We start from the raw sequence: 115,343 nt of genomic DNA, 5'->3' as shown, positions 1-115,343 counted from the left end.
TTCATCAATGGTCCTGGTTTACCAACTATACGTTCTACATCTAGTAATAAATCATCTAATAGCTCCGATACACTTGTCGTAATTTTTTCAACAGATCCTGCATCTTCCTGACCTGTATTGACCAGACTATCCAAAAGTCGATGCATCAAAACAAACTCTGTTATATCTTGGTTAATCCCCAACAAGTATGCTATACGACCTGTATCATCACGAATATACATGGTAGAAGATTTTAATATTCGGCCATCTTTAGTTTTTGTGAGATAACCAAATCTACCCTCGCTACCATCGTCATGACTCAGCACATCTAAAACCACATGCGATGGACCATCACCAACATGTCGATTAGTTATAGTTCCATTCTCAATATATACAAGAGACGAATTGATATCCCCTTTTAAATCATGAATCAATACTTCACAGGATGGGCCAAATTGCGCCGCTAATCCATGGGCTATGACTTTTATTCGCTCTAATGTACTCATTGAAATAACCCCTCTTCCAATGTCATTAATTAACCTTTCCAATTTAAATTACGCCAGCCCGATTAATAGCTAATATAAAATTAACCCTAACTATTTTTGTATTAACCTAAATTTTTGTTAGGTTCTTTAACTAAATTATAGGACTATGTGTACAAAAATGCAATATAATTATGCATTAAAGTTATTTATAATTATACGCTTATATACACGAATAGAGATAAAGATAAATAAATATTATGATTTTCATCACATTTACTTAATGATATTAAAATTTTTAATGACCTATGCTTCATCCTATCAATCATAAATACATACAAAAAAGGCTGTAATAACGACTTATCGTCATTACAGCCTTTTTATTATTAACTATTAGTATTTATTTAGTAGTTGAAATCAAATTAAGCATTTGCTAATGTTTTACCTAATTCTTGGCATTGTGCATTACCATCATCATCAGGTTCGCCCAAGATTGCTACGCCATCAGCCACTAATTCGCCACCAGCATCTTTAATTCGAGTGCCCCAGTCTTCCAACCAAGTGCCACCCCAACCATAGGAGCCAAAGATCGCTATTTTTTTACCACTCAACTTGCCTTCTAGTTCAGTGTAGAATGGTTCAAATTCGCCTTCTTCTAATTGTTCTGCACCCATATCAGCACAGCCAAGAGCTAATTTTTCATAAGCTGCTGCTTCATCAACAGATACTTCAGAAACGGATTTTACTTCAACTTCTTGACCTGCAGCTTTAATACCTTCAGCTACTTCATAAGCCATGCGTTCTGTATTGCCTGTACCGGACCAAAAAATTACACCAATCATCTTGTACCTCCTAGGCCGTTCTTGCGACCAATGAACTAAATGTTTTTCCCAACATCAATTGAGTTTGACAAAATTCACGACATGCTTTGTAACACAAGAAAGAGCGTTGCGCATTTACCACATCATGGTAAACCTTCCACTCTCCGCACATTCGGTATCCTCCACCACGATAAGAAATAAAACATTTCACATCCTTTAATGGGTAACCTAAAAAAATGCCGATTTCATGTGGAAACTCAATGCTTACTTCCATACGATATCTAAGATGTTCAAGCATCTCCATAATGCTCATTTGATCATGATAACCGTAGGCTTTCAAAAATAACATCACCGCAGGTTGGCGTACATAGTCTCTTAATTGCTTCTCACGGAATACCAATAATAGTCTTCGCGCTTTACAACGACATAATTCAAAGAAGAACAATCCTTTTTCATTGAACGCTTTATTATACTCTATCAATACAAATTGGATTTGTTCATTCATGTCCCGTGGAATAGAAACCAAGTTCGATAGCTTAATACCTCGAATTGCCGGTGCACAATGATATCCAATGATATGGTCAATTGAATTCATCATAATAGTACCTGCCTGTTGCACATCGTTAGAATTACCTCTAATGAGAATAATTCCTATAGGCTCATAGTACTCTTGATGAGAAAAATTGTCAAGAATAATTGATATATATTTTCAATAATTATTTATTATTTGGTATGTAATAAACCTTTAACTTTAGGGAATACAACACTATCATTAGCTTCATCAACAGCGATTAAATGAGCATTTGGTCCTGTATATTTATCTTCAGAAATACTAATATGTAATATCTCATTATAAGAATTATTATTAGCTACACTTTTATATTTCAATGTACCTTCATAGGCATTGCCTTGTTTTACTAATGGATTTATTACCGTAAAAGTGCCAAGCGCAGGGCTCTCACCCTTGTTAATAGCAGCGGCCAATGCACCAATTGAGGAAGAATCTGTATTCATATGTTTTGCTTCACTCATACGACCAGATAATTGTTTACCTAATACAACATTAGCATAAACAGCATATCGCATTTCGTTTTCTGTTTTAATATTTAATGTATATACATCTGCAGAAGATACACCTGCTTCAAGAAGTACAGATTTAACGTCTTGTTTCCCTTCCCCTGCAAATAATGCTTTAGGATTGTTTTGATACATAGTAACACCTTCAGGCAATTTAACACCTTGATATGTTACAGTTTGACTTCTATTTAAAATGGACTTGATATTTGCTGCAGAACCAGTAGCTGGCACAGATGCCAACACAGCCGCTGCCGTAGCAAGTAATACTAATTTCTTCATGTTTTTCCTCATCAAAGCTTTAATATAATAAGCTAGCAATACAACATCTAGAGATTAAAGCCAAACAATGGCTTAGGCTATTCTAAATATCTATTGTCATTAAAGTATTTATAGTAATAACCCAGTGTTAAAGAACCGCCCACCAAGGAGCGGTTCTTTAACATTATAGTAATATAAAATAAGCGTTATATTATTTCTTTTGTGCCTTAGCCCAACTATCGCGTAAACCAACAATACGGTTCACTACAATATGGTCTGAAGTACTGTTTTTATCAGTAACAAAGTAACCTTGACGCAAGAATTGGAAATGGTCTCCTGGTACAGTATTAGCAAGACATGCTTCCCCTTTACTATGGAATACTTGTAAGGAGTCATGGTTGAAATCGCCCAAGAAGTCTTTACCATCCGAATCTTCTTTAAGTAAATAATCATATAAGCGAGATTCAATATCTACTGCAGTAGATGCTTCAACCCAGTGCAATGTCCCTTTTACCTTACGAGTACAACCGCTACCGCTCTTAGTTTCTGGATCATATGTACAGTGTATTTCTGTAATATTGCCATTTTCATCTTTAATAACATCAGTACATGTAATGAAGTATGCACCTTTTAAGCGTACTTCTTTACCTGGTGCCAAGCGGAAGAATTTCTTAACTGGCTCTTCCATAAAGTCATTGCGTTCAATGTAGATTTCACGACCGAATACAACTTCACGGTTACCCAACTCTTCATTTTCTGGATTGTTTTCAACTGTGCAAAGTTCAGTTTGACCTTCTGGATAGTTCGTAATAACAACTTTCACAGGATCAATAACTACCATAGGGCGTGTAGCTTTGAGTTTCAAATCTTCACGGATACAGAACTCAAGCAAAGCAATATCAACAACGCTATCCGCCTTCGCTACACCAATGCGATCACAGAAATCACGAATTGCTTCTGGCGTGTAACCACGACGGCGCAAACCTGAAATTGTCGGCATACGAGGATCATCCCAACCAGCTACAAGGCCTGCCTCAACAAGAGCACGCAATTTACGTTTGGACATAACCATTTTAGTTACATTCAAGCGAGCAAACTCAATTTGTTGAGGAATTTCAGTATCATCCCATTCCTCTAACACCCAATCATATAATGGCCGGTGAACTTCAAATTCCAATGTACAAATAGAATGCGTAATGCGTTCAATAGCATCTTCAATAGGATGGGCAAAATCATACATAGGGTAAATTTTCCACTCATTACCCGTATTATGATGCTCTGTATTTACAATACGATAAATAACAGGATCACGCATTACGATATTAGGATGCGCCATATCGATTTTTGCACGCAATACCTTTTCCCCATCTTTATACTTGCCAGCCTTCATTTCTTCGAAGAGTGCCAAGTTTTCTTCTACACTACGCTCACGGTATGGACTATTGACACCAGGAGTAGAGAAATCGCCGCGATTTTGTTTAATTTCATCTGCAGTTTGATCATCTACATAAGCCTTGCCAAGGGTGATTAATTTCTTAGCATACTCATACATTTGGTCAAAATAATCAGATGCATAGCGTGGTTGTTCATTCCAATCAAATCCAAGCCATTTAACGTCTTCCATGATGGAGTTTACATATTCGACATCTTCTTTTACAGGATTTGTATCATCAAAGCGAAGATTTGTTAAGCCATTGTATTGTTTACCAATACCAAAGTTGAGGCAAATAGATTTAGCATGTCCAATATGCAAGTAACCATTTGGTTCTGGTGGAAAGCGAGTCAATACACGGCCACCGTATTTGCCAGTTTCGTTATCTTTGTTGATAATAGCTTCAATAAAGTTAACAGATACAACTTCTTCAGGAGCTACATCTTTTTCAATGTCTTTATGTTCCAACGTTCTTACCTCCATAGGAAAAATATTCTTTTATTTTACCATATTTTGTATAAAACCGCATATCTTTTAATGTCTTCCACTTTTAGTCGAAATCAGTTAAATCAACGCCAGCCTTTTTAAGCTCTTCTAGCGCAGACTCTACATCCATTTGAGGTTTCTTATAATTTACTTCTTCATTTACACATGTTTTTAAAGGTTTCTTATGAACGCCGGCAATAATATTATCCGCTGTCAAAATAGACATGTCATAACGAGTTCTATCTGTGTAAGAGCCAATATGCGGTACAATAAGGCAGTTTTCTACATCTAACAATGGATGATCCGCTGGTAATGGTTCTGGATCCGTTACATCGAGGGCAGCATAATCGATTTCACCCGTTTTAAGAGCATTGATAAGTGCATCAGTATCTACGATAGGTCCACGACCAACATTAACAAATAAAGCTGTATTCTTCATCTTCTTGAAAAACGCTTCATCACACATATGATATGTTTCATCTGTCAATGGAGCCATAACGCATACTACATCACTAATGGCTAATAAATCATCTAACTCCATATAAGTAGTCTTATGAATCTTATCATCCAAACGTTGATTACGATTATGATACACAACAGTCATACCAAACGCACGGGCACGTCGAGAAATGGATACGCCGATAGCCCCCATGCCAATGATACCAAGAGTGCGACGACTTAAATCAAAACCTTTAATATTAGAAGGTCTTTGAGCCCAACGACCGTCTTTTACAAAGTTAGCATTTTCTATAATACGACGACTAGCCGTGGCAATCAACGTAAATGCAAGTTCTGCTACCGTTTCATTGAGAACACCTGGCGTATTGCCATAAGGAATACCTGCCTCTGTTAGTTCATCAATATTTACATTATCATAACCTACGGCCGCTTGTGCTATAACCTTTAAATTTGGCGCATTCTTTACAAGATCACCATCTACATCTAAAGGTCGTACACACCACAAACCATCCGCATCAATGAGCCATTCCTTCAGTACCTCACGAGGCATCACTGTTTTTTCAGTCCATTGGCGCACATCTACATGCTCTTTTAAATATGCAATCGCATCTTTGCGAACCAGTCCATTTACTACTACTAGAGGTTTCTTTTCCATGTATATCCCTCCCTAAAAAATTCTATATATTATAATTATATTTTATACTAGAAAGCTAACGTAATACAACAAAAAGGAGTAAGGTCAAAACCTCACTCCTTTTATGTATAATTTAAATTTGAACTAGTTCAAATCTGCAGTACAGTTAGGGCATTTAACTGCATTGATATTGATTTCAGATTTACAGAATTGACATTCTTTCGTTGCAGGTGCTTCTGCAACTTCCTCTTCTTTCGCAGATTTCATCATTTTAGCCAAACCACGAACCATCAAGAATACAACAAATGCCAAAATCAAGAATTGAATCAAATCAGTAATAAATGTACCATATGGCAATACAGATCCAGCTGCACGAGCTGTAGCAATATCAGCACCAGCCATGAATGCATCTTTAGAACCTGTGCTCAATGGCAAGTACAAATTACTAAAATCAATACCACCTGTGAATACACTGAGAACAGGCATGAATAGGTTGTTTACAACAGAATTAACCAATGCTGTGAAAGCAGCACCAATAATCATACCAATAGCTAGGTCCATCATATTGCCTTTGAAAGCAAATGCTTTAAAGTCATTTAAAAAGTCTTTCATTTTCATACTCCTAGATACGTTTAATTGAGAATGCATTAATAACAGTACTAATCATAAAATAAAGATAAAAAGATGTCAAGAAATTTCGATGTAGTTTTTAAAATTTAGTTAATATAGTTTTTCATAATTCTATCTATTATTGTAATAAATCACTTATTATGCGTATTTTTTACACCATATTTCCTATGCCTACACTCTAAAATGCTATATTACCTTCGAAAAAATAGAGTCTAACCAAACTTTGGTCAGACTCTATTAATTAGAAGTAGTAATGTATTACTCCATTAACCTAAGCCTAGCGAAAGAAGTTTAGCACGCTCTATTACTGCAATAAATGCAGGTGGTATCATGGAAGCATCTAAAAATTGACTAATACGTCGCCCTACAATTACTCCTTTATTAGCAAAGAACCAAGAGAAGTAATAGATATGTAAATCATCCAACTTACGATCCGAAATATTCGGTAAGCATCGTTGTACAATTTGGCTTTTAGTAATACCTAATTTAGCATAACCACGCCGCGCCATATCCTTTGTTACCATCGGACGAGCGTCATCAATAATGTCCTTGATGATGGCATCCATTATGGAACGCTTGTGCATCGCAAGTAAATACGATACAAAATCCATTTCAAAACAGATTTCCTCCGTATAGAATATATTGCTATGTGCTTTTGCATATTTTCCCTCTACATCGCGATCATAGAGGGCTACTGTAGGAATAGAGAATCTATTAAACAATTTTTGCAATTTACTGATAGAGGACTCGCCCCGAGCGTTGATAAGACAGATTCCAAAATAGTCAAAGTCCACGCCTAATTTTTTACCAAAGCCTGTAAAGCTACCGTACTCAGTCTCCCCTTCTACGATGATAATACACCGAGCGTATAGAGCCTCTTTTGCCTCAGGAAAATGCATAATCAAGTGTTTCTCTACCTCTTTAGGGAAATTGAAAGTAACTCCACACGCTGCACAGACCATATTATTTTCATCCCGATAAAGCCGAATAATATGACGATAATCGTCAACTAGTGCATCCGTACTGTGAGTAACCACAAAAAGCTGTCCTAATAATCCATCTATTTTAAAAATATCTCGCAGCAATGCTAAAAACTCTTCATTTTCATTAGTTGCAATTTGACGGTAATAATTGAGCACAGCCCGTTGCAAATACGGACTTAAATGTAGCTCTGGCTCATCCACACTTATAAAGATTGGTAAAAACTTGTATCCCTTTGCATCATATACAAGTAAAGATTCTAAATTTGTAGTTGCACTACTCACTTTCATATAAATTTGAGCCAAAATCTTGAGAGCCACAGCCATAATCAATCGTACATTATCAGCAGAATACTTACGTTCCATAGCGGAGGATGTAGACAATACCTCTACAAGATGTTGAATATTGAGCATACAGTAAGGATCTAAATCCTTACGTAAACTAACAATTTCACGCTGAAAATCATCAGTAGGCATTTCTAATCGAGACACATAAGCTTGTAATAGCTGTCCTAATTCTACATATATAGAGGACGGTATAGAAAACAGTTCCTGCTCTGAGGTATCGCGATGACACACATATAAAGCATGACGAATCATAGACAACGGCATAGGCTCAATCCCTGCATCAGTGACTCTGTATAATCGTGGATATACCTCTTGTACAACTTGTTCAAGTCGTAAACGGTAGGTAGGTCCCTCATCAGCAGTATACATGCTTTTATAATTTAACTCACCTAGAGATATTTCAAAATCAATGCGAATAGGCTTATTTACATCCGTAAAATCACTTTCAATAAAACCATGGCACTCCATGATAATTTCTAAGAGATCTAAAAAATTAGACTTACCTACCGCATTTTCACCGACAAAGTAATTAATATCATTGTGAAAGCTTAGCGTTACATCGGCTAAGTTCCTATAGTTTTCAATATGCATCCATTTTATATACATAGCTCCTCCGTCTGTAGCTACTTTCAAAATGAAAAAGCTCTAGTATATTTCATTACAATAAATCACTAACTAATACCCCTGTATTTTATCTTTTATGTAAAAAGGTGCCAATCACGAATGTAATCAGCACCCCCACTGTCATATACAGTCTGATACTGTATATATTCGACATTTATTTAATTTTATCCTCTATAACCTTGCCCTCTCTTAATGGACCACTCTGTTCTTTAAGACGCGCCAACATGACAGAGGATATAAACATAGCAATACCAGCTCCTACTGTTGCTATGGATAAGCTTTCACCAAAGATCAAGAACCCATAGAAGGAACTAATAAATACGCCAACGTATTGCAAGAATTGAGCCACTACAGCATTGGTCGTAACAAAGGCGCCAGTCAAGAAAAACTGAGCCACTACACTAATACCACCGATAGCGAAGATAATGAGCCAATCTGTACCTTGAGGCATAACGAGCTTATCAGTAGTGACGAGGCCCGCAATCATGCCAGTAATCATGAAATAGGCCATGATTTCAAAATTACTATGTTGTCCGCGTTTACTAATAGTTCGTATCGTCGTATAGGCCGCCGCAGCTAAAGCAGCACCTAAAATTGCTACCAATGCATACCAAGAAAATGATTCATAACTAAAAGGATTTACCATTACTAAGACAGCAATCAAAATGACTCCAAGCCATTTGCCAGCCCCTTTAGGTATCGATTCCTTCAGAAACAGAGCACTAAAGATAAAAACAAATATTCCTGTCGTCTGAAATAGAATTGTTGCATCAGATAATTTTATGTGTACCAATGCTATGAAATTACATACCATACCAAAACCGCCGTATAAGCCACGCATGACGAGGAGCCCCCGATTCTCTTTTGAAAAACGGATGCCCTTCACATACATGATAATGAGCACCGCAACAGTCCCAAAGAACCCACGGGCAAAAGCGATCTCCCCAGGTGGAATATTTGTCCCTAACAGTTTTACAAATACATTCATCGTACTAAATAAAAGTGCGGATAACAATGCATATATAAGGCCTTTTTTAGCCATAGCCCCTCCTATAATTATATTTCTCTATATAATTATAAACCCATATTTCTATAAATAATGAATACATCAATACATACTAACAAAATTCCATATCATATATGATGAATGTTAATTTAATGAGAAAATGAATTTAATTGATTAATCAATAAAAAATGATTACTCAATAAAAAACATATAGATATGCCGCCCTTCTAAGGAAAGGCGGCATTGTATTATTTAGAGAACGTATCTACAAAATCTAAGATTTCTTGTTTCATATTCTCTTTGTCGATTGCTTTTGTAAAGCGCAATGGTTTGGATTGTAAGGCTTCCAATTGTTTAGGGAAGGCAACACCTGTTACAGCAGAGATATTATCTAAGCTTTCATAAGGAGTCTCGCCCACCTTGATATCCAATGCCTCACAGATTGGTGTAGGAAATTTAAATGGATGTGCTGTAGATGCAATCACTGTATGACGAGCGCCATCTTCAGGATGCTTCTCCAACTCCTTCATATACGCCCCCATAGCAACTGCCGTGTGAGGATCCATTACATAACCGTAAGAATTGTATACTTGTTCAATGATTGCTTTCGTTTCTTCATCATCTACATAGGCACCAGCAAAATCAGTCTTAACACGTTTGAACTCTTCTTCATTAACAGTTAATTTGCCTGTTGTTTTAAGATCTTTCATCCATCCTACTGTACGTTCGCTATCTTCACCAGAAATATAATATAAGAATCGTTCAAAGTTAGAGGATTCAAGAATATCCATAGATGGAGAAATCGTCGTATAGAATGGGCGGTTCATATCGTAGGTACCGTTTTCAAAGAAGTCAGTAAGTACGTTATTTTGATTAGATGCACAAATCAATTTGCCGATAGGAATCCCCATTTTTTTAGCATAGTAAGCAGCCAAGATATTACCGAAGTTACCTGTTGGAACTACAACGTTGAAAGCTTCGTCTTCATGGATTGCACCTTGTGCAACCAGTTCAGCATAGGCATTTACATAGTAAACTACTTGTGGAGCTAAACGACCAATATTGATAGAGTTCGCACTGGAGAACATAACTCCTTTTTCAGCAACCTCTTCAGCAGTCGCTTTATCAACAAAGAGGCGTTTCAAGAATTGTTGAGCATCGTCAAAATTGCCATGAATAGCCGTAACATTAACATTCTCCCCTTCTTGTTTTTGCATTTGTTCCGCTTGCATAGGACTAACGCCATCAGTCGGGTAAAATACTTGAATATGAGTTCCCGGTACATCCTTGAAGCCCTCAAGAGCTGCTTTACCAGTATCACCAGAAGTAGCCGTTAAGATAAGAACCTCTTTTTTCTCACCCTCAGCCTCCTTAGCAGCTACTAAAAGGTATGGAAATAAGGATAATGCCATATCTTTGAAAGCTTGTGTGCGGCCATGGAATAATTCTAATACGGAAACCTTTTCCAATAAAGAGTGTAATGGTGCAATATCACGAGTGCTGAAATTAGCATCGCAGTAAGCAGAATTAATCATTTCATTTAAATGAGCTTCAGAAAAGCATGGAAACAACTTTGCTAAAACAACGGCTGCTACTTCTTGGTAGTTTTTATCTTTCACATCATTGTAAGTTAAGCAATTTGTAGGGAATAAAGATGGTACATATAGGCCACCATCCTCTGCCAATCCGTGCAACAATGCATATGTTTCATTTACCGCAACGGTACCGCGGGTGCTAGTATAATTCATAGAATACCTCATTTATAACTACAATGGATTTTTACGAGTTTAATAGATTTATTATAGCATAAAAGCGCCCACTTGGGGCGCTTTCTATAGAATTATATAATAAATTTTAATCTTGTAGATAGAACTAAACATTACTAGCTAATTAGATAAATGTTTAGTCTCCACCATCAATTAGAAATCGATTATAGTTCACCTTCTGCAATAGCATCCAATGTATCAAGAGACGGAATGAAAAATAGCATGCCCGTAATAGGCTTAGAATAATCAAGCAATTTATCGTTTTGTGTAAACATATTGGTAAGCATTGTTTTGGTCACATCCCAGTAACGAGCATAACCTATAAAGTATGTGCCTCGAACACCTTGACCAGGTTGAGCAAATGGAACATTCATACGAACGATCTTATGTTCTTCATCATCACGATTGTCTTGAGCCACTACATTGTGAGCTGCCGGGTCTTTTTCGTCATCCTCTAATTCGATATCACTAAATTTGCGGCGGCCAATGAATTTCTCTTGCATTTCTGTAGGAAGTGCACGCCATGCATCAAGATCATGTTCATATTTCTGTGCAAATGCATAAGAGCCATTAGTAAATTCAGGATCTTCATCTCCAATAACGCCCCACTCTACAGCCTCTTGGCCAACAGGGTTTTCCGTACCATCAACGAAATCAATAATCGCACGACCTTGTTCGTAGTGGAAGCCATGGGTTTCATCTACAACAGATGTAATAGGGCGTAAGAACTCCATAATTTGATCTACTACAGTATACGTAACAGATTCATCATTAGAGCGGACATGCAAAAATAAGTCAGCTGCTACAGCGGGTACATCTTGTTTATCACCTTTTATGCCTTCGAAGTCTTCTAACTCTTTTGGTACCGGTGCATTAGGGAACAAATAATCCCATGCCTTACGGCTAAAGCCAAAGGCAATGCCCAAACCTTCCCCATTAGCGCGAATACTAACAGAACGTTTAATGGCTTGAATACGATCTGCCATATCTTGAATCACTTCAAGCTCTGCCTCATGATCTTTACGGTTTAATAACAAAGTGGTGAAGTTGACACTTTGGCCAGCATCTTTATACACATCTTGTGTTCTAGAAACATCTACTGCCATTTGGTACCTCCTAGTGAGAAAACTATTATAAAACCATCATAAGCTATTATAGTTTTACTGTCTATAAAATATATTATATTGTATCAATACTATATTCAATTAATATCAAAGTTTATAAACTTAATTAAATCAATGACTACTCGTTTGAGAAAAATAGGATTAAACCACAACGTATTTTAACCATGTAAATAACTATATAAAGGCTAAAAAGATATGTAAAAAGCTAAAAGAAAAATATTTACACAAAAAAAGAACTCACACAAAATGTGAGTTCTTTACTCTGGTGGACCACCAGGGGTTCGAACCCTGGACACCCTGATTAAGAGTCAGGTGCTCTGCCAGCTGAGCTAGTGGTCCATGACATGAATAATTATATGCTTATTTTATAGGAATGTAAAGAAAATTTATTACACTCCTATAAAATATCAACATTCATATTATTAATATTGTAATACCCAATCCTTCATAATATTACAGGCCTCAGTAGGGAGTAGATCACTAGTCCCTACGCAGTTTTCACCACTATATAGTTGAAGCACACTATGAGTGCGACTTACTTCTTTTACAATAACATTCGTCAAATTAGACTTAGGAACGCTAAACTGTAACCCATAACGACCAAAATAAGTAAATACGGTTTCTTGTGTATCGTATTCTATATGGACTTGAAGCATCTTGCCTCCAGGCCAGCATGATTCAACATTCTCCTTTGATCTAGGCTTTAAAAAATCAAAAAATCCCATACTACCCTCCGATTCGCCACATTGGACGCTCAGGTTGATCCATACCTATACCATCATGTCGTTCTTGTTTTCGTTGCAAAGCACGTTCAATATGATTAGCTAAGTCCTTTATAGATACACCTTTGCGTACGAGTGATACGAGATCAGCCTCATCATCTCGCAACAAGCACAATCGCATTTGACCGTCAGATGTAAGACGTACACGATTGCAAGTGTCACAATAGCTATGAGACATAGAGAATATAAAGCCTACAGCCTTACCACTAGGTAGTGCCAAATATGTAGCAGGACCAAAGCCATAAACAGAATGAACCTCTGTGAGAGATCCGCCACTAACGCGTTCTAATTGTTCCTTCCATTCATCAAAGGTAGGTCCATGAAAGGCATCACCTTGGAACGGCATGTATTCAATAAACCGCCAAACAACAGGCCATTTTTCAACATATTGTAATAAAGATTTAACTTCATCATCGGACCAATAACGAGATAAAACCGTATTAATCTTAACGGATTTAAAGTTAGCATTAATAGCGCTACGTATACCGTCGAGAACAGACTCCAACTGCCCCTCTTTACCAACACAGGTGGCAAAAGCTTCAGTTTCAAGAGAGTCCAAACTAATATTCACACGATTCAAGCCAAGTTTTTTTAACCGTTGCGCTCGTGAGGCTAATAAACTACCATTGGTAGTCATAGAAATATCTTCAAACCAACCTGTTTCTTTAATGCGACCTAGTAACTCTTCGATATGTGGATAGAGCAAAGGCTCACCGCCTGTGAGGCGTACTGCCTTCACACCAATATGATGGAAGGCCCCTAATATATTCATCCATTCATCAACAGATAATAGTTGTGTTTGACTTTGAGGAGTAATTTCTGCAGGTCGGCAGTAGGGACAACAAAAATTACACGCATCTGTCAACGACAGACGTACATATTCAATTGTACGACCCCATGCGTCTTTCATAACACACCTCATTTACTAATACAAAATTACTTAATAATAGATACTTCATCACCTACATGAATCGTACCAGTTTTAAGAACCTTACCAAAGATACCTTGTGTAGGCATAATGCAGGAACCAACTTGTTTCATAATTTCACAACCTTGATGACATTCTTTGCCAATTTGAGTAATTTCAAGAATCACATCATCACCTACTTGTAAGTGAGTCCCTACAGCTAATTCATAAAGAACCATGCCTTCTACTGTAATGTTTTCAGCGAAATCACCAGGTTTGACATCTGCACCTTGTGCCCTCATGTGATCAATACTCGCAATACCAAGCAAGCTGATTTGGCGATGCCAATTTCCTGCATGAGCATCTCCCTCCATCCCATGATCAACAATGAGATTGGCGGATTCAATATTATGTTTTTTTTGCCCTTTTTTCTCACTAATGGAGATAGCAATAATCTTTCCGTCTGCCACGTGCCCCTTCCCTTCTTATGGGAACATTCCATATACATAACTTTTTATAAACACTTAATTGTAAATCCAGACTGTATTCCTATTTTATGAAAGTATCACAAAATAGTTCTACAATTATCTATATATTATAGCATAGTATTCATACATTTTCCCTGTGAATTTAATCACTAAAAAGAACTCTATTCTATAGGAATAGAGTTCTCGTATGTATTATTTAGCGACGACCCATTTCTTGAATTTCATCGCCATGATTAACACCATTGAGTAATAAGTTAAGCAAGATTGCCGTAATACTACCAAAGGTAATGCCAGATTTTAATATAATTTGTGCCCAATCAGGGAAATTAGCATAAAAGTTCGGCGCCGCAATAGGGATCATAGCCACACCAATACTAATCGCCACAAGCATCAAGTTATGATTACCATCAAAGCTAACCTTGCCAAGAGAGCGAATACCGCTAGCAACAATCATGCCAAACATAGCAATGCCAGCACCACCGAGTACTGCATTTGGTATACTAGCAACAATAGCGGCTAATTTAGGGAATAAACCTAACAAAATTAAGATTACTCCAGATGCAGCTACTACAAAGCGACTTTTAACACCTGTAACCGCAATAAGTCCTACATTTTGAGCAAAGGCTGTATATGGGAAACTATTAAGAATTCCCCCTATTAAAGTAGAAATACCATCGGCACGAATAACAGAAGCCAATTCTTTTCGACCTATTGGCTTATCCACAATTTCACCAATAGCAATACTATCACCTGTCGTCTCTACCATGACAACGAGCATGACGATAATCATAGATAGTACAGAAGCCCAGTCAAAGGTTGGCAAACCAAAATAGAATGGTTCAATGAAAGCAACCCATTGAGATCGACCAACTTCATCAAAATTAGCAACCCCCATTGCAAAGGCAATTGCTGTGCCTGCGATCAAGCCTATTAATACAGAAAGATTACTTAAGAAACCTTTAGCAAACTTGTATACAAATACAACAATTAAGAACGTAAGAAACCCAAGTCCTATGTTTGTATAGCTTCCAAATTCTGGATTTCCTACGCCGCCCCCCATCCAATTAATGGCAACTGGCATTAAGTTAATCCCAATAAGAGTAATTATGGTTCCCGTTACAACAGGGGGGAACAGTCGAATTAGACGGCTAAAGAATGGAGCTACTATAAAAGTAAATAGACCTGCTACAATAATGGCACCGTAAATGGCAGTCATACCATGCTGTGCCCCAATCATAGTCATAGGTCCGACAGATGCAAAGGTAACACCTTGGATCATAGGGATACGCCCACCTATATTACCGAAGCCTAATGTTTGAATTAAGGTCGCAATGCCGCAGGTAAACAAGTCTGCTGTAATAAGTCGAATCAAGTCCTCCACCGGTAAATTCATCGCCTGTGCCACAATAATCGGTACCGCAACAGCTCCAGCATACATAGCAAGTACATGCTGTAAACCAAAGGCAAAGAGCTGTGGTATGGGCAGCATGCTATCGACCGTATTCATTTGTTTTTGATCTGTCATAATGTCTCCTACATAAAATCTCGAAATATCACCCGTTTATTTTACACTATCGTTCGGATTTTAACAATACAAAAAAGAGAGTCTATTATTTTATATGTATTAATAGGCTCTCTTTATATTATTTCCCGAACTTTTATAGTTTGCTCGGTTATATTATTGGATTTATATTATAATCTCTTATTATTCATATAACCCTATGATAGACGACTCTTTAACATCAAGATCTTTTTCAATGGCATACATCTTAGATGTTAGTTCTGCTACAAAACTTTCATCTTTAATACCAGATAAATTAATACGCACATTCAAAAAAGCCGATTTCACCGCAGCACGCGCATTAATGGCAGCAATAATACCATCTGTAATAAGGTTTTGATTCCCCTTACGAGAGGCTAATTCTGCTAAATCAAATATTTGATTCGCTAATTCTCCAATTTCAAAAGGTACCATAGCCGCATCTTTGTATGCTTGTTGAATAGCAGCTGTACGCGCAGCCTTTTCTTCATCTGTATTCTTTGGCAATCCTAAGGCGTTCATAAAGATATTAAATACATCTGCATCAGCTTGAGATAATTCGAGCATGCGCTTGCGAATCGCTTCTGCTTTAGCTTGAAGCTCCTCCATTTCAGGCTGAACCGCTTCATAACCTTTTTTACCAAATGTAAGGTTTGCTACCATTTCTGCTAAAGCCGCACCTGTTGCGGCAGTTAGTGCTGCAATAGCACCACCACCTGGTGTTGGCTCTTTCGATGCAGTAGCAGCCACAAAATCTATCACTCGTTGTTCCACTAATTTCATAACAAGGCCTCATGTAAAAGCGATAACAAGATATGTCTTGTTATCGCTTTGTAATTACTATAAAAATCTACAAATATTAAACACAATAAAAATATAACTAATTATAGCAGACATTATAAATCTCCAGTTAAGAAACGTTCTACTATAAACAATATCTATTAAAATAAGCCTTTAATTGTGCCGTCTGCTTCAATATCCATATTAAGAGCAGCAGGACGTTTAGGAAGGCCTGGCATTACCATTACATCACCTGTACGACATACAATAAAGCCTGCCCCATTGGCAACACGAATATCGGATACAGTAATAGTGAATCCTGTTGGAGCCCCTAATAATGCTGGATTATCAGATAAGGAATATTGCGTTTTCGCCATACATACAGGCAAACGATCCAGTCCCCAATCTGCTAATTGTTTAATTTGCTTTTTGGCTTTGTCCGTAAAGATAACTCCATCGCCACCATAAATAGTTTTAACGATTTTATTAACTTTATCCTCTAAACTATCTTCCAAATCATATACGAATTTAGGTGTTGGCTTAGGACCTTCAAGTAACTCTACGACTTTTTTTGCCATATCAGTGCCGCCTTCGCCGCCCTTTTCCCAACATTCATTAAGCTCTACAGGCACGCCAAACTCATCACATAGGCGAGTCAACTCAGCAATTTCTGCATCTGTATCGCTAGCAAATTTATTGATTGCCACTAATACAGGCACATTGAAATAACGCATGTTTTCAATTGCTTTTTGTAAGTTGCTGAAACCTTTAGTTACGGCTTCAACATTTTCTGTATTCAACTCTTGTTTTGGTACACCACCATGCATTTTAAGAGCTCGTAATGTAGCTACGATAACGATTGCATCAGGGAAAATATCGCCGTATCGGCATTTAATATCAAGGAACTTTTCAGCACCCAAGTCAGCGCCAAAGCCCGCTTCCGTAACTACGATATCACCAAGCTTAAGTCCTAGTTTTGTAGCTACAATGGAGTTACAACCATGAGCGATATTTGCAAAGGGACCACCGTGAACAATAGCTGGTGTATGTTCCAATGTTTGTACGAGATTTGGCTTGATAGCATCTTTCATGAGAAGCGCCATTGCCCCTTGGCAACCAAGTTGATGAACATAAACAGGATCACCTGCTAAGTTACAACCGATAACGATGCAACCAAAACGTTCTTTCAAATCTTCTAAATCCTTAGCTAAGCAAAGAATAGCCATGATTTCAGAAGCAACGGTAATCATAAAATGATCTTCCCGAGGGAATCCACATACTTTGCCACCAAGTGCAACTGTCACATTGCGAAGAGCACGATCATTCATATCTAAAACACGTGTCCAAGATAGTTGACGCAAATCGATTTGCAATTCATTTCCTTGATGGATATGGTTATCGATCATAGCGGATAATAAATTGTTGGCCGCTGTAATAGCATGCATATCACCTGTAAAGTGAAGATTGATGTCATCCATAGGTACAACTTGAGCATAACCACCACCTGCTGCACCACCTTTAATCCCAAAAACAGGTCCTAAGGATGGCTCACGTAATGTAGCAATTGCATTTTTACCGATTTTTTGTAGCCCCTGTACGAGACCAATGCTCGTTGTAGACTTACCTTCCCCGGCTGGTGTTGGCGTGATTGCTGTGACTAACACCAATTTACCATCTGGCTTAGATTCTAAACGGCGAATGGCATCAAAGGAAATTTTCGCTTTATAATGACCATATTGTTCAATATCATCAGGTTTTAAACCACATTTATCGGCAATAACCTGAATCTTCTCCATTGTATTCTGTTGGGCAATCTCAATATCGCTTAACATAAAGCCTCCTCGGCACTAAGGCCATCTATAAACTATATAACAACTATAACCTTACTCTCTAATATTCAATAATATTTAATATTAACTGTCTACTGTAGGTGTATATTTGTACAACTACAGTAATCTATTATATATGAAAGTAGACCATATGTCTAATCAATTCTTGCCTATCTCTATATTATATTAACTTATTACTAAAATATTCTCTCCCAATAGTACAAAAATAAAACCGCCACCTATGGTGACGGTTTTGTATGACTAACCTTTATATAATTACGGGTTAAACGGGAACAAAATCGGTAACAATACTAAAGATACAATTGCAGATACTACAATCAACGGTACGCCGGCTTTCACATAGTCCTTAAAACTATAACCAGCTACATTATATACCATAGTATTCGCAGGCATCCCTATAGGTGTACCATACGCAAGAGAGCTAGAAATTACGATTGCAACAAGAATCGCCTTAGGATCAAAACCTAATTGAGATGCTAAAGACAATCCGATTGGAGCTAGCAATGCAACATCTGCTGTATTGGACATAAAGTTTGTCATAAATACAGATAGGAAGAAAAGTACCGCTAATAATGCCAATGGATTAGGTGTATCCCCCAAAGCATCAACAATAAGATTTGCAATATATGCACCTGCCCCAGATTTTACCATTGCTGTACCAAGAGCTAAGGAACCTACAAATAGTAGAATTGTCTTCATATCGATAGACTTAACTGCTTCGTTTTCGGTAATAACTCCTGTCGCTACGATAACAAGTGCACCTACCCAGGCACTAACCGCTAAGGATACACCAATTTGTTTTTCAAAAATCATAGCAGCGATAGTCAACACCAATACCAAACCAGCTACCCATTTTTTCCAAACTGGAACATGACTGAAATCAGCATTTTTTTGATAGTTTGGATCAGGTTCACGTGCTGGAACCTCAGGTAAGAATCTTTTACCAATGAATGCATAGAATAAAGTACCTACAATAAGCATAGGTAAACCTACTTCACCATAAGCAAAGAAACTAAAGGATCCAAGGCCGGCTTCTTGCAAATTAGAATTTGCAATCATATTACCAGGAGAGCCAATCATAGAAATATTTCCCCCCATAGCAGCGGCAAATACGATTGGCATTAAGAATTTAGTTTGGTTAAAACCACCCTTTTTACAAATACCAATAACAACAGGAATCATAACCGCTGCAGTACCTGTATTAGATAAGAAGCCGGACATAATACCTGTAAGCATCATAATAGCAATAATAAGGATAGTTTCATTTTTAGCAAATTTATTAACAACGTTACCAACATCAACAGCTACACCTGTTTCAAAGAAAGCAGCGCCGATAATAAACATAGCGATAAACAAAATAACATTAGAGTCAACGAAACCTTTAAAAGCTTCCGTTGCAGTTAATACACCAGAAAGGTGTAATCCAACGGCCACGATCATAGCCGTAATAGACAATGGGATTTTCTCCAATGCAAACATTACAATTGCAAATACAAGAAATCCCAGTGTAATAGCAATACTATAATCCATGAGAATTCCTTTCATGGTAGTCATACTCTTATAGTATATCTATATGAAGATACGCTGTAAATCACAAAACAATATTATTAATGATTATTTCTCATATAGATATATTTACAAGTTATGAAGTTATTCATAATATAAAGAAATCGCTATTCTTATCTTATTATTTGATGAAACCTACGTGTTTATATATTTCGTCTAATATTTCATCTTTTTTCTTATTATATTCTATTTTCTTTTCTTCAAAGTAGTTATTGCCGTCAGCATCGATTGATACGATTAAAGGGCCAAATTCTTTTACCTTAAAAGTCCATAACGTTTCGCACATTCCAAGTTCACGCCAGTTAGCAGATTCTACTTTTTCGACTTCTGTAGCAGCAAGAACCGCATTACCTGCAGGGAACACACAGTGTAGTGCACCAAAGTCTTTGCAGGCACGTGCTGTTTCAGGCCCCATGCCACCTTTACCTACAATGAGACGTACACCTGTCTTTTTAACAAATTCATATTCGTATTTTTCCATCCTCATAGATGTAGTAGGTCCTACAGATACAACTTCAAATTCATTATCGCTTATAGTACGAATAATTGGACCTGCATGAAGTATAGCCCCATCTTTAACATCAACCGGTAACGTTTTACCTTCTTCTACCACACGACGATGCCCCATATCACGACAGGTTGTAATATGCCCAGTCAAATAAATCACATCGCCTGGCTTAATGCCTGCTAAATCAGATTGTTGAATAGGTGTAGTTAATATTTTCTTAGCCATTATAATGTCACTCCTTTATGAGATTTAACTGTGCAATTACCATCCTTGTCAAATACGAGATCGCCGCGACGATGATTCCAACAACCTACACTAACAGCACAAGAAATAACAGATGGATGACGTGTACCATGTTCAATGTTCACACCTAAAACAGTTTTATCCCCACCCATACCTTGAGGTCCAATACCAATCTTATTAATTCCATCTTCTAACAATTGTTCCATATAAGCCGCTTTTTCATTAGGTGCTTTTGAAGATACAGGGCGCATTAATGCTTTTTTAGATAATCCAGCAGCGGTATCAATAGTTGTAGCAATCCCTACACCTACCAATAGTGGAGGACACGCATTCAATCCATAGCTTGTCATCAAATCAAGAACAAACTTAGCAACACCTTCATAGCCTTCGCCTGGCATCAATGTTTTACCTGACCCTGGCAAGGAACACCCGCCACCAGCCATATAAGGGAAGATTTCTACATCATCGCAACCAGGAATGATATCCCAGTGAATATAAGGTGCAGTGAGGCCAATATTTTTACCAGTATTAAACTCATCAAAAGTTTCTACACAGTTCAATCGTAATGGAGCCTCTTGTGTAGCCTTATAAGTTGCTTCTCTTAGAATATCTTCTAATTCTCCTAGTAAGGGATAATTAGATCCAACCTTTACCCAAAATTGTAATACACCAGTATCTTGACAAGAAGGACGATTAAGCTGAGCTGCTAAATCCATATTATGTTGCATTGTTTCATAAATAGATTTGGCCATAGGATTTTTTTCATCCTGTGCCAATTCATGAATTTTTTCTTGTACATCATCAGGCAATACCTTTGCCATATAAGAAATGAAATTAGCTATCTTATTTGTCATTTCTTGTACTTGTTGTTCCTTCGTACTCATCGCAAACCTCCAAAAAGACTTCAATATTTAAGACGTGATTATTTCTGTTTCGGAACCTTAGCTCCTTTCGATAATTCTATTCTACTCTTTTTTCAGTATATAACTATCCAATTTACAAGTTGATTTTTATTGGTGAAAGTCTGTCAAACACATACAAAATTTCCTTAATTATTTTCTTTTAATCCATTAAAAATATACAATTTCACCTATATGATTATAAAAAAAAGAGCACTACCATCAGAACGTAGTGCTCTTTCACCATATATTTTAATAGGATTAACAAATATACAAAATCACCTATACCTAATAATTGTATATCCACCTAATTTAATTTTCAAAATCATGAAATTATAGCTAATTACAAGTTATTATAAGAATGAAAATTATGATTGTAATCTTTTTATAACCATCTCAAGTTGGTCTCTAACATCCTGTAACTTTTGATTAGCCTCATCTAATCTATTCTTATCGATAGAGACATCTTGATAGGGTAAGTAAGTTTGTAAAATGTCTATAATATCTTCTTCCTGAGTAGAAATAATTTCCTTCCAATCATGTAATTTTGTCTTACGCCCCATCTCTTTTGCTTGCTTTCTATATTCAGATGGTGTTGTATGGAAATGTTTCTTGAAGGCCACATTAAAGGCTTTAATATCTGCAAAACCACAACTACTCGCAATATGTGCTACTCCATCTTCAGAGTTAGCTAAACGAACTGTAGCCTCTCGTAATCTCAACCGCAACAAATACTCTAAAAAGGAAACCCCTAATTGGCGTTTAAAAAATTGAGATGTATAGTTCACATTATAACCGCCTATTTTAGCAATATCTTCTAACTCTATCTTCTGCTTATAGTTTTCATCAATATAGGCAATCATTTTATCAAAGGTAGCTACAGTCATATCAGCAGGCTTTGTATGTATAGGGATAGTCTTAACCGCATCAATTTCACGATATATATCACTCGTCATGGCTAAAAAGTGACTCTCCAACCATAATTGACGATCAGGACTTTCACTATTCACCATTAACAACATCATTTGTGCCGCAAGATAACGTAAGAACGTAAAGAATTCATTATCCCTATTAGTTTTATCTGAGCGCAATACAAATTGGTACATGCCGAAGTTAGGATCAAAGTATTGGAAAAACTCCTTACTTACATGAATAACAAGAGCTGTTGTATCCTCCTCTAAGGCCAACGTAGCATGACCTACTTGAGGAGAAATAATAATGGTATCAAGAGGTTCCATTGTAAAAACCTCACTATTACAACTCATGTCGATTCTGCCCTTTAACAAGATCAAGACTTCAACGCCACTGTGCCAGTTGTAATGATATGTACTAACCTTATATATATCACTATTGAAATCTATATGATTGTGTTTATAGGTATAGTGAAAGTAGTCCATAACAACGTAACCCCCCTCATAAAATCAAATAAATACCTCTCAATTATTTACATAAAAAATGCACCCCTTATTAATCAAAGGGATGCATTCATTATGATATATATAATTAATAACGGTCAACAGTAATCTTATTTTATATATTAATAAATTATAGTTTTATGCTTCTATAGCATTATATATCTATTCTTAAAATTACATAACCGCTGTAATAGCCGCTGCTAAACCAAAGAAGATACCTGGTGCATTGGCTAATGCTACTGGAATATCTCTATGTTCTTTAAACAAACCATACGCTACCCATAATGTACAGTTGATTGCAGCTACAAGTGGTTGAATCCAATCACCAGTACCTGGGTGTGCAAGGTTATGCATGATTTGTGGGAAATAAGATACATACATAGCTACAGCAGTAACAGTTGCAACTTTACCTACGTTTTCCATAAATTTTACTTGATTCATATATCCTCCAAAATTATAACTTACTAATTTTTTTACTCCTGATGAGATATATTCTACTCAGTTTAGTGAATATAACTATCCAAATTAAAAGGTAATTTTTATATTAAAATCAACGAAAAAAGATAGATTTCTCTCGATTTATTGTATTTTGGGACTATAACAATATATAAATTCACCCGGAAAATACATATAAAAAAGCACTACTTATCAACAGTAGTGCTTTTTCAATAACTTTATAGGGTTTCTTGATATAGAAATTTACCCAATTCTAATCTTTCTATATGTGTCATAAATTCATCAAAATAATTTGCTTACCAAACTCTTATCACAAGAATATAGCTACTATAAGAATTAGCTACTATAAGAATTAGTTACTATAAGAATCTAGTTGCCATAGAGATATAACAAAATACCTTTATAAATCCTTTACTACATCTGCTAACTTTTCTTTCAAAGATTCCAATTTTTTACTCATAAATTCCAATTCGCTCTTAGCTCGGGAATCATCTTCATACGACAAGAATGAATGCAATATATCAAGAACATCTTGATTGTCTACAGAAATAATTTCTTTCCAATCTTGTAAGACGGTTTTACGCCCAATGCTTTTGACTTGCTTACGATATTCTGTGGGGGTCATATTAAAGTGTTTTTTAAAAGCCACATTAAAGGCTTTCACATCTGCAAATCCACAATCGCTTGCAATTCTTGCGACAGCCTCATCCGTACTAGCTAAGCGAACAGTAGCGTCACGGATTCTTAACCTCAATACATACTCAACAAATGAAATCCCCATTTGCCGTTTAAAAAACTGCGATGTATAGGCAATATTATAGCCTCCAATTTTAGCAATATCTTCTAACTCTATTTTCTGCTCATATTGCTCATCGATATAGGCAATCATTTTATCAAAAGATGCTGGTTTTATATCGCCAGGTCTAGCATTTTCGTGAACCTTTTTAATCGGATCAAACTCTCTAAATACATCACCGGCCAAAGCTAAGTAATGATGTTCTATCCACATTCGATATACTGGGCTTTCACCTTTAGTCATCAACAACATCGTCATAGCAGCATGATGGCGTAAGGTTGTAAAGAATTCGTTATGACGCGTACTATCATCTGAACGCAAAACAAATTGGTACGATCCAAAATCCGGATCATACTGTTGATAGAACTCGTTACCTACATGAATAACAAAGGCTATAGCATCCTCTTCGAGGGCTAATGTTGCATGCCCTACTTGAGGAGAGATAATCACAACATCAAGAGGTTTCAACGTAAACACCTCACCATTGCAACTCATCTCAACACTACCTTTTAACAAGATAAAAATCTCTGTTTCTGCATGCCAGTTGTAATGATATGTACTAACCCTATATATGTTGCTGCTAAACTCTATATAATTATGTTTATATGAATAGTCAAAATAGTCCATTACACTTTTGCTCCCTAAGGTAATTTCGCTCTTAACGCCAGTTCTTGTGCTTTACCTACATTTAACAAATCAGTTTCATCCTGTGTCCAAGTACCAAATAACACGTTCTCTACAATAGTGCCAACTGGTTCGGTACATTGTTTGGAATTATACACTTGTACTAAATTCCGTTTATATACTTGAATACTTTCAAATAATCCACTTTGTTCTAATTCATTAATATTAAATACCAAAGATTTCACAATTCCATCGTGATGCTCTTTAGGTGTAGCTCTAGCTTGTAAAGAATACATATAAAATGCACCCCTTATTGATCTAAGGGATGCATTTATTATGATATATTTATTTAACTACGGTCAACAGCATCTTGAAGCTTTCTCGTGCATCCAAACTATGAGGCACTTCAGACGGCATGATCAAGGTTTCACCAGCTTTCACAGTATGTTCCACATCACCAACAACGATATGCGCCTCACCATCGAGGATTTGCACAATCGCATCGCCTACTGTTACATGCGTAGAGATTTCTTCCCCCTTAGGCAGCGCAAATAGTGTAATGCTGAGTCGCTCATTTTGAGCAATTGTAATACTAATCACTTGTCCCTCTTTATACTCTAGGTGCTCACCTAGATGTAAAATTTCGTTTACTGGGATATTTTTTGTGAAAGTCTTACTCATAGAAATCACTCCTTATATAGCTATATAATAGTAAAAGTAAATAAAAAGTAGATTAAAACAATTTTATCAAAACCAATTGATATAACTAAAAAAATATCCTTCCCTTAATTTTGTTATAATTTAATTGAGATTTAATTTCAGTATCTTTGGTAACAAAATTAAAATTATTTTGGATAAACGAAATATTTTGAATAAACGCAAAGACGAGGCCTCCTAAGAAACCTCGTCTTTTTACATTATGATTAGCTATAAATATTATAGTTTTTTAACTAGTATATTTGTATCTATAACTCTAAAACTCTATAACTCTAAAAAATCTAACGCCTTAAAGTAAGAATCTAAAAATCAAAAGGGTCTAAACTGCAGGCAGCAAGCCTAATAGATACACATTAAATGTATCACCAGGATGTACTTCATGAGTTCCTCGTGGAATACATGCCAACGCATTCACAGTATATAGCCCTAACATACTACTACTATTAAAGTGACGATTAGCCACAAAACGTGGCGCTCCACCGCAAAATATGACTTTCCCTTGTACATAACGATCAAAAGCATTACGTTTGAAGATTTCTGTATCCATTACACAAGCCACCACTGGAGTCGTCCAATTAGCCAACCCTTTATAACGCTTCAAGGTAGGCGCTACGATTAAATGCCATCCATTAAAGGCAGCCCCTGGATTACCGGACAAACCAAAGATAATCTGACCTTTCGTGGTAACCGCACCATAGGATGCTGCACCCGGTCGCATTTGAATACGGGCATAAATAGATTCTGCCCCCAATTTTTCATAAATAAGAGGCATCGTATCAAAAAGACCTACCGATACACCACCAGAACTGATAATAATATCTGCTTCTTCACTAAGTTTCAAAACATGATTGATTTCAGAATCTAGCTCCTCCGGAGCATCACTTACATGATAGTGTATTATCTTGTGAAACCCTAAATCCTCCAAGAGCCCACAAATCATAGCTCGATTAGAGTTGTAAATTTTACCAGGTGTTAAACTTTCACCAGGTTCAATAACCTCATGACCAGAGGTAAGAACTAATACACGAGGCATAGCATTAACAGATATCTCCGTCATACCTAGCCCCGTCAAAATGGTTTGTACTGTAGATGTTACCTCTGTACCACGTGGGATTACAATGGTGCCGGCAACACACTCCTCACCTTGTGGAATAATATGATCACCACAATGATATTTGCCTTGAATCGTAATTGTAGTTTGTGGTTCACCAGTGCCAACCACTTGTTCTTGCATGATGACAGTATCACATGTATCTGGTACCGGTGCACCAGTCATAATACGCACCGCATGACCAACGTCTACGGGATGTTCCCATACAACACCAGCACCAATAATACCGTCAACGATATATTCATTACGACCTTCTTCGTAGGCGATGGCATAACCATCCATAGCAGATTTTGGGAATGCAGGTACGTCTGTGGGTGCAATAATGTCCTCTGCTAACACGTACCCCTTCGCAGCCTTAACATCTATTGTTTCAACTTTATGAACTTGCGTTTGTAAGGCTTCATCCCATAATTGGAGAGCCTTCTCAACAGTAACGACGGCCATTTAAACTCCTCATCATTTCCTGTATGTGGCGTACCAATTCAGGTACGTCTTGATCCAATTTGCCAATTTCTATCGTCGCCACTCGGTCCATCGGATCCGAGATTAGCTCTTCCGTATATCCCTCTTGAGTAACCTCTATAATTGGGGCAATCCCTTGGGATCTCGTTTCTAGTATAACTATATCTACAGGCATAAACTGTGATATTTCATACAAGTTGGATTGTTCTTTCGTGCGTATACGAATCGCTGTTTCAGTAGGCCCTGCAATTGCAACCGCATCAGCTCCAGCTTTATAGACAAGGTCTGTATCTGTTCCTTCATGATCCATCTGAAAGCCATGCTTATCGCTTTTTACTACACCAACCGATAAACCGATATTTTGTAACTCAGACACAAGACGCGTTACAACAGTTGTCTTACCTGTTTTACGTTTTGATGCGACCACACTAATTAAAGGTACACGGCGAAATTCATTTTCCGCCAAAGCTCGCGCCCATTGATAATCTTCAAAGCGATTAATATTACTTAATTCCCAGCTATAGTCAGTAGCATCAATGGACTCAATATGCCCAATGACGTCAAGAGCATGATGCAAGGATACATTTTCGCCAACAAGAATAGATTGAATTAAGGACGCAATATATGGCCTATAAATACCGGCCATCGGCTCAGATTTTCCACTTTCACTATATGGGACAATGGCATTCCAATCATTATGCTCTACTTGATAGAGCCAATCATAATACAAATCCATTTCCATGAATGGCATATCTACTGCCATTACTGCATAAGCAGAACTAGTACCAACCGCTAGAGTGCTATACAGCCCCCCTAAAGGTCCGCATCGCCCAACAGAATCCCGAACAATAGAAACCTTATTTTTCTCATCATTCGATAATGTATCTATAATATGGGTCTGTATAGCAAGTCCTAATTGCTCGTCATCACCGATGGAGATAAGAATATCTTGAACATCTGCATCTAAGCCCTTACGAAGGGCATGAGATATAAGACTTTCACCATTAATCCAAGGCAACAAAGCTTTAGGTTGCCCCATTCTAGTGCTGAGTCCTCCAGCCAAAATAATTAAACCTAATTTATCCACGACGTTGTAAACCTCGTTTAACTCCTTGGTAAATGAATAGTAAAACTGCAATATTTAAAAGGCCATCTGGCACCATATAGGATGCATTATAAATCATAGAATAAACCCAAGGATTCTGCCCTTGCGGAGCATAGCTAGCAAAGACTACAGCACCGCTCGTAACAGATGCCCCCCAACGCAATACAATACCTACGATGGATCCAGTGATAAGTCCAGAAAGAGAATCTTTAAAGTAACCACAAACGCCAATAGCACCGTAAGCAACCAAGTAGTCTAATACAATACTTAAATAATGAACAGATGATTTAAAGCCTAAAATAAAGTGTAATATACCATATACAACACCTACGAAGATACCTCGTGTTCCGCCCCAACGATATGCGTAAATCATGAGTGGTACCAAAGCTGCCGCCTTAATAGAGCCCCCCTGTGGCATATGAAAAATCGTAATAAATGACAACACTTGAGCAATGGCAATTGCTACGCCAGCTTCAGTAAGCATACGGATTTTAGACTGTTCCACATTAATCAACCTCCTTTTACCATATATCTATAAATGAATATATTATTTATACAATCTACTTGTATTGTACTACAGTTTATCCCTTACACCAAACAAAATATTCGGAACGTATTGAAAATTTTATGAGTCTCTTGTATAATGGTACAGGTTCAATATGTAATACTCGAAGGAGATATAGAAACTATGATTAATACAACTAACATCTTTGATTATGAAGACGTGCAATTGATTCCTAACAAATGTATTGTCTCCAGTCGTAGCGAATGTGATACACATGTAAAATTAGGTAAACGCACATTCCGCTTGCCAGTAGTACCTGCTAATATGCAAACTATTATCGACGAAGAGTTGGCTGAAAAATTAGCTCGTGAAGGGTATTTCTATATCATGCATCGTTTCCAACCAGAACGTCGTATGGACTTTGTAAAACGTATGCACGACCTTAACCTATATTCTTCTATTTCTATCGGCGTAAAAGCTGAAGAATTTGCTTTAGTTGATGAATTTAAGAAAGCAAACTTAACCCCAGAATATATCACTATTGATATTGCACATGGTCATTCCAATGCGGTCATCGAAATGATTCAATACATAAAAAAGAACTTACCTGAAACCTTCATTATCGCTGGTAATGTAGGCACTCCAGAAGCAGTTCGTGAACTAGAAAATGCTGGTGCTGATGCGACTAAAGTAGGCATCGGTCCTGGTAAAGTATGTATCACAAAATTGAAAACTGGCTTTGGTACTGGTGGCTGGCAATTAGCGGCTGTTCGCTGGTGCGCAAAAGCAGCTACTAAACCTATCATCGCTGACGGCGGTATTCGTGACCATGGAGATATCGCAAAATCCATTCGCTTTGGTGCTACTATGGTTATGATTGGCTCCCTCTTTGCAGGTCACGAGGAATCCCCAGGAGAAGAAAAGATTGTTGACGGCAAAGCTGTAAAAGAATACTTTGGTTCCGCTTCTGAGTTCCAAAAAGGGGAACGCAAAAATGTAGAAGGTAAAAAAATCTTCATCGATTCCAAAGGTTCTATCTTCGATACATTAACTGAAATGGAACAAGATTTACAATCCGCTATTTCTTACGCTGGCGGTACGACTCTACAAGCCATTCGCAAAGTAGACTATGTGCTTGTTAAAAACTCCATCTTCAATGGCGATCGCTAATCTAATCAATATATAATGATAGTTCTAAAAGCCACAGGTTCTAGACCTGTGGCTTTTTAATGCGAGAAATACATAAAATATAAAAATATGAAGAAGGAGCTACGATACGAAAATCGTAGCTCCTTAATTATAGGCTATTAAATTTGTTCTTCACTAAGACCACAGTCTTTACTCATTAAATGGTATGCGTATTTACCAATACCTGCACTTACAACAAGCAATATAGTCAATACGATAAATGCTACTGTAAGACTTGTACCGTGCGCAATGAAACCAATTAAGGCAGGTCCCATCAAAATACCCATATAACCGAGCATTGTGGATGTTGCGACCGCTTGTGTCATAGGAATGACATTTTGTTCCCCCATTGCAGAGAATAGGTTTGGTACTATCATAGCTAATGAAATACCCAATAATAAGTAAGTATACATGGATGCATGACCTGGCAAGAACACGATAAGCCCCATCGCAATAGAGCCAAGTAAGTAGCCACCAACAACAACTTGCTTTGATGTTAAGTGTTTACCTAATCTATTACCAAGCAAACGGCCTATACACATAGTACCATTAAAGAGCATTACACCCATGACAGCCTCTTCGATAACAATCCCTTTATCTTCAAATAAATATAATGCACTCCAATCCCCTACAGCACCTTCTACCAAGTAAGAAACAAAGGACAATAAACCAAAAATAAGAGCGATTGGATGAAAGGACAATGGGCTTTTAGATTTTTTAGTAACCTTTGCATTTGGATCACTACCAAAGGTCAACATAAATTGGCTGACTACAACCATCGCAATAAATAGTACGATGAGAAGTCCCCAAATACTTTGATTAACAGGCAGCGATAAGATTTTTAAAAGCACAAGCAAAACACCGGCACCAGCAAAACCACCTAAGCTCCAGCCACCGTGATAGGCGCCCATTAAATGTTTTTTGCTCACCTTTTCTGTTAGGATAGCTTGTAAATTAGCAGAAGCACCACTAAGGCCTACACCAATACCAAAAAAGAACAGGGCTACTGTTGTTGTAGCAATAGTAGGACACATAGTAACGATGGCAAGAGATACCATACCAATAAAGCTAGCTAACAAAACGACTCTCTTACACCCAAAGCTTTCTACAAGCTTACCTGCTATAGCCATGGATAAACAAGAACCTACACCGAGCAACAAGATCATGGAACCTAATACATCTTCACCAATACTAAGCTTTGCTTTTAAATATGGCACAAAACCAGCCCATAAAGCTGTGTACATACCAGGGATAAAGAATGCCCCAAAAGCACCACGAATATTTGCTGTTGAAATAGAAACTTGATCGTTCATTACATCCTTTCTGGCTTCTAGAACCGTCCGGCGAAGAAAGGCCCTTTTTATCCGCAAAGCACTAAAACTTATACTTTAACAGGAAACCATTTTAATTACATATGATTTAATATTGGAATATAATAAACCCCTTTACGAAAAATGTAAAGGGGTTTATTATATTAAAATTTATTTATTTTCTTGTAACCAAGCAATGGCATATTCCGCATACACCGCTGATGCTGCAGATAATACGGTATCATCCATATTAAATCTATTATTATGGTGATCGAAGGTAGCTTCTACATCAGGGTTTTGAATACCAATAAAGGCAAAGCATCCTGGTTTATCTTGTAAATACCATGCAAAATCTTCCCCCGGCATTACTTTACGCATCTTAGAAAGCTTGTCCTTACCTAATGTATCAATAACGACACGTTCTGCCAGTTCACTGGATTCAGGATCATTAATAGTAGGGGGCACTTTTTTTATATATTCTAATGTAACAGTCGCTCCATAGGCCTCTGCAGTGTGTTCTACAATGCGGCGAATAGTATCGACAATATATTGTTCTTGGTTTGGATCAAAGAAACGAACTGTACCGCCTAGGGAAGCTTCCCCAGGGATGACATTCCATTCTGAGCCAGAATGAATATTGCCAATCGTAACAACGACGGAATCAAGGGCACTCACATTGCGAGAAACCACGGTTTGTAAATTCATAACGATGGCACTAGCCACCACGATAGCATCAATCGCTTGATGAGGCTGTGCACCATGACCTTGTTTGCCTTTTACATTAATAGTAATCTGGCTACTCGCAGCCATACGAGGACCCTCTTCTACAGACATGAGTCCCGCTGACAAATCGATCCACACATGCCCTCCAAAGATAGCATCTACCTTATCATACCAATCGCCAAATTTAATGAAATCCGGAGCCCCTGCTCCAGTTTCTTCCGCAGGTTGGAATGCTAAATACACATCGCCTTCAATACGGTCTTTCATAGACATTAGCATCTTAGCCGCACCTAATAAAATAGCCATATGTCCATCATGACCGCAAGCGTGCATTTTGCCTTCTACTTCTGATTTATAGTCCACTGCATTATGTTCATGAACAGGCAGTGCATCGATATCGGCACGCAACGCGATAGCCTTTCCATGTTTAGCACCATGGATAATGCCGATTAAGCCGATACCACGTTCTGTGTCTACATGAACCTCTACGCCCATTGATTCTAGTTCTTTAGCGAGTGTCTTTGTCGTCTCAAACTCTTCATTGCTGAGCTCTGGATGTTTATGAAAATATCTACGCCAATTTTGAACGTAGCCTTTATATTGCTCTATTAAATCGCGACTATGCATCGTATCGCCTCCTCTAATATCAATATGCATCGCTAATATATAACGATTAAACAGTCTCCGAATTTATAAATACAAAACCTACATGCACCAAGAAAAACCCCTTATTTAGGGGAATAACATGGTAAAAGTAAAAGAAAACGACAGGCAGCGCGCCATGTCGTTTTCTCAGTTTCTTATCGGTTGCGCAATACTGCTTGTACCGCTAAGGATACAACAGCTGTTGCAACTGTCACAGCAGCGGTGATTTTCGCCGTTGTGATAATTTCTTCTTTTGTAGGTTTTGCTTTAGCTGCAATGTCCAACGTTTTTGCTACCGCTGGAACCAATACTTCATTACGTAAGGATTCTGTATTCATATTTACTCCTCCAATATAGACTGTTTCTTTTAGGGTAACACGAATACGGAGTAAAGTCTATATAATCATCGGTTTATTTCCATAGTTCAATGTTACATAACTATAGTAAACAATATTTATGAAAGTTAAACAAAATCTTACTGTGCCGCTAATTCTTCAATTACATCAGCTAAAATAGCAATAGCTTTTTCTAATTGTTCTTGCGGAATATTAAGAGCTGGTAAAAGACGCACCTTATTTTTAGCAGATAAGCATACTACACCTTTCTCAAGACATTTAGCTATAACAGCTTTAGCATCAACCGTAGTTTCAATGCCAAGCATAAGGCCCATACCGCTAACACCAAGAATGCCAGTTTTACCAGTTAAGGTAGCCTTTACATATTCCCCTTTTGCTTTTACAGAGTCAAGGAGTTCAGGAGTTAACCGGCTAATAATAGTATTACCTGCAGCTGCGCAGATTGGATTACCTCCAAAAGTAGTAGCATGAGCACCAGCATTTAATACATATTGCATCTTTTCATTGAATAAGGTGGCACCCATGGGTAGACCTCCGGCCAAACCTTTTGCAGTAGATACCACATCTGGTTCGATACCAAATTGTTGGTATGCATATAAGCTGCCAGTCCGACCATTACCAGTTTGTACCTCATCGATGAGTACCAGTTGATCGTGTTCATGAGCATATTTTGTTACGCTTTGGACAAACTCCTTATCTAATGGCATAACACCACCTTCACCTTGAATAGGTTCCATCATGATGGCACAAACAGCTGGATTAGCAAGGGCTTTCAAAGCCGCATCAATATCATTGGCTGGGGTATAAATAAAGCCTTCCGTAAATGGGAAGAAATGTTGATGGAATACATCTTGTCCTGTCGCGGACAAGGTGGTAATAGTACGACCGTGGAAACTATTGACTAAGGTAACAATTATATGACGCCCTTCGCCGTATTTGTCATGGCTATATTTACGCGCTGCCTTAATCGCACATTCGTTAGACTCCGCACCAGAGTTAGAAAAAAATACCTTTTTCATCCCCGTTTTCGCACAGAGCTGTTTCGCTAGCTCAATTTGTGGCAAGGAATAGTATAAATTAGAAATATGATTCAATGCATGAGACTGCTTAGTAACAGCCTCAGTCCACTCATCATCATCAACGCCAAAAGCGGTTACGCCAATACCAGAACCAAGGTCGATGTACTCTTTACCATCTACGTCCCACAAGAGAGAACCTTTTCCTTTTTCAAAGCATACGTTGAACCGACCATACGTATTGGCTATATATTCTTTATCTTGTTGTTCAAAATCGATTGCATTACTCATTATATCCTCCAAATGTACGGTCATGCCGTCGTCTATCTATGTAAAAGATACCCAATAGATGATTACCAGTATTATGTTTACTATATTAAGCAACAAACATTGTACCAAGGCCTTCATCGGTTAATAACTCGATAAGAATGGCATGTGGAATTTCACCATTAATGATGAATACCTTTTGTGCCCCTGCTTCTATGGCCTCTAAGCAGCAATCTACCTTTGGAATCATACCGCCTGCAATGACGCCATCCGCTTTTAACTGAGCTGCCTCGGCCATTGTAATTTTAGAAATTAAAGAATCTGGATCATGCACATCTCGCAGTACACCATCAATATTAGTCATAGCCACCATGGTTTCCGCCTTGAGAGCGCCCGCAATTTTCGCGGCTACCGTATCAGCATTAATATTATATGTCTTGCCATCGGCTCCCATGCCGATAGAAGAAATAACCGGAATATAGCCACGGCTAATTACGTCATGGATAATACTCGTATCAATGGTATCAATATAACCTACATAACCAAGTTCTTCGTTTTGTTTATGAACTTGAATCATGTTGCCATCTACACCACAAAGGCCAACAGCTTTGCCACCAAGATCCGTTAAATCCGCCACGAGCCCTTTATTCACCTTGCCGGCTAGCACCATTTGTACAACATCCATCGTTGCTTCATCGGTAACGCGTAATCCATTAGCAAAATGTGATTCAATTTGCATCGCCTCTAAGGTACTATTAATAGCTGGACCACCACCATGAACGAGGACTACTTTTACCCCCACTAATTGAAGTAATAGTAAATCCTTCATGACAGATTTCTTTAACTCTTCATCCACCATGGCATTGCCACCGTATTTAACGACAACGTACTGGTCTGTGTATTGTTTTATATATGGAACGGCCGCCGTTAAGATATGCGCCCGCATTGCATTTGTTACATTCTTCATAGATTCCTCTCTAACCTAATACTAAACCAGTATCCTCTGGTAACCCCAATGCAATATTCATACATTGAACGGCGGCACCCGATGCACCTTTACCTAAATTATCGAAAATGGCGTGAACCATGATGCGTTCATCGTTACCAGTGACATAGATTTTCATACTGTCCGTATTGCTCAATTGATTAGCGTTTAACATACCGCTATTGCTATTTTCAGTAAATGGTGCAACCGTAACGATTGTACTATCTTTGTAAAAGTATTCTAACGTTTGTTGTACCTTATCAATACAAACAGGTTTATGACATAAACGACTATGAATACCTACGGTAACCTCCATTCCAGAGTAGTAATCATCAACAATTGGCATAAAAATTGGAGCTTCACTAAGGCCGCATACATGTTGTACTTCGGGTAAATGTTTATGTTCTTGGCCAAGCCCATATTGACGAGGCGCATAAAGGAAATAGTCCTTAGGACTACTTTCATATTGGCCAATCATCTTCTTACCACCACCGCTATAGCCTGTTAAGGATGTAATAGTGAAAGGATAATCCGCTGGCACGAGCCCTTCTTTTACAAGAGGTGCTATGCAAGCTATCATACCACTTGCATGACAGCCAGGATTTGCAATATGTTTTTTAGTAGCAATAGCTGTCTTATAATTAGTACCAAGCTCTGGGAAACCATAGGCCCAATCAGAATCAGTTCTAAAAGCAGTAGATGTATCGATTACCTTGCACGGCAAGTCACCGATAACCGCCATAATATCTTTAGATGCCGCATCAGGTAAACAAAGAAATACGATGTCTGCCTTTTTTGCAACCACTTTAATGGCCTCTACATTTTTGCGATCCTCATCAGCAGTCGCTAAGAGTTCTATATCTTTTCGATCGGATAATCGTTCATGAATTCTAAGACCCGTTGTGCCTTCATGACCGACAATAAATACTCTATGGGGTGTCATAATAAACCTCAATTCTCACCTATTGGTGACTCACACCTATTTATATAGCCCTTTATCCAATATAAATAGAAAACAAACGATACCATACATCACCATTTAGGAAGATGAACTTATTTCAATGGATAATTTCCAAAGGTAGCAACCATAACTGCCTTAATCGTGTGGAGACGATTTTCTGCTTCTTGGAACGCCAATGAGTTTGGACCTTCGAATACCTCTTCGGTTACCTCAATGCCATCCATGCCAAACCGTTCATAAATATCTTTACCTACTTGTGTTTCTGTGTTGTGGAACGCAGGTAAACAGTGACAGAACTTAGTATTGGGATTACCAGTTAATGCCATCATTTCTGCATTTACTTGGAACGGTTTAAATGTATTGATACGTTCCTCCCACATATCGTAAGTATCGCCCATCGTTACCCACACACCAGTGTAAATGACATCTAAGCCTTTAACACCTTCAGCTACATCATCTGTACAAGTGATAGTAGCACCTGTTTCTTTAGCCACCTTTAAGCACTCTTCGTAGAATGGACCAGCTGGCCAGTATTGTTTAGGACCAATAAGTCTGAAATCCATCCCCATTTTAACGGCACCACTCATCAAAGCATTGCACATATTAGATTGACCATGACCTACATAGGCAAAAGAAATTTCATTCAACGGTTTGTCGATATTTTCTTGAAGTGTTAAGAAATTGGCTAATGTTTGTGTAGGATGATCCATATCGGTAAGCCCATTCCAAACTGGCACACCAGAGTATTCCTCCAATGTATCTACGTCCTTTTGGTCAAAGCCTCTAAACTCGATGGCATCATACATGGAACCGAGAACACGAGCCGTGTCCTTTAAGGATTCTTTCTTATTCATTTGAGAACCTGTAGGACCAAGATATGTTGTAAAAGCACCTTGGTCAGCTGCCCCTACCTCAAAAGCACAGCGGGTCCGCGTTGAGTCTTTTTCAAAAATTAGAACAAAGTTTTTACCTTCTAATGTTTTAATTTCCTTACCCGCTTTTTTATCTGCTTTTAATTTAGCTGCTAAATCTAAAAAGTATTTAATTTCCTCTGGTGTATATTGAAGCATTGTTTTAAATGATGTATGTTGTAAACTTTTCATGATAACCTCTTATTTCAAACTATGTGTTTAACTACTTTTCTTGTAAATATTCGGCGGCAATAGCTGCCATCATTGTTATACTAGGTTCGAGGATGCTTTCATCGATGGTGAAAGCCTCATTATGTAAGGCCGGATTGCCTTCAAAGCCAGTGCCTAACCAAAGGAACGCACCTTTGATTTTATGAAGATAGGCGGAGAAGTCTTCTGCTGCCATAGATGGGAACTCAGGATGTACCACTGCGTCTTTACCAAGATATTTCTCTACAATGGATGTGGCATAATCAATGGCCTCTGGATTATTGATAGTTGCACCATGTCCCCTTTTATAATCCAAAGTGCTTTCCGTTTTAAACATCACATCGAGGGCCTGTAAACTTTCACCTAATCGTCGCTCAATATAATCACGTTTCTCTGGTTCATAGGTACGACATGTACCTTCTAGATATACATCGCCACAGCCTACATTGTATCGATCACCGCCATTTATAACACCTATGGTACATACAAGATTTTCCATAGGATTCGTTTCACGAGCTACCATAGACTCCACATTTACAATCCAGTTCGCTGCGGCTACAATAGCATCAATCCCATTGTGAGGCTCCGCACCATGGGTTGATTTGCCCTTAATATGTACAAGGAAGTGATCTGATGCAGCCATCAAATTACCTTTTTTTAGACCTACAGTGCCAACGGGTAATTGTGGCCATACATGAAGTCCATATATTTCATCTACGTCATCAAGGATACCGCTATCTACAATACCTTGTGCTCCTGGGAATAATGCTTCCTCTTCGGAAGGCTGGAATACAAGTTTTACAGTGCCGTGCAATTGATCTTTAATAGACTGTAAAATCGCTGCTGCACCAAGCAAGATTGCCATGTGGCTATCATGACCACAAGCATGCATAACGCCTTCATTTTGTGAAGCAAAGGGCAAGCCTGTTATTTCATGTATGGGTAATGCATCCATATCGGCACGCAATGCAATAACAGGGCCTGTATGAGCACCTTCTATCTTACCGATAACAGCATAATCAGAAATATCGTTTACAAAGGGAATTCCTAGTTCACCAAGCACCTTTTGAATAAATAAAGATGTATGTTTCTCTTCACCAGATAACTCTGGATGGCTATGAATATGTCGGCGCCATTCCACAACTTGTTCTTTATATTGGGAGGCATATTTCTTAATTAAATCTTGTAAAACATTCATTAGGCTATCTCCTTTATACACGATATGTATATTTTATACATATTTTGTGTATTTTTATAATCTATACACGTATTATAATACTACCTACCATAATTAGCAAGTATTTATACAAATACACTGTATTTTTATTTGTTATATTGTAAATCAATTTTACTCATAGATTCTTGCAACCTTTGATTAGAGAAAAATAGACAAAAAAAAAGACACCTTCCAAAAAAGGTGTCTTTTTCTTATTTTTCAATGACTGATTCGTCGAGTTGAGTACCATCAGGTAAAAATGATTTTACAATCAGCTTATTCGGTGTAACTGTCATAGACATATAATTATTCGTTTCAGGCTGAGGTGCTACATATACATCTAATGGATGTTGCTTCCACTTAGGACGTCGTGCATCACCTGCTATTCCTGTAAGAATATATAATGGACCAGATGGGGCTCGATCAAAGTTTCGCACATGACCGCGGTTGCGATATGTATGTAAATGAGCAGATAAAACTAAGTCCACATTAAATTCATCGAAGATAGGCATAAATAATACACCCTCGTCATCGAAACCAACATCTCGACTTGCACCTGGTCGGTCAAAGGCATATTGGAATGGATCTCGATGCATAAGAACGACAGTCCATTTTTTCGTATTAGCTGCAAGATCTTGGCGTAACCATTGAACCTCTACATCGTATAAATCAGGATGATGCATATCATGATTATCCTCATGATTGCTTTCATATAACATTGTATCTAATACAACGTAATGCACATCACCGAAGTCATAGGAATAATAACGACGATTAAAAATTTCATTCCCATTAGGCGGTACTGCGAAATAATTCAAATACGCATAAGGCTCGCGCATTTTCCAATCTAATGTATACATCTCGTGATTGCCTAATGTCGTTGCTAACGGCACATTAGCACTCAACGGTCTAATGGAATTTAACCAAGTGCGCCATTGATAGGCATGCTCTCCATTATCTACAAGGTCACCCATGCTAATATACAAGGCTGTCCTAGGGTTACGATGTGCTGAGTCCTTTACAATCTCTTCCCACTGAGAATAATCCCCCGACTGAGAGTCTGGATAGATAAGAACATCATACACACTGGCGCCAGCCGTTTCCAGGGAGTACCAATCACTACGGCGATCACTACCATAACCAACTCGATATTCGTATTTAGTATTAGGCGCCAAACCAGTTAATGTCCCCTCATGGATATAGGTAGTACTACCGTCATCGGTAAAAGCTTTGTCTGTAGCTCTTATCGTTTGAGTCGTATCGGATCCAACAAGACGATACTCTATTACCGCATCAGCTTCACTGCTATCTGATTGCCACATAATAGTACGACTCGTGCTGTTATCTTGAGCTACAATTTGCCTAATATAACGACTTTCAGAATCGAGGAGTGGCTTAATTTCTTGTCCACTTACAACAGCAGCAGTTCTAGCTATACGACTCTGTATGGCATCCTTATAGACATATCCACCTACAACAGCACAGACCAAGGCAATAATGGTCAGTACGGATATAATTAATCTTTTTTTGTTCATATAATTCTAATTCTTTTCGTAATATTGTTTCATTTGTGTATAGCCATTAACAATGACTTCGATTTCACCCGTTCTAGGATGGAAGATAAGACCGTGAATAGGAACATCTTTAGGAATCAAAGGATTCATACGCAATTCGTCTACTGTATCCTCTACATTTTCAGCAGGATGTGTAAAGCCATCAGCCCAGCGTTCCATTTCTTTACGGACCATATGAATCGCTTCTGGTGCAATACCACGAGCTAACATTTTTTCTGTTAAATCTTTTGCCGTAGTTTTTGCCATACCACATTCGTGATGACCAATGATAAAGATTTCGTTAACGCCTAGCTCATAAATACAAACAAGTAAACTACGTACAACGCCATCAAAAGGACCTGTAATACAGTTACCTGCTGTCTTTACGATTTTCGCTTCACCGCGCCCAATATCCATGGAATCTTCTAAGAAGTTAACAAGACGTGTATCCATACATGTAACAATTGCCATTTCACGACTAGGCATTTTACTACACTTTGTATCTGTATCTACATAACCTGTATTTTGATCTTCTACATATTCTCGATTATGGGCTAAAATATCATCTAATAAGCTCATAGTACCTCCTATATAAAAAGACTTTGGCATACAACCAAGGTCTCTATATCAATAATGCTCGATATACATATTATATCATATTAAGTTGTACACGCTTTAAGCCACAAAAAATAGGTCTATTCAAATACATGTATAATATATTTGAATAGACCTAAATCGCTTTTAAAGTGCTAGAGTACACACCTTATCTATCAGGTGTAGATAATGCTTCGATAGCTACGCTACCACCGCGTACAACTTCAATGCGATTGACGAACATATCTTTAAATAAGGCAATCATGTCATTATTTTTAGATACGGTCTTTACACATTGTACTAGTACAGATTTACGATTATAATCCACAACTAATAGATCAAAGGTTTGGGCAATGCGGAAAATTTCTTGTTTATCCGCTTCTTTACAGCTATTGACCTTGATAAATAGTAATTCTTTTTTCGTAATCGGCATGTCCGTAAAGTCGATAACCTTAATCACCTCTACACTGCGATTAAGCTGTTTAATAATTTGTTCATATGTCAAATCGTCACAAGTAAGATCAATCGTCATACGAGACATGGTAGAATCCTCAGTTTCCCCTACAGTCAATGTATCAAGATTATAATTTTTGCCTGCGAAGAGGCCTGAAATCTTAGCTAGTACACCGATTTGGTTTTCTACATACGCTGAAATACAGCGTTTTTTCATATGTACTTCCATAGCCCCTCCTATTTTTTATCCTTCAACAACATATCACTTAAAGACTTACCTGCTGGTACCATTGGCAACACATTGAGTTCTGTTGGAATAATAAACTCAAGTAATGTAGGGCCATCTTTGAAAGTATCCGCCAATTGGAATCCTTTTTCGATGTCCTCTACCTTTGTAATACGCATTGCCTTTGCGCCATAAGCTTCTGCCAATTTCACAAAATCTGGTACATATTCAAACTCATCATTGTCGATTATGTCTCGCGTAACAATGGCACTTTCATCCATCATCAAGTTCGTACAAGCGTAACGTTTATCGTAGAATAATTGTTGCCATTGACGTACATTACCAAGGAATCCATTGTTTAATACAATAAGCGTTACAGGCAAGCGGTAGTGCATAGCAGTGGCAAACTCTTGGATATTCATTTGCACGCCACCATCACCACAGATGGCAAATACACGCTTATCTGGATTTCCCATTTGCGCCCCTAATGCAGCAGGGAAACCATAGCCCATAGTCCCTAAGCCACCAGACGTCAACATTTGATATTGACCTTTCACATCAAGGAACTGGGTAGTCCACAATTGATTTTGACCCACATCGGTTGTAACGATAGGATGTTCATAATGATGATTGATGTACTCGATAACAGTTTGAGGTGTTAACCCCTCTTCGTCAGCTTGAGTGACAGGGCGCTCTGCCTTAAGTTGCTGTAATTGTTTTGGCCAGTCGCCAAGATCGTGAGGTTCAATATATTCTAAGATTTTTTCTATAGCCAATTTAGCATCTGCTACGATTGGAATATCAACCTTAATATTTTTAGAAATAGACGCCGCATCTACATCAATATGGATAATCTTACAATTTTGTGCAAAGGTACTTAGTTTACCAGTAATACGATCATTAAAGCGCGTACCAATAGAAATCATCACGTCACAATCAGTTATGGCTACATTAGGCGCATAGCCACCATGAATCCCTACATTACCAAGATACAATGGATGACGGCTATCAATAGCACCTTTCCCCATCAATGTTGTTACTACAGGAATCCCTGTTTTTTCAACCAACTCCACCATAAGGTCGTTAGCACCACTAATACTTACCCCACCACCTAATAGGAATAGAGGCCTTTTAGCTTTACTAATAATAGAGCAGGCCTTTTTAACTTGACCTACGTGAACAGTAGTATTTGGTTTGTAACCGCGAATATTAACCTCTGTAGGATACTCATCAGAGCCCATAGCCTTTTGGATATTCTTAGGAATATCTACTACAACAGGTCCTGGACGACCTGTGCGAGCAATGTAAAAGGCCTCTTTCAAAATACGCCCTAAATCTTTACGGTCGCGAACAGTAACGGCATATTTACAAACATTGCGTACAATGCCAACAGTATCTACTTCTTGGAATGCATCATTACCCATGAGCCCCAAGTCAACTTGGCCTGTAATACAAACGAGAGGTACACTATCAGAATAAGCCGTAGCAATACCAGTCACAAGATTTGTAGCACCAGGTCCAGAGGTTACCATACAAACCCCTACTTTACCGGTACTACGAGCATATCCATCTGCCGCATGGGCCAATGCTTGCTCATGACGAGGCAAAATCACTTTTACCTTATCTTGCTTATATAATTCATCCATGATATCAATAGTAGCCGCCCCAGGATAGTTAAACAAAAACTCTACCTGCTCCTCTTGAAGGGCTTTTACCAGATACTGTGCGCCTGAAATCATAGGTATCTCCTTATTTATATAATGCATGCATATCGAATTCTCAATATTCACATCTGATATATCTAAAAAATTGAATATCTTATATAGATATGTTATACTCAGTAGTGTACCATATGTTGTGGTACATGAATATGTATAAAATCTCAAATTATAGAAATATATGTAGATTCTATTTTGAAAGGACTGAATATCATGAAAGAAATATTAGGTTTCCATTTAAACGGTTGCCCTTATTGCGCTAATGCATTCCGTGCTATCGATGAACTCGTTGCAGAAAATCCTGCATACGCAGATATTCATATCAACTGGGTTGAAGATCAAGATGCTCATGAGCTCTTCAAAACTCACCCATATGAATACTATCCGAACTTATGGTTCGACCTCGACAAACAATACGAGGCACAACCTGGTGAAAGCTATGCCCAAACAAAATCTTTAATCAAAACTGTATTGGACAAAGCACTCGCGTAAAACGCTATATTTACAAATAATAATGCACCCCTAACATATAATCTAATGTTAGGGGTGCATTTTAGTATACTGTAAGATTATGGCTTTTTTTGTACCATAAACTTACTGACTGCCTTATACACAATTAAAATCAATGCAATTTCTAAAGGGAAACAAATGATATTTTTAATAAGACGTCCAATAAATATAGCAGATACTGCTTTGTTATAAAATATTGTGAGCCATATTGTATTTAATATTAGATGTATACATACAGTAACAATCGTCTCCGGTAAAAGTAATTGTTTAAATGTAACATTACGTCCGTGTAAAAAATACCCATACACATAGCCTACAAGAAATTCAGATATGATAAAGCCGGGAAAGAATACTCCTTGTCCAAATAAAGACATACCTATAAAACAGGCAATAGCAGCCATTATACCTGCTGCCATAGGCCCATAAAGAATACCAAATATAGCGGTTGATAAAAATCCAAAGGTAATATGTATAAATGTAGTATGAATAGCAAATATATAAGATAGTAAAACCGTCAATGCTACAAACATTCCTGTCTTTACAATCATATCAGTTTTCATAAGAAGTACGACTCCTTTTTCTATCCTTCCACTCTAAATACATATGGCGAATAACTTGAATTGGTGATATAAATAACATTCTAGGTCCACCATAGCGCATGATTTCACGTATTTTTTCACGATACGTAGGCGCATAGCAATGCGTTTTACATACGCTGCAGAAGGTCTTGCTTTCCATATGAGGACATACATCTATACGATGTTCAGCATATTGCCAAACTTTTTGACACTCCTCACAGAGTTGTCCTTTAGGAGTGTGGTGCTTATTATGACAATAGATGCCAATAATCTGGTACATAGTTTTTAGTTCTAACTTACGTTTCTCATCAACTGTCATGTTTCTCTCCTATTTCACAGACCATGAAACCCAAGCCACCTTATCAACAGTCTTATTATGGATTTCTCCATCAATAGCTAGTGGCTCAATGAGATTTCTAATCTCTTCTTTCATGTCTTCCATGTCTCCCCATCCATTATTATGAAGTCGCATGGTAAAATAATTAACTGCCTTTTCAAGAGACATAACCTCTGTTTCAGGAACCGTTTTATAAATTACTTTTACATTATGCCCCATCTCATGGATAGTATCTAAACACTCTTTCATCTTACCATCCCATGGAAAAGAATCACGTCCAAAGAAATGTTCAGATAACATATCTACCATTTCGTCGCTCCGTTCGCTAAATGCAATCCATAAACATTTATCATTACTTGCATCGTGCATGGCGCGAATATTTTCTACATCAAACATAATCGGGCAGAAGATACTATATGCCAAGTCAAAGCTTTTATCCCAACCTAATTCTCGACGAGTTTCATCAGACCAAGGTCCAATATATAAGCTAAGATCTAAACCTTCTGACTCTGCCAATTGTTTAGCACCGCGAATCATACCATCAGATAAATCGATACCAGTCGCCTTATAGCCTTCCCGAGCTAACCCAAGTGCGTAGTCACAAACACCACAGCCTACATCAAGTGTACGACCATTCGATGAAGGTAATAAATTTTCATCCTTTAAGAAGGCTAAAAAATCAGTGACCTGTGCCTTGCGATCCTCGCGATTGTGCATTTCTACAAAGTACTCGGAACGATGGTTCCATGCGTCTTGCTCATCGCGCCAAGTTTCGTTGACCGTGAGCTCCTGTATTTTATTTGTCATATTATCCCCTCTAAATAGCTACATCCTCAAATGGATGAGTTATAGATACATATATAAGTAATTTTCACTTAGTTAAATTCACTATGTAATTTAACGCTCCCCTATATGTCCTAGTGTTCCGGCTAGGATGTTCAGATTTCCATATAGCTATTCTTATTGTACATCATTCTCAAAACAAAATGTGTTACCCAAATCACATTTATTATGTTATTTCGATATTATTAAATATATAATTTCACATCAATAAACGAATTATCCATATCTAAAACTAACTCAGTAGCAAAAATACGTTCATACGTCATATACGGAAAAACTCCACTCAAAAAAGTGGAGTTTTTTTTATCTCATATTTTATTACTAACAGAATTAAATTCTATCTGCTTGTAAACATCTATTCTATATAACTATTTTTCTTCTTGCTTCTCTACAGCTGTAGAACTATCAACAGTTTTTGATGCTTCTGATTCAGAAGTATCCTCAGCTTTTGGTACTTCTTGGTCAGTGTTTTCTTCAGGCGTTACATTTTCATTATTAGAAGCAGCTTCGCGCTCTTGTTTGATCCGTTCTTCTCGCTTAGCTTGTGCCTCTTGTTCTTTCTTTTGTAAGGTCTCACTAACTTTTTCAGTAGTTTCCTTTAATTTATTGCAACCTTTTTTAGCTAGGTCTTTAATAGCTTTAGAATCAGCACCACTGAACTCAGAAAACGCACCTTCTCTATTTGGCTCAAAAAACGGCGCTTCTTTAAAGCCCAATAATGATGCAGCAAATACCATTGGAATTTGTGCCAAAGTACAGTTGTATTGTTTCACTTGATAGTTATAAACTTCACGCTTATCTGAGATTAGTGTGTCATTTTCTCTAAGAGATTCTTGGAATTCAGCATATTGAGTATGGGCCTTCAAATCCGGAAATTGATTTACTAAGGCAGTAATAATTTCTACCGCTTTGGATGTTTCACGAGCCATCTCTATAAAGGTATTGGACAATTTTAAGGAAGTTAATTTTTCATAATCATCTAGCTCATTTACAAGATTAATAAATCCATTTATGATAGACACCTTTTTCTCATAGAAAACCATAATATTAGTACGAGTCTCTCTGATTTCTCCAGACAAGTTTTGCAACAAGTTATATTGTTTAATGAATAGGTAAATTAAGAATACAATTAATAAAAATAAAAGTATTGAAAGCATAAAAACACCTCCATATCTACATCAAATAACAATGTAAATTTTGAGGACATTATATCATACCAACTATATAAGGAGTATGAAGCTACCTTTATTAGATACTTTCACAATTCACGCAAAATTTCTCGTTTAAAACTAGGGACACATACAAAAAAGGCCTCTCAAAATCTTGAGAAGCCTTTTGCTATTGGTGCGCCTAGCAGGAATCGAACCTGCGCACCCGGTTCCGGAGACCGGCGCTCTATCCCCTGAGCTATAGGCGCATGAACACCTAAAAATTATACCATATTACGCTATGCTTCGATAGTATAAAGTACATATGAATACTAGGTTTATACCAAGAAGCCCCTAATATTAAGTCCTATATTAACCAATATTAGAGGCTATTTTAATTACATATTCTTTTTAATCAATGCTAATAGAGCATCACAGCTACGGCTCACATCGTCATACGTTTCATCAAAGTTTCCCGTATACCAAGGATCCTTCACATCACGGCTTTCACCAATGAACAACATCGCCTTATACACCTTGGAATCTACATCATCACCGACGATACGACATAAGTTCCGCCCGTTATTTTCATCCATGATAATGAGATAATCAAAGTTGTGATAATCCTCCATCGTCACTTGGCGTGCCTTGCGACGAGTATAAGGGATACCCATTTCATCTAATTTCTGTTTAGTCCCATAATGGGTATCATTCCCTATCTCCTCACGAGATGTACCAGCGGACTCGATATGAATAGAATCACTTAAACCAGTCATGTTAACGATATGTTTCATATAGAACTCTGCCATTGTAGAACGACAAATATTGCCGTGGCAAATGAATAAAATCTTAGTCATAATTAACTCCTTACATACTAATGGTCCTTACAGCATACGCTATAAGGACCATTAGTGCAATATTTAATTAAAAAATATGTCGTACCCCAGCATCAATACGCCAAGTATTATCTATAATTTCATAGCTTTTTTTCATCAGTATCAATATAAATTTCATAAGATATATTAATACTCCATAAGTTCTTTAAATGCTATATCACAAATTTTATCTGTAATAGTTCTCAAGCGTTCTTCCTTTTTTTTCTTAAAGCATAATTTATAGTATTTTTTTGCCCACATTGCCTTAGATTTAATTTTTGCAGATTTTGGATGACTAACCTCGAACACTTTAAAGAGTTGTCTCCATTTTTTGCACATAAGCATAATAGAATCATATATTTCAAATAGCTCAGATTGGCTAAATACACTTGTATCTTTATCTTTTAAATAAAGATGCAATGCTTTTTCAAACTCTCGCCAATCATCTTCTCGGATTTTTTCATCCAAACTTTTTATCCACTCAAATATACGAGAGTCTTCCCTATTCCCCACTCGATCTAAAATATCTTGCCATTGACGCCAGCTCAGCTTTTTAACAACCTCTACTTCTTGCTGTGCTAAGATATAACATTGTTGATAAAAACTTCTTGTTACAGATTTAGCTCCTTCATTTCTTTTCCGATTTTCCTTAGTAGCTAAAGTTTTAATTTCATCCCAAAATCTTCGACGATCTGTTACTGATATATTATATCGTTCTAATAGTTCACCAAGAAATAGGCCTAAATTGTATTTGTATAATACATTTTTACCATATTCTTGAAATAAATCTTCTTCAATAATAGGTATTTCTTTTTGGAGTGTTTCTAAAATCTCATCAACAGTAGCTTTCTCTTGTGATGACAGTAATCCATCATATACAAGATGCCCATCCACCAACCTAACTATATGTCCCATTTGCAACACCTACTCTAGACTTTTATGATAAATCTTTTCAATTTTTTCAAGAACTTGTTCTGCGGCCTCTTGAGGTTCTAAGTTTAAAAAATTATTATCTATATCACCAAACATATCATATCTACCTTCAGATAAATATAGCAATACATATTGTTTTAACATTTGCTCACGAAGATATGCCATCTGTAAATCAGGGTATGCCTCCATATTATGATAAGCTGCATGTCCTATATTTAAATATATTGTTCGATTCGCACCAGGCTGATTCCATGCACGTTTATAATTTTCAGGAGCATCGATACTTTGAACTTCAAATGCATCATTTTGTCCATTCTTATCATCCATATTCAAATAAATATTTAGATTATATGAAGTAATTTTATCACCTTTTTCAAACTGTTCATCGTCCTCATTAGCAATTAATCTAGCTCTTAATTGTATCATTCCCTCATTTAAATATTTCTCATAAACATTACGTGCAAAAGTAATATGATCTATATAGGGTGTAAAAATTTCTTCGAATGGATTTAGTATTCCAGAAAATGAACCAACATCAGTAATCTTAGAAGCATTATCCATTATATTGTGAATACTAATATTAAGTTTATAATTCAATGTATAATTTCTTTTATTCTCAATTCTATAACAAACATTTGTAATTGAATCATCGAAATTTACTCTACGGCTACCCTCTATAGGAAATGTACATTCATGTAACGAAAGACTAACTGACTCCCTAGTATTATCAGGTTTATTAATATCATAAAAATATGGAAGCTCTTTCTTTTTTTCCTTACCACTACCAATAACCTTTACAGATAATATAATTCTATTTTCGGAGTATCGTAGCGAACTATCAGGATTTATAACATGAGAAAATTCTTTTTTAAAGACATCACTAGGTTTAATAATTATTTCATCTTTATCAATATATGAAATAATTTCACCCGAATCAGGACTTAATACATATAAGGAATAAGCAAACTTTTTATCAATTGTATATGAGCTTGTAATTCTCATCGAAAATTTAATTTCGTCACCGCTGGTAACCTGCTCACTCCCCTTAGCCGGATATTTGATATCTTGCCAACGTACATCAAAATCAGGTTTTTTAGGTCCTATACCTAAATTTTCATATCCTAATTTACCAAACAGATCCTGTAACTCTTCTGCAATTTTGGTAAGGTTATCTTTTAACTTTTTATCTTCATACTCTTGGTTTTTAATATACCCCCATTTAATTAGCAGAGATTGAACCATTTGATTACAAAACGCTTTTAAATTTTGATACGACTTAGAGTTCTTTTTACCTTTACTGACACCAAAATGAACTCTATCTTCGATTTCAGAGAGCCCATCTTCCCACGCCTCATCAACTTCAATATATCCCCAAAATTTTTTATTTATTTTCTCGGGGATATCCTTTAGATCGACGTCCCCAATTTTCATTCCTTTTCTATAGTAAGAGATTCCATGCCACATACTATCTTTGGTATCAGAAACATATAATCCAAAATGTTTTACTCTATAACCGTCCATATATTTTTCAGAATTTTGTAATTCAAAAATATGCTCAACATTAAAAGGTTCTGATGGCACTTTAACCATTTTCCCGTTTACAGAAATAGAAGCACCCTCATCTAATCGCTTAATTATTAGCCACCAAGATTCTTGAATATATGAAACTATATCTCCATTTGATATAGATTCAACTAATTCTTTTTTAGGATATTCTATAATTACACGAGTACCTACATTTTGTTTTGGAGCAAGCCCAGTAAAGTCATAAATAAAATTTTTAGCTTCATCATTTTCAAGTGCTACAGATTGAACCTGTCCACACTTATTCATATTCGCAACATATAACCCATCTTCTCTTAATGAGTCAAAATAATATGTATACGTATCTGAAGCTACTGAATAAACACTCTTTCCAGCCCCGAACAAACCTCCCCCTGTAGCATTACCGCCGGAGTTAAACATTGATGTAAACCGTGCTAAACGTTGTGTTGAATCAAGTGTCTCACCTGCTGCCATTAATTTATTAATCTCTTCAGCTGGAATATTCGCTCCAGTTAACCCCATAGTCCCCGAGTCTTCTACTATAACAAATTCGCCTTTATCAGTTTTACAAACGGATATATTGCAAGACCAATTCTTCCATTTATTTGTTTTTCTTGCGCCAACTGCATTTTGAATTGCATCCTTTTGAAAACCATTGGGAAATGTTACACCAGCATCTTCATAGGCACCTAAAATCCATTCAACATTATTCTTATAATTTTGAGGTATTGCCGTCATCTTATTCATCAATTAATCCCCCTTTAATCTAAAGAAAAACGAGCACCTTTCTTACTTTCAGTTTTATTAAATTTCTTTTTTACCTCCCTCACCTCTGACTCTATAGTACTGAAGATTTTATCGACATCTGATTGTGTGTAACTGTACGTACTTGTATTTGAACAATTTCCTAGTAACTGTAACATGTCAATAATTTTATTAGTTCTTGCCTCTGCTAATCTAACAAATTTATCTCTTTTTGATTCCTTATCTTTTTTCATTTCTATGACAATCCTTTTTTAACGAAACTTATACTAAAAATATAACATATATATTCTATATATTCAAATATATAGATAATATTTACCATATATTTGAAAAATAAAAAATAATATCCATCAAATATTATTAATTTTGATGGATATTATTTTGACTTTATAATATATAATTTAATATTTGTTGTGCTATAGCTTTCGCTAATAATGGAGGAACTGCATTTCCTACTTGTTGAAATTGTGAATCTTTAGTTCCTACAAATCCAAATTTATCAGGAAATGATTGGAGTCTTGCAGCCTCTCTAACTGTTAGCCCTCGATTTAAAATAGGATGAATCCACATAGATTTTCTTACATTAACAACGGTACCTGAAGGTTCATTTAATTTAAGTCGTAAATAAATTGTATTTTGAGTTCTTTCAGGTTTTGTATATGTATTTTTCATATTTTCGGAAAGACTATGAAAATTTTGACCAGGTTTGATTGCTTCAAAACGTTTCAATGCCAATTCAGAGGTTTTTGTAGTTATATGGTTTTTAACAGTTCCACTCCCCTGTCTCATCATATTAGCATAATCACTTAGAATATCATCAGAGTTATAAGGGATCTCTTTGTAATCTTTTTCATACCCAGCTTCATAAGAAACTAAATCCATTATCGCATCTTCTACAGTATTTATATTTAGAGTATCAGGATTTCCAGGAAGTGATGGGTTTATGTTAGGATATAAATCCTTTCTAATACCTATAACTATATATCGTCTACGAGTTTGAGGCACCCCAAACCATTCCGCATTAACAGTTGAACCTATTTGACTATATTCACCACCTAAAATAGCATTTATATAATCTATTACAGAATATGAATTCACCTTAAATATTAAATGAGAATCCCCCTTAATTTCAAATTTACCTATCAATCCATTATTCTTTATCTCTTGTATCGTATAAATTACTTTCTGAAGATTAACAATATACTCAATAGAGTTTAATTTGTTCTCAATATTATTGTTAGTTAATGAATCACAAATAGCTTGTAATCTAAATTTAATAGAAGCATCTATCTCTTCATCAAGAAAGGTTGTAATTCGTCTGATTAACCCCAACCTATTTTTTTCCAAAAATCGCACTAATCTTCTTTCATTCGATAAATTCTTATATAGTATATTTAATAATTTAAAAATCTCAATTGGAATTAAAAATCTGTTAAGGCATATATCATCAATCATTGTATAATCAATGTTCTCAAATTTTTCATTTGTTATAAATAGAGAATCTAATCTTTTAGGAATATCAAATCCATCCTCAATTAGCGCATCTATCTCTTTATTATCACTGATTGATTCATAAAATCGGTGAGTGTCTGATCTAAGCATACTCACATTTTCCATTACAAATGCTTTAGGTTTGATTTCTTTTATAGCTCTAAAAAATTCTTTAACTAAACTATTATTCATACTAATTAAATGATTTTTCTGTCTATTAGCATTTGAAAAACCTTGACATGGGGGGCCACCTATTACTACATCAATACCACCTAATTTTTCATTTAATTCCATAAAATCATATCCGTTGATATCTTCAATCATTGTAAATGTAGGTTTACCTTCAACAATATTTTTTTTATATGTAGCTTGTGCATTTTTATTAATTTCAGCCGCAGCTAATACCTTAAACTTTCCAGTCATTTCAAATCCAAGGCTTAATCCTCCGGCGCCTGCAAATAAGTCAATTGTTTTTAACATTTACTTACCCTCATTCCTACTATTTAAGCAATATGTTTCATGTAACCAAGTATCTACTTCACTTATTTTAAACTTCCATTTTCTATCAAATTTATAAGCAGGCATGTTCTGTAATTTTATCATTTTTTTTATTGTATCTCTACTTACACCCATATGCTCACAAATTTCATCCATTGATACCCAACGTTCAACTGCCATAACAACCACCTCTTTCATATATTGATATAGTATCATACTAAATTTAACCACTCAATACAAAAGATTATGTTTTATTATGTTTTAATATGTTTTATTATGTTCTAATAAGATTTATTGTGATTTTTTACTAATCGACATTCTGATATAAAATAAGTCAGTTTAGACGATAATTAAAATAACCTCTGTAACAGTATATGCTACAGAGGTTGTTAATTGTTCAATTAAAAGTTATGTCGTACCCCCGCATCGATACGCCATGTATTATCTATGGTAGCACCAAAGTTTTTAGTGAATGTACCATATAAATATGTACTAGGTCGAATGTTCCAAGAGCCGCCAATCTCAGCATCGAGCCATGTATCTTTCAAATCGACTTCTGTTTGTACTGTTGAATTTCCCGGGGCAGAATACGTTGTATTCACCTTACCAGAGAATTCGTGAGCCAACGCTAGTTTAGCAAAGATATTGGATTTTTCTGTTTCCTTCCCAATACCAATACCGAGTCTGCCTACAGCAGAGTTCACAGCATCAGCTTTCACATGCATAGAACCACCACCGACAACAGAAGCATCATAGGATACACCATTCAAACGGCCTACAATAAATTCTACACTAGGATCGATGTAGAAGCCATTTTCCTTCTTAATACGTTTACCATATTCAGCGCTTAAGGATGTGCCATATGTATGGTAATCACCGTTCACACGTTGTCCGCCTACGGAGTAGAGCTTATAATCATTGGATAATCTATTACCACGAGCAATGATATCTAAATAACGACCATCATCATGTTGTTTTGTGCCATACAAGGCGATGCCGCCAAGTTTGCCATCACCAGTACCGTTGGCATATGAATTACTAGATGTACTGTAATCAATAGCGCCGCCAAAAATCCAACCATTAGAAGTCTTATGATCGTAGCCGACTTGTACACCATTATACGTCATATGTGCATCAGCACCGTCTGTAATTTTAGATTTACCGCCTATATATTTCGCCCATACACCTTTGTTTGTATTAGCTAAACGAAGATCTCCTAAACGGCGTTGTAAATCATTGGTATTACTCTTCCATGCCATAGCGGTCGATGTAAGAGCAGATTTTGTGCCACTTACCAAGGATGATTCACTAGCACGATTAATCTTTGTTGTATCATTTACAACAAGGCGCCCCTGTGAATCAAAATGATTTGCACCAAGCTCTGCAACAGCACCTGGACGAGTAATACCTTCATTGATTTGAACAGTTGTACTCAGTTTCTTATCATTGCCAGTATATTGTAATTTATCGGCTAAGGCTTGTATTTCCTTACGGTAGCTATCATCATTAGTCAAGTTAGCTCCATCGCCTTGCAACGTAATATGGCTATTATCTGCAGCATGTTCAATAACGATATTCCCCTTTCCATTTTCACTAGCTGGAACACCGGTCTTGTAAACAGCATTAACATAGCCGCTATAATTTTGAATTGTAATAGGTCGTGCATCAATAGGATGAAGTATACCGGATGCCGATGGACGTGATCCACCTACGAGATTGCGAACCTTACTGCCCTTGTATAGATATGCTGCATTATCCCCAGATGGACGTTCTCTTTTAGGGGTAGGACGCTCCATACCAATCCATTCATTATTCCAAGTTCCTCCATTTTGTAAGTAAATGTCAGCACCAGAATTATGAGGGTTCTTATTGCTTTCGGCATATTCATTTAATACAGCACCCGTAAGTTTAGAATTAGGTGTTGTAAAAGCTAATGCTATATTCGTTGGCATTTCGTTATGATTTGGATCACGTCCATAATCCTTATTAATTAACCCTACATTCCCAACAGCGACCAATTCTTTAGACCCTGGATGTTTACCATCAGAGCCAGTATTAACGTATACATCACCCTCTTCTGCCACCACAGAGTAAGTATCAGAAGTTTCTAAAGGATGCGTGATGATACGTCCACCACCATCAACAATAATATGACCACGTTGATTAGCTTGTAAACCGACACCGATAGCATCGATATCTACATTGCCTTTGACGTAAATATTAGTATCTCCATAATCTCTATCAGGATTGTCCTTGCTGAGTCTTGGCACTTTACCACCGTAACCAGCATACACAGCGCTCATATAGTAATGACCGAGTTCCCTTTTTGAGGCTGGTGCATCATTTTTAAGGCGTACAATCAAATCTTTATCCACCGTCAATTGTGATCCAAATCCATTATAAATACCTGATACATTTTTAGTTTTACCTGTATCTGTTAAGCTTTTACCATGCACATTAACCATCAAGGTATCTTCTATATGCTTAACTTCTGGTTGTGTTTGTACCGGTGACCCCATTGTTAAGCCAAGCAATTCCTCCGCTTTATCGCTTGTGGCATTAATTTCTGTAGCAAATGCAGAGCAGGTCATTCCAGTTAATACCAATGCAGCCATCACAGCTGATACATTTCGTTGTAATTTCATAAAAATCTCTCTTTCTTACCTCGCTTAATACGAGGCTCTCACAGAACGCATTTATACGTACACCCTAAAATTATAAAAAGACCCCCTAAATCCAACTTAGGAGGTCTTGTTTATTTCACACACTTAGTAAATAGTATATCCTATATTATTCAGGATTGATGATGAAGGACAATGCACTGAAGTATTTATTTTGCTCACCTTTAGTTTGAGTTGGGAAGCCCACTTCAACGCCTACTACGTTAAGGCCGTTAGCACTTACTGCAACAGTTGCTTTACCGTTTTCATCAGCTTTGCTTTCGTTAGTAAGATCATTAATTACGTCTTTAATAAGAGGTGCATTTGCATATGGTTTACCGTCTTTCAAAACTTGGATTTCATATGTATCACCTTTTCTAAGAGTTAATGGGTTAACAGATGGAATGATTTGAATGAAAGCATCTTTATTATTGAAAGGTTTTGCTTCTGCATTCCAGTAGTGAACGTCATATTTAATGGCATGTGTACTTTTTTGAGCACCTGGTACTTCAGAGATTGGTTTATGAACAGTTTTACCATCTTTGTCTTTTGTCCAGTAGCCATAGTCAAAGTCAGTTACTGTAATACCCAATTTATCATTTGGTACAACTACTACATTTTTTTCATGTTTAATAACTTGTACAGGAATTACCATGCCATTGTTATCTAAACCAATGATACTTTTTACCATTTCTGGGCTATATGCATCATCAACAGGGCCTTCGCCAAGTACTAGCGCTTTTTCATCTAAGCGGTTAGCAAAGAATACGCCATGCGCATCAACGGAAGAGCACACACAACCTGCAGCCAAACCTACTGCAAATAAAGAAGCTAAGATTTTCTTATTCATAAGAACCTCCATAATCAATAACTTATTTCAACAAACTTGATATTATTATACAGCGTTACAAATATTTCGTATATACCAATACCCCTATCAGCAAGTTATTATGCGTATTTAGTATATTAACGCATTTTTATACCCATTAATCATAAATGATAAAATTATCATCTATTTTCATGGAGATATAATCCACAGGAATATGTTAGATAATAACTTATAGATTAGATAAAAAAGGCGCCCCCTAAGGAGCGCCTTTATATATCTGCATAAGATATTATTTTTTATTCTTTGCTGCTTTCGCACGTGCGTTACGATCAAGAATTGTTTTACGCATGCGAATACTTTCAGGTGTTACTTCAACGAGTTCATCGTCATTAATCCACTCAAGAGCTTGTTCCAAGGAGAAGATACGAGGTGGAGTCAAGCGTACTGCTTCGTCAGAGGAGCTGGAACGCATGTTAGTAACGTGTTTCTTCTTACATGGGTTAACATCCATATCAAGTTCACGAGTGTTTTCACCGATAACTTGGCCTGCGTACACGTCTTGGTTAGGACCAACGAACAATGTACCACGGTCTTGAACAGAGTTCAAACCATATGGAGTAGTTTCCCCATTTTCAAATGCTACTAAAGCACCGCGTGTACGGGAAGGAATTTCACCTTTGTATGGTGCATAGCCATGGAATACATGGTTCATAATACCATTACCTTTTGTAGCTGTTAAGAATTGTGCGCGGAAACCAATCAAACCACGAGCTGGAACTACGAATTCCATGCGAAGGTAACCGGCCAATTCAACCATGTTAGTCAATTCAGCTTTACGTTGACCAAGGTTTTCCATTACGGTCCCCATGAATTCTTGAGGTACGTCGATAGTCAATGCTTCAAGTGGTTCACACAATTGGTCGTTAATAGTTTTGAAGATTACGCGAGGTTTACCTACTTGTAATTCGTAGCCTTCACGACGCATAGTTTCAATCAATACAGCCAAATGCAATTCGCCACGACCAGATACTTTGAACGCATCTGCAGAATCAGTTTCTTCTACTTTCATGGATACGTTAGTTTCTACTTCGCGGAACAAACGATCACGCAAGTGACGGGATGTAACAAATTCACCTTCGCGGCCTGCGAATGGAGAGTTATTTACGGAGAATACCATGGACAATGTTGGTTCGTCGATGGAGATGCATGGTAATGCTTCAGGATTTTCAGCATCTGCTACTGTTTCGCCGATGTTGATATCGTCAATACCAGCAAATGCAATGATATCACCCATTTCAGCTTCATCAGTTTCAACACGGTTCAAGCCATTGTATGTATACACACGACCGATTTTCGCTTTACGAGTACTTTCACCATTCATGATAGCCACTTGTTGGTTGGTTTTCATTTTACCGCGAACGATACGACCTACGGCGATTTTACCGATGAAGTTATCGTAATCAAGTGTAGTTACCATAAATTGAAGAGGACCTTCCATATCACCTTGTGGTGCAGGAATTTCATCGATCAATGTTTTGAATAACGGTTCCATGTTTACAGCTTCATCATCCCAATTAGTTTTGGACACACCTGAACGAGCAGATGCGTATACTACAGGGAAGTCGAGTTGATCATCATCAGCTTCAAGTTCCATGAATAATTCAAGAACTTCATCTTCAACCTCTTTAACGCGTTGGTCAGGACGGTCGATTTTATTGATAACTACGATTGGTTTCAATTTTTGTTCTAAGGCTTTACGCAAAACGTATTTAGTTTGAGGCATTGGACCTTCGTAAGCATCTACGAGAAGCAATACGCCGTCAACCATGTTAAGTACGCGTTCTACTTCGCCGCCGAAATCAGCATGGCCTGGAGTATCAACGATGTTGATTTTAATACCATCATGCATTACAGCAGTGTTTTTAGACAAAATAGTAATACCGCGTTCACGTTCCAAGTCGTTGGAGTCCATTACGCGTTCTGCTACCTTTTCATTTTCACGGAACACATGGCTTTGTTTTAATAACGCGTCCACCAAAGTAGTTTTACCATGGTCAACGTGGGCGATAATCGCTACATTACGAAGATTTTCGCGAATCATAAGATCCTCCCTTTAATTCTTTCAGTATATTCTATATCACATAGCCTCGATAAAACAGGCTATGCAGGTATATTCCCCAAAATTGGCAACAGTTAATTATAACGCAGTCTATAGAAAAAAGTCAAAACAGTACACCTATTCTAATCATGGCAATTTCAACATTCGATTATACTTTTGACTCATCTTAGGACACAACCTATTTATGCTCTATCGCCCGCTTAGCAGATTTACGCAACAACGGAATTTGTTTATCTGTTAAATGGAAACAGAATTTAGGAATCAACTTTTCTATAATCTCCTTATCAGAGGCTTTCAAAATATATTCTGGCTGTAGTATAAGTTCTAATGCATCAAGCCCAGGATAATCTTTACCTATACTCCAATCATGATTTTTATTAAACGGACAGCAGTCTTGGCAATTATCACAACCTAATATCCACTCTTCCAACATATCCTCTGTCACACCTTCTGGCAATTTACCATCACCAAAGGTATTGATATAAGATACACAGGTTAATGGATTCATTGTAAAAGGTGCAGATAGAGACTTCGTTTTACACTTTTGCTGACATAAATCGCAAGTCTCTGGACATGGTGGTATCTCTAGATGACGAATATACTCACAAGGCTGATCAATTAAATAGGCTACCAATTCATAATTAGAGCCTTTAGGTCCATAAAAGAAATTGTTTTTTCTATAAATTCCAAGTCCTGCCGCTACAGAAGCAGGGCGCAAAGGAACAACACCAGTAGGCTTTGCTGTTTCACCACCAATAAATTGGATGTTCTTATCATTGAACCATGTTTCAAAAGATCGCCTTTGTTTGACTTCGACCCCATCAGGGATATTAGCTAACGATAGTAGTAAGCCTTTTGCATATCGCTTTTGAAGCGAAGCAGGAAACTTATACGCTCCAAAATATTCAGTACAAACCACTATAGATTGTGCCCAAGGATAGTTTTCTTTCAATGTTAAAAAGGCATTACTATGTGCATATACCTTTTTACTTTGAGGTACATCTTCTAAACGCTTTATCATTCGTTCTTTATAAAAATCAAGTGCATCAAGAGGTACTATACCACAATCGTCATACCCACATGCTAGTGCTTTATCATGAATCTCTTGGGCCAACAAAGTATTCATATCATCGCCTCCCAAATATAGACTAACTATATAAATATCATACGCTTATAATGGACATAAAAAAAGATTTCTTATGAATCCATCATCCCTAAAAAGAGTAACGTTACATAAGAAATCTTATATTAGTATTTAGTTGATATTAGTCTTCACCAATCATACGTACTTCGGGCTCAAGGTGTACGCCATGTCTATCGTACACACGACGCTGTACTTCTGCAATCAAATCAAGTACGTCCTTTGCACTAGCACTACCTGTATTGATGACAAAGCCTGCATGTTTGTGGGACACTTGCGCATCACCTACAGACAACCCCTTTAGGCCTGTTTGTTCAATCAATGTACCTGCAAAGTACCCTGGTGGACGTTTAAAGGTTGAACCTGCACTGGCATATTCCAAAGGTTGCTTGGATTCACGTTTTTCTGTTAACTCATCCATACGCGCCTTGATGGCATCCTTGTCGCCTGGTTTGAGTGTCATAATAACTTCCCCAATAACCTCATGATTATCGTGGAATACACTATGACGATAAGCAAAGTCCAAGTGAGATGCATCATATTCTTTGATATTACCTTGGAAATCTACGGCTCTCACTGCAGTAACTACGTGGCTCATTTCACCGTCATAAGCACCTGCATTCATAAATACGGCACCACCAAGTGTGCCTGGAATACCAATGGCAAATTCAAGACCAGATAAACTATTCTCCCAAGCAAATTCAGAAGCATCTTTTAACATATACCCGGAACCAATGCACAATGTGTTTTCGTTACAATCCATGATTTGAGTCATATGACGAACTGATACAACAGCACCACGGATACCTCCGTCTTTCACCAAAATATTAGATCCACAACCAATAATAGTTACAGGTACATCTAATTCGTGAATGGTACGAAGCGTAAAACTAAGTTCTGCCATCGTAGTAGGTTCAATAAATAAGTCTGCAGGTCCTCCAATTTTGAATGTCGTATGATGACAAAGAAGCTCCTGCTCGCGTACACGTGTACTTGGTAATTTTTCTAATAAAGCTGTTTGTAATACCTTAATGTTGTGGTTGTTGTTCGCCATGATCTAACACTTTCATCCCCTCAGTGATTGGTTCGCTAATGATTTTGTAAATATCATTAGAAATCTGGCTCCAACGCATTTGCGCTTGCAAATAAGCAGCCGCTGCAGTATTTTCCTGAATTTGAGGCATCAATTCCTCTTGTTTCTTTTGCAACTCGTCCGCTTCTGGAGCACCAGACAACTTAGCATATTCCCATTGCATTTGTTGTGCCATAAATGTGCGAACCAACCCCGTCGCTACTGCATCTGCCTTCACTGCTTCCTGAGCAGCCATTAACTCTTTGTACTCTTCAGATTCACGCATTGCGTGAGCTAAATCATGAGCTTTATCGTAGTTCATAATATCCTCCTCCAAACAACACCATTAAAATCGCTACCGGTCATATAGATTTGGTAGTTCTTCTAACACATACGTATAATATATTTCTCAATTATGAAAGTCTATTTATTTAGATTGAATCCAATTGCCTTCAGCCTTAAGATCTGGATAATCAAGTTGACGCATACCTTCATAAGCTATAATCGCCACCGCATTAGATAAGTTCAGAGAACGTGCTTCATCTACCATGGGTATACGAATGCATGTATCCTCTTTACCATCTAATAAACTTTCAGGCAACCCTCTTGTTTCAGGCCCAAAAACGAGCATATCACCGATTTCATATTTCACCTCGGAATGAGTATGCTTTGCTTTGGTAGTGGCATAGAAATATCTACGATCAGGATATTTCTCATATAATTCTTGAATATTTTCATGTACCTGTACATCTACCAAGTGCCAGTAATCAAGGCCAGCACGTTTTACATGCTTGTCATCAATAGAAAAGCCAAGGGGTTTGATCAGATGTAAGGTCATATGATTGGCGGCGCATAAACGCGCTATATTTCCTGTATTGCCTGGAATTTCAGGCTCATAAAGTACTATTTCCATTTTCAATCCCCTATTCTTTATATCTATATTATTCTACAAAGGAACGGACAAAATGTCCACTTTTCCCGCCTTCTTTTTCTACAAGATATGTAGGGCCTATAATCATCCCCTTATCAATAGCTTTACACATATCGTAGACTGTTAAAAGTCCTACTTGAACCGCCGTAAGTGCCTCCATTTCAACACCTGTCTTTCCTGTCGTTTTTACGGTAGCCCGAACCTTAACAGCACGATTATGTGTAGAATCCGTACAGGCTGGACTTTCACCATCAACAAGAGTACAATGCACCTCAACCTTAGTTAATGCTAACGGATGACAAAGGGGAATGAGATTACTCGTCTGTTTCGCCCCCATAATAGCTGCCAATTGAGCCACACTAAGAACATCCCCTTTTTTTATTGTTCCCGCTGCAATGCGTTCATAAATTGCATCATTAATAGTAATAAAGCCTTCTGCCACAGCAGTACGAGTTGTAATATCCTTATCTGATACATCTACCATCCAAGCATTACCATCTTGATCAAAATGTGTTAAATCCATAATATATCCTTACTAATTATGTATAAATTATCACCAATAGTTTTATTTTCATTTATTATATTATACAATAGAATTAAGAATTGTATGTACAAGGAAGGAAGTGTTCCTATGAAAACAAAACTAACTTATTTTGGTCACGCTTGCTTTATGCTCACACGTGGCGATGTATCCATGATTTTCGACCCATTCTTGACCAGTAATACATGGGATATCGCTAAAAAAGAAGATATCAAATGCCAATATATCTTTGTCAGTCATGGCCATGATGATCACTATGGAGACACAGATTTTATTGCCAAAGCAAATGACGCCCTCGTTATCTCTACGGCTGAGGTAGCGGGTAAAGCAGCAGCTGCCGGTTGTCGTACACACGCCATGCATTTAGGTGGCAAGTTCGACTTTGAATTCGGTTCTGTTCGAATGGTTCCTGCCTTCCATGGCGCTGGCATCCCTGGCGGTCACGCTGCAGGTTGTATTGTAGATTTCTACGGAGATATCCTATACTTCGCTGGTGATACAGCACTCTTTAGCGATATGAAATTATTAAATCGCTTTGGTGAAATCGATTACGCACTTCTTCCTATCGGTGATAATTACACAATGGGGGTTGAAGATGCAGCCCTTGCTGCCTCTTATGTAAAAGCGCGTATTTCCATTCCAATTCACTACAAAACATGGCCTGTTATCGACCGTGAACCAGGTGTATTTACAAGTCTTGTAGAAGGCAAATATAACCAAACAGCACTCATTATCGATCCAGGCTCCTCTATTGAGCTTAACAACTAATAAAAGATCCACAGACCTAAAAATGACGCAATCCGCTGGATTGCGTCATTTTTGTATACCATTTTGGTTCAAGATTAAACCTATAAAAAAAACATGCGACCTAATATACTAAAGCTCTTGATTAGCCATAGAAAAGCCACCGCGATTAACCATACGTACAAACTCATCAATATCCTGAGTTTCATCAATCCCCACATAACCGAGTTCACGAACCATGCCGTACGGATTATGCAAAGATAATTGTGGATTCTCACCGGTCAATACCCACAGCACCTTATAGCCTCTTGGCGTCTCTCGTAGTCGCTCTTCCCCTTTGCCATCTGTAAAGTATACAAGTAAATCTACACGGTTTTGATTAGCCAGAGAGAATACAGGAGTAAAGGCTGTAGCACCACGCACATCGAGGCGCGGCTTCACATCCTTCACGGATTCCATCGTATAGGTGCGGCGTACTTCATTATCACATTCTACAACAGTAATACGATGGTTATAAGCATGCACGATTTGTAGCACTTGCTCTAAAGCATTTGTAAACTCCACATCAGTTATACTACCACTCATGTCGAGAGCTACCCATACATTTGCCTTATGTTGACGTAATGTGCCAGACAACTCCAAACGCTCAGGTTGACGACGATTACGACGCATCGTCGTTTTTTTGTATCCACTCGCTACCTTGCCCATTAACTTTTTAAGGTAGAAATACCAAGGCAAGGCACGGCGTGTCTTTTGGAATGTATCGATAAGGCTTTTCACATAGCCTTCCATATCCCCCTTTGAGGCTTCGTTGATATAGCGCTCCGTGATTTGGTCCATCGTATCTGTATCAATAGAATCGGATTCATCCCAAATATCATGGCTGGTTTGAGGGTCAAACTCCATAGCAACCGCCGTATCTGCGTTATCAATAGGCACAAAGAGGTCTGGTTTTTCTTTCATGACCTTATCAATAGCCTTCGCATAATATTCAATGGTACGGAAACGCTTTAATAACAAACCAAAGCGCGCATTTACATTGGCTACCGTTACCGCATCACGGTCTACATGTTCAAGGTAATCGTTTACGACCATATCCATAGCCATATGGACTGCTGTTTTGTGAAAGCCTTGGCTCAGTGCTTTTACCCGCATCAAATGAGCAGAAATGATATGAAGAACTTCACGCTTAATACCATCCTTCATCACATCAGGCGATTGGCGTAACAAGATAAATGGATTTACATATAACACATAGCCGCCCTGTTTAAGATTAATACCAAAAGCACTGGCCATATCAAAGCGAATGCGATGAGTCATTTGTAAGTAAAAGTAACCAAAGAATTGGTCCTCTTCAAGAAGCAAGCTGTTTACATCATGCAATATATTCCACAACCGTTGCTCATAGGCCGGTGTCATTACGGCTTGCTGCATAACAGAGAGGTCTGTCCCCTCCACTTGTACGTCTTCAAGAGCACGACCGATAGTACCTATATGGCTATCCGACATATTATGGTTCATAAGATCAGCCGCTATACGTTCAGGCGCCATACTATGATGTTGTTCTTCATAGCTATCTACATAGGCCTCATAAGATGCGTATATTTGCGTATACAAAGCCTCTGCTTCGCGATGTATGCGCTCTCGTTTCGCATGCCATCGATCAAGAGCCTCGATAGCCTTCGCATCATAAGAACCCGTTTTTTCCCAGCCATCGATATGAGTCAGTAAATCCGATGCATCACGTATATCGTCCTTATCTAAGTTTCGTTGCATATTTACACCTCCTTTTCTTTAGAAAACAAATTTAATATATGTCATATGCCATATATCAATTAGCATAATAATTAATAATTTACTAAAGTCGATTATCTATATATAGCTTTGATTTGGTTAACTATACACATAGAATTATTTTTGCGCTTCAAAGAAAATATCTACAAAAAGGTCATCTTCAATAGCATAAGCGTAAACGCGCTCATACGTGTTACGAAGATCTTTCATAACCGCTACGCGCAAATCCCCTGGATACAAGGTTAAAAACTCCACAAAGTGATGTACTTCCTGCGCATTGCTATTGCGATTTAAACGATGCAACATATTTTTTGCTGCTACATAAAGGCGAGTTGGGCTTTCACCTTTAACCTGCTCAGCCATAGACATAATAGCACCTGGTTTTTGAACCGCTGTTAATACATCATCAAAGGTAATAAGAGGTTCTTGATCGGACTCGATAAAGTTTACAAAAGCCTCCGCAATGAGTTTACCTACGTTACCGCGGATAACATTCATAAATATATCGCGACTATAGCTTGTGCCCTCTTGATTCTTATAAATTCTATATAGACCGGACACGCGTTCAAAGGAACGAGGTGTGGCATCGATATCGTCTTCGTGACGTTGATTTAAATATTCTGGATAGGAAGAAATAAATTCAATAACCTTTTCTTCAATACCAGCACCAATAGCCCAGTCAATCCATTGCATATAATCAGCATTCATATAAAGCCATACGAATCGATTTTGTTGTGCCGGATCCATATCGATGGTTTGGTAATCAAAGGAATCTTCAGGGTTCATAGCGGCGATGATGCGCACTTGATCACTTAAAGAAAAGCCATTAATTTCACGGTTTAGAATAAGGTTCATCAACTCTTGTTGAACTGCATGTTCTGCGCGGTTAATTTCGTCGATAAACAACAATACTTGACGCCCTTTATCTACGGCTTGTGCCACATGTTCCAATGTATGATGCACAGCGTATACTGTAGTTTTCACATCTCGTGTATTGCCATGACCATCCGTATGAGTCACCGTTTCTACAGTAGGTAAACCACCGATTTCACCTTCTTTTAAGAGGTTTCCGTCGATAGTTACTAATTCCCAGTCGTGTACCTCTGCAACACGCGTTGCGAGAGAGGTTTTACCAATGCCAGTCTCACCAACGAGCAAAGGCACTTGATTTGCAGCAAGCACTAATTCAACGCTTGCCATTGTATCTATAAAGTTCATCGTATCTCCGTTCTAATATTTCAAATATTCGCCTACTGCAATTTTCTTAACTATTTTGGTGCCATAAGCATCTATAAGTGACAACAAATCGATGGGCCATTTAGATTGACGTCCACCGATAGCTTTATTGTTGATTAACTCGCGTATATAGTCTTCATCAACTGTATCGCCGGAAATAGCATCTACAATTATAGCTTTGATTTCGTCTACTGTAACACCCAATGTATTAGGTATATAACCGACAATAGCCGCACTTACCTTAAATAGATGCAAGGCCAAGTCCTTAGTGAGGTTTGTAATCTGACGCATTGCCTGTGGATCTTGCTTTACTGCTGCTTCTAGAACAGTTACGCTAGGCTCATCAATGTAGCGCAAGGCTAAGTAACTTTCTTGCACGGCTTGTAACTGCACCGCCTCACTTGGAGTATTAATATATTGTAGGGCATCATAATTCGCCTTCACCGCTTCTAATTGCAATTCTTCAGATGGGTTTGCAATATAGCGAATAGCCCAGCCTGATTGAGCTAATGCACTTTGAATTAATGTATCAGACGGATTGTCGATATATTCTAAAACTGCCCAATCTTTTTCCACTAAAGTTTTTAACAATTCTTCTGTAGGATTTTCAACGAATTGTATAGCTCGTGGTGCTTGTAAAAGCGCCGTTTCAATAACCTTTTGAGTAGGTTCTTTAATATATTGTAACAGCATGCCGTTTTGTCCCACACATGTAAGTTGCATAGCTTCTGTAGGATTTGGAATATTTCGAATTCCATGTGGGTTATTCATCAGCGCCGTTATATATTGTTCCTCTGTCATAATAACCTTCATTTCTATATAAAAAGGCCATACGAATACGTATGGCCTATACTGAATTCTATCTCATTATATCATATTTTTTCGATATATTTATATCTCTTTCGTATACTTACTACACTGTTAATGCATCTAAATCAGAATTATTTCCTATGATTAATAGTTTATCCTCCGCCGAAAGAATCGTAAACGGATTAGGAGGGACTTCTAAATCCTCCCCACGCCTGATGCCTACAGCATTAAGATTATATTTCTCACGCAGATTAGAATCTTTTAAGCAGGTGCCTACCAAAAATTTTGGCATATCTACTTCAATAAGGCTAATGCTTTTAGATAGCTGTAAGTAATCCATTACATGTTCTCGTGTCAACGATTGAGCTAACCGTTGTGCCACATCATATTCTGGATAGATGACCATATCTACCCCCATCTTCTTGAGCATCTTACCTTGGAGTGCATTTTCAGCTTTCGAAACCACATGAGGCATATTCATTTCTTTCAACAACATCGAAGTCATGAGATTAGCCTGGATATTATCACCAATGGCAACAATAACTATATCAAATTGGCTCAAAGCTAAGGCTTTAATAGCCTCTTCATCAGTAGTATCTGCTACGATAGCATGTGTTACATAAGGGGAAACCTTTTGTACAATTTCTGGATTAATATCTACACCTAAAACCTCATGACTCATAGAGGCTAACATCTTGGCTATAGTCGTACCAAATTGACCAAGACCAATGACGGCAATTGTTTTATATTTCATGCTATATCTCCTGATAGACTAACTATTCTACTCAATTACAACAATACATTCTCTTCTGCATACCCAATTGGCTTCGTTGGTGAAGTCCTAAGAGCCCATGTACCAATAACGGTCATAACACCGACACGACCTGTAAACATAACAAGCATCAGCACCCATTTACTGCTTTCAGATAAATCAGACGTAATTCCCGTCGTAAGGCCTACAGTCCCAAAGGCGGACGTAACCTCAAATAACAATCGAATAAAATCATAAGGCTCATCCCAGGCCAGATAACAGGTGGCTATTAAAATAAGAAGGAGCGATAAAAATATAATTCCGTTGGCTTTAAGCACTGTTACTAATGAAATACGACGTTCAAAAATCTCTGTATCTGGACGGTTATTAAACAAGGTACGCGATGCAAGTATGGTTACTGCTACGGTACTAATTTTAACGCCTCCACCGGTAGAGTTCGGACCCGCACCAATAAACATGAGAATAATGGTAACAAACAAGGTAATTGGATGTAATGCATTATAATCAACCGTTGCAATCCCAGCTGTACGCGGCGTAATCGCTTGAAATAAAGAGGCCATTATTTTATTCCAAATCGGTAATGACCCAAAGGTTTTTGGATTTGACCATTCCACACCTAAAAAAATGATAGTTCCTAATAGGATAAGAATCGCTGTGCCTACTAACATAATCTTAGTGTGAAGTTTTAAGTCAACAAATCGTCGCACCTTACGGTGTGACCATATGTCAAAGGCCGCTAAATAGCCAAAACCACCGATAACAATTAGTACTGCTGTATTGATATTAAATAATATGTCCCCTACCATGGCATAAGGTAGATCATTATCAAAAAATACAAATCCAGCGTTACAAAAGGTGGAAATAGCTTGCATGATACCGGTATACAATGCAGCCTGTCCAATATAGGGATATAGCTGAATCGTATAGATTATGCCTCCCACAATTTCAATAGCAAAGGTATAAAGCGTTAACTTTTTCGTAATATGTAATAAACCAGTCATACCCTCCTGTCCAACATCCTCGGACAAAAGCACACGATTTTTAAGGCCTACTCGTTTACCTAGAAGCAAAGCAATTATGGTCGTGAAAGATACAATTCCTAACCCACCTAACTGAATAAGGATAACCATTACAATCTTACCAAATAAAGACCAATGATAATAAGTATCTACAGTGGTCAGCCCTGTTACCGAAACACAAGATACGGCGGTAAAAGCGGCATCTACAAGAGCCGTCGTTTGCCCCTGAGCACTCGCCATCGGTAACATAAGCAATATTGTTCCTATAATCATGACGCCTAGAAAGCTAAACGCTAATAATCGATAGGGATTTTGTTGCATGTACCGTTGTACATGAGAATGGGAAATATCGTGCCACATACTGATTTACTCCAATCCCATTAACTTATATACAACTTGTAAACTTGGTAAAGCGCTACGACCACCAATCCCTTGCGTATTTAAAGCTGCTACAGCGGACGCAAAAATAGCAGCTTTTTCTAAATCAGAATGTCCACAATGTTGTAATAAATCTATAGCATATGTAGAGGTCTCTAACCCTTCTACTGGGGCTAACTCTCTTAATAATGTAACAAGCTTTGAAAGAAATGCACCATGAAAACTATCTCCGGCCCCCGTTGTATCAACTACATATTCTTGAGGGAATGCCTGACAACGATAGAAAGTTCCATCAGGCCATACAAAATAACTACCATTAGCGCCATCCGTAACCCCCGCAATAAGAGCACCACGGTCATGAATGATACGACAAGCTTCTTCTAAATTAGTAGTGCCCGTATATTTTTCAGCATAATCACGAGCAACAATAGTAATATGACTTGACTCTGTAATAGATTTCATCTCTTCATCGTAGCGCTGTGCACCTCCATCGAGGGAGATAATAGTACCTGCCTTTTGTGCTAACGCCATGGCAGAACACATGAATTGTCGATGCCGTCCGTTAACATGTAAAATGAAAGCTTCTTTAATTAATTGCTTATGAGTATCTAAAAATACTGGCTCTGGCGCAGTAGAGCGTTCAAAAAATACGGCACGCTCGCCAGTGCTATGCTTTACTAGGATTGTAGCAACGCCACTCTTTTCCCCCTTTTCAATGTGGATAGCATCAGTATTAACATTATATTTTTTGAAATCATCTAAAATATGACGCCCCACCATATCGTCACCGATACTGTCAATCATGGCCGTACGTACACCATATTTACCTGCAACGGCTAATGCTGTAGCTACAGGTCCTCCACCATCGGTGGTAGAAGATACAACTTGTTGTACCTCACGTCCCGTTGGGTAATGATCCACAACGATGAAGCGGTCTAATGTGCTAGCCCCAATACCTAATATATCTATTTCTTTTTGAGGACATGTACTCATACTAACCTCCTAAGCCTTTTATCAGCTATACAAGCAATATCACTTCACATCTTATAGATTTACTATCTCACTTATTGTTTTATGATTTTAACAGCAATTAGATTTTTATTGTCCTTATAGACTTATACATCTATTCCTATACATCTATTGCTATGCTTTTTAAAGTCATTTAAGTCTTATACCTACAGAATACCTTTCGCTCTATAAAAAGTAAACCCCAGACTACAGTCTGGGGCTACTTTGTACTACAGAGAGCACGTATATGTCACGTAATATGTCTTGTATATTATATGTTGGTTATTGGGAGAGGTTGTTAGAATTAAGGTGTAACATAACAGTTTAAGACATCATACGTTCCATCATATATTCAATCTCATCAGCACTTAAATTGTACATAGCTTGTACCATTCGTTCTGCTGCTTCGCCAGAAGCACCGCTCTTAGCAATTTCAGCTTTAGCCTTAGTAATAAGAGCCTCTTTACGTTGTGCTTCGGAATCTTCGTCAGTTGGTACAGAGATATTGGCTTTACCCTGGCCAATGCCACGTACCTCTTGGTTAGGATTTTCTTTAGAAGTTGTTTTTGTATCTTGTGCTGCTACTGCTTCTATAGCGAAGGAATTCTTACCAGTCATGATATATTCAACAGCTTCTAATGTACTTTGCGTAAGGTTTACAGTCCAGAATTCACCTGCATCAGTCAATTTATAAAGCAATCCATTATAGGCAACAAGACCTCGTTTTTCCCATAATTTATAGAGCCAGTTCAATTCATCTAATCTGGAATCCATTTTTACTAAGCTCATAATATTGAGGAATCCTTGTTCTAATTGACTTACTACTCGGTTTACGATAGGTTGTAAATCACTTTGTTTCATAAGGGCCATAAATGGTTTTTCACCGCGGGTAACCATATCTTCGTATGGTTTTAATGCACGATGTAACATCATCCCATAACCGTCGACGTTACCACCTGCACCACTACCAAATGGGAACATTGGAACGCCCGATTTAGCTAAAGTGTTATACAAGCTACGTTCACGGTTATTAGCACTCCAGTGAGCGGCACTCAATCGACGATAGGAACGTTCATCAAGGTATTTACGACCAAATTCAAACATATCCCCTTGCATCGCTGTTGTGGCTGCAGCTGGAACTTTGCCGTTTGTAATGTCTTTATTGAGATCACTACCATCAAATACATTTAATTGATATAAGTCCGCACCATCTACGCCAGAGCTTACCAAATCTGCTAAATCTTGTTCCCACACCTCCATAGTTTGACCAGGTAAACCATAGATCAAGTCAATAACAACAGAACATTGACCATAAGCTTTCAAAGCAGCTAGTCGTTCTAATACGGTTTCTTTCGTATCTAAACGGCCTACCATTTGACGTACTTCTGTATTGAAAGATTGCACGCCAATGGACATACGATTGACGCCGTTTGCCATCCAAACTTCAAGATTTTCAGGAATCAAATCGTGAATACGACCTTCTAAGGTAAGCTCATAATCGTTTGCCAACGGCAAGTACGCTTTAATTGCTTTGAGCAATCTTTCAGAATTTGTAGGTGATAAAGATGTTGGTGTGCCACCGCCGATAAATACGGCATGGATCAAACCATCTTTTAATCTCGAACGCTCACTAGCGAGCTTTAATTCACTGATAAGACCATCAATATATTGGTCTTCAACACTTTGACTCGTACCGTTTTGGAAGAAGCCACAATATGTGCATTTTGTCTTACAAAACGGAATATGAATGTAAGCGCATTGCATTTCGCCCTTTTTAGGAGTGCCATTCATTAACGAATCCCAAACGGCTTGTGTTTCTTTTGGAGAAACGAGCGTACCATTGAGACCTGCATGTACAACACGTTTATGAGGAAATGCACCACTCATCGGATTATCGCATTCTAAACCTAGTTGTAGATTGCGTTGTTTCTCCGGAATGGATTCAAAGAAACTTGCTAAACTCATACTCCAATCCCCTTTCAGAAATTAGGCTTGCAACTTTGCAAGTACAGATTTTGTAAATTCTTTTGCATTTGCAAAGTCTTGTTCATCTGGATGAGTTTCCGCCGCTTTATGTAACGCATCGCGTTCTGGGCTTTGACCATGTGCAGATCCAGGGGGGAACATTTTATACATCATTTCGATTACTTTAGGATCGATTTTACCTTGGCATACGAAGCCGTCTACAAGAGCTTCTTTGTTAGGCAATAATTCAGATGCTTTTTCGATACTTTCACGCGCATGATCAGAATCAGCATACATACCTAATGTAGCAAAGAATACTACATTAGGATTTTTTAAAGTTTCAATCAATTTTGCCGCTTCTTTATTCGCTGTGCCTCGATCCACCCAGAAACCTACGAATACTGTATCATAATCAGCTAAATTTTCAGGTGCATCTTTTACAGGAACGCAAGGTGTACCTTCAGGCATAACGGAAGCCATTGCTTCCGCTACACTTTTAGTATTTCCCGTAAGGGAAGAATATAAAATAATAGATTTCATATTTATCTCCTTTATTACTTAGATATATTTATTCTTCTTCATCTTCGCCATCGGCCTGTACTACAAAGTGTACAGGAACTTCTACTGGTTGTATATCCCCTGTTTCATTTGGATACGGAGTCGCTCGTCGCACTGCATCAAGAGCCGCTTCTACAAATATTTCATCGCCACCACTAGTTGGATATACGTCTATTAAATTACCATTAGTATCTAATTTAGCCATTACATTAATTGTAACATCTACGTTCATTTTACGCTTAATAGCCGCATAAGGAATTTGTTTTTGGCTATCTACAGCTGCATAAAAGCCCTCTACATTGAACGCTGCTTTACCTGTACCATGACCATCACCTTCACCGGTACCATCACCTGTACCAGTACCATGGCCTCTACCATCACCAACGCCAGTACCTTCACCGGTACCATGACCGCCACCAGAACCGCCACCTGATCCAGGGCCTGTGCCACCAACAGCGGAATTATCACCGGATGTATTGCCTTTATTTTCACTTGCTTTAGCTGCCACATCTACTGCATCAGGAATATCTGTTGCTGTAGATGGTTCAACATTTGCTACAACAGCCTTTGTTCTTGCCGCTACTTCATCTGCTGACAATGGTTTTGGGAACAGATCTGCTCTGTTACCTCCGCCACCACCAGCATGTCCACTGCCACCATCATCGAGCACACTTTGTGTGAGGTCGATTTCATAGGTATCCATTTCTTGAATGGCTGGAACCACTACAAAAAAGATTACAGCAATAAAGAGAGCAATAAGATGAACTACGGCGGATATAATGGCTGCTTTTTTCCATGATATGCCTAGTCCCATAGTTATCCTTTCTGTTCAGCTGCAATAGCTAAGCGTTTAACGCCAGATTGTTTTAACATGTCCATAATCGCTACTACTTGACCATGAGCCGCTCGTTTATCGGCTTGTAAGATAACACTAGCATTAGGGTTTTCTTGGATACGTTGTTTTACCATTGCCTCAGCATCGTCAATGCTCATTGGCTTGTTATCAATCGTAATATGACCCTCCGCATCTAATGTTAAAACCACTGGTAATTGAGCTGGTGCAGAAGCACTAGTAGCCTGTGGTAATTGTACAGACAAGGCTTTTTGAGCCACTGTTTGCAAGCTGTTCATCATGAAGAATACCAACAAGAAGAAAATGATATCAATCATTGGAATGATCATGAATTCCGGCTTAGTTTTCATACGAAAGCTTTGCAAGTTCATAACTATTTCCACCCTTCTCGTTTAGCTGTAACTATATTTACACACATATTTTCAATTTGGTTAATAATGGAGTCCAAACGATGACTAAAAATTGTGTAAACGATAAATGCCATTATGGCCACACATAAGCCAGATGCTGTCGCGATAAGCGCCTCACCTACACCACCAGTAATGGCAGATGCACCCGCACCGGAGTCAAGGATACTGAAAGAGCCAATCATACCTGTTACTGTACCAAGCAAGCCCAATAATGGAGAAATTGTAACTGTTGCACTTAAGTAGTCCATATATTTTCGGAAACCAACTGCATCAACCCCCATTTGATCAGCAAAAGCGGTCTTCATTGCTTCTTCGCTAGAATCATTTTTTAAACCTGCTTCTGCAATACGACTTGCAATAGAAGGGTTCTCTTTAATTACTTTATCGATTTCATCCCAACGTTGTAGTTTTGCGAATTCATTTACTGCATGAGTTACAACAAATGTTTTGCCTGCATACTTACGATAGAAGAAAGCACGTTCTGCAGCTATAGCGATAACCATGAAAGACAAGAGTAACAATGGATACATTACATACCCGCCACTATGAAATAAGTGAATGACATAATTTAAATTTTCCATATTTGTAACCTTTCTGCCTGTTTACAGACTGAACATTAGAACCTGTAGGTCCCTTGAATTCTTGTATAATCGCCTAACTTAAAGCTTTCACTACCATATAAAGTGTCTCGTTTATTAGTGCCCTTCGCATCAAATGTATAGAATGCTTCAAGGAGCAAATCCTTGCGCGGTACATAGCCGGCACCAAATGTAAAGCTACGAACACCATCTAAGTAACGATCAGGTACTGCACCCGTACCATTACCACCGAAGAAGGAGCCATGTTCAAAGTATTTGTAATCGATGAACGCATTCCAAGATTTCGGAACATCTAAATCAGCACGCCCAATATCTAGACGAGCCATCCAGAAGTGTGGTGTGCCGCCCATTTGATGACCTTTTAGAGTAAAGTCTGCTGTGCCACGTTCATGTTGATATACGGTATTACCATTGAGGTAACGTCCTAAGTTAGAACGATTTTGACCGTAATCAACCGTAACAGCTGCATTAGCACCAAGTTGATACTTAGCACCGATACCAAATACATGAGCTACATTGGAGAAGCTGTATTCATCATTACTGTTTCCATTAGCATTTAAATATGTATGTGTTTTACAGCCAAAGGAACGTAAGTACCAAGCTTGTAAACCAAGACGAGCACCAATTTGTTTCTTGTATTGAATAAATGCGGCCTTATCGATGGCTGGTACAGTATCTTTTTCAAGAACTACACCTTCTGTTCTGATCAAGTTGCCAATGACCTTACCGATTGCTTCGCGTGGTAATTTATTTTCAGACTCTGCGTCATGTACAACTTTTTCAAGATTATACATATAGTTAAACAATGCATTAGGCATACCCCAACCATAGTAAGAACCACCTTCGCCATAATCACCAGAGGACATGGTGAAGTTCTTTTTGTAAATGGCATCTTTAGCATCATAATCACTAAATACGTATTTACCACTATCGTATTTGTAAGTCTTTGCACCTAAGAAGCCAGTGAATTCATAATCACTTGACGGTTGACCATAGTAATCATAAGATCTCTTAAATGTACCATCAGCTTGTTTCACCCAAACTTCGTCAAGCCCACTATTGTTATAATTACTCCAGTTATCTTTTGCATTATATTTGGCAATTTCTGTAATCGATTGATTAATCTCAGCTGCATGTTTATCAACATACTCTTTAGGATTTAGCAAGGCTTCTTTATTATCAGAGGATACGATAAGACCTTTTGCCTTTTCTTTCATAGATTCAGGGTACAATGGGGAATTTACGTTATACATAATGTCGCCTGTTTTATACAGTTTTTCCCCTGTTTTCTTATTGGTGATTTCATACATTGCATACCCACCAGATGGGATATCAAGGGAGAATTTAGTCCCTGCCATATCTGTAGGATATGCTTTTGTAAGAATATCTTGTAATCGACCCATAATTTGAGCTTGTTTTTTCTGAGTTTCAGCTAATTTAGCATTAGCCTTTTCAATTTCTTGATCACGGTTCGGATTACTCCATCTTAAGTCTAAGCTTTCTTTATAAGCTTCGTATTCAGCTTGCAAGTCTTTGAGCTGTTGATAGAAATAGAGGCTATCTGTCTTACCTTTGTAAGTGGAGTTATAAATACCAGTTGGACTATCTGGAGCTGCCGGATCTGTTGAGGTCTTCTTCTCACCATCAGAACCGGTTTTAGTAGCACTCTCAATATCGTATGGATAATCATCGCGATTGATACCAATCAATTCAGCTGCTGTTGGTGGTCTAAAGATAACTTTGTGCACTGCATGAGTATATGCAGAATCAGTGATACCTGTACTATGTTTGAAAGTACCAACACCAATACGAACTTGAGAATCATGGCCATTCCAAACAGCACGAACGCCGTCATAAGATTGACCAAACCAGTAACCACTAGCGCCCATAGGCTCAGTTAAACGCCCTACAGATACGTCCCATTTCTCAACGCGTCTTGTAAGATCAACTGTATCAAGTCGTTGATGGTTGAGACCTTTGGAATCAGATTTTGTCCAGCTTGTATCTACTCCACTCATACCACTCATGCTGCCAATAACCTTGAGGTTTGTGAACTCATTGAGTCGAGCATCAAAGCCAAGACGTAAGCGTTGTTCAAAACTATGACGATTAGCATCGTACATATTAGCTTTTGCAGAGCCGATGGCAGAGTTTGCTCTAAATGGAGATTGCGGTCTATTAGAACCATCATGTGCCATCCAACGCGCTCTATAGTCGCCAACCATTGTAATACCACGTTCTTTAGTAGTATCAAAATCAGAACGAATAAAGTCAGTTAAACGAACTATATCAGCTACGTTTTGTACACCAGATTCAGAATTTACCACTTCACCATTAGCTACATTAGCCCCTGTAGCATTAACTTTTGCACCATCCTTAGTTTTGCCGATGGCCATAGTTTTACTACTATCGCCACCACCAAATTTAAGGTTAACACCCATGCGGTATACGCGTTCTTGTGTAGCACGGTCATCATCGCGATGGTTAAAGATATTGTTGATACCGAAATACATCATGGCATTTTTATTGAAACGTTTTTGAATCATTACATTCCAAATGCCAAATGTTTTCTTTTCATACATTTGTTTCTTATAAACGCCTGCATCACCAGACAAGATATCTGGCCAGTAGTTACCACCGTTATTAAGAGTATTACTATCAAGCATATTGATATAGTAATCACCCCAGATGGAGCCATTCCAACCGGATTTAGGGTTATCATAAGTAATGCCAATATCAACTTTGTGCATTGGTTTATCCAATAATTGACGTGGCATGGATGGATCGCTTTTGTTGATAGCGTGTAAATATGTATAACCTAATTTACCAGACCAATATTTGCCAAATTTTTGTTGTACTTCCGCTTGCAGCCCTGTAATTTCAGCTTTACCAATATTTTTAAAGCTGTAAATCATATCCGGGGCACGTTGGTATTTCGCATCACCCTTAAGATATGGTGCAAAGTCCATAAAATCACCAGTGAAGTATACAGACATATAGTTCTTAATACGGTTATGGAATACACCTACGCGTGCATATGTATTTTTATTTTCACCCTCCAAGCTCATGTCGAAATTGACCGATTTTTCTGGTTTCAAATTAGGATTGCCAGCCCAATACCAACCGAGTTTTGCTACCCCAATCCCTACAGGGTTAGAAGCGTACATTTCCCAGTTATACCACAATTCGCCCATACCAGGCTCTGTATAACCGGTACCTACATTGGCTTTAAATCTGCGATGTGTATTACCTTTAACGTTATATGTCATGCCCAAAGATGCAGATACGTTAGAACCAAACAAGCTACTATTGTCGAAGCGCACAATTGGAGACAATGTTAAATTCTTATTAACTTGCCATGTATCAGAAATGTAAGCGTTTATTTTACGAATCGTACCACTACCAGTAGTCAAGCGTTGATCGCGATTACGGTACTCTTCCAAGAAAGCCTTACCATTTAACTTAGGTGCTTTCTTACGCATTTCTGGATCGTTAGACTCACCATATTTAAAATAGTCACCTACGATGTTTGCACGATGTGCCGCCATTTCAGGATTTTCCGATTTCAACCGATTTTCCAAAGCATAATATCGCTTCTTAAATTCATCCGTTACGGGTTGATTATTCGGCGATGTGCTTGACCATTCACTAAGTCTGCTTTCCGATAAACCATAATTCACATAATCATCGTACGTAATGCCCGGCTTTTGTGCCTTTGTTTCAGCCCCATAGTATTCATAATCCATATCCCATTGCGGCATGCCGCCACCGGAATTAATGAATTTATAGTCATGGATGTGAGAGTAAACTTTAATACTATTATCGCCTTTACGTCGCACGAGACGATCAAGGCGGTCTACTAACAAGCTTTTATCGTAATCCCATGGATCAATGTACATCGTACTTGTATTAGGAGAACTCTTTAAGCGACTACCAGAACCTTCTTCACGAGCATAGCTAACACCATAGCTTAGCAAATGATTTTTATTGACTTGCGTATTAGCATTTACTCGAATATCTAATTGACGATGATCGATGTTATCAATATAACGCAACTCATTAGAGCCTTCATAAGCGGAACGACCTGTATAGTTAATGAGCGCTACATCATTTTCTTTAATACGAGAGTAATTAGTTTCTACAGTCCAGTCACTCTTTCCAGCTCTAGAGGACCATTGCAGGTTAGCTGTATTACGATCTGCCGTACGTTTGAAGTGTTGCTGTGGCTCTAAATCGGAGTCGGAGTGCTTAACATCGCGCACAAGGTCTTCCGTGTAACGATTAAGTCGCAATTCTACCTTATTTTTATCATTTGCCTCGTAGGTCGCTACAAGACCGATATCTGCCGCATCACCATAGTAACGAAGTACATTTGGCTTGAAGTTATGTTTTGCATAATCAAAGGCCATCCCAGAGGCACGACGTTTAACAGATGCTAGAACAGGCATAAGATCTCGTTTACTACCTGATAACCCAACCTTTAACTTGCCCATTTGACCAGAATCGGCACGAATGAAGAAGTTTTGGAACGGAAATACATCGCCATCGCTCTTGCGACGCAGGCCTTCAGCATTAAATTGTACGGATGGTTTCTTTTGTGCTTTTTTAGTGATGATATTAACTACACCACCTACTGCATCAGATCCGTATTTAGCACTAGCCGCACCTTGAATAACTTCAATTCTCTCTACGTTCTCTGTACCCAAACGTTGTACTTCATCTGCCGCACCAGAGTACTTATCAAAATCACCTAGCACTGGTTGACCATCTACGAGGATAAGAGTGTGACGCGCTTCTGCACCGCGAATGGACACGCGCCCACACGCCCCATAGCATCAACTGTTCTAGATACACCTGTTTGCGTAAAAATAATATCTTCAACGGACTTCGCCTGTTTCTTTTCAATCTCTTTCTTGGTAATGATTTGCACTTGCTGTGAGTTCAATTTTGCTTCTTCTTCTGCCCATGTGCCTTTCACATTAACAACATCTGTAGTGACAGTCGCATTATCTGCCCAAACCACTAGAGGTGCGCTAAGCCACAAGGCAACTGCACTAGACAGGATTATGGTACGCTTTGTATGTCCCCACCGGTTCATTATGCCCTCCTAAACTTATAACTAAACATATGTCTTGTATCTCCCACACAAAAATTAAAAAGATACACTTCACCAACATTAATGACATTGAATATCATTCACATTTTAATGTTAGCAAAGTGTATCTTGCATATCTACTCCGAATAGACCAAAAATATACGTTTCGGACAAATCGGATATAAATTTTTAGAATTTATACGTCATTTGGAAACGAGTATAATTCCCAAGTTTAAAGTTTTCAGATCCATATAAGGTATCTCGTTTATTGATCCCTTTTGCATCAAATGTATAGAATGCTTGTAAAAGAAGATCTTTAGTTGGCACATAGCCACCACCAAAGGTAAAGCTCTTAATACCATCTAAGTAACGGTCAGGAACAGCCTCTGTACCATTGCCACCAAAGAAGGAACCATGGGCAAAGTATTTATAGTCTACATAGGCATTCCAAGAACCAGGTTTATTCATATCGGCACGACCAACATCAAAGCGCAATGCCCAGAAATGAGGTACACCACCTACGTCACGGCCCTTGATATCGAATTGAGAGGATCCAGCCTTATGGTCATAATGAGTATTGCCATTCATGAAGCGACCAAAGTCACTACGGTTTTGTCCATAGTCGAAGGAAACACTTACATTATGATTTAATTGATACTTAGCTCCAACGCCAAAAACATTAGCCATATTGTTGAATTCATGCGCTTCTGTAGCATTACCATTCGCCGTATAGAAGCGATAGTCACTACCGCCAAAGGAGCGTAAGTACCACGCAGCTAAGCCAAGTCTAGGTGTTACCATATGTTTAACTTGAACATAGGTAGCCTTTTCAATTGGTGGAATTGTATCCCGCTCCAATACGACACCTATTGAAGGAATAACAGCACCTGTATATTTGCCTAGCGCCTCTCTCGGCAAACGACTGTTGCCGTCCGCTTTTTCAAGCATTCGGGCCAAGCTATTAAAGTACGAAGCTATCATAGAAGGATAATAGGCACTTCCTTTTACGTTAATAAGACCAGACGTGCCGGAGTCGTTAATATCAACGACATTCGCCTTATAAATAGACTTGTCCAGCCCGTCAAAGGCATTATCTTCAAATTTCATCGTATACGGATTATTGCCGAAGCTATAGGTTGCTATATCTTTCGCCTTGGCACGATACGCCTCCACGATAGCCGCCTTATTCTGATTGTACCAATTTGAAATAAACGTTTTTCCGCCATTGGAAAGAACAGTGGTATCACTCAACTTCATTTCAAACAATGGGTTTTTCTTATCAAGCCCAATCGTTCCCGGTGCTATTTTCTGAGTGAAAGTACGTTCGTCTTCATACCATTGTTCATCATCTTCATCATAGTATCGCGATTTATAAGAATACGTTACTGACACATCAGGCATCTTAATCGATACAGTCTGTTTAGCCGCATCCGCACCATAAGCTTTCACCGCGATTTCCTGCATCCGGCGCAACACATCAAACTGCGCAGCTCGCAACGGTTCCCGTTCTTTCGCCACACGAGCTTCCACATCCGGTAAAGATGCTTCCAACTTTGCCAACTCCGCTTTTAATGGAGCCAGTTGATCCGCGGACATGCCGTCAATAAATTCTTTAGACCAGATATCGGAAGTCATATCGTCGATTTTCTTCTTTAATGTACCTACCTCCGCATCTAAGGTGCCTTCCTTATCGCGCAAGGCTTTTAATTGCTGGTAGAAATTAATAGTATTCCCTGCATTTGGTACGATGAGTTCCTTATTGGCACCGTCCGAATCCATAGTAACACCTAAGAATTCCTCTACCGTTGGAACCCGTTTAAAATGCGTATAAATAGCATGAGTATAAGCACTGTCGCTAATTCCCGTACTATGTTTAAAGGTCCCCACACCGATACGGACTTGAGTATTCTTATTCGTCCAAACACTACGAAGGCCGTCATATTCTTTATTAAACCAATAACCTGTAACCCCCATAGATTCAGTAATACGACCAACACTATGATCCCATTTAGAACCGTGATGTGTTACATCTAGTTCTTCGAGACGTTGATGATTAAAACCGTTAGAGCCTTCTGTTTCATGACTGCTATCTACACCAGCTTGACCAGAAGCACTACCCACAACACGTACATTCATATTATCGTTAATACGAGCATCGACACCGACACGTATACGTTGATTCAAGCCATGTTCCTTGCGGTCCGCCAGATTCTTTGCGGCCTCGTCGGATACGTAACTTGTAGCAGTCACCCACGTAGCAGGACGATCAGATCCAAGATGACTGTCATTACGTACACGATAATCACCTACAAGTTCCATACCTCGTTTTCTGTCTGTATCGAAAGGACGCGTAATAAAATCCTGCAGCATAACCGGAGGTAACGATTCAAACTGCTCCTTCGTAAGTTTCGTTTTACTTTCACCTGAACCGAAACCGAATTTCATATTTAATCCGATCCGATATACTCGAGCCGATAAAGCCCGATCATCATCACGATGATTAAAGAGATTATCAATACCGAAATAGATTCGTGAATCCTTATCAATCTTCTTTTGAATCATCAAATTCCATATGCCATAAGTTTTATGTTCATACATATCGGCGGTTTTTCTATTATTCAAATTATATCTGATAACGGAACGATCGGAATTATTAGGATCAATATAAGATACCATATAATTACCTCCACCAGACAAAGAGTTACTATCCAGCATATGAATATAATAATCTCCCCACAGACTACCGCTCCATCCGCTAGCCTTATCCTCAAAATCCACACCGATATCCACTTTATGACGAGGTTTATCCAGTAATTCACGAGGCATATCTTTATCGCTCTTATTAAGCGCTCGTAAATACGTATATCCCAAACGGGCCTTCCAGTGTTTATTCAAAGTTTGTTTAACTTCAAATTGAAGTCCCGTAATTTGGGCCTTGCCGATATTACGGAAACTGTAAATCATATCTGGTGCATGAGCAAATTTCGCCGCTCCATATGTGGTAGATTCATCATACTGAGGATAAAAATCCATCAAATATCCCGTATTGTAAATCGACATATAATTCCGAATGTTATTATGGAATACGGTTACTTTACCATAGGTATTTTTATTTTCCCCTTCCAAAGAGAGGTCAAAATTCATGGATTTCTCCGGTTTAAGGTTCGGATTTCCGACCCAATACCAACCTAATCGGGCTTCACCGCCACCGATTGTGGCATTTGTAATATTCGGGCCATACATTTCCCAGTTATAATACAGCTCGCCCATACCAGGTTCCGTATAACTGGTACCCACATTAGCCTTTAATCTGCGGTGTACATTTCCATGTACATTATGAGTCATGCCGAAATTAAACGACCAGTTAGAGCCAAATAAATCACTATGATCCAGTCTTATAATTGGTGATAAAGTAGTATTTTTATTAACCTGCCACGTATCCTGAATAAAGAAATTCTGTTTCTTGATTTCCGCACGTCCTGCGGTCTGTTGATTAACGCGTTTTAAATACTCTTCTTTAAAATAAGCTCCGTTTAATTTCAACTTCGTAGAATCAAAATCCGGTACGGCGCCATAGTAAAAGCTCGGTAAATAGGCATCATAAAGTGCTGGATAATACTTACCGTTTTCATCTTTTCGGCCCTCCTTATTAAAATGATAGTCTTCAATAAATTCTTTATTCTCCGCTAATAAACGTTTAGCAAACTGCTGATATCGCGCATAAGCTTCAGGATTCCGTTTTTTCAGCGTACGCTCCGTCACGGGGCCGTCCACAAGCCCCATTGCGGCCGCTGAATCAATCCCCGCCTGCGGATCCAAATATTGAAGATATTCTTCGTAAGTAAATTCCGGCAATGTGTTTGGCTTGCTTTTATCTCCGTTATACCATTCTTTCTCCTTATTCCACTGCTCTACACCGGCCTCGTTTTTTCTGAAAGAATGGTCATAAATTGTGGATGAGGGAACACCGTTTTTTACTGCCAGACTTTTATCATAATCCCAGGGGTCGATATGCCGTTTATAGGTATGAGGCGCATTTTTAAGTCTGCTACCTTCGCCTGTCTCCCGTATAAACCCAATTCCATAAGACAAGAGATGTTTCTTATTGACTTGCGTATCTGCCCCGAGTGTTATGCTCCATTGACGATGATCTACATTATCCACATAGTTTAATGTATTTTTCCCTTCATAGGTACTGTTCCCGTAGTCACTGGTTAATGTTACATCATCTTCTTTGGTCCGCGTATAATTCAGTTCCGCTTTCCACGAACTCTTATTATCCTGACCAGTATACGTCAAATTGAGATTATTCCTGTCTAAATCCCGTTTGTAATGAACCTGAGGTTCCAAATAAGAAGTACTGCGCTTTACATACCGTTCTAAGTCCTCATTATACCGATCGATGCGAATTCCCAGAGACTGCTTATCATTAATATCATACGTAGCGGCCAAACCTATATTAGAATTTGTACCGTAATACCGTAGGGAATTCTTTAAAAAGCCATGGTCTTCATCATTGGTCATAGCGCTGATACGACGCTGCTCACTGGCATAAATAGGCATAATGTCACGTTTACTACCGTGAATATTAACTTTTAACTTACCTAATGAGCCAGAATCAGCGCGCATAAAGAAATTGGAAAACGGTACGATATCACCGTCGCCTTTAGTTCTACGACCTTCTGCATTAAACTGAAGGCCAGCGATCTTACGCGGTTTATTGGTAATAACATTGATAACACCACCGATGGCGTCGGATCCGTATTTAGCACTAGCTGCACCTTGAATAATTTCTATACGTTCCACATTTTCTGTACCGAGACGCTGTAATTCATCACCGGCGCCTTGATATTTAGCAAGATCGCCCATCACAGGCTGTCCATCCACAAGAATCAAGGTATGACGCGGATCCGCACCACGGATAGATACACCGACGCGCCCCATCGAATCAACGGTTCTGGATACACCAGTTTCGGAAAATACAATATCTTCTACGGATTTTGCCTGCTTTTTGACAATATCCTTCTTCGTAATAATCGTCGTCTGTTGAGACTCTTGTTTTGCCTGCTCTTCAGCCCATGTACCGCGAACATGAACTACATCGGTTGTTACAGTCGCATTATCCGCCATAACTACCGGCATTTGCAACCAGCACGCTACTGCGCAGGATAATATAACATATCTCCTTGCCCGCACCCAACTCCTATTCATTAAATTTCCTCCAGACATATATTTAACCATGCATATAAAAATACACTTTACCACCACAACCAAATGACATTGAAAATCATTTACAGATTTAATGGTAGCAAAGTGTATTATACATATCTACTCCGAATAGACCAAAAACATACGTTTCGGACAATATTTAATTTTCATAGACTATCAAACCTAGCCTAAAGCACAAAATTTCTATCTAGAATAATATAAGATCCAAATTATTTAAACCTTACGATAAGCACTTGGCGTTACACCAGTAGCCTCTTTGAATGCACTAGTAAACTTACTACCATTCTCATACCCTACCGCATTAGCGATTTCTAAAATAGACTGATCTGAGTCTTGAAGCAATCGCTTTGCCGCATTAATACGACATTCTTTTAGATACTGATGTATGGTTGTACCAAATACACCTTTAAAGCAACGTTTCAGGGTAGATGTAGGAATATCAAACTGTTCAGACAAGGAGTCAATAGTAATACGCTTCATAAACTGTGTCGATACATATTCACTTACAGCTTTTACAATATCTACCTGTTGCTTTCTATAGGTACTTCTCTTTTCAGGATTAGCTGTAGAGATAACAGATAATAATAAAAAAATTTCAATTACTTTTAATTTAAAATAGTGCTCCTTTATTTGATCTGGCACATTATATAAACTGGAAAAAATGTGACGAACTGTTTCCGTTTCTTCCATCATCATACCAAAATCAGAATGCTCACAAAACCGATTGGCCAGCTCAGTCAAATCAATTCGAGAATCACTAACAAGTGCATCTAATACGGGTTGTGCCTTTTCAACATCTACTAATAATACAATTCCTTTAAATAATTTTGTAGGAAAGTAATTTTCATGTTGGTAAGCGGAGCGTGTATGCCACCCTAACGACATATCCCCTGGACCCATATATAAATACTCACCAGATGTGAACTTGCACTCAATGCGCCCTTCTTCACAGTGATTTATAGCAAACGTCTTGGTATGTGATTTAGCATAAAATTGAATCGTCTCTTGCTTCACATCTAAGAACATCAAATCGATACCGTCAAATATCGTATGTCTTGACATAGATGTTCCAGCATGTGAAACCGCATGATTATGTGGATTCATACTATCACCATATACACAAATACTATAAACATAAATTAATAATATTATATTATAGTATACTTATTGATAGTCATTATCAACTTCAAAATAGTAATAATTCATTTTACTTTCAGAAATATGAGCTGGCTCATTGTAGTAATATGAAACAATTACAATCATCGCTAGAAGTTGTGCTGGGTACTATAAAATAAGCCTCATGAATTAAACTGTAAGAATTTAATTCATGAGGCTATATTTAAAACTACGGATATAAGTTTCTATTTTTTTGTTTTAATAATAAAAGCTAATGCTATGACATGAGCTACCCATATAATACCCATAACCATTAGAGCAATAGGCATATCTTGACTAAAATAGGCACCAATCGTCATTATGGCACTAACGGATACGAGAATGGACAACTTTGCCCGCAATGACAACGCTTTATCGCGTTCATAAGCAGCAACAGTCTTTTGATATAAATTAGACGCCAAAAACATTTTATGGAGCCGTTCAGATCCACGAGCCAAGCAAAATAACGTTAGCATATAAAAAGGGACTGTTGGCAATAGTGGTAGTACGATACCTGCTGTACCAAGGGCAAAACTTATGGCCCCAATAGTCAGGAATACATATCGAACAACTACATTACGATGTTGCTCAGTTGTTTTCATTAATCCTCTTCTACGTAGTTAATAACTTTACCCTTGGTTTTAATAAAGTTAGGAACAATGAGTACTAAAGCGGCAATAGCTACAATGCCATAGATACCAGCCATACCTACCCATTCGTAAGCATTACCCAATACTAGACCCATTACGGCAAAGTCCGCATCACCAAAGGTTGTATTTTGGAAACCTAATTGACCAAGAACAGGAAGCGCCAAAGCTGGCAGGAATGTAATGGCTAACCCATTTAGGAAAGCGCCTACTGCTGCACCACGGCGACCACCAGTAGCATTACCATAAATACCTGCAGTAGCACCACAGAAGAAGTGTGGTACAAGCCCAGGAATAATTAATACGCCACCTACTGCACCAAGTATAAGCATGCCGATGATACCGCCGATGAAGGAACTAAGGAAGCCTAATACTACTGCAGTTGGAGCGTAGGTAAAGAATACGGCACAATCTACAGCTGGAATTGCATTAGGAATGATTTTTGTAGCAATCCCTTGGAATGCTGGAATTAAATCACCTAAAATCATACGCACACCAGAGTATACAATTGTTACACCAACAGCAAAGTTCATAGCACTCATAACAGCGTATAAATATGGGCTCATATCACCAGATAAAGTAGCTACAAACTCGGAACCTGCCGCAAAGGCTGCAATCAAGTAGAATACAATCATAGTTAATGCGGTAGATAATGTTGAGTCACGTAAAAAGCCCCATTTTTCTGGTATTTCAATATCTTCTGTACTATCTTCAGCTTTACCAACATATTTGGCAACCCAAGCCGATAAATAGTAGCCTAAACTACCAAAATGACCAATGGCAATTTCATCACCATCTGTCACTTTAGATGTATAACTTTGGCCAATAGCTGGAGAAATAGCAGACCAAGCCCCCATTAAGAAACCACCTACAAGTATGAGTTCCATACCGGATAAACCGGCTGTACCAAGTACGGCAGACATAAGGCATGCCATAAATAAGCTGTGATGACCTGTTAAGAACACATATTTAAACTTGGTAAAACGTGCAATACATAAGTTCATCAATAAGCCTACAACAAGAATAGACATTGTTTCAACGCCAAGTACCTTTTGTGCAACAGCTACGATAGCTTCATTATTTGGCACTACACCAGTAATATGGAATCCATGTTCAATCATTTTTCCCAATGGGTCAAGATTGCTAACGATAACACCCGCACCTGCAGCTAACATTAAATACCCGAGAATAGGTTTTAATGTGCCCGTCATTATTTTATGAAACGGACGTTTCAAGGCGATCAAGCCTATACATGACATAATACCAATCAAAAGTGCCGGTTGAGACAGCACATCACGCAAGAACTCTAATACCATTTCCATGGCACTACCTCCTATATAATTGTTACATATTATTGAGCAGCTTGTTTTAATGCTTCAAGAACATCTTCTGTAATCTTCTTTTTATTAATATAGCTACGAACAATAGCAACATTTTTATCGTCAAATTGTTCAGCCAACTCTTTCACAGTTACAATGAGGTCTGCCTTACGACCTTGAGCCGCGTTAAAATCGATAGATTCGACTTGTGCATCGATACCATTTTCAGCACAAATTTCTTCAATTTTCATTTTTAACATCAAGCTAGAACCAATACCATTACCACATACAGTTAATACAGAAATCATACTTGCCTCCTTCTAAATGTTTATTGCTCGTCTAAATGCTCTGCCAAGAATGCTTGTACGTCGTCAATACTTTCAAAGTCAACGGCCGCATCTAAGAATTCTTCATCCTCAAATAAAGTAGCAATATCTGTTAACAATTGAATATGCTCATCTTTATTGGGAGCACATAAGAATAATGCGACAGATACAGGGTCATTATCAGGACTGCCAAAATTCAATGGTTTTTCCAATGTCACTAAAGCTGTCCCTACACGCTTTGCACCATGTTCTGGGCGAGCATGTGGCATAGCAAGACCTGGAGCCAATACGATATATGGGCCCATTTCGCGAACTACTTCAACCATAGCCTCTGTATAAGATGGCTCCGTAAAACCCGCATCAACCATCAGTTGACCACCATGACGAATAACATCCTCCCACGTCTCAGCGGGATAATGAAAGGATACATTATCCTCAGATAATAAATCTTGTATCAAACTAACACCTCCTAAACGTACTTCTGTACATATAGTTCTATTATAGCTATTATAATAAATTTTTCATATATCAAAATAACAATGAACTTATAAAAATGAATAAAGCTAACATAAGATTTTGCTATTTATAATTTAATAAACCCTTATACGTATAATACCTATACAGGTATTAATATTGTATATATATTGAAATTTCTCTATACTTAGATAAGACTTAAACTGCCTAAATAAAAAATAGAATAAGGAGATTTTATGCAGACTTCGGTAAAAGTATTTGTACTCTGTCTAATCCTCTGTATTTCATTAGTAACAGCTTTACAGTTTGGCGCTAAATTCATTTCTCTAGACCAAATTATTTCAGCTCTTATGTCTATGATTGATGCAAATACTACAGCATCTATGACTGATACAATTATTACAGATATTCGCTTACCACGACTTATTTACTCTGTTCTAACAGGTATAGGTCTATCACTTGTAGGTCTATTAATGCAAACTGTCACGCGCAATGCCCTCGCAGATCCCTATGTATTAGGTGTTTCTTCTGGCGCAAGCACAGGTGCCGTTTTCGCTATTATCATGGGTGGGCTTCCATTCTTAGGCCAGTACAATACGCCTATTTTTGCGGCCCTAGGAGCAGCACTTTCAATTATATTAGTCCTCTTATGTGTTGGTAAAAGCAACAGCCCCGTAAAACTTATCCTCATAGGTATGGGTATGACTGGTGTATTCTCAGCCTTAACGATGATGATTATTTACGGAGCCAAACACGAAGCTCAAGTGCGAAGTGCTATGTTCTGGCTACTTGGCGGCTTTGCAGGCATACAATGGAGTGATTTACCATTAACAGCAATTATCGTAATCTTATTTATGCTATATATCTATATGTTTAATCAAGACCTTGATGTGTTGCTACTCGGTAATCATGAAGCAGCACAAATGGGACTTTCCGTTAAGCAGTTACAATTAAGCATCGTTATCATATCCTCTATTGTAATTGCCACACTAGTATCAAAGGTCGGTGTAGTTGGCTTTATCGGCCTTATCATCCCGCACCTTGCTAGGATTATAGGTGGACCTAAACATAAACATACATTACTATTTAGTGCACTCATCGGTAGCATCGTTATGATCTGGTCAGACGTATTATCGAGAGCACTCTACAGTCCAGAAGAAATTCCTATTGGTGTGCTTACATCTTTATTAGGGGCTCCACTCTTCATTTGGATTATCATGAATCGTTATAAACACAATGGTTAGTGTATATCATATCTATAGGAGATACTATGTATCAAATTAATCAGCTGTCTTTTTCTTATGAAACAAAAGAAGTGTTAAAGAATATTTCTGTAACATTTCCTACCAATAAAATAACAGCCATAATTGGACCGAATGGATGTGGTAAGTCTACACTACTTAGCCATCTATATCGACTTCATCCATCAAAAAATAAAATCACATTAAACGAAAAACCTTTAGAATCTTATAAAGGTCGAGAATTTGCTCAATTGGTAGCAGTTTTAACACAATCTAGAGATGCTATGATCGACGATTTTCTCGTAAAAGATATCGTTCTTATGGGCCGGTATCCGTACAAACAACACTTTGGCACCTATAGTTCTGAGGATGTTAAAATTGCAGAGCATTATATGAATGAAGTAGGCATCACCCATTTAGCAAATGAAGAAATTCATCATTTATCAGGTGGTGAGAAGCAACGCGTATTCATTGCTAAAGCCTTAACCCAGAAACCTCAAATACTTCTTTTAGATGAACCTACTAATCATTTAGATATGAAGTATAAAATAGCACTTATGAAGCAATTGCGTGCTTTTAAAGGCACTACAATTGTAGTCCTTCACGACTTAAATCTAGCGGCTCAATATTGCGATCATATTGTCATCATGAACAGCGGAACTATCCTAAAAGAAGGTTCCCCTACCGAGGTGCTCACACCTGAAATTCTTGAACCAATTTTTGAAGTTCCTTTTAAAACCTCTTGGGATGAAGGACGCTATCATTTATATTATTAATTAGTAAAGAAAGGACTTACTATGTTTCAGAATTTAAGAAAGTCAAAAAAATTATTATTAATCGCTATGACATGTGCTACATTCGCTATTGCTGGTTGTGGTTCTGATTCTACAAAAACTACAGCTGATAACGGGACCTCTGTAACATGGAGTGAAACATTTGATGGTACAAAAACAGACTTTGCCGTAAAATCCGCCCCAACTCATGCAGTGTCCATGTCCCAAGCAACAACGGAAATGATGTTACAATTAGGCCTTGAAGACAAAATGGCTGGGACCGCTTTCAAAGAAGAAGAAATCTACCCACCTTTACAAGCGGCTTACGACAAAGTAAAAGTATTATCTGATAAATGGCCTTCCTATGAAGTATTCATGTCCGTAAAGCCTGACTTCGCTACGGGATGGCCTGATTCTTTCAGCAAACGAGCTATACCTGCAGATAAAATGATTTCCCAAAAGGTTAATATTTGGATCCCTGAATCCATGTTATCTACTAAAGCTGACCTCGAAACGAACTTCAGCGACATGATTAAATTGGGTGAGATTTTCGGCGTAAAACCTAAAGCTGAAGAATGGGTTGCAGGTCAACGTAAAACATTGGCAGCTATCCAGGATAAACTAAAAGACTTACCTCGTAAACGCGTTTTCATTTATGACTCTGAAGACGGTCAACCATTCACAGCATTCGAGGGTTATACTACTAACATCTTAAAACTTATCGGTGCTGATAATGTAATGAGCGGCTTAGGCGTTGATAAAACATGGGCTAAAGGTTCTTGGGAAACAGTAATTGCACAAAACCCTGACTACATTATTATCGCCGACTATGGTAATTCTATTCGCAACGATGATGATTTCCAACAAAAAATTGAAAAGATCAAGGCTAATCCTCAACTTCAAGACATCACAGCCGTAAAAGAAGGTCACTTCATTCGTGTAAAACTTTCCGAAATCACACCTGGGGTACGTACCGTCGATGCTTTAAAACGTTTAGCTGAAGAAATTCACGGCATCAAAGTAGACTAATTTAATATAACAAGATATAGAGTAATATGTAATATGTAATATGTATTGTATATTATATTATATTATATATAACGAAGAAGGTCCCAATTCAAATGAATTGGGACCTTCTTCGTACTACTTGTATTGCACACAGCATATTGTTTAGAGAGTAAAGATGTGTTGTAGTTGAAAGATTTAGAAATAATGAATTATTGTAAAATAGATTTAAAATGTATTAAATTGTATATGCTGTGACAATGCCTGATTATTTATACTTCTCGACTATATTGTTGCCTATATCGTTTATCATTATTTGCCTTAATAGCCATGATCAATGGCTTTAGCGAAAGAAACTCTTCATCACTGAGTCGAAAGGTTCTACCAATACGTTTAATAGGATTACGTGGGCGCCCGGCACCGCGTCTAGATCCACCCCATGCCATATACATACCTCACTTTTCACTTGAAAAACTCCTTCTACCGATAGTATAACCTCGTATACATAAGTATGCAATAGCCATTCACTTTAAACAACCTCTTAACAGCCTATAAACAAGTAATAAACTTCATTTATTAGTAAAATGCATAATCAACAAAACACATATTTATAAGTATTTTCCCCTATTCAACTTGAATTGTAACATTAATGTTGCCAAATATAGATAAATCTCTTTTATAGAATATAGTATTTACAAATCAGTTTATTTCTATATTTTTAGACTATTTAGATACTATCACGTACACATATAGTAAATAGAATTTTAAAATAGAAAAGCAAATTATCTATAAATATGACAATATAGCAAGAATATTTTGATAAACAAAAAAGACTGCGTTTGCAGTCTTTTTTACTATAATAAAAAGTATATGAATTAGCCAAATAGTAAGTGACCTACTTCATAAGCAATAGCAGCAACGATGCCAGATAATGGAATCGTTACAAACCAAGCCATAACCATAGATCTTGCTACGCCCCAGTTAACGGCTTTAATGCGTTTACAAGAGCCTACACCTAGTAAAGAACCACTTACTACATGTGTAGTACTTACAGGCAAATGTAAGAATGTAGCTGTAAAAATAGTAATCGCCGAGTTTAAATCAGCAGCGAACCCATTAATAGTTTCTAGTTTGAAAATCTTGGTTCCCATTGTAGAGATAATTTTCCAACCGCCTACAGCAGTCCCCATAGCCATTGCAGTAGCACAACAAAGTTTTACCCAAATCGGTACATCTAATGTATCAATGAAACCACCGCTAAGTAAAGTTAATGTGATTATACCCATCGCTTTTTGTGCATCATTAGAGCCATGAGAAAATGCCATCATAATTGCTGATACAATTTGCATGGATCTAAATCGATCATTTAAAGCAATTGGAGAAAATCTACCGAAAATAAGCAACAATACTTTCATCACAATATAGCCACCAATCATGGCTACAATCGGAGATAAAATAAGAGACAAAAAGATTTTTAAAATCCCCGTCTCATTCAACGCATCAAATCCTACAGACCAGCCCACAGCACCGATGATACCACCAATCAAAGCATGGGATGAGGAACTTGGGATTCCCCAATACCAAGTTAAAAGATTCCATGTAATGGCACCGATAAGGGCTGCAGAAATAATACCACTATCGATAAGAGATGGCGACATTACTATATCACCACCGATAGTCTTTGCAACACCTGTACTAACCATTGCACCCAAAAAATTGAGAGCAGCGGTCATCATAATTGCCTTTTTAGGCTCAATAGCTCGTGTAGAAACGGATGTGGCAATGGCATTCGCCGTATCATGAAAGCCATTGATATAGTCAAAGGCTAATGCTAAAAATACAACTAGCCATACTAAATAATGAGCATCAAGCATACTTCAATACTACCCGGCGGAATGTACCAACCAAATCTTCGCAGCCATCGATTACATCTTCCATAGCGCTAAGGATTTCCTTCCATTTGATAATTTCAATTGGATCTGTACACTCTGTAAAGAGCTTAGCCATTTCTTCATGATAAATATTATCCGCTTCAGACTCAAGTTTCAATACTTGGTGAACACGCCCCTCTACCTTCACATGATCCTTTTTAAGACTACCCATATAACCAATGGATTTATTGATATGCTTAACGCATTTAACAACAATTTCACTCATGCGAATAGCACCATCACTTGGTTTGCCAACGTGATACATAACCATTTTATCCATGATTTCTTTGATATTATCCAATGTAGTATCCAGTTGGTCAATCAAAAGCTGAATATCCTCACGATCCATTGGAGTGATAAATGTTTTGCGCAAACGCTCTACAGTTTCATTTACTAATTCATCGGCAGCTTTTTCCTTTGTATCAATTTCAAGAAATGCCTCTTCCTTAGAGATATCCCCCTTAAACACGCGTTCCATCATTTCCGCACTTTCATAAGTTAGTGCAGCATGCTTTTCCAAAATACTGAAAAATTTTTCTTCTTTTCCTTTTAATTTAAAAGCCATGAAGATCCTCCCGAACCAGTATTGATTGCTTCTATAATAACAATTTAATTATAGCATACTACAGGTAATTCCTAAACCAATTTACCAATCTCTATATTTTAACCCCTATGCGTATATGGCATATATAGAATCTACATCTGTGAAAGCTTTTATGACCATATTTCCACTATATAAAATAGATAAAAAAGCAGATAGCTGACTAACATATCAACTATCTGCTATATATTTCTTAGCTATCTTTGTGCTTTTTATTAACTAATAACCATCAACTCTTAGCTATTAGCTTCCGCCGCCGCTTTAGCCGCCTCTGCCGCCTTTTTCAAATTAGGTACGGATGTAGGGCATGTAGCAGGCGTACAAGCGCCATTAGGGCCTAAATCTTCAGAACGATTTACAAAGGTAGTATGTAACATATGATGTGCTTTGTGGCTCATAGGTTTGCCATCAAAGAACTCAGCATACAATTTTTGGATATCTGGATTATCACAAGCAGCTTTTACAGTTACTTCTGCATCACGAGTATACAAGGATGCAATACGAGCTTCACGAGCTTTGTCAGCCATCGGTAATTTAACGCGTGGTTGACCACCACCACCGATACAGCCACCACGACAAGCCATTACTTCAATGAAGTCATAATGGATATTTTCTGCACGCATGCGTTCGATGAACTTACGCAAATTACCTGTACCATGAACTGCCGCTACGTGTAATGTTTTATCTCCAATCACTACGTCTGCTTCGCGAGCACCATCCATGCCACGAATAGCTTCAAATGGAATCAATGTTTGAGGTGCATCTTCACCTGTCGCCATCTTGTAAGCCGCACGCATAGCCGCTTCCATAACGCCACCAGTGTTACCGAAAATGATACCACCACCAGAAGCTTCACCCATCAATGGGTCAAAAGCAGAATCTTCAAGGTCATCAAAATTGATTTCTTCTGCGCGCAACCATTTTGCAAGTTCCCGTGTAGTAATACAGTAGTCTGTATCGCGCATTTCTGGTGTATTCCAATATTCCGCAGAGGAGTTCATTTCATCGCGACGAATTTCAAATTTCTTAGCTGTACACGGTGTTACTGCAACGGCAACGATTTGTTTTGCATCAAGGCCCATTTTTTCAGCAAAATATGTTTTTTGTGTAGGCGCTTGCATAGCAATCGGGCTCTTAGCCGTAGATAAGTTTGGCAAGAATTCTGGATAGAATGTTTCCGCAAACTTAACCCAAGCAGGACAACAAGATGTGAATTGAGGCAATACTGCATCACTATTAATAACGCGTTCTAATAACTCAGATGCTTCTTCCATGATAGTCATGTCCGCACCAAAGTTTGTATCAAGAATATAGTCGCCACCCAATTTACGAAGAGCAGCCACCATTTTACCTTCTACAAATGTACCAGCCTCAAGTCCAAATTCCTCGCCTAAACCAACACGTACGGCAGGCGCAGTTTGGAAAATGACGATTTTATTAGGGTCAGCAATAGCTGTTTTTACTTCATCAATTTCAGAGCGTTCATTAATGGAATCGAATGGGCAAATAGATGCACATTGACCACAATGAATACAAATTGGATGATCCCCATTCGTTGTTAAATCATAATAATCAAATACACCCATGTCTACAGCACAAGCTTTACGACATAAGGAGCAGTTTTTACATTTAGTTAAATCTTGTACTAATGCAATATTTCCGTCTTCAATTGGCACGCGACGGTCTAAAAATTGGTACTTACTCATGAGTTCCTCCTACTTAGGTAACGTTGTTATCGTTAATCGTAGAAATTATACTATACATTGTGAGTTTTATCAATAAACTTACACGTAATTCCTTTGCATAACAGATATTAAAAAACAGCATGATAAAAGGAGTTATAGGCGTTCCTCTAATTCCATCCACCGTTCAGTGAGCGCATCTATTTGAGTCTGTGTTTCTTCTCGTTCCTCCATCAGTGACTGCATTTTTTCATAATCAGTAGCCACTTGGCTTATCATAACATCGAGGCCCTTCACTAAATGTTCTAGCTTAGGCAATTCATCCATAATTTTGGCATACTCCGCTTCTTCTGCTTTATTGAGACCCTTCTTTGGTATTTCTTTGAAAGTATCTGTTTTATCACCAGCAACAACATTATCATTTCCAAGGGTATCTAACCTATCATATTGATTATCAACAGAGTCATCGGTATCAGCCTCTCCACCTTCTACAGCTCGTACCACTTTGGAATTAGCCGGTATATTATCATTTGGCATATAGAATGGGCGCTTGCTGCCACTACTTTCATCAAGAGCATCTTTGTAGTCAGAATACGAGCCATGAACGATTTCAATATGCCCATCGCCGGTAAAGACAAACAGTTTATCCACTACGCGGTCTAGGAAGTACCGATCGTGGCAAACTGTGATGATGACACCACTAAAGGAGTCAAGGAAATCCTCTAATACCTCCAATGTTGGAATATCAAGATCATTCGTCGGTTCGTCCAGCAATAATACGTTAGGGGCGCTCATCAACAATTTTAAGAGGTATAAACGACGACGTTCCCCGCCAGAGAGTTTTCGAATCGGTACACCATGTAATTCTGGGGTAAAAAGGAATCGCTCAAGGATTTGTCCTGCACTCAATGTAGATCCATCACCGAGTACCATATAAGAGTGGTCCTCACGGATATAATCGAGGACGCGCATATCTTCATCAAATTCTGGCAACTCTTGTTTAAAGTGAGCGATGCGAACGGTCTCACCTTTACCGATAGTTCCACGCGTCGCTTCGTAGGTGCCATCAAGGATATTCATAAAGGTAGACTTACCAACACCATTAGGGCCAACGATACCAATACGATCATGGCGTACCACGTGATAGGTAAAGTCCTTAATCATAGGACGTTCATCAAAATAAAACTCTAAATGCTCAATATCAAAGATGGTTTTTCCTAAACGTGTCTTCAGCGCAATAGGATCCATTTGATCCGGACGACGGGTTTTCTCCATATTCTTTAATTTTTCGTAACGGTCAAGACGAGCCTTTTGTTTTGTAGTTCTAGCCAGAGCACCACGACGTACCCATTCGATTTCTCGTTTTAAAAATTGACGTCGTTTTTCTTCCGTAGCAGCTTCACGAGCCTCTCGATCTGCTTTCAAGGCAATAAATTCTTCATAATTGCCATCGTATTGATACATATGACGATTTGATAGCTCTAAAATACCATTACATACGGAATCGAGGAAATATCTATCATGGGTACTGATTAATAATCCTCCTTGACGTACACTCAAATACGACTCTAGCCAATCAATACTATCTTCATCCAAATGGTTAGTCGGCTCATCTAGTAATAAAAGATCACATGGATATAGCAATGCTTGCCCCAATGCAAGACGACGCTTTTGTCCTCCTGATAACATAGCTACCTTTTGCTCCACATCAGGAAAGCCCAATTTAGATAAAATAATGCGCGCCTCTTGCTCTACCTGCCACCCGTCTTGCTGATCCATTTGCTCCAATGCATTCATATAGTTACGAGATATTTTAGCATCGTCTTTACCAGACTCTTGCATTTGGCGATACTCACGACTAATACGTTCAAAGGCTTTTACCGTTTGCAACCGAGGATGATTTCCATCAAGAACGGCCTCAAGCAAAGTAGCTTCTGCATCAAAATCAGGTGTCTGCGCTAAGTAATAAATGCTAGCCTTACCATTACGCTCAATGGTGCCTTTATCAGCTTCCATTTGTCCTGCTAATATTTTTAGAAATGTAGACTTACCCGTTCCGTTGATGCCCACAAGACCTAATCGTTTTTCCGTGGTAAAAGTCATACTCACCTCTTTAAACAGTAGCCTTGTGCCATATGATTTCTCTATGTTCTGTAAACTAATAACGTTCATATTCCGCTCCTATTTTGTAATTCTGTTATTTATTATACTACACATTACCATTGACAGTAACAGGCGCCCTCAGTAGAATAAACGTAACATATATATTCATGAGGAGGTCCACATGGCGACGGATATGGTTTTAGACTTTTATGAAAGTATCAACTTTGAACTTATCGACATTGATGGGTATGACACATTATTTACTGAGCTCTTAGAGGATGGCACGTATGCAACTGTGTCCGATGATGACGGCTATATGCCAGAGGACTTAGAGACACCAGTCGTATTCAATGTGTACGACGATAACGACTCCTTCCAATGGAGTGTTACCCTTGATGACTCTTACCAATTAAAAGATCTATTGGATGGTGCAGAAAGTACGGATGCTTTCTTAGTTACATTACAAAAACTTCGAAAAGAACATATTGAACAGTATCAATAGAAAAAAGCGATGGCCCTTTTGGTCATCGCTTTTTCTATATTGGTTAGCTAATTGCCTCTTGAGCTTTCACAAGCTCATCTTGTGCACTAGCATCTAAAATTTCAATGAGACTATTTACGATATCAGCAGCCCCATCCACATGCCATTCGCGAGCTCGCTCAGACATTTGTTGAAGTCGCGGAGAATTAATTAACAGTGCAGTTACCACATCTTCTAAGTTATGAATATCACGAGCCCAACGAGCACACCCCCGTTGCTCTAATAGTTCTGCATTTGCCTCTTCCTGCCCTGGGATAGCATTAAAGAATACCATTGGCAATCCGATTGTAACAGCCTCCATACAGGTCAATGCACCAGGTTTTGTAACGAGCAAAGACGATGATTTCATGAGCTCAGAAATATTGGTAGTATAACCATATACGGTGGTCTTCGTCTTCATAGATTCACTAAGGACAACTAACGATTCGTAAAGAGACGTATTTTGTCCCGCTACAACGGTAATTTCACCAATACCATTTACTTCATCTAGATGTTTTAAAGCCGTCTCAAGAGAGCCTAAACCCAGGCCACCACCCATAACAAGAACTTTCACAGGTTCCTCTAAGCTATACTCTTCAATAGCATCACGGAAAAAAGATCGCCGCACTGGAATGCCAGATACATGAATACGAGATTCATCGATACCTGAAGCTACCATTTCAGGTACCATAGATTCTGTTGCAACATAGTAAACATCAATCTGTGGATAGAGCCAAAACTGATGACTACTAAAGTCTGTCATAATAGCCACTAGTGGTACATCTATATGACCTTGACGTTTTAAAATCGATGCCGCCCCACAAGGAAATGGATGTGTAAAGACCATTACATCTGGCTCTTCTTGTTGTACTAGTTTAAGCATGCGGCTTTTAAGTAGGTACGACAATGCGGTTTGCATAATGGTACCTCGTTTTTCCCCTTTCGATACGCGATAAATCATATCATAGAGCATGGGAAATACGTCAATCATCTTGATATAGGTACCCTTAATTAAATGCTCTACAGACATAGTTTCTGTATCAAGAAAATCAACATGGGTAATTGATGCTTGTGGCTCTTTTTCTTTCCAATATTCTTCTATGGCTCTTGCGGCTTGCATATGTCCAGTGCCGATTGAGGCAGACACGATGAGAACCTTCCTTGATGTTTCGTTATTCATAATGCACCCTTTCTCTGTGCATTATACCATAAATAGATAAAAAAAAGAGACCTCGAAAGGTCTCTTTCACATCCAATATGGATTATTTTTTGCGTTTTTTAGCTTTTGCAGCGTTAACTTGTTCTTTCAAACCTTTACCAGCTTTGAATGCAGGGGATTTGGAAGCTGCAATTGTGATAGTTTTACCGTTTTGTGGGTTACGGCCTTCACGAGCTGCGCGTTCACGAACTTCGAAAGTACCGAAGCCGATAACTTGTACTTTGCCACCAGCTGCTAATTCTTGAGCTACTGTGTCAAATACAGCTTTTACTGCTTTTTCAGCATCTTTTTTAGTTAATTCAGTTTTTTGTGCAACACTTGCGATTAATTCTGTTTTGTTCATGACAGAACCTCCTTAAAATTACAATACCTTAGAAGTGTATAAACCTCTAGGTTACTTTTCCTGCACTTTAGCCTCCTCCCAAAAAGCATCGAGCTCAGCTAATGAAAAGTCTTCCCATGAGCGATCGCTTTGGTTAACACAAGCTTCTACATGTAAAAAACGCTGTCGGAACTTTGTGTTTGTGCGATTTAGTGCATTTTCACCGCTTATTTTATACCATCTGAATAGATTAATCAAGGAAAAAAGCACATCTCCTGCTTCTTTTTCCATATTTTCTCTATCATTTTGGTCAATAGCCTCCTTAAATTCCCCCATTTCTTCGGAAACTTTAGCCCAAACAGGATCAAGCTCATCCCAGTCAAATCCTAGCTTTGCAGCCTTTTCTTGGAGCTTATAAGCCGCCATTAAAGCAGGTAAACTTTTCGATACACCATCCAATACAGAATTTTGAATATTTTTCTTTTCTTGTGCCTTTAATTCATCCCAAGTGTATGATTTTTCATCATTTTCTGGGCTAAAAACACGAGGATGTCGACGAATCATTTTTTCAGCGACATCATTAATTACGTCTTGAAGTGTAAAATGACCAGCCTCCTCTGCCAATTGACTGTGAAAGACAACTTGCAATAATACATCACCTAACTCTTCACGAAGATTAGGCATATCTTTATTATCAATGGCATCTACCACTTCGTAAGTTTCCTCTATAAAATAGCGACGTAAAGATTCATGCGTTTGCTTTTGATCCCAAGGACAGCCATTTGGTGCACGCAAAGTTTTCACTACATCGACTAAAGGTTGAATATCAATATTGTTCTTCATATAGCTTTGCTTCCTCCCTATTGCGTCGAGCTTGTAAGCGCTTGCCTATGATTGGGAAATAGTATATATCATCTTTTACGACAGCTTTAGTAAGCCATAACGATAAACCATATACAAAAATAGCCACTACAATTGCTGCAGCCACAGCGCCACCATTGCCTAATAAATCAACAGTGCTCACATAGATGACTTGTGTAGCACCGCCCATGGCCATGGCAGATACTATTATTTTTAATAACTCTAATGTATTCAGTACCGAACCTACATATCTTTTTACAAAAATATAATTAATAAGCGCTGCAATAGCAAAGTTTAAATTCGTCGCCCAAGCCGCACCATTAATGCCCAACTCAACACTGCCTGTCAATTCATAATCTAAGAATGTCTTCACTAATAAGCCGATAAAAATCGACACCATAGGAATTACTGTCCTTCCTAACCCTTGTAAAACACCTGCAGTAACCTGCTGCCAACCGAGGAACACAATACTCAAGCTAATAACAGCAATAACAGGCCCTGCGTGGGGTGTTGCATATATTAATTGCGATATTGGCGTAGCTAGTACACAGAGACCAATACAGGCTGGAATCGTAAACATATTAGCAATTTTAATCGCCGTTTCCGCTCGTTTCACGATGCGATGTACATCACCTTGAGTATGGGCCTCAGATACGGCTGGCACAAGACTAGCGGCTAAGGACGTAGTTAGAATGATTGGCAACCCAATCAGAGATGTTGCCATACCCGTTAAATAGCCAAATTGTGTGGTTGCTTCATTGAGATAGTATCCAATATCCATCAATCGTTTTGGAACGATAAATGTATCAATGAGTGATACCATAGGAAGCATAATATTCGCCATAGAAACAGGTATAGCAAGGCTAAACAATCGTTTAACTACGGTGCCATTACTTTCACAAATAGCATTAGGATTCTGTTGTGAAAGCATCTTCTCTCGAACATTGCGTTGTCGGTAGTAAAAATAAATTAATACCAGTAACCCTGCCAATACGCCTGGGAATGTAGCAAAGGTCGCACCACCTGCCGCCAAATGGAGTCCACGATCAATGAAGTAGTATGCCAAACCTACCATAGAAGACACGCGAAAGATTTGTTCAAATACTTGACTCGTACCAGTAGGCACCATATATTGGAAACCTTGGAAATACCCTCTAAAACAGCTCAGGATGGTCACTACAAAAATGGCTGGAGATAATAACTGAATAGCAATTAAAGCACGTGGATCGGTGATGATTTGATTGTCTACGAGCCATTGCGCACTACCATATAAGGCCAAACTAAATACCAGCCCTAATATAGCGAGTACCCTTAAAGATACGGAAAATACTTGTTGTACGCCTCGCATATCATCATTAGCAAGTTTCTCTGCAATCATAATAGATATGGCTACAGGAATACCTGCAGCAGAAATACTAATGATAATTTGATAGATTGGATAGGCCATCATATATAGGCCAATTCCTTCACCACCTAAAATCCGTGCAATAAGAACCTTACTAAACGCACCGATGACCTTCACGATAATACCGGCTAAGGTTAAAATCATGGCTCCTTTTAAAAATCGATTCATAGGCCCTCCTTAGTCGGTGACTTGTGGCTAAGAGCCTTTATCACCGCTTCCGTAATGGTCAAAACAGAACCTTTCATGCCATTAAGATTCACATATAATGTGGCTGGCTTGGTGTCCATAAACTTCATTTTTTTCCATAAATCTTCTCGTACAGCCCCCATGTCCCAATCGGCCATTTTAGAATCGTCATACCAATGGATGGTGAGCTGCTTATCTCTACGGACGATACTCTTAATGCCCAGTAGACGTGCTTGCTCCTTAATTTGAGCAATACGCAACAAACGGTCTACTGGATCGGTTGGTGTACCGAAGCGATCAATGAGCTCATCCGTCATATCGTCGAGTTGCTCTTTAGATTTAATATGTAACAATCGTTGGTATACAGAAATCTTACGAGCACTATCTTTGATATACGCATCATCAATAAACGCATCTACCTCTAAGTCGATAGCTGGATCAATGGATACATCTCGCTCAACCTCTTTATTTTGAGCCTTTGCAATCGCTTCTTCTAACATGCTCACGTACATGCCAAAGCCCACGGATGCGATATTACCATGTTGCTGTGAACCTAATAGATTACCAGCACCGCGAATCTCTAAATCTCTCATGGCTAACTTAAATCCTGCGCCGAGCTCGGTGAACTCCTCTATGGCTTTTAAACGCTTTTCAGCTGCCTCTGAAAGTATTTTATCTGGCCGATACATAAAGTATGCATAAGCACGTCTACGAGAACGTCCTACACGGCCTCGCATTTGGTATAGCTGAGATAAACCTAAACGGTCTGCATCATAAATAATGATAGTATTGGCGTTAGGAATATCTAATCCGGTTTCAATGATACTCGTGGACAAGAGTACATCATAATGACCTTCATAGAAATCGGTCATAATCTCCTCAATTTGACGGCCTGTCATCTGTCCATGAGCAACAGCATAACGCAAGCCAGGCAATGCGGATTCTAATAATTCTCCCATGTGATTAATGGACGCGACACGGTTATATACGAAATAGACCTGTCCACCTCTTGCAAGTTCTCGTTTGATAGCATCTGCTATGAGATTCATATCGTATTCCACCACATAGGTTTGAACAGGCAATCGCTCCTCTGGCGGAGTATTGATAACAGACATTTCTCGAACCCCAACGAGGGACATATGTAAAGTCCGCGGAATCGGTGTAGCACTCAAAGTGAGTACATCAATATTGCTAGCCCACTCTTTCCACTTTTCTTTTTGTGCTACCCCAAAACGTTGCTCCTCATCTACAACAAGCATTCCTAAGTCTTTGAATACCACCTTTTTGTTAAGTAATGAATGAGTTCCAATAAGAACATCAATAGATCCATCCTCTACGCCTTTAAGAATTTGTTTTTTCTCTGATGTAGTTCGGAATCGATTAAGCACATCTACTTTCACCCCAAATGGAGCAAAGCGATTCAAAAAAGTTTGGAAATGTTGCTGTGCTAAAACCGTAGTTGGTACAAGTACTGCTACTTGTTTTCCGCTCATAACAGCCTTGAAAATGGCGCGCATAGCCACTTCCGTTTTACCAAAACCTACATCACCAGCGAGCAAGCGATCCATAGGAACAGGTCTTTCCATGGATTCTTTAATCTCTGCGGTAGCCTGTAATTGGTCTTCCGTTTCCTCATAGGGGAATGCATCTTCAAACTCTTGCTGCCATGGTTGATCTGGCAAGAATGCAAAACCTTCTGTGATTTCTCGTTGTGCATATATCTCAACGAGTTTATCTGCTAAATCATCAATGGATTTTTTTGCCTTTGTAACAACCTTGCTCCAGTCACGACCACCCATCTTATTGATACGTGGCACATCACCTTCGTTGCCAATATATTTTTGCAGTTGATCTAAATTATTAGCTGGTAAGAACAGTTTGTCCGTTCCAGCATAAGCAATCTCAATATAATCGCGGTGAATGCCTTCCGTCTCAATTGTTTTAAGACCAATATACTTGCCGATACCATGCATATTATGTACTACATAGTCACCAGGCGTTAAATCTGTAAAATAATTGATTTCTTGGCCCTTTTTAGGCTTATTACGAAGCTTGCGCTTTTGCTGTCCGTAAATATTACCTTCTACGACAACTACGAGATGGCTATTGGGCAATTCAAAACCATCTGTTAATAAGCCCTTTAAAATAACGACGGTGTTTGGCTTTGCTATCCATGTATCACTATGAATAAATGCAATATTCTCCCCTTCAAGGGCGCGCTCAATACCTTCTCGTCGTTGCTGATTATTTAATATGAGTACCACTTGGTGATTTAAACGATGCCATTGCTTTATTTCGTCTGTTAATAGAGGAATTTGACGCTCAAAGCTCGTCATCGTCTTCCCTTGAATGCCAATAAGATTAAATCCTGCAAGTCCAATAGAACGTTGTTGCATAAATGTGAAAGCCACTTGATTCGTAGCATCTACAGTACGTTGTAGTTCATTCCAATCACAATGATTTTTCCGATGTGTAGGATCTTCTTTTAAGAATTTCTTTAACGCCTCTTGAATACGACCTGGCTCATCATAAATCAAAGTGCCCTCTTTCACATAAGATAATAAAGTACTGTCCGCATCACTTTTACCAAGAAAGAAAGGCGTCACCGTATAGGATTCGATTTGCTCAATAGAACGTTGATTCTCAACAGAGAAGAAACGCAATGTATCGATTTCATCACCAAAAAACTCAATGCGAATCGGATGATCACTATTTACAGGATAAATATCCAAAATATCTCCACGCACGGCAAAATGACCACGTTGTTCCACCTGGTCTACGCGTTCATATCCAATTGTTACGAGCTGTTCAAGGACTACATCACGTTCAATTGCATCATTCAAAGCAAAATGCAACGATTGCCCCTTTAAATAATGAGGGGATACAACATATTGTGTAACCTCTTCAGCATTGGCAATGACTACTGCCGGCTCTTGCCATGCTAATAATGCTAATGCTCGCATTTGTGCACCTTGGTCTTCAAGACTACGTGCAACAGTTGTAAAGTCTACATGATCTGTTATAGGAAATGATTGGACTGGCACATTAGGCCAAAAGAAAGCTAAATCTCGCTCCCACATCTCCTTATGATCCTTATCATGGACTACGATGACTACAGGTTTTGTAAGACCTGCAGAAAAAGATTGGCTTAAGAGAAAACTCTTTTGAGATCCACTAAGACCATATATGACTGACTTTCCCTTACTCTGAAATGCGTTTAGCCCATCCACAAAGGATGGGTTCTGTGAAAGCAGTTTTGTTAATGTATTATTCATACTGCACCATATAGTATTACTATAATTGTATTAATTAAATAGTTCTAACTCATTTATTATAACATATAATGTAGTAGTTAATTTTGTACCTACCCTACTATTAAATTACAAGTGTTTATCGATATGAATATCCACATTAACTACTTAATTTTAAGCAAAAAAAATACACCTCTAAAGGTGCAATAAAGTTGGTGCGGGAGAAGGGACTTGAACCCCCACGCCGTAAGGCGCCAGATCCTAAGTCTGGTGCGTCTGCCAATTCCGCCACTCCCGCGTCTCAACTGAAATAATAATATCATGTATAGAATTCATCGTCAATCATTTTTTTATAAATGACTTAAAATCCATATATCTAAAAATAAATTCCAAGGAAAATAACTATCTAAACCTTATGATTTACGTAAACCTAAATCAAATTCTAAAACTAAAAACTCTTAACTCTACAATTTTATATCTATTAACGCTTAAAGCCTCATCTAAACCTTAACTCTACAGGTCTCAATCTAAAAGGTATTACTGATAACTAATATTTGCAAAATAAAAAGAGACTGACCCAGAATCCGAACTACTAGAACCCTGGGTCAGCCTCTTTTTTAGGATGATGATGAATAAATGCATGCCCTACATTTACCATAAAATATATTAACAGTCATAACATATGTCATGCTGGTAATACCAAAAAGGTAATCCACCATGACCATAGCACGACATTTAGGTCGTATAGAACTAAAATCTAAATCAACCATAATACAATTTAGATTCAATAGAACTAAAAAATCCTTTTTACGGGTACGTAAAAAGGAGCTATTAACTTCTCCTCCCTATCTCTCGTAGGTCAAATGGTGAATGTTGAATAGGCAGTTCTCCTGACTCGGCGTCATCGCTCATCTAGCCTTCCCAGTTTCCCAGTGACTTAATTTAGACTCGCTCGACCATACAGTGGCGGGACCGTGCCGGCCTTTAACCGGCTTCTCTATTATGCTTTTCAGCACCTATTCCCAAATATGATATTTTCTATGCCTTTATTCTAACAGTCTACATTCATTTAGTCAATACGGCAGTAGCATATTTATTAATAAAAAAATGCTATATAGGTCTGCCGTATTGTTATAACAAAATATAAAAAGTTTAACAATCTAATCATTAGCTTTATCCAACGCGATTTCTAAATAGCCATCCTGCTATGGACATGCTTATAATGATTAGGATAATCATAGGAATAAAATTAAACCAAATATCCGTCAATCCTGCACCTTCTAAATAAATCCTGCGCATTGCATCAACAGAAAACCGCATAGGATTTCCATATGTAAGATATTGCAATATTTTCGGCATGTTATGTACAGGTGTGATTAATCCGGACAATAATGCTAGTGGAAAAAGAAAAACAAAAACATATACGAGAACTTGCTGCATATTTTTTGCAATAGCCGAAATAGATAACCCCAATCCAATGCTACTACTTATAAACGTAAACAACACGGCATACACAAGAAATATGTTGCCCCGAAATGGAACTTTAAACCAAAACATGGCTATTAATAACAATACAGTACTTTGAAACAGTCCTATTATCATGGGTGGTATAGACTTTGCAATCAAAATTTGCATAGATGATACGGGCGTCACCAATAATTGATCAAAGGTCCCCTGCTCTCGTTCTCTCGCCACAGATAAGCCCCCCAACATGATAACTTGTGTCATACTGATCAATATAACGAGACCTGTCAAGAAAGTCCAGGAAGACTGCTGATTTTCATTGTACCAGGTACGAGATTCAATCGTGATTCCCTTATGCTCAACACCTAACCAAGTCTGATTGAATTGAGAAATGATTTGCCCCATATAGGCTGTGGCAAGACCTGAAGTCATTGTATTCGTTCCATTTACAATAACAGTAATAGATGTAGGTTGTTTATGCTTTAAGTTTTCTTCAAAATCCTGAGGTATGATAACCGCCATAATAACCTTGTTGGAGTCTATTAGTGGTGCGATTATATCCGGAGAGTTCGCAGATTGATACAATTCAAAAACACCGGATGAATTAATAGTCGATTCTAATGCAGCTGCGGTCTGCGTATGACTTTCATCAATCAATACATAGGGAACCTTGTTGAGATTATAGGTTGCGGCGTAACCGAAGAGGAACCCTTGAATAATAACCGGTAACAATAAGATTATACGAGTTTTCGGATCTTTAAAGGTGGCTAATAGCTCTTTCCATATGATGGAGACAATTTGATTCCAATACAGTCGCCAATTCATTATTCCACCTTCTTCCGCGTAATATAAATTGTCAATATTGTAAAGCAAATAGCAAACCCCGATAATACGGCACTATTTTTAATAATCAAATACCAGTTATTTCCACCTAGGAACAATGATTTCAGTAATTCTAAAAAATATGTAGGAGGTAAAAGCCGTGAAATATATTGAATCACCACAGGTTGTGAATGTGGATCAAATAAAAACCCCGTCAATATCAACGCCGGTAAAAAACTGGTAAGTAACGCCATTTGACAAGCTAAGAACTGTTTCTTCGTAAACGCAGATATAAGTAGTCCCATATTTAAGGAAACAATTAAATACAATGTGGACACGATGCAGATGATCCATAAGGAACCACGCATAGGTACTTCATAAAAGAAATACGAAACACCGAGGCAAAACAACAGCCCCAACATGGCCAATACATAATAAGGCACTACCTTAGCCAAAATAATTTCAATAGGCTTAACTGGTGTAACGAATAAAGACTCAAAAGTACCACGTTCCCATTCTCTAGCCATAACGACAGCCGTAAGAAAAACGGATACAATCGTCATGATAATCATGATGAGCCCAGGAATCAAAAACCAGGTACTTGTATTTGCCTCATTAAACCACATGCGAGGGTTCATTGTTATATATCCACCACGTAGCATAAACGGAATATTCTTAACGGCCCATAAGTTAATAGCTGAGTTTACATAACTTTCTATGCTCATCGCTACCGAAGTATCGACACCATAGTAAATCCCCTGCACTTTCCCTTGTCCACGCATAACTTGAGCAGAAAAGTCCTGTGGAATCACCAATATGGCATCTACCTTTCGTTTTTCCATCAATAGTTCCGCCGTTTTTCTATCGCGAACCGCTATAGGTTGAAAGTACTCAGAGCCGTATAAGGAGTCATACACACTCTGGGTCATAGAATCTTGCCGTTCCATAACCACTGCTATCGGCACGTGTTTAACATCCAAAGTAACCCCTGAGCCGATGAGGATGATAAGTAGTATAGGTAGCACAACACCCAACAAAATAGTGCTAGGGTCGCGCAATACTTGTAAGGTCTCCTTGTATACCAATGAGGAAAACCGTCTTATAAATCCGTTCATACGTAATCCTCCTGTTCCCGTTTTTTTAGTATGACGGAGATAAACGCTTCATCCATAGTACAATTCTCATCGCCGGCAATCCGTCTAACTTCATCAGGTGTTCCCAGTACAACGAGTTTTCCTGCATCCTGAATCATAATACGGTCACAATATTCCGATTCATCCATAAAATGAGTCGTAATAATAATCGTTGTTCCTCGCTTTGATAAAGAAGTAATCTGTCGCCAGAAATTACGCCTTGTAAGAGGATCAATACCACTTGTGGGCTCATCCAAGAAAAGAATTTTAGGCTCATGCATTAAGGCAGCCGCCATGGACAAGCGCTGTTTATAACCACCAGGCAAATCACCGGCCATCATATCTCGCACATCATTTAGACGAAACTCCTTGATAACAGCCTCTATTCGATCATCCTTTTTTTGACTGTACAAACCGTACACACCAGCAAAAAATTCTAGATTTTCCATAACGGACAAATTGCCGTACAAAGAAAACTTTTGCGCTACATATCCGAAATTGCTTCTTGCTGCCGTACGAGATTTAACGACATCAACACCGGCTACACGTAAATCCCCGCTCGTTACAGGTAATAATCCACACAACATACGAAATGTCGTCGTCTTGCCGGCTCCGTTTGGTCCAAGCAATCCGAATACTTCTCCGCGCTGCACCGTAAATGATGTATTAGCTACCGCCGTAAAATCATCGAATGTCCTCACCAAATGAGATACGGAAATTTCTACTGGACGCTCAACCATTTCATTTGGGGACAACAAACGTTTTCGTTCTTTCTCTATCACACTTTCATTCAAATCCATATCGATACTATCTAAAGGCTCAGCCCCTTGTTTTGAGGCAATTTCATCCTCTTTTAACAACATCATAAAGGTATCTTCCAAACGGCTCTGAACTGGTTGTTCCTCCATACCGTACTCGCTAAGCCAAGGAATCGAAAGCATTTCTTTTGTTTTTATGTACCTCACGGCACCGGCCTCTGGAACGGCATCCGCCACGCATTTCCTGTCATCCATCAATGCGGCCTGTACATTTCTCATGCTCAACGACTTCGGAATCTTTACCTGAAAGCATCGTTCCTCAGACATTTGAGTCAACTCATGCGGTGTCCCAGTTGCTAAAAAGTGCCCCTTATTGAGGACGAAAACATCTTTACAACGCTCCGCCTCATCTAAGTATGCAGTGCTAACAAGTACGCTGATTCCATCTGTACGTACTAACGACTCTAAGATTTCCCATAACTCCCGCCTTGAAAATGGATCTACCCCTACGGTAGGCTCATCGAGCAATAAAAGCTCCGGAGAACGCACCAATGTACAGGCTAGGCTAAGCTTTTGCTTCATACCACCTGACAATTTACCGGCTTGACGCTTAGTAAATTTGGCTAGCCCTGTCATATGTAGTAATTTTTCAAACCGCTCCGTTCTCACATGCAAAGGAATACCGTGTAAATCTGCATAGAGATTCATGTTTTCACTGACGGATAATTCCTCATAAAGCCCAAACTTCTGAGGCATATAACTAAGTCTATCTTGAACTGCCTGTGAATGTGCTTTCACATCCATTTCGAGGACATCTAAAGAACCAGACGTGGCATCCAATAAACCGGCTATCAAACGAATCAAAGTCGTTTTTCCCGCCCCATCTGGACCAACCAACGCAGTTAAACAGCCTTTCCGGATTTTAAAATCCAAATGGTCCAATGCTATTATAGGATCAGCTCCGACAAGGGGGAATTCTTTATATAATTGTGACCCTTCGATTGCATATACATCATTCACTGCACACCTCTATATATCAATGGAAACAGTGGCAGGCATTCCTAAACGGAGACGATTATCAGGATCATCTACATATACCCGTACTTCATATACAAGTGTAGTACGCACATCCTCCGTTTCTACCGATTTAGGTGTAAATTCCGCTACGGAGGATATATATCCGATTGTACCGTGAATCGGTTCATTCTTATTGGTATCCGTCGTCACATTCGCATCCATACCGTTATAAATTTTTCCTAAATCCCGTTCGTTCACATATACACGAACCCATTTCTTAGTATTCTCAGCCAATTTAAATACAGGTGTATTCGGTGAAGCCATATCACCGACCTGTAATAATCGGGCCGTTATAACACCGTCTATAGGAGCTGTTAATACGGTTTGGTTTAACAAAAACTCCTGACGGGCCAGTTCGCTTTTCATCGCATCCAATTGGGCTTGGGCCTGTGCTATATCTTCCTGTCTTGGCCCTGCGACAGCTAAATTGTATGCTTGCTGAGCCTCGTTTAATTTGGCTTCCGATACTTTCACCTTCGCCTGTATATCATCTACAGACTGTCGACTGACGGCCTTACCATTTGAAGCATTATATGATTTTTGTAACTTCTCTGCTTCTTGTTTCGATTGAGCTAACGCAGCTTCTGCAGATGTAACTCGTGCCGATGCTTGCGCGATTTCTTCTGGTCTACTGCCTGCTTGCAACTTGTCCACTATAGCGTTCTGTGCCGCAATGGTAGCCTTAGCCTGCTGTACAGCGAGATTCAATTCATCAGAATGTAAATACCCCAAAATCTGCCCTTGGCTCACGACCGCACCTTCATCCACTAACAGGCTAGCAATCCGATCACTTCCCCGAAATGCAACATTCACTTCCCGCAAATTCACATTACCTTGCAACACGATGTGATGAGAGGCCATGTACGCTTCGTATTGATTATAAGCATAATAACCTACTCCACCCAAAATTATTAAAAAGGCAATCATTATACTTGCGCATCTTTTTCTATTATTCGCCATCCACCGTTTAAGGACATCAAATTTTTCTTTCATAATCATTCCCCGTTTCTCACACTATTTCTTAGCATGCGAGTCCGCCTCTGCCTCCTGATTCATGTCCATGGCTTCCCAGCCACCGCCTAAGGATTTGAATAAACGAACGGTATCAGCAAACTCTTGCCCCCGACTCATGATATATTGCCGTCTTGCAGACAATACATTTCGTCGCGCATCAAGAACACTTAAGTAGTCACTAATACCAGAGTCAAAATTGATTTGTGCCAATGATTCCGCTTGCTGTGCAGATTCTACAGCAGATTTCAATTCCTCAGACTTAATATGATCCTGAGATGCATCCGTCACCGCATTTCGGACCTCCCCTACAGCTTTCAAAACAGTCTCTTCGTAAAGTGCCAAGTATTCCTGTTCCTTTTCCGTTTGTACTTTTATATTCTTACGAATAGCACCGGCATTGAAAATAGGCATAGTGATAGATGGTCCTATTCCTATCATTTTACCGATAGCCGAAATAAGACCTCCCGATGAAAACGACTCCAAGCCTATACTGCCATTTAGTGAAAATCTAGGCTTAAGGTCAGCCTTTGCAGCCTTGGTTTTCTGTTGTTGCGCCGCAATACGTCTTTCCGCCGCCTGAATATCAGGCCGTTGTCGTAAAGCTTCCGCCGGTATGCCGATAAACATATGTGGATCCACCGTAGGTAATGAAGTATTTTCCATCAATAACGCGTCAATCTCGCCTGGAACTGTTCCTGTCAATATAGAAAGAGCAGACATTGTGGAAGCTATATTTTTCTTTAATGAAGGAATCTCCGCTTGAGTCTGAGATAATGCATATGTAGCTTGTTGTACAGGTAATTCGTTGATAATACCAGACTGATAATTTATCTTAATCAGCTCCAACGCTTCCTGCTGACGCTTCACATCCTCTTCCGTTATGCGCAATTGCTCCTGTAAAGTTCTTAACGACATATACTGTAATGCTGTTTCCGCGCTCAATGATACCCAGGTGGAATATAAATCCGCCTGTGATGCTTGTAACGAATTCGATGCAGCACGTGATTTTGCTTTTTGTCTCCCGAATATATCAATTTCCCATCGCGCATCAATTCCCAATTTACCGGTTTCTACATTTCCTGTCATCTTATCAGGTATAGGCAAATTCTTTATCGCTTCTCGGTCCGAATCCCATTCGCCCTGACCTCTATTAGCCGACCATGAACCGGAAGCATCTAGCCAAGGTAATCGTTGTGCTTCAGCAATTCCCAACTGTAACCGCCCTTGTCTAACTCGAGAACGAGCTACCTCTAACTGCCGATTATTTTTGAGGGTCAAATCAATTAATTGATCCAAGACAGGATCGTTAAAAACCTTCCACCAGTGGGCTAATTCTTCTTCACTGACCGCTTTCCCTTCTACAACCTCATACGGTAACGGATGTTTTCCCGATTCCTCTACCCAAGAATGTTCATTCAATTCTTTAGTTGCTTTTTGTTTCTCTGAAAGCTTAGGCTCTTCAGCAGCAGTGCTCTTTTTCTTCTTTTTTTTGCCATCCTTGTAATACGATGCAATGACAGAACTGCCTTGGTCAGAATCGTCAACAGTTTTTTCAGACCTATGCTGTACTGTCGTATTATCTCGACTCGTTCGATTTGCATCGCCGTTTGATTGACTAAAACTGACGCCCGCGCTAGCACTCCAAGCCCCTAATGCTAAACATATATAAACAATTAAAAGTTGTTTTCTATTCGTCATCATAGCAAACCTCTTTTCATTTCCATATATTTCAGTATCATTGTATGTTCATCTTATAATATAAAACCATTATGTATCAATAATATGAAGTATCATTTTAATCTAACTTGAGTTTTATCAAACTTTCACATAAAATAAAAATGTATTAATATAATTCAAGTGGAGGCGATTATGTATATCGGTGAAATCATTAAAAGCTATCGCGAACAACATAATATGACGGTTGAAGAATTTGCAAATAAATCGAGTCTAAGTCAAACAGAAATCAACCAATTGGAAGAATTATTTCAAAGTGATGGAACGACACCTCATCCTGTTGCAATGCGACAAATTAAAGCTATAGCTGAAGCCATCGGACAGCCACTCCCCATCATTATGAATCTTATTTCTGCAGATCAAGAAATCGTCGTTAACGTAGTAGCTGAATCAGATCAGCCACATGCGAAATAATCAGACTTAGTCTATTAAATAAAGATCATTAGCTCATAAAAGGACCCTACATAAATATGTAGAGTCCTTTATATACATATAAAAAATAAAAAAGCACCACATTACTGTGATGCTTTAATTTGGTGACCCAGAAGGGATTCGAACCCCTGGCCTTTTGATTCGTAGTCAAACGCTCTATCCAGCTGAGCTACTGAGTCATGTACAAGGTACTCACTTATATTAACATAATGATTGCGGCTACGCAAGCATTTTTTAATATTTTTTGAGTAATTTTATGGACATGCGGCCCGAAGACCGCCATCCAAATTTTGGCAGGGGCAGTAGGACTTGAACCCACAACCAACGGTTTTGGAGACCGCTACTCTACCAATTGAGCTATACCCCTATATTCATCAAGCTTTGCTTGATACTTGATTAGTTTAACAAATATTACATACTATGTCAAGAAATATAGGCTTATTAATCAATAAATAATAAGAAATATTAAAGGAAAAGAGCCCTCTTTCAAGGGCTCTTATGTCTACCTAACTTTTACCTTTATATATACGGGAGATGGTATATATAATTAGAGAGTTTTGTATATGTATTGTTTTGTTTATACACAGGGAGAGTATTGTTGTGTATTTAAGTGTTGTTTTATGTGTTGTATTGTTTTGTGTTGTTTGTATTATTTGTAAAAGGGACAGGTAAAAGTTATTAGTAGTAGACCTCCATTTCCTTAGTTGATCTCAATCAACTATAGCTAGTATATAGATAGTTCGTGAAAACATAGTGAAAGTGATATGAAATATAATCAAAACGAGTAATTTTTGGTACATTTTGGTATATTATTAAATATCAGAAAAATATCTACAACGCACGTATTTACTAGGTTAAACAGATATCTATATAAAATAGTGATAATTCTATGCATGAATAGAATATGTAATAAATAGTAATTATTAAAATTTATAATTGAACCTCCATTAATTATTTAATCTCAATTAATTGAAAAATATGATTAAAAAAAATGAAATAATTAATACAGTAAACCGGTCATCGCTCTAGCATTTCTATCTTCTACATCCCCACTCATCAGATTTTCTAGTAGAAGAAAAGCCATACATAAAAAAGACACACCCTCAGGTGTGCCTTTACGTCAATCAGCGGCTTCCTATCAATTCTCACTGTGGATTTTCCTTCACTGCTTCGCAGTTCGGTAAATCTTACGTTCGGAAGAAAGTGATGCAGTGAATCTGTCGTCGTTTCACTCCTCCATCTTCTACTGCCCTACTTTTCCCACGCCATCTTATTGATTAATACACATAGACAATACTTCTACAACCTTGGCTGGAGACGGCTCTTGCAGAGTTAGCTAGTCGAAGACTAGCAAAAAGAAAAAGGCCTACCTTTAGGTAGACCTTTTTCTTTTAGTCAATCAGCGGCTTC

The 115,343-nt window shown here is 38.2% G+C and carries 98 protein-coding genes, 5 tRNA genes, 2 pseudogenes and 1 riboswitch (1 of these 106 running past the window's edge); of the genes and pseudogenes, 8 read left to right on the top strand and 97 right to left on the bottom strand.

The window, feature by feature from the left end:
- From E7L28_RS00520 to thiT, 29 genes are all read right to left on the bottom strand, one after another.
- On the bottom strand, positions 1-485 hold the 5' portion of the coding sequence (locus E7L28_RS00520) for a helix-turn-helix transcriptional regulator (protein ID WP_278471916.1). Its footprint begins 148 nt before the window's first position; only the first 485 of its 633 coding nucleotides appear in the window; it begins with the start codon at positions 483-485; its stop codon lies off the left edge, out of view.
- 398 nt (positions 486-883) lie between these two features.
- Positions 884-1,303: a flavodoxin gene (locus E7L28_RS00515; RefSeq protein ID WP_004696544.1), complete on the bottom strand. Its 420-nt coding sequence runs from the start codon at positions 1,301-1,303 to the stop codon at positions 884-886.
- Positions 1,304-1,313: 10 nt separating this feature from the next.
- The gene (locus E7L28_RS00510; protein ID WP_008601461.1) at positions 1,314-1,901 is read right to left on the bottom strand and encodes a DUF3793 family protein; all 588 of its coding nucleotides are present in this window, start codon (positions 1,899-1,901) and stop codon (positions 1,314-1,316) included.
- 104 nt (positions 1,902-2,005) lie between these two features.
- A complete protein-coding gene (locus tag E7L28_RS00505) occupies positions 2,006-2,638 on the bottom strand; it encodes a hypothetical protein (RefSeq protein ID WP_004698726.1) in 633 nt (210 codons plus the stop codon).
- 190 nt (positions 2,639-2,828) lie between these two features.
- Entirely contained in the window at positions 2,829-4,517 is a 1,689-nt protein-coding gene (locus E7L28_RS00500) for a glutamine--tRNA ligase/YqeY domain fusion protein (RefSeq protein ID WP_316711377.1), read from the bottom strand.
- An 82-nt stretch (positions 4,518-4,599) separates the two neighbouring features.
- Positions 4,600-5,649, bottom strand: coding sequence for a 2-hydroxyacid dehydrogenase (locus tag E7L28_RS00495; protein WP_316711375.1), 1,050 nt, complete (start codon positions 5,647-5,649; stop codon positions 4,600-4,602).
- 123 nt (positions 5,650-5,772) lie between these two features.
- Complete coding sequence (mscL, locus tag E7L28_RS00490) at positions 5,773-6,240, bottom strand: large conductance mechanosensitive channel protein MscL (protein WP_012864626.1); 468 nt, start codon at positions 6,238-6,240, stop codon at positions 5,773-5,775.
- Positions 6,241-6,524: 284 nt separating this feature from the next.
- Positions 6,525-8,192: an ATP-dependent nuclease gene (locus E7L28_RS00485; protein ID WP_316711374.1), complete on the bottom strand. Its 1,668-nt coding sequence runs from the start codon at positions 8,190-8,192 to the stop codon at positions 6,525-6,527.
- A 172-nt stretch (positions 8,193-8,364) separates the two neighbouring features.
- On the bottom strand, positions 8,365-9,252 hold the full coding sequence (locus tag E7L28_RS00480) for a DMT family transporter (RefSeq protein ID WP_195394633.1): 888 nt from the start codon (positions 9,250-9,252) through the stop codon (positions 8,365-8,367).
- A 212-nt stretch (positions 9,253-9,464) separates the two neighbouring features.
- A complete protein-coding gene (gene thrC, locus E7L28_RS00475) occupies positions 9,465-10,964 on the bottom strand; it encodes a threonine synthase (protein WP_012864628.1) in 1,500 nt (499 codons plus the stop codon).
- A gap of 182 nt (positions 10,965-11,146) precedes the next feature.
- Positions 11,147-12,088 carry a Dyp-type peroxidase gene (locus tag E7L28_RS00470; RefSeq protein ID WP_008714341.1) on the bottom strand — a complete coding sequence of 314 codons (942 nt, stop codon included), beginning with the start codon at positions 12,086-12,088 and terminating at the stop codon, positions 11,147-11,149.
- Between the two features lie 281 nt (positions 12,089-12,369).
- Positions 12,370-12,445 (bottom strand) — tRNA-Lys (locus E7L28_RS00465).
- An 83-nt stretch (positions 12,446-12,528) separates the two neighbouring features.
- Positions 12,529-12,831: a hypothetical protein gene (locus E7L28_RS00460; RefSeq protein WP_316711373.1), complete on the bottom strand. Its 303-nt coding sequence runs from the start codon at positions 12,829-12,831 to the stop codon at positions 12,529-12,531.
- 1 nt (position 12,832) lies between these two features.
- Positions 12,833-13,798, bottom strand: a complete 966-nt coding sequence (moaA, locus tag E7L28_RS00455) for a GTP 3',8-cyclase MoaA (RefSeq protein WP_038125498.1) — start codon at positions 13,796-13,798, stop codon at positions 12,833-12,835.
- A 26-nt stretch (positions 13,799-13,824) separates the two neighbouring features.
- Positions 13,825-14,265 carry an MOSC domain-containing protein gene (locus E7L28_RS00450; RefSeq protein ID WP_105086684.1) on the bottom strand — a complete coding sequence of 147 codons (441 nt, stop codon included), beginning with the start codon at positions 14,263-14,265 and terminating at the stop codon, positions 13,825-13,827.
- Between the two features lie 214 nt (positions 14,266-14,479).
- On the bottom strand, positions 14,480-15,808 hold the full coding sequence (locus E7L28_RS00445; RefSeq protein ID WP_012864632.1) for a nucleobase:cation symporter-2 family protein: 1,329 nt from the start codon (positions 15,806-15,808) through the stop codon (positions 14,480-14,482).
- A 180-nt stretch (positions 15,809-15,988) separates the two neighbouring features.
- On the bottom strand, positions 15,989-16,606 hold the full coding sequence (locus tag E7L28_RS00440; RefSeq protein ID WP_316711372.1) for a cyclodeaminase/cyclohydrolase family protein: 618 nt from the start codon (positions 16,604-16,606) through the stop codon (positions 15,989-15,991).
- A 158-nt stretch (positions 16,607-16,764) separates the two neighbouring features.
- On the bottom strand, positions 16,765-18,435 hold the full coding sequence (locus E7L28_RS00435; protein ID WP_316711369.1) for a formate--tetrahydrofolate ligase: 1,671 nt from the start codon (positions 18,433-18,435) through the stop codon (positions 16,765-16,767).
- 273 nt (positions 18,436-18,708) lie between these two features.
- Positions 18,709-19,983 carry an SLC13 family permease gene (locus tag E7L28_RS00430; RefSeq protein ID WP_316711367.1) on the bottom strand — a complete coding sequence of 425 codons (1,275 nt, stop codon included), beginning with the start codon at positions 19,981-19,983 and terminating at the stop codon, positions 18,709-18,711.
- A 157-nt stretch (positions 19,984-20,140) separates the two neighbouring features.
- The gene (ttdB, locus tag E7L28_RS00425; RefSeq protein WP_123137789.1) at positions 20,141-20,752 is read right to left on the bottom strand and encodes a L(+)-tartrate dehydratase subunit beta; all 612 of its coding nucleotides are present in this window, start codon (positions 20,750-20,752) and stop codon (positions 20,141-20,143) included.
- Entirely contained in the window at positions 20,752-21,654 is a 903-nt protein-coding gene (gene ttdA / locus E7L28_RS00420; protein WP_012864637.1) for a L(+)-tartrate dehydratase subunit alpha, read from the bottom strand. Before ttdA ends, ttdB begins: the two co-directional genes overlap by 1 nt.
- Positions 21,655-22,037: 383 nt before the next feature.
- A complete protein-coding gene (locus E7L28_RS00415; RefSeq protein ID WP_316711364.1) occupies positions 22,038-23,066 on the bottom strand; it encodes an AraC family transcriptional regulator in 1,029 nt (342 codons plus the stop codon).
- A gap of 192 nt (positions 23,067-23,258) precedes the next feature.
- Positions 23,259-23,525: a SemiSWEET family transporter gene (locus tag E7L28_RS00410; protein ID WP_004698672.1), complete on the bottom strand. Its 267-nt coding sequence runs from the start codon at positions 23,523-23,525 to the stop codon at positions 23,259-23,261.
- A 415-nt stretch (positions 23,526-23,940) separates the two neighbouring features.
- The gene (locus tag E7L28_RS00405) at positions 23,941-24,963 is read right to left on the bottom strand and encodes an AraC family transcriptional regulator (protein WP_316115200.1); all 1,023 of its coding nucleotides are present in this window, start codon (positions 24,961-24,963) and stop codon (positions 23,941-23,943) included.
- A gap of 14 nt (positions 24,964-24,977) precedes the next feature.
- Positions 24,978-25,256 (bottom strand): DEAD/DEAH box helicase family protein, encoded by a 279-nt coding sequence (locus E7L28_RS00400; protein ID WP_155086037.1) that lies wholly within the window; start codon positions 25,254-25,256, stop codon positions 24,978-24,980.
- Positions 25,257-25,305: 49 nt separating this feature from the next.
- A complete protein-coding gene (locus E7L28_RS00395; RefSeq protein ID WP_008714361.1) occupies positions 25,306-25,641 on the bottom strand; it encodes a cupin domain-containing protein in 336 nt (111 codons plus the stop codon).
- Positions 25,642-25,996: 355 nt separating this feature from the next.
- Entirely contained in the window at positions 25,997-27,232 is a 1,236-nt protein-coding gene (locus tag E7L28_RS00390) for a molybdopterin molybdotransferase MoeA (protein ID WP_316711359.1), read from the bottom strand.
- Positions 27,213-28,337, bottom strand: a complete 1,125-nt coding sequence (gene mobB / locus E7L28_RS00385) for a molybdopterin-guanine dinucleotide biosynthesis protein B (protein ID WP_077708605.1) — start codon at positions 28,335-28,337, stop codon at positions 27,213-27,215. The genes E7L28_RS00390 and mobB overlap by 20 nt, the downstream gene beginning before the upstream one ends.
- Positions 28,330-28,860, bottom strand: a complete 531-nt coding sequence (thiT, locus tag E7L28_RS00380; protein ID WP_021148398.1) for an energy-coupled thiamine transporter ThiT — start codon at positions 28,858-28,860, stop codon at positions 28,330-28,332. The genes mobB and thiT overlap by 8 nt, the downstream gene beginning before the upstream one ends.
- 183 nt (positions 28,861-29,043) lie before the next feature.
- On the opposite strand from thiT, the gene E7L28_RS00375 reads away from it, so the two are divergent.
- A complete protein-coding gene (locus E7L28_RS00375; protein ID WP_004696596.1) occupies positions 29,044-30,030 on the top strand; it encodes a GMP reductase in 987 nt (328 codons plus the stop codon).
- A 137-nt stretch (positions 30,031-30,167) separates the two neighbouring features.
- On the opposite strand, the gene E7L28_RS00370 is transcribed toward E7L28_RS00375, so the two are convergent.
- The 12 genes from E7L28_RS00370 to ilvB form a co-directional block, all read right to left on the bottom strand.
- Entirely contained in the window at positions 30,168-31,361 is a 1,194-nt protein-coding gene (locus tag E7L28_RS00370) for an MFS transporter (RefSeq protein WP_195394629.1), read from the bottom strand.
- 168 nt (positions 31,362-31,529) lie between these two features.
- Positions 31,530-32,708, bottom strand: a complete 1,179-nt coding sequence (locus E7L28_RS00365; RefSeq protein WP_316711356.1) for a M20 metallopeptidase family protein — start codon at positions 32,706-32,708, stop codon at positions 31,530-31,532.
- Positions 32,709-32,881: 173 nt separating this feature from the next.
- Positions 32,882-33,064 (bottom strand): hypothetical protein, encoded by a 183-nt coding sequence (locus E7L28_RS00360; protein WP_004696604.1) that lies wholly within the window; start codon positions 33,062-33,064, stop codon positions 32,882-32,884.
- A 137-nt stretch (positions 33,065-33,201) separates the two neighbouring features.
- Positions 33,202-34,389 (bottom strand): aspartate aminotransferase family protein, encoded by a 1,188-nt coding sequence (locus E7L28_RS00355; RefSeq protein ID WP_004696605.1) that lies wholly within the window; start codon positions 34,387-34,389, stop codon positions 33,202-33,204.
- An 85-nt stretch (positions 34,390-34,474) separates the two neighbouring features.
- Positions 34,475-35,332, bottom strand: a complete 858-nt coding sequence (gene argB / locus E7L28_RS00350; protein ID WP_004696608.1) for an acetylglutamate kinase — start codon at positions 35,330-35,332, stop codon at positions 34,475-34,477.
- A gap of 10 nt (positions 35,333-35,342) precedes the next feature.
- Positions 35,343-36,293 (bottom strand): N-acetyl-gamma-glutamyl-phosphate reductase, encoded by a 951-nt coding sequence (gene argC, locus E7L28_RS00345; protein WP_118091691.1) that lies wholly within the window; start codon positions 36,291-36,293, stop codon positions 35,343-35,345.
- A gap of 110 nt (positions 36,294-36,403) precedes the next feature.
- Positions 36,404-37,414 (bottom strand): ornithine carbamoyltransferase, encoded by a 1,011-nt coding sequence (argF, locus tag E7L28_RS00340; protein WP_004696611.1) that lies wholly within the window; start codon positions 37,412-37,414, stop codon positions 36,404-36,406.
- A gap of 31 nt (positions 37,415-37,445) precedes the next feature.
- On the bottom strand, positions 37,446-38,630 hold the full coding sequence (locus E7L28_RS00335) for a M20 metallopeptidase family protein (RefSeq protein WP_316711355.1): 1,185 nt from the start codon (positions 38,628-38,630) through the stop codon (positions 37,446-37,448).
- A 230-nt stretch (positions 38,631-38,860) separates the two neighbouring features.
- Positions 38,861-40,183, bottom strand: a complete 1,323-nt coding sequence (locus E7L28_RS00330; RefSeq protein ID WP_278606786.1) for a purple acid phosphatase family protein — start codon at positions 40,181-40,183, stop codon at positions 38,861-38,863.
- Positions 40,184-40,189: 6 nt separating this feature from the next.
- The gene (locus E7L28_RS00325) at positions 40,190-40,780 is read right to left on the bottom strand and encodes a beta-class carbonic anhydrase (RefSeq protein WP_012864653.1); all 591 of its coding nucleotides are present in this window, start codon (positions 40,778-40,780) and stop codon (positions 40,190-40,192) included.
- A 184-nt stretch (positions 40,781-40,964) separates the two neighbouring features.
- On the bottom strand, positions 40,965-41,477 hold the full coding sequence (ilvN, locus tag E7L28_RS00320) for an acetolactate synthase small subunit (RefSeq protein ID WP_004696622.1): 513 nt from the start codon (positions 41,475-41,477) through the stop codon (positions 40,965-40,967).
- An 8-nt stretch (positions 41,478-41,485) separates the two neighbouring features.
- The gene (gene ilvB / locus E7L28_RS00315) at positions 41,486-43,213 is read right to left on the bottom strand and encodes a biosynthetic-type acetolactate synthase large subunit (protein ID WP_316711354.1); all 1,728 of its coding nucleotides are present in this window, start codon (positions 43,211-43,213) and stop codon (positions 41,486-41,488) included.
- Positions 43,214-43,405: 192 nt separating this feature from the next.
- On the opposite strand from ilvB, the gene E7L28_RS00310 reads away from it, so the two are divergent.
- Complete coding sequence (locus E7L28_RS00310; RefSeq protein WP_004696628.1) at positions 43,406-43,684, top strand: hypothetical protein; 279 nt, start codon at positions 43,406-43,408, stop codon at positions 43,682-43,684.
- 77 nt (positions 43,685-43,761) lie between these two features.
- Here the strand turns inward: E7L28_RS00310 and E7L28_RS00305 are convergent, their stop codons facing one another.
- From E7L28_RS00305 to moaC, 19 genes are all read right to left on the bottom strand, one after another.
- A complete protein-coding gene (locus E7L28_RS00305; RefSeq protein ID WP_004696629.1) occupies positions 43,762-44,262 on the bottom strand; it encodes a folate family ECF transporter S component in 501 nt (166 codons plus the stop codon).
- Positions 44,252-44,599 carry a nitrous oxide-stimulated promoter family protein gene (locus E7L28_RS00300; protein WP_004696632.1) on the bottom strand — a complete coding sequence of 116 codons (348 nt, stop codon included), beginning with the start codon at positions 44,597-44,599 and terminating at the stop codon, positions 44,252-44,254. Before E7L28_RS00300 ends, E7L28_RS00305 begins: the two co-directional genes overlap by 11 nt.
- A 9-nt stretch (positions 44,600-44,608) precedes the next feature.
- Entirely contained in the window at positions 44,609-45,424 is an 816-nt protein-coding gene (locus E7L28_RS00295) for a class I SAM-dependent methyltransferase (protein ID WP_215675417.1), read from the bottom strand.
- A gap of 404 nt (positions 45,425-45,828) precedes the next feature.
- Positions 45,829-46,617 carry a LemA family protein gene (locus E7L28_RS00290; RefSeq protein WP_316711353.1) on the bottom strand — a complete coding sequence of 263 codons (789 nt, stop codon included), beginning with the start codon at positions 46,615-46,617 and terminating at the stop codon, positions 45,829-45,831.
- A gap of 185 nt (positions 46,618-46,802) precedes the next feature.
- Positions 46,803-46,877, bottom strand: a tRNA-Arg gene (locus E7L28_RS00285).
- 129 nt (positions 46,878-47,006) lie between these two features.
- Complete coding sequence (locus E7L28_RS00280; protein WP_316711352.1) at positions 47,007-47,465, bottom strand: low molecular weight protein-tyrosine-phosphatase; 459 nt, start codon at positions 47,463-47,465, stop codon at positions 47,007-47,009.
- Positions 47,466-47,630: 165 nt separating this feature from the next.
- Positions 47,631-48,398 carry an ATP-dependent helicase gene (locus tag E7L28_RS00275; protein ID WP_316711351.1) on the bottom strand — a complete coding sequence of 256 codons (768 nt, stop codon included), beginning with the start codon at positions 48,396-48,398 and terminating at the stop codon, positions 47,631-47,633.
- A gap of 9 nt (positions 48,399-48,407) precedes the next feature.
- On the bottom strand, positions 48,408-50,708 hold the full coding sequence (locus E7L28_RS00270) for a hypothetical protein (protein ID WP_316711350.1): 2,301 nt from the start codon (positions 50,706-50,708) through the stop codon (positions 48,408-48,410).
- Positions 50,709-50,722: 14 nt separating this feature from the next.
- On the bottom strand, positions 50,723-50,959 hold the full coding sequence (locus tag E7L28_RS00265; RefSeq protein WP_008714395.1) for a hypothetical protein: 237 nt from the start codon (positions 50,957-50,959) through the stop codon (positions 50,723-50,725).
- A gap of 154 nt (positions 50,960-51,113) precedes the next feature.
- Positions 51,114-52,697, bottom strand: coding sequence for a DNA cytosine methyltransferase (locus E7L28_RS00260; protein ID WP_316711349.1), 1,584 nt, complete (start codon positions 52,695-52,697; stop codon positions 51,114-51,116).
- Entirely contained in the window at positions 52,698-52,895 is a 198-nt protein-coding gene (locus E7L28_RS00255) for an excisionase family DNA-binding protein (RefSeq protein ID WP_287540716.1), read from the bottom strand.
- A gap of 221 nt (positions 52,896-53,116) precedes the next feature.
- The gene (locus tag E7L28_RS00250) at positions 53,117-55,360 is read right to left on the bottom strand and encodes an autotransporter family protein (RefSeq protein ID WP_316711347.1); all 2,244 of its coding nucleotides are present in this window, start codon (positions 55,358-55,360) and stop codon (positions 53,117-53,119) included.
- 145 nt (positions 55,361-55,505) lie between these two features.
- The gene (locus E7L28_RS00245; protein ID WP_205112544.1) at positions 55,506-56,225 is read right to left on the bottom strand and encodes a DUF4198 domain-containing protein; all 720 of its coding nucleotides are present in this window, start codon (positions 56,223-56,225) and stop codon (positions 55,506-55,508) included.
- A gap of 268 nt (positions 56,226-56,493) precedes the next feature.
- The gene (gene typA, locus E7L28_RS00240; protein ID WP_316711346.1) at positions 56,494-58,305 is read right to left on the bottom strand and encodes a translational GTPase TypA; all 1,812 of its coding nucleotides are present in this window, start codon (positions 58,303-58,305) and stop codon (positions 56,494-56,496) included.
- A gap of 196 nt (positions 58,306-58,501) precedes the next feature.
- On the bottom strand, positions 58,502-59,449 hold the full coding sequence (locus tag E7L28_RS00235; protein ID WP_316691732.1) for an epoxyqueuosine reductase: 948 nt from the start codon (positions 59,447-59,449) through the stop codon (positions 58,502-58,504).
- A 139-nt stretch (positions 59,450-59,588) separates the two neighbouring features.
- Complete coding sequence (gene murB, locus E7L28_RS00230) at positions 59,589-60,518, bottom strand: UDP-N-acetylmuramate dehydrogenase (protein WP_155086008.1); 930 nt, start codon at positions 60,516-60,518, stop codon at positions 59,589-59,591.
- Complete coding sequence (locus E7L28_RS00225) at positions 60,493-60,858, bottom strand: YlbF/YmcA family competence regulator (protein WP_316691731.1); 366 nt, start codon at positions 60,856-60,858, stop codon at positions 60,493-60,495. The genes murB and E7L28_RS00225 overlap by 26 nt, the downstream gene beginning before the upstream one ends.
- Before the next feature lie 105 nt (positions 60,859-60,963).
- Entirely contained in the window at positions 60,964-61,449 is a 486-nt protein-coding gene (gene trmL / locus E7L28_RS00220) for a tRNA (uridine(34)/cytosine(34)/5-carboxymethylaminomethyluridine(34)-2'-O)-methyltransferase TrmL (RefSeq protein ID WP_004696651.1), read from the bottom strand.
- Positions 61,450-61,477: 28 nt separating this feature from the next.
- Positions 61,478-61,990 carry a cyclic pyranopterin monophosphate synthase MoaC gene (gene moaC, locus E7L28_RS00215; RefSeq protein WP_278604428.1) on the bottom strand — a complete coding sequence of 171 codons (513 nt, stop codon included), beginning with the start codon at positions 61,988-61,990 and terminating at the stop codon, positions 61,478-61,480.
- A gap of 108 nt (positions 61,991-62,098) precedes the next feature.
- On the opposite strand from moaC, the gene E7L28_RS00210 reads away from it, so the two are divergent.
- Positions 62,099-62,776, top strand: coding sequence for a metal-dependent hydrolase (locus tag E7L28_RS00210; protein ID WP_287518934.1), 678 nt, complete (start codon positions 62,099-62,101; stop codon positions 62,774-62,776).
- 108 nt (positions 62,777-62,884) lie between these two features.
- Here E7L28_RS00210 and E7L28_RS00205 read toward each other — a convergent pair whose 3' ends face one another.
- From E7L28_RS00205 to E7L28_RS00120, 18 genes and pseudogenes are all read right to left on the bottom strand, one after another.
- A complete protein-coding gene (locus E7L28_RS00205) occupies positions 62,885-64,528 on the bottom strand; it encodes a vWA domain-containing protein (RefSeq protein ID WP_316581605.1) in 1,644 nt (547 codons plus the stop codon).
- A gap of 135 nt (positions 64,529-64,663) precedes the next feature.
- Positions 64,664-65,764, bottom strand: coding sequence for an AAA family ATPase (locus E7L28_RS00200; protein ID WP_118091656.1), 1,101 nt, complete (start codon positions 65,762-65,764; stop codon positions 64,664-64,666).
- A gap of 12 nt (positions 65,765-65,776) precedes the next feature.
- On the bottom strand, positions 65,777-66,583 hold the full coding sequence (locus tag E7L28_RS00195; protein WP_205112547.1) for a hypothetical protein: 807 nt from the start codon (positions 66,581-66,583) through the stop codon (positions 65,777-65,779).
- A gap of 112 nt (positions 66,584-66,695) precedes the next feature.
- Positions 66,696-67,346, bottom strand: a complete 651-nt coding sequence (locus E7L28_RS00190; protein WP_101928807.1) for a potassium channel family protein — start codon at positions 67,344-67,346, stop codon at positions 66,696-66,698.
- Positions 67,347-67,381: 35 nt separating this feature from the next.
- Positions 67,382-68,743, bottom strand: coding sequence for a TrkH family potassium uptake protein (locus E7L28_RS00185; RefSeq protein WP_101928806.1), 1,362 nt, complete (start codon positions 68,741-68,743; stop codon positions 67,382-67,384).
- A 6-nt stretch (positions 68,744-68,749) separates the two neighbouring features.
- On the bottom strand, positions 68,750-69,754 hold the full coding sequence (locus tag E7L28_RS00180; protein ID WP_316691728.1) for a carbohydrate kinase family protein: 1,005 nt from the start codon (positions 69,752-69,754) through the stop codon (positions 68,750-68,752).
- 339 nt (positions 69,755-70,093) lie between these two features.
- Positions 70,094-71,734 carry a heme anaerobic degradation radical SAM methyltransferase ChuW/HutW gene (gene hutW / locus E7L28_RS00175; protein ID WP_008714421.1) on the bottom strand — a complete coding sequence of 547 codons (1,641 nt, stop codon included), beginning with the start codon at positions 71,732-71,734 and terminating at the stop codon, positions 70,094-70,096.
- A 21-nt stretch (positions 71,735-71,755) separates the two neighbouring features.
- Positions 71,756-72,274, bottom strand: coding sequence for a flavodoxin family protein (locus E7L28_RS00170; RefSeq protein ID WP_008601576.1), 519 nt, complete (start codon positions 72,272-72,274; stop codon positions 71,756-71,758).
- A gap of 28 nt (positions 72,275-72,302) precedes the next feature.
- Positions 72,303-73,106: an energy transducer TonB gene (locus E7L28_RS00165; RefSeq protein ID WP_004696671.1), complete on the bottom strand. Its 804-nt coding sequence runs from the start codon at positions 73,104-73,106 to the stop codon at positions 72,303-72,305.
- 2 nt (positions 73,107-73,108) lie between these two features.
- The gene (locus tag E7L28_RS00160) at positions 73,109-73,516 is read right to left on the bottom strand and encodes an ExbD/TolR family protein (protein ID WP_004698605.1); all 408 of its coding nucleotides are present in this window, start codon (positions 73,514-73,516) and stop codon (positions 73,109-73,111) included.
- Positions 73,517-73,518: 2 nt separating this feature from the next.
- Entirely contained in the window at positions 73,519-74,136 is a 618-nt protein-coding gene (locus E7L28_RS00155) for a MotA/TolQ/ExbB proton channel family protein (RefSeq protein ID WP_004696674.1), read from the bottom strand.
- Positions 74,137-74,171: 35 nt separating this feature from the next.
- Positions 74,172-79,252 (bottom strand): annotated as a pseudogene (locus E7L28_RS00150) (TonB-dependent receptor plug domain-containing protein).
- 186 nt (positions 79,253-79,438) lie between these two features.
- A complete protein-coding gene (locus tag E7L28_RS00145; protein WP_316711345.1) occupies positions 79,439-84,460 on the bottom strand; it encodes a TonB-dependent receptor plug domain-containing protein in 5,022 nt (1,673 codons plus the stop codon).
- A gap of 231 nt (positions 84,461-84,691) precedes the next feature.
- Positions 84,692-85,582, bottom strand: a complete 891-nt coding sequence (locus tag E7L28_RS00140) for a helix-turn-helix transcriptional regulator (protein WP_004698620.1) — start codon at positions 85,580-85,582, stop codon at positions 84,692-84,694.
- A 257-nt stretch (positions 85,583-85,839) separates the two neighbouring features.
- Positions 85,840-86,235, bottom strand: coding sequence for a YbaN family protein (locus tag E7L28_RS00135; protein WP_227037143.1), 396 nt, complete (start codon positions 86,233-86,235; stop codon positions 85,840-85,842).
- Positions 86,235-87,602 (bottom strand): PTS ascorbate transporter subunit IIC, encoded by a 1,368-nt coding sequence (locus E7L28_RS00130; protein WP_004696684.1) that lies wholly within the window; start codon positions 87,600-87,602, stop codon positions 86,235-86,237. The genes E7L28_RS00135 and E7L28_RS00130 overlap by 1 nt, the downstream gene beginning before the upstream one ends.
- Before the next feature lie 29 nt (positions 87,603-87,631).
- Positions 87,632-87,907 (bottom strand): PTS sugar transporter subunit IIB, encoded by a 276-nt coding sequence (locus tag E7L28_RS00125; protein WP_004696686.1) that lies wholly within the window; start codon positions 87,905-87,907, stop codon positions 87,632-87,634.
- Between the two features lie 20 nt (positions 87,908-87,927).
- Positions 87,928-88,383, bottom strand: a complete 456-nt coding sequence (locus tag E7L28_RS00120; RefSeq protein ID WP_021148434.1) for a PTS sugar transporter subunit IIA — start codon at positions 88,381-88,383, stop codon at positions 87,928-87,930.
- Between the two features lie 252 nt (positions 88,384-88,635).
- Here E7L28_RS00120 and E7L28_RS00115 point away from each other — a divergent pair, with 252 nt between their 5' ends.
- From E7L28_RS00115 to E7L28_RS00105, 3 genes are read left to right on the top strand one after another with little or no spacing between them, the layout of a single operon-like run.
- Complete coding sequence (locus E7L28_RS00115; protein ID WP_316581077.1) at positions 88,636-89,643, top strand: FecCD family ABC transporter permease; 1,008 nt, start codon at positions 88,636-88,638, stop codon at positions 89,641-89,643.
- Between the two features lie 26 nt (positions 89,644-89,669).
- Entirely contained in the window at positions 89,670-90,416 is a 747-nt protein-coding gene (locus E7L28_RS00110; RefSeq protein ID WP_156697022.1) for an ABC transporter ATP-binding protein, read from the top strand.
- A gap of 21 nt (positions 90,417-90,437) precedes the next feature.
- Complete coding sequence (locus tag E7L28_RS00105; protein WP_156697023.1) at positions 90,438-91,442, top strand: ABC transporter substrate-binding protein; 1,005 nt, start codon at positions 90,438-90,440, stop codon at positions 91,440-91,442.
- 248 nt (positions 91,443-91,690) lie between these two features.
- On the opposite strand, the gene E7L28_RS00100 is transcribed toward E7L28_RS00105, so the two are convergent.
- The 5 genes from E7L28_RS00100 to E7L28_RS00080 form a co-directional block, all read right to left on the bottom strand.
- A complete protein-coding gene (locus E7L28_RS00100) occupies positions 91,691-91,864 on the bottom strand; it encodes a hypothetical protein (RefSeq protein WP_004697552.1) in 174 nt (57 codons plus the stop codon).
- Between the two features lie 429 nt (positions 91,865-92,293).
- Positions 92,294-93,292 (bottom strand): inorganic phosphate transporter, encoded by a 999-nt coding sequence (locus E7L28_RS00095; protein ID WP_316711344.1) that lies wholly within the window; start codon positions 93,290-93,292, stop codon positions 92,294-92,296.
- Complete coding sequence (locus E7L28_RS00090; RefSeq protein WP_004697557.1) at positions 93,285-93,914, bottom strand: DUF47 domain-containing protein; 630 nt, start codon at positions 93,912-93,914, stop codon at positions 93,285-93,287. Before E7L28_RS00090 ends, E7L28_RS00095 begins: the two co-directional genes overlap by 8 nt.
- A 272-nt stretch (positions 93,915-94,186) precedes the next feature.
- Positions 94,187-95,656: a [FeFe] hydrogenase, group A gene (locus E7L28_RS00085; protein WP_316066453.1), complete on the bottom strand. Its 1,470-nt coding sequence runs from the start codon at positions 95,654-95,656 to the stop codon at positions 94,187-94,189.
- A 132-nt stretch (positions 95,657-95,788) separates the two neighbouring features.
- A complete protein-coding gene (locus tag E7L28_RS00080; protein ID WP_316691726.1) occupies positions 95,789-97,804 on the bottom strand; it encodes an ABC-F family ATP-binding cassette domain-containing protein in 2,016 nt (671 codons plus the stop codon).
- Between the two features lie 112 nt (positions 97,805-97,916).
- On the opposite strand from E7L28_RS00080, the gene E7L28_RS00075 reads away from it, so the two are divergent.
- The gene (locus E7L28_RS00075) at positions 97,917-98,237 is read left to right on the top strand and encodes a hypothetical protein (protein WP_008714437.1); all 321 of its coding nucleotides are present in this window, start codon (positions 97,917-97,919) and stop codon (positions 98,235-98,237) included.
- Between the two features lie 43 nt (positions 98,238-98,280).
- Here E7L28_RS00075 and E7L28_RS00070 read toward each other — a convergent pair whose 3' ends face one another.
- The 12 genes and pseudogenes from E7L28_RS00070 to E7L28_RS00020 form a co-directional block, all read right to left on the bottom strand.
- Positions 98,281-99,435: an MGDG synthase family glycosyltransferase gene (locus E7L28_RS00070; protein ID WP_008714438.1), complete on the bottom strand. Its 1,155-nt coding sequence runs from the start codon at positions 99,433-99,435 to the stop codon at positions 98,281-98,283.
- A gap of 82 nt (positions 99,436-99,517) precedes the next feature.
- Complete coding sequence (locus tag E7L28_RS00065; protein ID WP_004696710.1) at positions 99,518-99,817, bottom strand: HU family DNA-binding protein; 300 nt, start codon at positions 99,815-99,817, stop codon at positions 99,518-99,520.
- Between the two features lie 51 nt (positions 99,818-99,868).
- On the bottom strand, positions 99,869-100,639 hold the full coding sequence (gene mazG / locus E7L28_RS00060) for a nucleoside triphosphate pyrophosphohydrolase (protein WP_008601616.1): 771 nt from the start codon (positions 100,637-100,639) through the stop codon (positions 99,869-99,871).
- Complete coding sequence (locus tag E7L28_RS00055) at positions 100,623-102,230, bottom strand: putative polysaccharide biosynthesis protein (RefSeq protein WP_316691723.1); 1,608 nt, start codon at positions 102,228-102,230, stop codon at positions 100,623-100,625. The genes mazG and E7L28_RS00055 overlap by 17 nt, the downstream gene beginning before the upstream one ends.
- Positions 102,227-105,523 (bottom strand): transcription-repair coupling factor, encoded by a 3,297-nt coding sequence (mfd, locus tag E7L28_RS00050; RefSeq protein WP_316691721.1) that lies wholly within the window; start codon positions 105,521-105,523, stop codon positions 102,227-102,229. Before mfd ends, E7L28_RS00055 begins: the two co-directional genes overlap by 4 nt.
- Before the next feature lie 189 nt (positions 105,524-105,712).
- Positions 105,713-105,797 (bottom strand) — tRNA-Leu (locus tag E7L28_RS00045).
- Positions 105,798-106,362: 565 nt separating this feature from the next.
- Positions 106,363-106,534, bottom strand: a riboswitch (cobalamin riboswitch).
- A gap of 138 nt (positions 106,535-106,672) precedes the next feature.
- Entirely contained in the window at positions 106,673-107,788 is a 1,116-nt protein-coding gene (locus E7L28_RS00040; RefSeq protein ID WP_008601623.1) for an ABC transporter permease, read from the bottom strand.
- Positions 107,788-108,900 carry an ABC transporter permease gene (locus E7L28_RS00035; RefSeq protein WP_101928791.1) on the bottom strand — a complete coding sequence of 371 codons (1,113 nt, stop codon included), beginning with the start codon at positions 108,898-108,900 and terminating at the stop codon, positions 107,788-107,790. Before E7L28_RS00035 ends, E7L28_RS00040 begins: the two co-directional genes overlap by 1 nt.
- The gene (locus E7L28_RS09800) at positions 108,897-109,658 is read right to left on the bottom strand and encodes an ABC transporter ATP-binding protein (RefSeq protein ID WP_394371974.1); all 762 of its coding nucleotides are present in this window, start codon (positions 109,656-109,658) and stop codon (positions 108,897-108,899) included. The genes E7L28_RS00035 and E7L28_RS09800 overlap by 4 nt, the downstream gene beginning before the upstream one ends.
- Positions 109,659-110,198: 540 nt before the next feature.
- A pseudogene (locus E7L28_RS09795) lies at positions 110,199-110,696 on the bottom strand (ABC transporter ATP-binding protein); the annotation flags it as partial.
- 9 nt (positions 110,697-110,705) lie between these two features.
- A complete protein-coding gene (locus E7L28_RS00025) occupies positions 110,706-111,746 on the bottom strand; it encodes an efflux RND transporter periplasmic adaptor subunit (protein WP_316603866.1) in 1,041 nt (346 codons plus the stop codon).
- A gap of 21 nt (positions 111,747-111,767) precedes the next feature.
- Complete coding sequence (locus E7L28_RS00020; RefSeq protein WP_316603867.1) at positions 111,768-113,468, bottom strand: TolC family protein; 1,701 nt, start codon at positions 113,466-113,468, stop codon at positions 111,768-111,770.
- A gap of 168 nt (positions 113,469-113,636) precedes the next feature.
- Here E7L28_RS00020 and E7L28_RS00015 point away from each other — a divergent pair, with 168 nt between their 5' ends.
- Complete coding sequence (locus E7L28_RS00015; protein ID WP_316603889.1) at positions 113,637-113,915, top strand: helix-turn-helix domain-containing protein; 279 nt, start codon at positions 113,637-113,639, stop codon at positions 113,913-113,915.
- Between the two features lie 120 nt (positions 113,916-114,035).
- On the opposite strand, the gene E7L28_RS00010 is transcribed toward E7L28_RS00015, so the two are convergent.
- Positions 114,036-114,112, bottom strand: a tRNA-Arg gene (locus tag E7L28_RS00010).
- A gap of 112 nt (positions 114,113-114,224) precedes the next feature.
- Positions 114,225-114,300, bottom strand: a tRNA-Trp gene (locus tag E7L28_RS00005).
- Between the last annotated feature and the right edge of the window lie 1,043 nt (positions 114,301-115,343).

The organism is Veillonella parvula (assembly GCF_032575955.1).
Lineage (GTDB): Bacteria > Bacillota > Negativicutes > Veillonellales > Veillonellaceae > Veillonella > Veillonella parvula_J.
Note: the sequence above shows the minus strand (reverse complement) of the source record. Positions and strands in the feature narration are given on the sequence as shown.

Excerpts from the sequence above, each read along its gene's own strand:
- E7L28_RS00515 (WP_004696544.1), bottom strand. The coding sequence starts at position 1,303 with ATGATTGGTGTAATTTTTTGGTCCGGTACAGGCAATACAGAACGCATG.
- E7L28_RS00505 (WP_004698726.1), bottom strand. The coding sequence starts at position 2,638 with ATGAAGAAATTAGTATTACTTGCTACGGCAGCGGCTGTGTTGGCATCT.
- E7L28_RS00495 (WP_316711375.1), bottom strand. The coding sequence starts at position 5,649 with ATGGAAAAGAAACCTCTAGTAGTAGTAAATGGACTGGTTCGCAAAGAT.
- mscL (WP_012864626.1), bottom strand. The coding sequence starts at position 6,240 with ATGAAAGACTTTTTAAATGACTTTAAAGCATTTGCTTTCAAAGGCAAT.
- E7L28_RS00485 (WP_316711374.1), bottom strand. The coding sequence starts at position 8,192 with ATGTATATAAAATGGATGCATATTGAAAACTATAGGAACTTAGCCGAT.
- E7L28_RS00480 (WP_195394633.1), bottom strand. The coding sequence starts at position 9,252 with ATGGCTAAAAAAGGCCTTATATATGCATTGTTATCCGCACTTTTATTT.
- thrC (WP_012864628.1), bottom strand. The coding sequence starts at position 10,964 with ATGAATTATACTAGCACCCGCGGTACCGTTGCGGTAAATGAAACATAT.
- E7L28_RS00470 (WP_008714341.1), bottom strand. The coding sequence starts at position 12,088 with ATGGCAGTAGATGTTTCTAGAACACAAGATGTGTATAAAGATGCTGGC.
- E7L28_RS00460 (WP_316711373.1), bottom strand. The coding sequence starts at position 12,831 with ATGGGATTTTTTGATTTTTTAAAGCCTAGATCAAAGGAGAATGTTGAA.
- moaA (WP_038125498.1), bottom strand. The coding sequence starts at position 13,798 with ATGAAAGACGCATGGGGTCGTACAATTGAATATGTACGTCTGTCGTTG.
- E7L28_RS00445 (WP_012864632.1), bottom strand. The coding sequence starts at position 15,808 with ATGACAGATCAAAAACAAATGAATACGGTCGATAGCATGCTGCCCATA.
- E7L28_RS00440 (WP_316711372.1), bottom strand. The coding sequence starts at position 16,606 with ATGAAATTAGTGGAACAACGAGTGATAGATTTTGTGGCTGCTACTGCA.
- E7L28_RS00435 (WP_316711369.1), bottom strand. The coding sequence starts at position 18,435 with ATGTTAAGCGATATTGAGATTGCCCAACAGAATACAATGGAGAAGATT.
- E7L28_RS00430 (WP_316711367.1), bottom strand. The coding sequence starts at position 19,983 with ATGGATTATAGTATTGCTATTACACTGGGATTTCTTGTATTTGCAATT.
- ttdB (WP_123137789.1), bottom strand. The coding sequence starts at position 20,752 with ATGGCTAAGAAAATATTAACTACACCTATTCAACAATCTGATTTAGCA.
- ttdA (WP_012864637.1), bottom strand. The coding sequence starts at position 21,654 with ATGAGTACGAAGGAACAACAAGTACAAGAAATGACAAATAAGATAGCT.
- E7L28_RS00415 (WP_316711364.1), bottom strand. The coding sequence starts at position 23,066 with ATGGACTACTTTCACTATACCTATAAACACAATCATATAGATTTCAAT.
- E7L28_RS00410 (WP_004698672.1), bottom strand. The coding sequence starts at position 23,525 with ATGAATCAAGTAAAATTTATGGAAAACGTAGGTAAAGTTGCAACTGTT.
- E7L28_RS00405 (WP_316115200.1), bottom strand. The coding sequence starts at position 24,963 with ATGGACTATTTTGACTATTCATATAAACATAATTATATAGAGTTTAGC.
- E7L28_RS00400 (WP_155086037.1), bottom strand. The coding sequence starts at position 25,256 with ATGTATTCTTTACAAGCTAGAGCTACACCTAAAGAGCATCACGATGGA.
- E7L28_RS00395 (WP_008714361.1), bottom strand. The coding sequence starts at position 25,641 with ATGAGTAAGACTTTCACAAAAAATATCCCAGTAAACGAAATTTTACAT.
- E7L28_RS00390 (WP_316711359.1), bottom strand. The coding sequence starts at position 27,232 with ATGGCCGTCGTTACTGTTGAGAAGGCTCTCCAATTATGGGATGAAGCC.
- E7L28_RS00375 (WP_004696596.1), top strand. The coding sequence starts at position 29,044 with ATGATTAATACAACTAACATCTTTGATTATGAAGACGTGCAATTGATT.
- E7L28_RS00370 (WP_195394629.1), bottom strand. The coding sequence starts at position 31,361 with ATGAACGATCAAGTTTCTATTTCAACAGCAAATATTCGTGGTGCTTTT.
- E7L28_RS00365 (WP_316711356.1), bottom strand. The coding sequence starts at position 32,708 with ATGCATAGTCGCGATTTAATAGAGCAATATAAAGGCTACGTTCAAAAT.
- E7L28_RS00360 (WP_004696604.1), bottom strand. The coding sequence starts at position 33,064 with ATGAATACAGAATCCTTACGTAATGAAGTATTGGTTCCAGCGGTAGCA.
- E7L28_RS00355 (WP_004696605.1), bottom strand. The coding sequence starts at position 34,389 with ATGAGTAATGCAATCGATTTTGAACAACAAGATAAAGAATATATAGCC.
- argB (WP_004696608.1), bottom strand. The coding sequence starts at position 35,332 with ATGAAGAATGTAACAAATGCAATGCGGGCGCATATCTTAACGGCGGCC.
- argC (WP_118091691.1), bottom strand. The coding sequence starts at position 36,293 with ATGACACCCCATAGAGTATTTATTGTCGGTCATGAAGGCACAACGGGT.
- argF (WP_004696611.1), bottom strand. The coding sequence starts at position 37,414 with ATGAAAAGTTTACAACATACATCATTTAAAACAATGCTTCAATATACA.
- E7L28_RS00335 (WP_316711355.1), bottom strand. The coding sequence starts at position 38,630 with ATGAATGTTTTACAAGATTTAATTAAGAAATATGCCTCCCAATATAAA.
- E7L28_RS00330 (WP_278606786.1), bottom strand. The coding sequence starts at position 40,183 with ATGAACAAAAAAAGATTAATTATATCCGTACTGACCATTATTGCCTTG.
- E7L28_RS00325 (WP_012864653.1), bottom strand. The coding sequence starts at position 40,780 with ATGAGCTTATTAGATGATATTTTAGCCCATAATCGAGAATATGTAGAA.
- ilvN (WP_004696622.1), bottom strand. The coding sequence starts at position 41,477 with ATGGAAGTACATATGAAAAAACGCTGTATTTCAGCGTATGTAGAAAAC.
- ilvB (WP_316711354.1), bottom strand. The coding sequence starts at position 43,213 with ATGATTTCAGGCGCACAGTATCTGGTAAAAGCCCTTCAAGAGGAGCAG.
- E7L28_RS00310 (WP_004696628.1), top strand. The coding sequence starts at position 43,406 with ATGAAAGAAATATTAGGTTTCCATTTAAACGGTTGCCCTTATTGCGCT.
- E7L28_RS00305 (WP_004696629.1), bottom strand. The coding sequence starts at position 44,262 with ATGAAAACTGATATGATTGTAAAGACAGGAATGTTTGTAGCATTGACG.
- E7L28_RS00300 (WP_004696632.1), bottom strand. The coding sequence starts at position 44,599 with ATGACAGTTGATGAGAAACGTAAGTTAGAACTAAAAACTATGTACCAG.
- E7L28_RS00295 (WP_215675417.1), bottom strand. The coding sequence starts at position 45,424 with ATGACAAATAAAATACAGGAGCTCACGGTCAACGAAACTTGGCGCGAT.
- E7L28_RS00290 (WP_316711353.1), bottom strand. The coding sequence starts at position 46,617 with ATGCTTTCAATACTTTTATTTTTATTAATTGTATTCTTAATTTACCTA.
- E7L28_RS00280 (WP_316711352.1), bottom strand. The coding sequence starts at position 47,465 with ATGACTAAGATTTTATTCATTTGCCACGGCAATATTTGTCGTTCTACA.
- E7L28_RS00275 (WP_316711351.1), bottom strand. The coding sequence starts at position 48,398 with ATGGGACATATAGTTAGGTTGGTGGATGGGCATCTTGTATATGATGGA.
- E7L28_RS00270 (WP_316711350.1), bottom strand. The coding sequence starts at position 50,708 with ATGAATAAGATGACGGCAATACCTCAAAATTATAAGAATAATGTTGAA.
- E7L28_RS00265 (WP_008714395.1), bottom strand. The coding sequence starts at position 50,959 with ATGAAAAAAGATAAGGAATCAAAAAGAGATAAATTTGTTAGATTAGCA.
- E7L28_RS00260 (WP_316711349.1), bottom strand. The coding sequence starts at position 52,697 with ATGTTAAAAACAATTGACTTATTTGCAGGCGCCGGAGGATTAAGCCTT.
- E7L28_RS00255 (WP_287540716.1), bottom strand. The coding sequence starts at position 52,895 with ATGGCAGTTGAACGTTGGGTATCAATGGATGAAATTTGTGAGCATATG.
- E7L28_RS00250 (WP_316711347.1), bottom strand. The coding sequence starts at position 55,360 with ATGAAATTACAACGAAATGTATCAGCTGTGATGGCTGCATTGGTATTA.
- E7L28_RS00245 (WP_205112544.1), bottom strand. The coding sequence starts at position 56,225 with ATGAATAAGAAAATCTTAGCTTCTTTATTTGCAGTAGGTTTGGCTGCA.
- typA (WP_316711346.1), bottom strand. The coding sequence starts at position 58,305 with ATGATTCGCGAAAATCTTCGTAATGTAGCGATTATCGCCCACGTTGAC.
- E7L28_RS00235 (WP_316691732.1), bottom strand. The coding sequence starts at position 59,449 with ATGAATACTTTGTTGGCCCAAGAGATTCATGATAAAGCACTAGCATGT.
- murB (WP_155086008.1), bottom strand. The coding sequence starts at position 60,518 with ATGGCGAACAACAACCACAACATTAAGGTATTACAAACAGCTTTATTA.
- E7L28_RS00225 (WP_316691731.1), bottom strand. The coding sequence starts at position 60,858 with ATGAACTACGATAAAGCTCATGATTTAGCTCACGCAATGCGTGAATCT.
- trmL (WP_004696651.1), bottom strand. The coding sequence starts at position 61,449 with ATGGAAATAGTACTTTATGAGCCTGAAATTCCAGGCAATACAGGAAAT.
- moaC (WP_278604428.1), bottom strand. The coding sequence starts at position 61,990 with ATGGATTTAACACATTTTGATCAAGATGGTAATGCTTGGATGGTAGAT.
- E7L28_RS00210 (WP_287518934.1), top strand. The coding sequence starts at position 62,099 with ATGAAAACAAAACTAACTTATTTTGGTCACGCTTGCTTTATGCTCACA.
- E7L28_RS00205 (WP_316581605.1), bottom strand. The coding sequence starts at position 64,528 with ATGCAACGAAACTTAGATAAGGACGATATACGTGATGCATCGGATTTA.
- E7L28_RS00200 (WP_118091656.1), bottom strand. The coding sequence starts at position 65,764 with ATGAACTTTATAGATACAATGGCAAGCGTTGAATTAGTGCTTGCTGCA.
- E7L28_RS00195 (WP_205112547.1), bottom strand. The coding sequence starts at position 66,583 with ATGACAGAGGAACAATATATAACGGCGCTGATGAATAACCCACATGGA.
- E7L28_RS00190 (WP_101928807.1), bottom strand. The coding sequence starts at position 67,346 with ATGAAATATAAAACAATTGCCGTCATTGGTCTTGGTCAATTTGGTACG.
- E7L28_RS00185 (WP_101928806.1), bottom strand. The coding sequence starts at position 68,743 with ATGTGGCACGATATTTCCCATTCTCATGTACAACGGTACATGCAACAA.
- E7L28_RS00180 (WP_316691728.1), bottom strand. The coding sequence starts at position 69,754 with ATGAGTACATGTCCTCAAAAAGAAATAGATATATTAGGTATTGGGGCT.
- hutW (WP_008714421.1), bottom strand. The coding sequence starts at position 71,734 with ATGAGTTTAGCAAGTTTCTTTGAATCCATTCCGGAGAAACAACGCAAT.
- E7L28_RS00170 (WP_008601576.1), bottom strand. The coding sequence starts at position 72,274 with ATGAAATCTATTATTTTATATTCTTCCCTTACGGGAAATACTAAAAGT.
- E7L28_RS00165 (WP_004696671.1), bottom strand. The coding sequence starts at position 73,106 with ATGGGACTAGGCATATCATGGAAAAAAGCAGCCATTATATCCGCCGTA.
- E7L28_RS00160 (WP_004698605.1), bottom strand. The coding sequence starts at position 73,516 with ATGAACTTGCAAAGCTTTCGTATGAAAACTAAGCCGGAATTCATGATC.
- E7L28_RS00155 (WP_004696674.1), bottom strand. The coding sequence starts at position 74,136 with ATGGAAAATTTAAATTATGTCATTCACTTATTTCATAGTGGCGGGTAT.
- E7L28_RS00145 (WP_316711345.1), bottom strand. The coding sequence starts at position 84,460 with ATGAATAGGAGTTGGGTGCGGGCAAGGAGATATGTTATATTATCCTGC.
- E7L28_RS00140 (WP_004698620.1), bottom strand. The coding sequence starts at position 85,582 with ATGAATCCACATAATCATGCGGTTTCACATGCTGGAACATCTATGTCA.
- E7L28_RS00135 (WP_227037143.1), bottom strand. The coding sequence starts at position 86,235 with ATGAAAACAACTGAGCAACATCGTAATGTAGTTGTTCGATATGTATTC.
- E7L28_RS00130 (WP_004696684.1), bottom strand. The coding sequence starts at position 87,602 with ATGGAAATGGTATTAGAGTTCTTGCGTGATGTGCTGTCTCAACCGGCA.
- E7L28_RS00125 (WP_004696686.1), bottom strand. The coding sequence starts at position 87,907 with ATGATTTCTGTATTAACTGTATGTGGTAATGGTATTGGTTCTAGCTTG.
- E7L28_RS00115 (WP_316581077.1), top strand. The coding sequence starts at position 88,636 with ATGCAGACTTCGGTAAAAGTATTTGTACTCTGTCTAATCCTCTGTATT.
- E7L28_RS00110 (WP_156697022.1), top strand. The coding sequence starts at position 89,670 with ATGTATCAAATTAATCAGCTGTCTTTTTCTTATGAAACAAAAGAAGTG.
- E7L28_RS00105 (WP_156697023.1), top strand. The coding sequence starts at position 90,438 with ATGTTTCAGAATTTAAGAAAGTCAAAAAAATTATTATTAATCGCTATG.
- E7L28_RS00100 (WP_004697552.1), bottom strand. The coding sequence starts at position 91,864 with ATGGCATGGGGTGGATCTAGACGCGGTGCCGGGCGCCCACGTAATCCT.
- E7L28_RS00095 (WP_316711344.1), bottom strand. The coding sequence starts at position 93,292 with ATGCTTGATGCTCATTATTTAGTATGGCTAGTTGTATTTTTAGCATTA.
- E7L28_RS00090 (WP_004697557.1), bottom strand. The coding sequence starts at position 93,914 with ATGGCTTTTAAATTAAAAGGAAAAGAAGAAAAATTTTTCAGTATTTTG.
- E7L28_RS00085 (WP_316066453.1), bottom strand. The coding sequence starts at position 95,656 with ATGAGTAAGTACCAATTTTTAGACCGTCGCGTGCCAATTGAAGACGGA.
- E7L28_RS00080 (WP_316691726.1), bottom strand. The coding sequence starts at position 97,804 with ATGAACGTTATTAGTTTACAGAACATAGAGAAATCATATGGCACAAGG.
- E7L28_RS00075 (WP_008714437.1), top strand. The coding sequence starts at position 97,917 with ATGGCGACGGATATGGTTTTAGACTTTTATGAAAGTATCAACTTTGAA.
- E7L28_RS00070 (WP_008714438.1), bottom strand. The coding sequence starts at position 99,435 with ATGAATAACGAAACATCAAGGAAGGTTCTCATCGTGTCTGCCTCAATC.
- E7L28_RS00065 (WP_004696710.1), bottom strand. The coding sequence starts at position 99,817 with ATGAACAAAACAGAATTAATCGCAAGTGTTGCACAAAAAACTGAATTA.
- mazG (WP_008601616.1), bottom strand. The coding sequence starts at position 100,639 with ATGAAGAACAATATTGATATTCAACCTTTAGTCGATGTAGTGAAAACT.
- E7L28_RS00055 (WP_316691723.1), bottom strand. The coding sequence starts at position 102,230 with ATGAATCGATTTTTAAAAGGAGCCATGATTTTAACCTTAGCCGGTATT.
- mfd (WP_316691721.1), bottom strand. The coding sequence starts at position 105,523 with ATGAATAATACATTAACAAAACTGCTTTCACAGAACCCATCCTTTGTG.
- E7L28_RS00040 (WP_008601623.1), bottom strand. The coding sequence starts at position 107,788 with ATGAATTGGCGACTGTATTGGAATCAAATTGTCTCCATCATATGGAAA.
- E7L28_RS00035 (WP_101928791.1), bottom strand. The coding sequence starts at position 108,900 with ATGAACGGATTTATAAGACGGTTTTCCTCATTGGTATACAAGGAGACC.
- E7L28_RS09800 (WP_394371974.1), bottom strand. The coding sequence starts at position 109,658 with ATGGTTGAGCGTCCAGTAGAAATTTCCGTATCTCATTTGGTGAGGACA.
- E7L28_RS00025 (WP_316603866.1), bottom strand. The coding sequence starts at position 111,746 with ATGAAAGAAAAATTTGATGTCCTTAAACGGTGGATGGCGAATAATAGA.
- E7L28_RS00020 (WP_316603867.1), bottom strand. The coding sequence starts at position 113,468 with ATGATGACGAATAGAAAACAACTTTTAATTGTTTATATATGTTTAGCA.
- E7L28_RS00015 (WP_316603889.1), top strand. The coding sequence starts at position 113,637 with ATGTATATCGGTGAAATCATTAAAAGCTATCGCGAACAACATAATATG.